Origin of the sequence: Burkholderia sp. BCC1993 (assembly GCF_905339865.1) — a bacterium.
In the GTDB taxonomy this organism is placed as follows: domain Bacteria; phylum Pseudomonadota; class Gammaproteobacteria; order Burkholderiales; family Burkholderiaceae; genus Burkholderia.
Window position 1 is genome coordinate 284958 of the sequence record NZ_CAJPGZ010000003.1, and the last position, 113063, is coordinate 398020.

At 67.8% G+C, this 113063-nt stretch carries 105 protein-coding genes and 2 pseudogenes (2 of these 107 cut by a window edge); 42 read left to right on the plus strand and 65 right to left on the minus strand.

Going from position 1 to position 113063, the window contains the following annotated elements:
* A protein-coding gene (locus U4Y91_RS06335) for a multidrug efflux RND transporter permease subunit (RefSeq protein WP_321804172.1) crosses the window boundary here: on the minus strand, window positions 1-1850 show its 5' portion. Its footprint begins 1324 nt before the window's first position; only the first 1850 of its 3174 coding nucleotides appear in the window; it begins with the start codon at window positions 1848-1850; the stop codon falls past the left edge of the window.
* Window positions 1851-1863: 13 nt separating this feature from the next.
* A complete protein-coding gene (locus U4Y91_RS06340) occupies window positions 1864-3090 on the minus strand; it encodes an efflux RND transporter periplasmic adaptor subunit (protein ID WP_321804174.1) in 1227 nt (408 codons plus the stop codon).
* A 79-nt stretch (window positions 3091-3169) separates the two neighbouring features.
* Between U4Y91_RS06340 and soxR the strand changes: the two genes are divergently transcribed.
* Complete coding sequence (gene soxR, locus U4Y91_RS06345; RefSeq protein ID WP_321804175.1) at window positions 3170-3646, plus strand: redox-sensitive transcriptional activator SoxR; 477 nt, start codon at window positions 3170-3172, stop codon at window positions 3644-3646.
* A 209-nt stretch (window positions 3647-3855) separates the two neighbouring features.
* Here soxR and U4Y91_RS06350 read toward each other — a convergent pair whose 3' ends face one another.
* Window positions 3856-4509, minus strand: a complete 654-nt coding sequence (locus U4Y91_RS06350) for a TetR/AcrR family transcriptional regulator (protein WP_321804177.1) — start codon at window positions 4507-4509, stop codon at window positions 3856-3858.
* A 147-nt stretch (window positions 4510-4656) separates the two neighbouring features.
* Between U4Y91_RS06350 and U4Y91_RS06355 the strand changes: the two genes are divergently transcribed.
* Window positions 4657-5949: an NAD(P)/FAD-dependent oxidoreductase gene (locus U4Y91_RS06355; RefSeq protein ID WP_321804178.1), complete on the plus strand. Its 1293-nt coding sequence runs from the start codon at window positions 4657-4659 to the stop codon at window positions 5947-5949.
* A 44-nt stretch (window positions 5950-5993) separates the two neighbouring features.
* Window positions 5994-6383 carry a DUF3331 domain-containing protein gene (locus U4Y91_RS06360; RefSeq protein WP_321804179.1) on the plus strand — a complete coding sequence of 130 codons (390 nt, stop codon included), beginning with the start codon at window positions 5994-5996 and terminating at the stop codon, window positions 6381-6383.
* On the opposite strand, the gene U4Y91_RS06365 is transcribed toward U4Y91_RS06360, so the two are convergent.
* Both U4Y91_RS06365 and ggt read right to left on the minus strand, forming a co-directional pair.
* Window positions 6380-7708, minus strand: coding sequence for a dicarboxylate/amino acid:cation symporter (locus U4Y91_RS06365; protein ID WP_321804180.1), 1329 nt, complete (start codon window positions 7706-7708; stop codon window positions 6380-6382). The genes U4Y91_RS06360 and U4Y91_RS06365 overlap by 4 nt on opposite strands.
* A gap of 246 nt (window positions 7709-7954) precedes the next feature.
* Entirely contained in the window at window positions 7955-9706 is a 1752-nt protein-coding gene (ggt, locus tag U4Y91_RS06370; protein WP_321804182.1) for a gamma-glutamyltransferase, read from the minus strand.
* A gap of 369 nt (window positions 9707-10075) precedes the next feature.
* Between ggt and U4Y91_RS06375 the strand changes: the two genes are divergently transcribed.
* Window positions 10076-10954 carry a MurR/RpiR family transcriptional regulator gene (locus tag U4Y91_RS06375; protein ID WP_321804183.1) on the plus strand — a complete coding sequence of 293 codons (879 nt, stop codon included), beginning with the start codon at window positions 10076-10078 and terminating at the stop codon, window positions 10952-10954.
* 27 nt (window positions 10955-10981) lie between these two features.
* Here U4Y91_RS06375 and U4Y91_RS06380 read toward each other — a convergent pair whose 3' ends face one another.
* Together U4Y91_RS06380 and U4Y91_RS06385 are read right to left on the minus strand one after the other, a co-directional pair.
* Entirely contained in the window at window positions 10982-12328 is a 1347-nt protein-coding gene (locus U4Y91_RS06380) for a nitrate/sulfonate/bicarbonate ABC transporter ATP-binding protein (RefSeq protein ID WP_321804184.1), read from the minus strand.
* Between the two features lie 11 nt (window positions 12329-12339).
* Window positions 12340-14094 carry an ABC transporter permease subunit gene (locus U4Y91_RS06385; protein ID WP_321804185.1) on the minus strand — a complete coding sequence of 585 codons (1755 nt, stop codon included), beginning with the start codon at window positions 14092-14094 and terminating at the stop codon, window positions 12340-12342.
* A gap of 363 nt (window positions 14095-14457) precedes the next feature.
* On the opposite strand from U4Y91_RS06385, the gene U4Y91_RS06390 reads away from it, so the two are divergent.
* From U4Y91_RS06390 to U4Y91_RS06400, 3 genes are all read left to right on the plus strand, one after another.
* Window positions 14458-15402: a metallophosphoesterase family protein gene (locus U4Y91_RS06390; protein ID WP_044846687.1), complete on the plus strand. Its 945-nt coding sequence runs from the start codon at window positions 14458-14460 to the stop codon at window positions 15400-15402.
* Window positions 15403-15449: 47 nt separating this feature from the next.
* Window positions 15450-15791, plus strand: coding sequence for a cupredoxin domain-containing protein (locus U4Y91_RS06395; RefSeq protein ID WP_321804186.1), 342 nt, complete (start codon window positions 15450-15452; stop codon window positions 15789-15791).
* Between the two features lie 118 nt (window positions 15792-15909).
* A complete protein-coding gene (locus U4Y91_RS06400) occupies window positions 15910-17049 on the plus strand; it encodes a patatin-like phospholipase family protein (RefSeq protein WP_321804187.1) in 1140 nt (379 codons plus the stop codon).
* A gap of 48 nt (window positions 17050-17097) precedes the next feature.
* Here the strand turns inward: U4Y91_RS06400 and U4Y91_RS06405 are convergent, their stop codons facing one another.
* Window positions 17098-17802, minus strand: a complete 705-nt coding sequence (locus U4Y91_RS06405) for an SDR family oxidoreductase (RefSeq protein WP_321804188.1) — start codon at window positions 17800-17802, stop codon at window positions 17098-17100.
* A 120-nt stretch (window positions 17803-17922) separates the two neighbouring features.
* On the opposite strand from U4Y91_RS06405, the gene gcvA reads away from it, so the two are divergent.
* The 3 genes from gcvA (at window position 17923) to U4Y91_RS06420 (ending at window position 20386) form a co-directional block, all read left to right on the plus strand.
* Window positions 17923-18822: a transcriptional regulator GcvA gene (gcvA, locus tag U4Y91_RS06410; protein WP_321804189.1), complete on the plus strand. Its 900-nt coding sequence runs from the start codon at window positions 17923-17925 to the stop codon at window positions 18820-18822.
* 122 nt (window positions 18823-18944) lie between these two features.
* Complete coding sequence (locus tag U4Y91_RS06415; protein WP_059449595.1) at window positions 18945-19253, plus strand: ArsR/SmtB family transcription factor; 309 nt, start codon at window positions 18945-18947, stop codon at window positions 19251-19253.
* A 71-nt stretch (window positions 19254-19324) separates the two neighbouring features.
* Window positions 19325-20386, plus strand: a complete 1062-nt coding sequence (locus U4Y91_RS06420; RefSeq protein ID WP_321804190.1) for an alkene reductase — start codon at window positions 19325-19327, stop codon at window positions 20384-20386.
* Window positions 20387-20401: 15 nt separating this feature from the next.
* On the opposite strand, the gene U4Y91_RS06425 is transcribed toward U4Y91_RS06420, so the two are convergent.
* Window positions 20402-20929: a GNAT family N-acetyltransferase gene (locus U4Y91_RS06425; protein ID WP_321804191.1), complete on the minus strand. Its 528-nt coding sequence runs from the start codon at window positions 20927-20929 to the stop codon at window positions 20402-20404.
* A gap of 83 nt (window positions 20930-21012) precedes the next feature.
* Here U4Y91_RS06425 and U4Y91_RS06430 point away from each other — a divergent pair, with 83 nt between their 5' ends.
* On the plus strand, window positions 21013-21624 hold the full coding sequence (locus tag U4Y91_RS06430) for a LysE family translocator (protein WP_044846680.1): 612 nt from the start codon (window positions 21013-21015) through the stop codon (window positions 21622-21624).
* Between the two features lie 71 nt (window positions 21625-21695).
* On the opposite strand, the gene U4Y91_RS06435 is transcribed toward U4Y91_RS06430, so the two are convergent.
* From U4Y91_RS06435 to U4Y91_RS06450, 4 genes are all read right to left on the minus strand, one after another.
* Window positions 21696-21890: a helix-turn-helix domain-containing protein gene (locus U4Y91_RS06435; RefSeq protein WP_415750447.1), complete on the minus strand. Its 195-nt coding sequence runs from the start codon at window positions 21888-21890 to the stop codon at window positions 21696-21698.
* A gap of 91 nt (window positions 21891-21981) precedes the next feature.
* On the minus strand, window positions 21982-22182 hold the full coding sequence (locus U4Y91_RS06440; protein WP_321804193.1) for a hypothetical protein: 201 nt from the start codon (window positions 22180-22182) through the stop codon (window positions 21982-21984).
* A complete protein-coding gene (locus tag U4Y91_RS06445) occupies window positions 22179-22637 on the minus strand; it encodes a hypothetical protein (protein ID WP_321804194.1) in 459 nt (152 codons plus the stop codon). The genes U4Y91_RS06440 and U4Y91_RS06445 overlap by 4 nt, the downstream gene beginning before the upstream one ends.
* Before the next feature lie 220 nt (window positions 22638-22857).
* Window positions 22858-23778: a phosphatidylinositol-specific phospholipase C gene (locus U4Y91_RS06450; RefSeq protein WP_321804196.1), complete on the minus strand. Its 921-nt coding sequence runs from the start codon at window positions 23776-23778 to the stop codon at window positions 22858-22860.
* Between the two features lie 6 nt (window positions 23779-23784).
* On the opposite strand from U4Y91_RS06450, the gene U4Y91_RS06455 reads away from it, so the two are divergent.
* Complete coding sequence (locus U4Y91_RS06455; RefSeq protein WP_321804198.1) at window positions 23785-24807, plus strand: LacI family DNA-binding transcriptional regulator; 1023 nt, start codon at window positions 23785-23787, stop codon at window positions 24805-24807.
* Window positions 24808-24816: 9 nt separating this feature from the next.
* Here U4Y91_RS06455 and U4Y91_RS06460 read toward each other — a convergent pair whose 3' ends face one another.
* The 15 genes from U4Y91_RS06460 to U4Y91_RS06535 form a co-directional block, all read right to left on the minus strand.
* A complete protein-coding gene (locus U4Y91_RS06460) occupies window positions 24817-25677 on the minus strand; it encodes a carbohydrate ABC transporter permease (RefSeq protein WP_321804200.1) in 861 nt (286 codons plus the stop codon).
* The gene (locus U4Y91_RS06465) at window positions 25674-26543 is read right to left on the minus strand and encodes a carbohydrate ABC transporter permease (protein ID WP_257769422.1); all 870 of its coding nucleotides are present in this window, start codon (window positions 26541-26543) and stop codon (window positions 25674-25676) included. Before U4Y91_RS06465 ends, U4Y91_RS06460 begins: the two co-directional genes overlap by 4 nt.
* A 34-nt stretch (window positions 26544-26577) precedes the next feature.
* Window positions 26578-27816, minus strand: coding sequence for an ABC transporter substrate-binding protein (locus tag U4Y91_RS06470; RefSeq protein WP_124489043.1), 1239 nt, complete (start codon window positions 27814-27816; stop codon window positions 26578-26580).
* Between the two features lie 193 nt (window positions 27817-28009).
* On the minus strand, window positions 28010-29218 hold the full coding sequence (locus tag U4Y91_RS06475; RefSeq protein ID WP_044846675.1) for a porin: 1209 nt from the start codon (window positions 29216-29218) through the stop codon (window positions 28010-28012).
* Window positions 29219-29394: 176 nt separating this feature from the next.
* Window positions 29395-30333 (minus strand): helix-turn-helix domain-containing protein, encoded by a 939-nt coding sequence (locus tag U4Y91_RS06480; protein WP_321804202.1) that lies wholly within the window; start codon window positions 30331-30333, stop codon window positions 29395-29397.
* Window positions 30334-30393: 60 nt separating this feature from the next.
* Window positions 30394-30984, minus strand: a complete 591-nt coding sequence (locus tag U4Y91_RS06485; RefSeq protein ID WP_321804204.1) for a DUF3156 family protein — start codon at window positions 30982-30984, stop codon at window positions 30394-30396.
* A complete protein-coding gene (locus U4Y91_RS06490; RefSeq protein ID WP_321804206.1) occupies window positions 30981-32483 on the minus strand; it encodes an APC family permease in 1503 nt (500 codons plus the stop codon). The genes U4Y91_RS06485 and U4Y91_RS06490 overlap by 4 nt, the downstream gene beginning before the upstream one ends.
* 252 nt (window positions 32484-32735) lie before the next feature.
* On the minus strand, window positions 32736-34076 hold the full coding sequence (locus U4Y91_RS06495; protein WP_321804207.1) for an aspartate aminotransferase family protein: 1341 nt from the start codon (window positions 34074-34076) through the stop codon (window positions 32736-32738).
* A gap of 106 nt (window positions 34077-34182) precedes the next feature.
* Window positions 34183-35685 carry an aldehyde dehydrogenase family protein gene (locus U4Y91_RS06500; protein WP_321804208.1) on the minus strand — a complete coding sequence of 501 codons (1503 nt, stop codon included), beginning with the start codon at window positions 35683-35685 and terminating at the stop codon, window positions 34183-34185.
* A gap of 144 nt (window positions 35686-35829) precedes the next feature.
* Window positions 35830-36561, minus strand: a complete 732-nt coding sequence (locus tag U4Y91_RS06505) for a helix-turn-helix transcriptional regulator (RefSeq protein ID WP_321804210.1) — start codon at window positions 36559-36561, stop codon at window positions 35830-35832.
* A 526-nt stretch (window positions 36562-37087) separates the two neighbouring features.
* Window positions 37088-37966 (minus strand): neutral zinc metallopeptidase, encoded by an 879-nt coding sequence (locus U4Y91_RS06510; RefSeq protein ID WP_321804212.1) that lies wholly within the window; start codon window positions 37964-37966, stop codon window positions 37088-37090.
* Window positions 37967-38343: 377 nt separating this feature from the next.
* Window positions 38344-40371, minus strand: coding sequence for a sigma-54-dependent Fis family transcriptional regulator (locus U4Y91_RS06520; protein WP_415750448.1), 2028 nt, complete (start codon window positions 40369-40371; stop codon window positions 38344-38346).
* Between the two features lie 349 nt (window positions 40372-40720).
* Window positions 40721-41227: an acetone carboxylase subunit gamma gene (locus U4Y91_RS06525; protein ID WP_034180969.1), complete on the minus strand. Its 507-nt coding sequence runs from the start codon at window positions 41225-41227 to the stop codon at window positions 40721-40723.
* 40 nt (window positions 41228-41267) lie between these two features.
* Entirely contained in the window at window positions 41268-43592 is a 2325-nt protein-coding gene (locus U4Y91_RS06530; RefSeq protein WP_321804214.1) for a hydantoinase B/oxoprolinase family protein, read from the minus strand.
* A gap of 11 nt (window positions 43593-43603) precedes the next feature.
* Entirely contained in the window at window positions 43604-45748 is a 2145-nt protein-coding gene (locus U4Y91_RS06535) for a hydantoinase/oxoprolinase family protein (RefSeq protein WP_321804216.1), read from the minus strand.
* A gap of 430 nt (window positions 45749-46178) precedes the next feature.
* Here U4Y91_RS06535 and U4Y91_RS06540 point away from each other — a divergent pair, with 430 nt between their 5' ends.
* The 5 genes from U4Y91_RS06540 to U4Y91_RS06560 all read left to right on the plus strand — a co-directional run bounded on the left by U4Y91_RS06540 (window position 46179) and on the right by U4Y91_RS06560 (window position 51202).
* On the plus strand, window positions 46179-46970 hold the full coding sequence (locus U4Y91_RS06540; protein ID WP_321804218.1) for an SDR family oxidoreductase: 792 nt from the start codon (window positions 46179-46181) through the stop codon (window positions 46968-46970).
* A 220-nt stretch (window positions 46971-47190) separates the two neighbouring features.
* Window positions 47191-48255 carry a LysR family transcriptional regulator gene (locus tag U4Y91_RS06545; RefSeq protein WP_321804219.1) on the plus strand — a complete coding sequence of 355 codons (1065 nt, stop codon included), beginning with the start codon at window positions 47191-47193 and terminating at the stop codon, window positions 48253-48255.
* Window positions 48256-48354: 99 nt separating this feature from the next.
* The gene (locus U4Y91_RS06550) at window positions 48355-49041 is read left to right on the plus strand and encodes a DUF4286 family protein (protein WP_321804221.1); all 687 of its coding nucleotides are present in this window, start codon (window positions 48355-48357) and stop codon (window positions 49039-49041) included.
* Between the two features lie 90 nt (window positions 49042-49131).
* Complete coding sequence (locus U4Y91_RS06555) at window positions 49132-50451, plus strand: MFS transporter (RefSeq protein WP_321804223.1); 1320 nt, start codon at window positions 49132-49134, stop codon at window positions 50449-50451.
* 49 nt (window positions 50452-50500) lie between these two features.
* Window positions 50501-51202 carry a DUF2848 domain-containing protein gene (locus U4Y91_RS06560; RefSeq protein ID WP_321804224.1) on the plus strand — a complete coding sequence of 234 codons (702 nt, stop codon included), beginning with the start codon at window positions 50501-50503 and terminating at the stop codon, window positions 51200-51202.
* A gap of 76 nt (window positions 51203-51278) precedes the next feature.
* Here U4Y91_RS06560 and U4Y91_RS06565 read toward each other — a convergent pair whose 3' ends face one another.
* Window positions 51279-52259 (minus strand): NAD-dependent epimerase/dehydratase family protein, encoded by a 981-nt coding sequence (locus U4Y91_RS06565; RefSeq protein WP_321804226.1) that lies wholly within the window; start codon window positions 52257-52259, stop codon window positions 51279-51281.
* A gap of 99 nt (window positions 52260-52358) precedes the next feature.
* Between U4Y91_RS06565 and U4Y91_RS06570 the strand changes: the two genes are divergently transcribed.
* Entirely contained in the window at window positions 52359-53258 is a 900-nt protein-coding gene (locus tag U4Y91_RS06570) for a LysR family transcriptional regulator (protein WP_321804227.1), read from the plus strand.
* Window positions 53259-53300: 42 nt separating this feature from the next.
* On the opposite strand, the gene U4Y91_RS06575 is transcribed toward U4Y91_RS06570, so the two are convergent.
* From U4Y91_RS06575 to U4Y91_RS06585, 3 genes are read right to left on the minus strand one after another with little or no spacing between them, the layout of a single operon-like run.
* Entirely contained in the window at window positions 53301-53621 is a 321-nt protein-coding gene (locus U4Y91_RS06575) for a hypothetical protein (RefSeq protein WP_321804229.1), read from the minus strand.
* Window positions 53622-53650: 29 nt separating this feature from the next.
* A complete protein-coding gene (locus tag U4Y91_RS06580) occupies window positions 53651-53917 on the minus strand; it encodes a hypothetical protein (RefSeq protein ID WP_321804232.1) in 267 nt (88 codons plus the stop codon).
* A 59-nt stretch (window positions 53918-53976) separates the two neighbouring features.
* Complete coding sequence (locus U4Y91_RS06585; protein WP_321804233.1) at window positions 53977-54849, minus strand: LysR family transcriptional regulator; 873 nt, start codon at window positions 54847-54849, stop codon at window positions 53977-53979.
* 159 nt (window positions 54850-55008) lie between these two features.
* Here U4Y91_RS06585 and U4Y91_RS06590 point away from each other — a divergent pair, with 159 nt between their 5' ends.
* The gene (locus U4Y91_RS06590) at window positions 55009-56469 is read left to right on the plus strand and encodes an MFS transporter (RefSeq protein WP_321804235.1); all 1461 of its coding nucleotides are present in this window, start codon (window positions 55009-55011) and stop codon (window positions 56467-56469) included.
* A 72-nt stretch (window positions 56470-56541) separates the two neighbouring features.
* Here the strand turns inward: U4Y91_RS06590 and U4Y91_RS06595 are convergent, their stop codons facing one another.
* Window positions 56542-56736, minus strand: coding sequence for an oxidoreductase-like domain-containing protein (locus U4Y91_RS06595; RefSeq protein ID WP_321804237.1), 195 nt, complete (start codon window positions 56734-56736; stop codon window positions 56542-56544).
* Between the two features lie 107 nt (window positions 56737-56843).
* On the opposite strand from U4Y91_RS06595, the pseudogene U4Y91_RS06600 reads away from it, so the two are divergent.
* Window positions 56844-56927 (plus strand): annotated as a pseudogene (locus U4Y91_RS06600) (RidA family protein); the annotation flags it as partial.
* An 88-nt stretch (window positions 56928-57015) separates the two neighbouring features.
* Here the strand turns inward: U4Y91_RS06600 and U4Y91_RS06605 are convergent.
* Window positions 57016-57729, minus strand: coding sequence for an SDR family NAD(P)-dependent oxidoreductase (locus U4Y91_RS06605; RefSeq protein WP_321804239.1), 714 nt, complete (start codon window positions 57727-57729; stop codon window positions 57016-57018).
* Window positions 57730-58291: 562 nt separating this feature from the next.
* Here U4Y91_RS06605 and U4Y91_RS06610 point away from each other — a divergent pair.
* Complete coding sequence (locus U4Y91_RS06610; RefSeq protein WP_321804241.1) at window positions 58292-58969, plus strand: dihydrodipicolinate reductase; 678 nt, start codon at window positions 58292-58294, stop codon at window positions 58967-58969.
* Window positions 58970-59051: 82 nt separating this feature from the next.
* On the opposite strand, the gene U4Y91_RS06615 is transcribed toward U4Y91_RS06610, so the two are convergent.
* Together U4Y91_RS06615 and U4Y91_RS06620 are read right to left on the minus strand one after the other, a co-directional pair.
* Window positions 59052-59861, minus strand: a complete 810-nt coding sequence (locus U4Y91_RS06615; RefSeq protein ID WP_321804243.1) for an SDR family oxidoreductase — start codon at window positions 59859-59861, stop codon at window positions 59052-59054.
* Window positions 59858-60691 (minus strand): MoaF C-terminal domain-containing protein, encoded by an 834-nt coding sequence (locus U4Y91_RS06620; protein WP_321804400.1) that lies wholly within the window; start codon window positions 60689-60691, stop codon window positions 59858-59860. Before U4Y91_RS06620 ends, U4Y91_RS06615 begins: the two co-directional genes overlap by 4 nt.
* Window positions 60692-60861: 170 nt before the next feature.
* On the opposite strand from U4Y91_RS06620, the gene U4Y91_RS06625 reads away from it, so the two are divergent.
* The 3 genes from U4Y91_RS06625 to U4Y91_RS06635 all read left to right on the plus strand — a co-directional run bounded on the left by U4Y91_RS06625 (window position 60862) and on the right by U4Y91_RS06635 (window position 63483).
* Complete coding sequence (locus U4Y91_RS06625; RefSeq protein WP_321804245.1) at window positions 60862-61656, plus strand: AraC family transcriptional regulator; 795 nt, start codon at window positions 60862-60864, stop codon at window positions 61654-61656.
* 193 nt (window positions 61657-61849) lie between these two features.
* Complete coding sequence (locus tag U4Y91_RS06630) at window positions 61850-62809, plus strand: DMT family transporter (protein ID WP_321804247.1); 960 nt, start codon at window positions 61850-61852, stop codon at window positions 62807-62809.
* 125 nt (window positions 62810-62934) lie between these two features.
* Window positions 62935-63483 carry a permease gene (locus U4Y91_RS06635; protein ID WP_321804249.1) on the plus strand — a complete coding sequence of 183 codons (549 nt, stop codon included), beginning with the start codon at window positions 62935-62937 and terminating at the stop codon, window positions 63481-63483.
* Window positions 63484-63573: 90 nt separating this feature from the next.
* Here the strand turns inward: U4Y91_RS06635 and U4Y91_RS06640 are convergent, their stop codons facing one another.
* On the minus strand, window positions 63574-63708 hold the full coding sequence (locus U4Y91_RS06640) for an entericidin A/B family lipoprotein (RefSeq protein ID WP_059449563.1): 135 nt from the start codon (window positions 63706-63708) through the stop codon (window positions 63574-63576).
* Between the two features lie 233 nt (window positions 63709-63941).
* Here U4Y91_RS06640 and U4Y91_RS06645 point away from each other — a divergent pair, with 233 nt between their 5' ends.
* A complete protein-coding gene (locus U4Y91_RS06645; protein ID WP_321804252.1) occupies window positions 63942-65237 on the plus strand; it encodes an aspartate carbamoyltransferase in 1296 nt (431 codons plus the stop codon).
* Window positions 65238-65375: 138 nt separating this feature from the next.
* On the opposite strand, the gene U4Y91_RS06650 is transcribed toward U4Y91_RS06645, so the two are convergent.
* Together U4Y91_RS06650 and U4Y91_RS06655 are read right to left on the minus strand one after the other, a co-directional pair.
* Window positions 65376-65795, minus strand: coding sequence for a type II toxin-antitoxin system VapC family toxin (locus U4Y91_RS06650; protein WP_321804254.1), 420 nt, complete (start codon window positions 65793-65795; stop codon window positions 65376-65378).
* Window positions 65792-66031 (minus strand): FitA-like ribbon-helix-helix domain-containing protein, encoded by a 240-nt coding sequence (locus tag U4Y91_RS06655; protein WP_257769310.1) that lies wholly within the window; start codon window positions 66029-66031, stop codon window positions 65792-65794. Before U4Y91_RS06655 ends, U4Y91_RS06650 begins: the two co-directional genes overlap by 4 nt.
* 339 nt (window positions 66032-66370) lie before the next feature.
* Between U4Y91_RS06655 and U4Y91_RS06660 the strand changes: the two genes are divergently transcribed.
* The 6 genes from U4Y91_RS06660 to U4Y91_RS06685 all read left to right on the plus strand — a co-directional run bounded on the left by U4Y91_RS06660 (window position 66371) and on the right by U4Y91_RS06685 (window position 71768).
* Complete coding sequence (locus tag U4Y91_RS06660) at window positions 66371-68614, plus strand: TonB-dependent siderophore receptor (protein WP_321804256.1); 2244 nt, start codon at window positions 66371-66373, stop codon at window positions 68612-68614.
* Window positions 68615-68617: 3 nt separating this feature from the next.
* Window positions 68618-69373 (plus strand): tetratricopeptide repeat protein, encoded by a 756-nt coding sequence (locus U4Y91_RS06665; RefSeq protein ID WP_321804258.1) that lies wholly within the window; start codon window positions 68618-68620, stop codon window positions 69371-69373.
* The gene (locus tag U4Y91_RS06670; RefSeq protein WP_321804260.1) at window positions 69370-70053 is read left to right on the plus strand and encodes a Fe2+-dependent dioxygenase; all 684 of its coding nucleotides are present in this window, start codon (window positions 69370-69372) and stop codon (window positions 70051-70053) included. Before U4Y91_RS06665 ends, U4Y91_RS06670 begins: the two co-directional genes overlap by 4 nt.
* A 130-nt stretch (window positions 70054-70183) precedes the next feature.
* On the plus strand, window positions 70184-70423 hold the full coding sequence (locus U4Y91_RS06675; protein ID WP_011659184.1) for a type II toxin-antitoxin system Phd/YefM family antitoxin: 240 nt from the start codon (window positions 70184-70186) through the stop codon (window positions 70421-70423).
* Window positions 70420-70815, plus strand: a complete 396-nt coding sequence (locus tag U4Y91_RS06680; RefSeq protein ID WP_044846647.1) for a type II toxin-antitoxin system VapC family toxin — start codon at window positions 70420-70422, stop codon at window positions 70813-70815. Before U4Y91_RS06675 ends, U4Y91_RS06680 begins: the two co-directional genes overlap by 4 nt.
* Window positions 70816-71183: 368 nt before the next feature.
* Window positions 71184-71768, plus strand: coding sequence for a nucleotidyltransferase family protein (locus U4Y91_RS06685; protein WP_321804262.1), 585 nt, complete (start codon window positions 71184-71186; stop codon window positions 71766-71768).
* Window positions 71769-72180: 412 nt separating this feature from the next.
* Here U4Y91_RS06685 and panE read toward each other — a convergent pair whose 3' ends face one another.
* The gene (gene panE, locus U4Y91_RS06690; protein ID WP_321804264.1) at window positions 72181-73119 is read right to left on the minus strand and encodes a 2-dehydropantoate 2-reductase; all 939 of its coding nucleotides are present in this window, start codon (window positions 73117-73119) and stop codon (window positions 72181-72183) included.
* A gap of 30 nt (window positions 73120-73149) precedes the next feature.
* Here panE and U4Y91_RS06695 point away from each other — a divergent pair, with 30 nt between their 5' ends.
* Together U4Y91_RS06695 and U4Y91_RS06700 are read left to right on the plus strand one after the other, a co-directional pair.
* A complete protein-coding gene (locus tag U4Y91_RS06695; RefSeq protein ID WP_321804266.1) occupies window positions 73150-73299 on the plus strand; it encodes a hypothetical protein in 150 nt (49 codons plus the stop codon).
* 144 nt (window positions 73300-73443) lie between these two features.
* Complete coding sequence (locus tag U4Y91_RS06700; RefSeq protein ID WP_321804267.1) at window positions 73444-74997, plus strand: methyl-accepting chemotaxis protein; 1554 nt, start codon at window positions 73444-73446, stop codon at window positions 74995-74997.
* 226 nt (window positions 74998-75223) lie between these two features.
* Here the strand turns inward: U4Y91_RS06700 and U4Y91_RS06705 are convergent, their stop codons facing one another.
* From U4Y91_RS06705 to U4Y91_RS06715, 3 genes are all read right to left on the minus strand, one after another.
* The gene (locus U4Y91_RS06705) at window positions 75224-76705 is read right to left on the minus strand and encodes a virulence factor (RefSeq protein WP_321804269.1); all 1482 of its coding nucleotides are present in this window, start codon (window positions 76703-76705) and stop codon (window positions 75224-75226) included.
* Entirely contained in the window at window positions 76702-79014 is a 2313-nt protein-coding gene (locus tag U4Y91_RS06710; protein ID WP_321804271.1) for a hypothetical protein, read from the minus strand. Before U4Y91_RS06710 ends, U4Y91_RS06705 begins: the two co-directional genes overlap by 4 nt.
* 340 nt (window positions 79015-79354) lie before the next feature.
* Complete coding sequence (locus tag U4Y91_RS06715) at window positions 79355-80074, minus strand: response regulator transcription factor (RefSeq protein WP_321804272.1); 720 nt, start codon at window positions 80072-80074, stop codon at window positions 79355-79357.
* A 376-nt stretch (window positions 80075-80450) separates the two neighbouring features.
* Here U4Y91_RS06715 and U4Y91_RS06720 point away from each other — a divergent pair, with 376 nt between their 5' ends.
* Window positions 80451-80942, plus strand: coding sequence for a hypothetical protein (locus tag U4Y91_RS06720; protein ID WP_321804274.1), 492 nt, complete (start codon window positions 80451-80453; stop codon window positions 80940-80942).
* 65 nt (window positions 80943-81007) lie between these two features.
* Here the strand turns inward: U4Y91_RS06720 and U4Y91_RS06725 are convergent, their stop codons facing one another.
* The 6 genes from U4Y91_RS06725 to U4Y91_RS06750 all read right to left on the minus strand — a co-directional run bounded on the left by U4Y91_RS06725 (window position 81008) and on the right by U4Y91_RS06750 (window position 86322).
* Window positions 81008-82429 (minus strand): sigma-54 dependent transcriptional regulator, encoded by a 1422-nt coding sequence (locus U4Y91_RS06725; protein WP_321804275.1) that lies wholly within the window; start codon window positions 82427-82429, stop codon window positions 81008-81010.
* Window positions 82430-82541: 112 nt separating this feature from the next.
* Window positions 82542-83126 carry a hypothetical protein gene (locus U4Y91_RS06730; protein ID WP_321804277.1) on the minus strand — a complete coding sequence of 195 codons (585 nt, stop codon included), beginning with the start codon at window positions 83124-83126 and terminating at the stop codon, window positions 82542-82544.
* Window positions 83127-83281: 155 nt separating this feature from the next.
* A complete protein-coding gene (locus tag U4Y91_RS06735) occupies window positions 83282-84907 on the minus strand; it encodes a chemotaxis protein CheA (RefSeq protein WP_321804279.1) in 1626 nt (541 codons plus the stop codon).
* Window positions 84908-84951: 44 nt separating this feature from the next.
* Window positions 84952-85224, minus strand: a complete 273-nt coding sequence (locus tag U4Y91_RS06740) for a hypothetical protein (protein ID WP_321804281.1) — start codon at window positions 85222-85224, stop codon at window positions 84952-84954.
* A gap of 72 nt (window positions 85225-85296) precedes the next feature.
* Window positions 85297-85887 carry a hypothetical protein gene (locus U4Y91_RS06745; protein WP_321804283.1) on the minus strand — a complete coding sequence of 197 codons (591 nt, stop codon included), beginning with the start codon at window positions 85885-85887 and terminating at the stop codon, window positions 85297-85299.
* Between the two features lie 111 nt (window positions 85888-85998).
* Window positions 85999-86322 carry a hypothetical protein gene (locus U4Y91_RS06750; protein WP_321804285.1) on the minus strand — a complete coding sequence of 108 codons (324 nt, stop codon included), beginning with the start codon at window positions 86320-86322 and terminating at the stop codon, window positions 85999-86001.
* Window positions 86323-87096: 774 nt separating this feature from the next.
* Here U4Y91_RS06750 and U4Y91_RS06755 point away from each other — a divergent pair.
* Window positions 87097-87456 (plus strand): hypothetical protein, encoded by a 360-nt coding sequence (locus tag U4Y91_RS06755; RefSeq protein ID WP_321804287.1) that lies wholly within the window; start codon window positions 87097-87099, stop codon window positions 87454-87456.
* A gap of 776 nt (window positions 87457-88232) precedes the next feature.
* Here the strand turns inward: U4Y91_RS06755 and U4Y91_RS06760 are convergent.
* Window positions 88233-89159, minus strand: a complete 927-nt coding sequence (locus tag U4Y91_RS06760) for an AraC family transcriptional regulator (RefSeq protein WP_321804289.1) — start codon at window positions 89157-89159, stop codon at window positions 88233-88235.
* Window positions 89160-89339: 180 nt separating this feature from the next.
* Between U4Y91_RS06760 and U4Y91_RS06765 the strand changes: the two genes are divergently transcribed.
* The 6 genes from U4Y91_RS06765 (at window position 89340) to U4Y91_RS06790 (ending at window position 95904) form a co-directional block, all read left to right on the plus strand.
* Complete coding sequence (locus U4Y91_RS06765) at window positions 89340-89801, plus strand: (2Fe-2S)-binding protein (RefSeq protein WP_044846636.1); 462 nt, start codon at window positions 89340-89342, stop codon at window positions 89799-89801.
* A gap of 2 nt (window positions 89802-89803) precedes the next feature.
* A complete protein-coding gene (locus U4Y91_RS06770; protein WP_321804291.1) occupies window positions 89804-92014 on the plus strand; it encodes a xanthine dehydrogenase family protein molybdopterin-binding subunit in 2211 nt (736 codons plus the stop codon).
* A gap of 463 nt (window positions 92015-92477) precedes the next feature.
* Window positions 92478-92876 carry a winged helix-turn-helix domain-containing protein gene (locus tag U4Y91_RS06775; RefSeq protein WP_321804293.1) on the plus strand — a complete coding sequence of 133 codons (399 nt, stop codon included), beginning with the start codon at window positions 92478-92480 and terminating at the stop codon, window positions 92874-92876.
* A gap of 362 nt (window positions 92877-93238) precedes the next feature.
* Window positions 93239-94411, plus strand: a complete 1173-nt coding sequence (sctQ, locus tag U4Y91_RS06780; protein WP_321804295.1) for a type III secretion system cytoplasmic ring protein SctQ — start codon at window positions 93239-93241, stop codon at window positions 94409-94411.
* A gap of 3 nt (window positions 94412-94414) precedes the next feature.
* Entirely contained in the window at window positions 94415-95089 is a 675-nt protein-coding gene (gene sctR / locus U4Y91_RS06785; protein ID WP_321804297.1) for a type III secretion system export apparatus subunit SctR, read from the plus strand.
* Window positions 95086-95904 (plus strand): lytic transglycosylase domain-containing protein, encoded by an 819-nt coding sequence (locus U4Y91_RS06790; RefSeq protein ID WP_321804299.1) that lies wholly within the window; start codon window positions 95086-95088, stop codon window positions 95902-95904. The genes sctR and U4Y91_RS06790 overlap by 4 nt, the downstream gene beginning before the upstream one ends.
* A 179-nt stretch (window positions 95905-96083) precedes the next feature.
* Here the strand turns inward: U4Y91_RS06790 and asnB are convergent, their stop codons facing one another.
* The 15 genes and pseudogenes from asnB to U4Y91_RS06865 form a co-directional block, all read right to left on the minus strand.
* Entirely contained in the window at window positions 96084-98051 is a 1968-nt protein-coding gene (gene asnB, locus U4Y91_RS06795) for an asparagine synthase (glutamine-hydrolyzing) (protein ID WP_321804301.1), read from the minus strand.
* Between the two features lie 255 nt (window positions 98052-98306).
* Window positions 98307-99338, minus strand: a complete 1032-nt coding sequence (locus U4Y91_RS06800) for an EscU/YscU/HrcU family type III secretion system export apparatus switch protein (protein WP_321804303.1) — start codon at window positions 99336-99338, stop codon at window positions 98307-98309.
* A 25-nt stretch (window positions 99339-99363) separates the two neighbouring features.
* The gene (gene sctT, locus U4Y91_RS06805; RefSeq protein ID WP_321804305.1) at window positions 99364-100173 is read right to left on the minus strand and encodes a type III secretion system export apparatus subunit SctT; all 810 of its coding nucleotides are present in this window, start codon (window positions 100171-100173) and stop codon (window positions 99364-99366) included.
* A gap of 191 nt (window positions 100174-100364) precedes the next feature.
* Window positions 100365-101024, minus strand: a pseudogene (locus tag U4Y91_RS06810) (hypothetical protein); the annotation flags it as partial.
* The gene (gene sctN / locus U4Y91_RS06815; protein WP_124893035.1) at window positions 101017-102402 is read right to left on the minus strand and encodes a type III secretion system ATPase SctN; all 1386 of its coding nucleotides are present in this window, start codon (window positions 102400-102402) and stop codon (window positions 101017-101019) included. The gene sctN and the pseudogene U4Y91_RS06810, both read right to left, overlap by 8 nt.
* On the minus strand, window positions 102399-103028 hold the full coding sequence (gene sctL, locus U4Y91_RS06820; protein ID WP_321804307.1) for a type III secretion system stator protein SctL: 630 nt from the start codon (window positions 103026-103028) through the stop codon (window positions 102399-102401). Before sctL ends, sctN begins: the two co-directional genes overlap by 4 nt.
* The gene (locus U4Y91_RS06825) at window positions 103010-103756 is read right to left on the minus strand and encodes a SctK family type III secretion system sorting platform protein (RefSeq protein ID WP_321804309.1); all 747 of its coding nucleotides are present in this window, start codon (window positions 103754-103756) and stop codon (window positions 103010-103012) included. Before U4Y91_RS06825 ends, sctL begins: the two co-directional genes overlap by 19 nt.
* Window positions 103753-104640: a type III secretion system inner membrane ring lipoprotein SctJ gene (sctJ, locus tag U4Y91_RS06830; protein ID WP_044847610.1), complete on the minus strand. Its 888-nt coding sequence runs from the start codon at window positions 104638-104640 to the stop codon at window positions 103753-103755. The genes U4Y91_RS06825 and sctJ overlap by 4 nt, the downstream gene beginning before the upstream one ends.
* A gap of 53 nt (window positions 104641-104693) precedes the next feature.
* The gene (locus U4Y91_RS06835) at window positions 104694-105182 is read right to left on the minus strand and encodes a hypothetical protein (protein ID WP_321804402.1); all 489 of its coding nucleotides are present in this window, start codon (window positions 105180-105182) and stop codon (window positions 104694-104696) included.
* A 124-nt stretch (window positions 105183-105306) separates the two neighbouring features.
* The gene (locus U4Y91_RS06840; RefSeq protein WP_044847609.1) at window positions 105307-105516 is read right to left on the minus strand and encodes a hypothetical protein; all 210 of its coding nucleotides are present in this window, start codon (window positions 105514-105516) and stop codon (window positions 105307-105309) included.
* Window positions 105517-105667: 151 nt separating this feature from the next.
* The gene (gene sctD, locus U4Y91_RS06845) at window positions 105668-107035 is read right to left on the minus strand and encodes a type III secretion system inner membrane ring subunit SctD (protein WP_321804311.1); all 1368 of its coding nucleotides are present in this window, start codon (window positions 107033-107035) and stop codon (window positions 105668-105670) included.
* Window positions 107016-109058 (minus strand): type III secretion system outer membrane ring subunit SctC, encoded by a 2043-nt coding sequence (sctC, locus tag U4Y91_RS06850; RefSeq protein ID WP_321804313.1) that lies wholly within the window; start codon window positions 109056-109058, stop codon window positions 107016-107018. Before sctC ends, sctD begins: the two co-directional genes overlap by 20 nt.
* A complete protein-coding gene (sctS, locus tag U4Y91_RS06855; RefSeq protein WP_124485367.1) occupies window positions 109058-109336 on the minus strand; it encodes a type III secretion system export apparatus subunit SctS in 279 nt (92 codons plus the stop codon). The genes sctC and sctS overlap by 1 nt, the downstream gene beginning before the upstream one ends.
* Window positions 109333-111546, minus strand: a complete 2214-nt coding sequence (gene sctV, locus U4Y91_RS06860) for a type III secretion system export apparatus subunit SctV (protein WP_321804316.1) — start codon at window positions 111544-111546, stop codon at window positions 109333-109335. The genes sctS and sctV overlap by 4 nt, the downstream gene beginning before the upstream one ends.
* Window positions 111547-111784: 238 nt before the next feature.
* The gene (locus tag U4Y91_RS06865; protein ID WP_321804318.1) at window positions 111785-112618 is read right to left on the minus strand and encodes a helix-turn-helix transcriptional regulator; all 834 of its coding nucleotides are present in this window, start codon (window positions 112616-112618) and stop codon (window positions 111785-111787) included.
* 280 nt (window positions 112619-112898) lie between these two features.
* Here U4Y91_RS06865 and U4Y91_RS06870 point away from each other — a divergent pair, with 280 nt between their 5' ends.
* On the plus strand, window positions 112899-113063 hold the start of the coding sequence (locus U4Y91_RS06870; RefSeq protein WP_321804320.1) for a helix-turn-helix transcriptional regulator. Its footprint extends 741 nt past the window's final position; 165 of the gene's 906 nt are visible here — the first part of the coding sequence; its start codon is at window positions 112899-112901; its stop codon lies beyond the right edge, outside the window.

Consider the following 113063-nt stretch of genomic DNA (forward strand, 5'->3'; position numbering starts at 1 on the left):
GCCGGCACCATCTCGACGCCGTCGGTGCCGAGCGCGATCTTCGTCATCTGCTCGGTGATCGCGCTGGTGCGGGCGAGCGACGCGCCCTCCGGCAGCTTCGCGCCGGCGAACAGGTACAGCTTGTCCTGCACGGGGATGAAGCCGCCCGGCACCGCGTTGAACAGCAGCGCGGTCGCGGCGAGCAAGGCCGCATAGACCGCGAACACCGCGCCGCGCCGCTTCAGCGTGCGCGCGACCACGCCGTGATAGCGATCGGAGCTGCGCTCGAAGAAGCGGTTGAACGGATGGAACAGCCAGCCGAATGCGCGGTCGAGCACGCGCGTCAACGCATCCTTCGGCGCGCCGTGCGGACGCAGCAGTTTCGCGGCGAGCGCGGGCGACAGCGTCAGCGAGTTGACCGCGGAGATCACCGTCGAGATCGCGATCGTCACCGCGAACTGCCTGTAGAACTGGCCCGTCACGCCCGACATGAACGCCATCGGCACGAACACCGCGCACAGCACGAGCGCGATCGCGACGATCGGCCCCGACACCTCGCGCATCGCCTGGTGCGCGGCGTCGCGCGGGCTCAAACCCTGTGCGATGTTGCGCTCGACGTTCTCGACCACCACGATCGCATCGTCGACGACGATCCCGATCGCGAGCACGAGCCCGAACAGCGTCAGCGTGTTGATCGAATAGCCGAGCAGGTAGAGCCACGCGAACGTGCCGACCACCGACACGGGCACCGCGACGAGCGGAATGATCGACGCGCGCCAGGTCTGCAGGAACAGGATCACGACGAGCACGACCAGCACGACGGCCTCGACCAGCGTGTGCTGCACCGCGCGGATCGATTCGCGCACGAACACGGTCGGGTCCCACACCGGACGATAGGCGACGCCCGGCGGGAAACGTTTCGACAGTTCGTCGAGCTTCGCATACACGGCCTTCGCGACGTCGAGCGCATTCGCGCCTGGCGACAGGAAAATGCCGACCACAGCCGAATGCTTGTCGTTGAAGTACGAGCGCAGCGTATAGTCGCCCGCGCCGAGCTCGATGCGCGCGACGTCGGACAGCTTCACGACCTGGCCGTCGTCGCCGTTGCGCAGCACGATGTCGCCGAATTCCTGCACGGTGCGCAGCCGGCCGCGCACGTTGATCGACACGAGGAAGTCGTTCTTCTTGGGTGTCGGCTCCGCGCCGAGCTGGCCGGCCGACACCTGCACGTTCTGCTCGCGCACCGCGGCGATCACGTCGCTCGCGGTCAGCCCGCGCGACGCCAGCCGGTTCGGGTCGAGCCAGAGCCGCATCGCGTAGTCGCCGGAGCCGTACACGCCGACGTCGCCGATGCCGGTCAGGCGCGACAGCTCGTCCTTCACGTGCAGCGTCAGGTAGTTGCGCAGGTACAGCGAATCGCGGCTGTTGTCCGGCGAATAGAGGCTCACGTACATCAGCGGCGTCGGCGACTGCTTCTGCGTGGTCACGCCGTACTGGCGCACCTCGTCGGGCAGGCGCGACAGCGCCTGGCTCACGCGGTTCTGCACGCGCACGGCGGCCGTATCGGGGTCGACGCCCTGCAGGAACGTGACGACGACCTGCAGGCTGCCGTCCGAACCGGCGACCGACTTCATGTACATGATGCCTTCGACGCCGTTGATCGCCTCTTCCAGCGGTTCGGCGACCGATTCGGCGATTTCCTTCGGGTTCGCGCCCGGGTACGTCGCGCGCACGACGACGCTCGGCGGCACGACTTCCGGATATTCGCCGGCCGGCAGCATCGGGATCGAGATCAGGCCGATCGCGAAGATGACGATCGACAGCACGACCGCGAAGATCGGCCGGTCGATGAAGAAGCGGGAGAAATCCATTGTGGGCCTCCCGTTACCGTGCGGCCGGCGCGCCGGCGTCGGCCACGGCTACCGCCGCGGCCTGCGTGCCGCTGCCCGGGCCGGTGGCGGTGTCCGCATCCGCGCGTGCAGGCAGCACCTTCGGCTTCACCTGCGCACCCGGATAGTAGATCCGCTGCACGCCGTCGACGACCACGCGATCGCCTGGCTCCAGCCCCTTCTCGACGATCCGCTCGCCGTCCAGCGCACGGCCGATCGTGACGTCGCGACGCAGCGCCTTGTCGCCGGCGCCGATCACGTACACGTACTTGCGGTCCTGGTCGGTGAGCACCGCCTTGTCGTCGACGAGCAGCGCATCCTGGTCGCGACCGCTGACGAGCTGGACGCGCGCATAGAGGCCGGGCGTGAACGTGTGGTCCGCATTCGGCAGCCGCACGCGCGCACGGATCGTACCGGTTTGCGGATCGAGCCGGTTGTCGAGGAAATCGACGGTGCCCGCGTGCGGGAAACCCGTCTCGTTCGCGAGACCCACGCGCACCGGATCGGCGCCGATCGCGCGATGCTTCGGGTCGGCACGCCGCGCGTTGTAGCGCAGGTAGCTCTGCTCGTCGCAGTCGAAATACACGTAGACGGGGTCTTGCGACACGACGGTCGTGAGCAGCGTGTCGTCGGCGCGCGCGAGGTTGCCGGCGGTCGCGATCGCGCGGCCGACACGTCCCGCGATCGGCGCACGCACCTCGGTGAAACCGAGATTGAGCTTCGCGTCGGCGACGGCCGCGTCGGCCGCCTGCAGGTCGGCGCGCGCCTGCTCGGCGGTCGCGCGCGCGTTGTCGAGTTCCTCCTGGGAAGTTGCATGCGCATCGATCAGTGTCCGCACGCGCTTGAGCTGCACATCGGCGAGGCTTGCGGCCGCCCGCGCCCGCTGCTGCTGCGCGTTCGCGCGGTCGAGCGCGATCCGGTACGGGCGCGGATCGATCTCGAACAGCACCGCGCCCCGTGCGACGAGGTCGCCCTCCTTGTACGCGATGCGCTGCAGATAGCCGCTCACGCGCGGCCGCAGCTCGACCGCGTCGACTGCTTCGACGCGTCCGTTGAATTCGTCCGCGAGGCGGATCGTGCGCGGCGCGACGGTCGTCACGCCGACTTCTGGAAGCGGATGGGCCGACGTTTCGCCTTTGCCGTCGTGACAGCCCGACAACGCCAGCAGCAGTGCGCAGGCCGCGCTCAAAGGCGACGTCCTGCGTAGGGATAAGGAGAGCATGATGCCTCGCGACGGGTTAAACTGCCGCGTAGCATAAAAGTTGAAGTTAACTTCAAGTCAAGCTTTCCCGGAGGGCGTCATGGGTATCGACGAAATCCCGCAATGGCCGCTGATGTCGATCCGCGAAGTGGCCGCGCGCAGCGGCGTGCCGGCATCGACGCTGCGTTTCTACGAGACGCGCGGGCTCATCAAGTCGCACCGCAACGGCTCGAGCCATCGCCACTATTCGCGCACGGTGCTGCGGCTGATCGCGTTCATCGTGTTCGCGCAGAAGATCGGCTATTCGCTCGACGAGATCGCCGAACAGCTCGTGAGCCTGCCGGAAGAAACCGCGCCGACCAACAAGGACTGGCAGCGGCTGTCGCGCGGCTGGAAACAGCGCGTCGCGAACCGGATCGAGGAACTGCAGCGGCTCTACATCAATCTCGACGAATGCATCGGTTGCGGCTGCCTGTCGCTGAAGCGCTGCAAGCTGACCAATCCCGAGGACCGCGCGGGCCGCAACGGGCCGGGCGCACGGCGCTGGCTCGGTGATACGCCGCCCGATCTCGACTGACGCATGCGCGGCGGCCGGCGCGATGCACGATGCCGCGCCGGCTTCCCGCGTCACCCGACCCGCCCGCCCCGCCGTTCACCGCGATCGCCGTGCCCGTGAGGGCGCCAGTCTGCCCGAACGTTGACGGTTGGAAACAATGGCAGTCCGGGCACGACACCGCGCCGGGTCAATCACGCCAGCGCGCAGGCCGACTTCGCGCCGCGCGGCGCTCAGACGCTCAGGATGCCGAGCGCGACGTCGAGCACGGCCTGCCGGAACGCATCCTGCCGCGTGGGCAGCGACGTGAACTCCAGCATCATGTGGCTGTACGACACCGTCGTGCCGACCGCGCTCGCGATCATGAAGAACAGCACGTCCGGATCGACCGGGCGGATCTCGCCAGCCTCGACCGCGTCGGCCAGCAGCGGAAACATCGCGTCGTGATACGGACGCACGATCCGCTGCTGCAGGCAGTCGAGCCGCCCGCCCTCCTCGGTCGCCGCCGTCGAGAAGAACATGCCGATGTCCGGCTCCTCGAACTCGTGATCGACGCACAGCTCGATCGCGCGCCGCACGCGCTCGCGATGCGGCAATGACGACGTGCGCAGCGCGCGCAACGCGTCGAACAGCGGCTCGGCGAGGTCGACGATCTGCTCGACGACAGCCAGCCACAACGTCTCCTTCGTGCCGAAATGATGGGCGATCAGCGCCGCGTCGATGCCCAGCTCGCGCGCGACCTCGCGCACGCTCGTCGCGTCGTAGCCGCGCTTCGCGAACGTGCGGCGCGCGGCCCGCAATATCACGTCCGGTCCGACGGACGCCTCCGCCAGCGGCCGCCCGCGCGTACGCCGCTTCGACGGCGCGCGCTCAGTGACTTCAGCCACGTTTTCCTGCTCCTGTTGAATGAATCGAATGCCCGTGTTCGGGCCCCGGTTCGCGTCCGCGGAACCGGGTTGCCTGCCCGGCTCCGTTGACACGCGAAGCCGGGAAGCGCTAGGATCATACCTTATTCATCACGTGATGATTTATTCATGACAACCCCTACTCGCATCGTGATCGTCGGCGGCGGCATCGCCGGATTGCAGCTCGCAACCCGCCTCGGCGAACGTCTCGGCCGCACCGGGCGCGCCCAGGTCACCGTCGTCGACCGCAGCCCGACCCATGTCTGGAAGCCGATGCTGCACACGATCGCGGCCGGTACGCGCGACGTGCAGCAACAGCAGGTGATCTTTCTCGCCCATGCGCGCGATCACGGCTACACGTACCAGCCCGGCGAATTGAAGGGGCTCGATCGCGCGCGCCGCCGCGTGCAGCTCGGCGAGATTCGCTCGCAGGACGGCGAACGCGTGATCGACGCGCGCGAACTCGAATACGACGTGCTGATCCTCGCGCTCGGCAGCCAGGCCAACGATTTCGGCGTGCCGGGCGTGCGCGAGCACTGCTACTTCATCGACAGCCAGCAGCAGGCCGAAACCTTCAATGAAGCGCTGCGGATGCGCGTGTTCCGCAGCATCGCGCGCGACGAGCCGTTTCGCGTCGCGATCGTCGGCGCGGGCGCGACGGGCGTGGAACTGGCGGCGGAACTGAGCCGGCTGCTGGAAGTGGCGCAGGCGTATGGCGACGCGACGGTGCGCGAGCGGCTGCGGCTCACGCTGCTCGAGAGCGGCCCGCGCATCCTCGCCGCATTTCCGCCGCGGATTTCCGCGTCGGCGCAGCGGCGGCTCGAGCAGATCGGCTTTCACGTGCTGACGTCGACGCGCGTGACGGCAGCCGATGCGAACGGTTTCCACTACGGCGACGGTTCGTTTGCCGAAGCGGATCTGATGGTGTGGGCGGCGGGTGTGAAGGCGCCCGATTTCATGCAGGCGCTGGGCGGGCTCGACACGAACCGCGCGAACCAGATCCTGGTCGGGCCCACGCTGCAGGCCACGGCCGACGAGCACGTGTTCGCGATCGGCGATTGCGCGAGCCTGCAGCCCGACGGCCACGAACGGCCGCTGCCGCCCACCGCGCAGGTGGCGACCCAGCAGGCCGAGCATCTCGCGAAGCACCTGCCCGCATGGCTCGACGGCAAGCCGCTGCCGCCGTTCGCGTTCCACGATTTCGGCGCGCTCGTGTCGATCAGCGACTACGACGCGTTCGGCACGCTCGGCCAATTCGGGTTCTTCCGCGGCGGTTTCATCCAGGGGCGTTTCGCGCAATTCAGCCACCTGATGCTGTACCGGCGCCACCAGCAGGCGCTGCACGGATTCTCCAAGGCGACGCTGCTGTGGCTCGCCGAACGGATCAACGGCTGCGTGCAGCCGCGCATCCGCCTGTCGTGACGCCGCGGTTCGCGGCGTCGCCCAACGTTTCGAGGAAAGCAAAGATGAGCAACAGTGCAGTTGCCTGGCTCAGGACCGTCGCCGCGATCGGCAGCTTCGACATGCCGTCCGTTTCATGGGCCGGCCCGCGACGGCGCAGCATCACGCGCGATCGCCTGCCGTCGTGGGATCCGACGAGCCAGCCGACGATCAGCGTGCTCGAGCGGCCCACGGCCGACACCGTGATGATTTCGTGGTGCGACGCGTGCACCGGCCACTACGGCTACCAGAAGTGGCGGCTGTTCACGACGCGCAAGCGCGGCGTCTGCGCGCTGTCGGGGCGGCCGATCGCGCCCGGCGACAGCGTCTACGCGCCGCAACTGCTCGGCTCGGCGCCGGGCAACGCCGCCGCGATGGTGCTGGCGGCGTGCATCGACGAGGCGTGTGCCGCTTAAACGGACGTCGCCTGACCGGCACCATAGGCCGGATCACGGTTCTGCCGTTCCAGTTCCGCGTCGAGATGCGCGGCATGCGCTTGCGCTTCGGACTCCGACATCAGCTCGCCCTCCCACTTCGCGACCACCGCGCTGGCGATCGAATTGCCGACCGCATTGGTGGCCGAGCGCCCCATGTCGAGGAACGTGTCGACACCGAGAATCAGCAGCAGCCCCGCTTCCGGGATGTCGAACTGGTGCAGCGTGGCGGCGATCACGACGAGCGATGCGCGCGGCACGCCGGCCATCCCCTTCGACGTCAGCATCAGGACCAGCAGCATCGTGATCTGCGTGCCGAGCGACAGGTGAATGTTGTACGCCTGCGCGATGAACAGCGACGCGAACGTGCAGTACATCATCGAGCCGTCGAGGTTGAACGAATAGCCCATCGGCATCACGAAGCTCGAGATCTTGCGCTTCACGCCGAAGCGGTCGAGCGCGTCGAGGATCTTCGGATACGCGGCTTCGGAGCTGGCCGTCGCGAACGACAGCATGAACGCTTCCTTGATCAGCACCAGCAGCTTGAATACGCGACGGCCGAGGAACAGCAGGCCGGCGATCACGAGCGTGCTCCACAGAAGGAACAGGCTCACGTAGAAGTCGCCCATGAACACCGCGAACTTCAACAACACCGACAGCCCGTTGACCGCGACGGTCGCGGCCATCGCCGCCAGCACCGCGAGCGGCGCGAGCTTCATCACGTAGCCGGTGATCTTCAGCATCACGTGCGCCAGCTGGTCGATCGCGGCGACGAGGATCTTGCCGCGCTCGCCGAGTGCCGACAGCGCGACGCCGAAGAACATCGAGAACACGACAATCTGCAGGATCTCGTTGTTCGCCATCGCCTCGGCGATCGACTTCGGCACCATGTGGCTGACGAAATCCTTCAGCGTGAACTTGGAGGTCGCGAGATGCGCGGATGCGCCGATATCCGGCAGCGGCAGGCCGAGGTTCTCGCCCGGGCGCAGCAGGTTCGCCATCAGCAGCCCGAGCAGCAGCGAGATCAGCGACGCGGTGACGAACCAGCCGAACGCCTTCACGAACACGCGTCCCACCGACGATGCATCGCCCATGTGCGCGATGCCGACGACGAGCGTCGAGAACACCAGCGGGCCGATCACCATCTTGATCAGGCGCAGGAACACGTCGGACACGAGGGAGATGTAGCCGGCGATCTCGGTCGCCGACTGCTTGTCCGGAAACTGCGTATAGATCAGGTAGCCGATGAAGATGCCGGCCGCCATCGCGAGCAGGATCCAGACTGCCGCAGACATTCGTTTGTTCATAACGGAACTCGACGCACGGAGCAGGAATGAAGGAAAAAAATGCGCGCATCAGTGCCGTGCCACGGCGCGCATTGCGGGGCGGTCGGGCCCGGTATTCCGGGCACCCGCCACGCTCGATACTGCGGACGTCCGCGAACGGACGCGCTGTCGCTGCCCCGGCGCTTGCGCGATGGCGAACGCCGGGGCAACCGTTCAGCCTGGTGCAATCAGATCAAATCAAATCAAATCAGCTCAGGTCAGGTCAGGTCAGTAGCCGATCGCCGAACCGGCCGGGCGGCGCGGATCGTTGACGCCGTAGATGTAGCCGACGCGCACGTTGCCCGACACCGACGAATCGTTGCCGGAACTCTGATGGCTCACCGCCTCGGTGCCGGGCAGGCCGACCATGATCAGCTCGGCGGCGCCCCACGGCGTCTGCTCGACCATCTTGTAGCCCATGTTGCGCAGGATCGCGAGCGTGTCGGGCGACAAGCCGCGGGTCTCGTAATAGACCTGGTCCGGCAGCCATTGATGATGGACACGCGGCGCACCGACCGCATCCTGCGGCGTCATCCCGTAGTCGATCACGTTCAGCACGGTCTGCAGCGTGATCGTGATGATGCGCGAGCCGCCCGGCGAGCCGACCACCATGAACACCTTGCCGTCCTTCTTCACGATCGTCGGCGCCATCGACGACAGCGGACGCTTGCCCGGTGCGATCGAGTTGCGCGTGCCCTGCACGAGGCCGAACAGGTTCTGCGCGCCGACCTTGACCGTGAAGTCGTCCATCTCGTCGTTCAGGAAGAAGCCCGTGCCCGGCGCGATCACCACGGCACCGAAGCGGCCGTTGACGGTGTACGTGGTCGACACCGCGTTGCCGTCGCGGTCGATGATCGAGTAGTGGGTCGTCTCCGGCTTCTCGTGCACGCCGACACCCGGCTGCACGTCGATCGATGCCGTCGCCATGTCGCCGCTGATCTGCTTGCGGATCTCGGCCGCATACTGCTTGCTCGTCAGCTTCGCGACCGGATTGTCGATGAAGTTCGGGTCGCCCAGCAGCGTGTTGCGATCCTCGTACGCGTGGCGCATCGCCTCGGTCATGTAGTGGACCACCGACGCCGACTGGTAGCCGAACTTGCGCAGGTCATACCCTTCGAGCACATTCAGCGTCTCGCACATCGTCACGCCGCCCGAACTCGGCGGCGGCGCCGACACGAATTCGTAGCCGCGATACGTGCAGGTCAGCGGCGCCATGTCCTGCGCACGATACGACGCGAAATCGGCCGCCGTGATCACCCCGCCGCCGCGCTTCGCCGCAGCTTCGACGATCTTCGGAATCTCGCCGTGATAGAACGCGTCGGGGCCCTGCTCCGCGATGCGCTCGAGCGTGCGTGCCAGGTCTTTCTGCACCAGGCGGTCGCCCGGCTGCAGCGGCGTGCCATCCGGGCGCAGGAAGATGCGCGCGGCTTCCGGGTCCTTCCTGAAGCGCTCGATCGTCGTGTCGAGGATGTCCGTATCGCCGCGCGTCAGCACGAAGCCGTCGCGCGCGAGCCGGATCGCCGGCTCCATCACCTGCCTGCGCGTCAGCTTGCCGTACTTGCGCTGCGCGAGGTCGAGACCCGCGACCGTGCCCGGCACGCCGACCGCGCGATAGCCGTACAGGCTGTCGTCCGGAATCACGTTGCCGTTCGCATCGAGATACATGTTCGCCGACGCCGCGGCCGGCGCGGTCTCGCGGAAGTTGATGAAGCGGTCGCGGCCGTCGGCCAGGTGCAGGGTCATGAAGCCGCCGCCGCCGATGTTGCCGCAGCACGGATTGGTCACCGCTTGCGCGTAGCCGACCGCCGCGGCGGCGTCCACCGCGTTGCCGCCTTCCTTGAGGATGTCGACGCCGATCTGCGACGCGAAGTGCTGCGACGACACGACCATGCCGTTCTTCGCTTCCACCGCGGGTTCCGAAGCGGCGAGCGCGCCTGCGCTGATGGCCGACAACAGGGTGAGTACGACGAGCCGCCTCATGACGGAATCCTCCAGACGAATGACCGGGCCATGCCGGGATGCGCAACCGACTCGGAAGGCCGGACGACGCTGCTGATCCGGCATGTAATAAACCATACATTCCGGCGAGGCCGCGATCATAGCATCGGCATTTTCATGTCAAAACCTAGGGTAATCACTGAATTCTCGATGAATGAATGGAAAGGTTCCGATCGATAATGTTTAATACATTACATAATCGGCCGATTGACGCCCCGAATGATGCGCCCCTCTAATCTGTGGCTTCACACGGTCCGCGGCGCGGCGATCGGCTAACATGCAACGGCCTCGCCGGCAGACGCATGTCTGCCGTTTGTCATTCATTCAGATACGAGCAAGCCGGAGTGCCCGATGGGGACAAGCATCAGGGCGTTGCTGCTATCCCAGATGGATAGCTTCACGCCGTCGGAACAGAAGGTCGCGCACGCGCTGCTGGATCGCTATCCGAGCCTCGGGCTCGGGCCGATCGCGAGTTTCGCGAAGCAAGCCGAAGTCAGCGACCCGACCGTGTTCCGCTTCGTCGTGCGGATCGGCTTTCCGAACTACTCGTCGTTCCAGCAGGCGCTGCACGACGAGATCGATACCGCGATGAATTCGCCGCTCGCGCGGATGGATGCGTTCCACTCGGAATCGGGGATGCGCGACAGCCATGCGGCGATCTTCCAGCGGCTCTCGCAATCGCTTGCCACCACGATCGAGGGACTCGACGCGGCGGCGTTCGACGAAGCGGTGACGCTGCTGGCCGATCCGGAAATCCGCGTGTTCTGCGGCGGCGGGCGTTATACCGCGCCGCTCGCGTCGCTGTTTTCGTTCACGCTCGCGTATGCGCGCCCGCATGTGCAGTACGTCGAGCCGAACCTGAATCTCGCGTCGGTGTCGCTGAGCGACATGGGGCCCGGCGACGTGCTGGTCATTTTCGATTTTCGCCGCTATCAAAAAGACAGCATCCGGTTCGCGCAGGCCGCGCACCAGCTCGGCGTGCGCGTGCTGCTGATCACCGACGAATGGCGCTCGCCGATCAGCGCGTTCGCCGTGATCGTGCTGCGGATCCAGGGGCGCCCGTTCGCGATGCTGCAGACCAACGTGCCGGCGCTGGCGCTCGCCGAAGCGCTGGTGATCGGTGTGACGAACCGGCTTCCTGAGCTCGCGCGGCAGCGGATGGAGAAGATCGAGCAGCTCAGTACGGGCGGCAGCGAGCAGGATGCGAACCAGCGGGATTTGCCCGAATGACGGTCGCGCGTCATTCGGGCGCGGGCGTCAGCTCTCGACGTCCTCGAGACTGAACACTTCCGTCTTGTCGTTGTACGAAAAGACTTCGCCGTAACGCCCCCAGTCGATCACGGCGTCGAGCGTTTCCTCCGCCGCCTCGTCCGACAGGAAATCCTCCAGCTCCTGCTCGAAACGCACGCGCGGCGCACGATGCCCCGGGCGTTCGTTCAGCACCTTCCGGATCCGCGCGGCGAGCGGCACGTGCTTCAGCAGGTGATCCGCGAACATCAGCTTGCGTTCCTGCGTGCCGAATTCCGCGAACACGCGCGCGGGCGGCGTCAGGAACACGTCGCCTTCGCGCACGTCGGCGAAACCGAGGTACTGCAGCACTTCGGCGATCGGAAACAGTTCGTCCACTTCCAGATGCAGCGTGCGCGCGATTTCCGGCATGTCCGCGCGGCCGTGATACGGCGCCATCGCGAGCGTCTCGATCAGGCCGGCCATCAGGTTGGTCGACACGCGCGGCATCCAGCTGCCGAGCTCGAGCCCCTTCTTCGTCGCCTCGCCGGTCTGGCGCGCGGTCATCTTCGCGTAGATGTCGTCGACCAGCTTGCGGAAATCCGGATCCAGCCGGTTGCGCGGGTGCTTGAACGGCACCTTGATCTCGGCGATCACGCGGCCCGGGTTCGACGACAGCACGAGAATCCGGTCGCACATGAACACCGCTTCCTCGATGTTGTGCGTGACGATCAGCACCGACTTGATCGGCATGCGGCCTTGCGTCCACAGGTCGAGCAGGTCGGTACGCAGCGTTTCGGCGGTCAGCACGTCGAGTGCCGAGAACGGCTCGTCCATCAGCAGGATCGTCGGGTCGACCACGAGCGCGCGCGCGAAGCCCACGCGCTGGCGCATGCCGCCCGACAGCTCGCGCGGATACGCGTTCTCGAAGCCGTCGAGACCGATCAGGTCGATCGCGGCGAGCGCGCGTTCGCGCCGCTCGCGTGCGCCGACGCCGAGCGCCTCCAGCCCGGCTTCCACGTTCTGCAGCACGGTCAGCCACGGGAACAGCGCGAAGGTCTGGAACACCATCGCGACGCCTTCGGCCGGGCCGCGCAGCGGCTTGCCGAGATAGGTCACGTCACCGCCGGTCGGCTCGATCAGCCCGGCGATGATCCGCAGCAGCGTGGACTTGCCCGAGCCCGAACGGCCGAGCAGCCCGACGATCTCGCCTTCGCGCAGCGACAGGTTCGCGTCGTCGAGCACGAGCAACTCGCCCTGCGTCTTGTTGAAGCCGCGATTCACGTGCTCGACGCGCAGGATTTCCTCGCCGAGGCGCGGCGGCTGAAGCGGCTGGGACGTCTGGACGGGGGCGTTGATTACGGTCTGGTTTTGCATCGCGCTTACTCTCAATCGAGACGGAGCCGGGATTCCGCATAGGCGTACATCGGACGCCACAGCAGACGGTTGAACAGGGTGACGAACAGGGACATCACGGCGATGCCCAGGATGATCTTCGGAAAATCGCCGGCGGCGGTCATCTGTGCGATGTACGAGCCGAGGCCATGCGCGACGACCTTGGTGTCGCCCCACTGCACGAACTCCGACACGATGCTCGCGTTCCACGCGCCGCCCGATGCGGTGATCGCACCGGTCACGTAGTAAGGGAAGATGCCGGGCAGCATCGCCTGCCGCCACCACTGCCAGCCGCGAATGCGGAAGTTCTTCGTCGCTTCCTTGTAGTCGTTCGGATAGGACATCGCGCCGGCGATCACGTTGAACAGGATGTACCACTGCGTGCCGAGCACGATCAGCGGCGACAGCCAGATGTCCGCGTTCAGATGGAAGTGGACGATCACGATCACGAACACCGGGAACAGCAGGTTCGCCGGGAACGCGGCGAGGAACTGCGCAAGCGGCTGGATCTTCTCGGCCAGCTTCGGGCGCAGCCCGATCAGCACGCCGAGCGGCACCCAGACCACCGACGCGATCGCGATCAGCACCAGCACGCGCAGCAACGTGATCAGCCCGAGCACCAGCACATGGCCGACCTCGCCCATCGTCACGCCGGTCGCGACGAAGCTGACGACGCGCCACCCGACGTACACGGTCAGCAGGATCACGAACGCGCCCCACACGATGTCGCCGACGCGCGACGAACCGCGCGCCGACGTGCCGCGCGAGCGCTTGCCCGTGAGCGCCGGCACGCGCAACGGAATCCGCGCGGCCTGCGACAGCAGCCAGCCGGCCGGCACGAGTAACTGATGGATCAGGTGCGTGCGTCGCATCATGTCGAGCAGCCAGGATTGCGGCGCATCGCCCGACGCGGTGTTCTCCATCCGGAACTTGTCGGCCCACGCGACGAGCGGGCGGAACAGGAACTGGTCGTACGCGAGGATCACGACCGACATCGCGACGATCACCCAGCCCACCGCGCCGAGGTTCTTGTCGGCGATCGCCTGCGCGAGATACGCGCCGATGCCCGGCAGCGTGATCGTCTGGTTGCCGACGGTGATCGCTTCCGATGCGACGACGAAGAACCAGCCGCCCGACATCGACATCATCATGTTCCAGATCAGCCCCGGCATCGAGAACGGCACCTCGAGCTTCCAGAAGCGCTGCCACGGCGTCAGGTGGAAGCCGCGCGACACTTCGCTCAGGTCGCGCGGCACCGTGCGCAGCGACTGGTAGAAGCTGAACGTCATGTTCCACGCCTGGCTCGTGAAGATCGCGAAGATCGCCGCGAGCTCGGCGCCGAGCACGCGGCCCGGGAACAGTGCGAGGAAGAACGTGACCGTAAACGAGATATAGCCGAGCACCGGCACCGACTGCAGGATGTCGAGGATCGGGATCAGCACCATGCCGGCGCGACGGCTTTTCGCGGCGAGCGTTCCGTAGACGAGCGTAAACACCAGCGACGCGACCATCGCGGCGAGCATCCGCAGCGTGGTGCGCAACGCGTATTCGGGCAGGTTCGACGGATCGAGCGAGATCTTCTGCGTCTGCAGCACGGCGATCGGCGCCATCGTCTGATGAAAGCCGACGATCGCCATCGCGAGTATGCCGATGATCAGCGGAAACGCGACCGCATCCCAGCGGTTGGGGAGCACGCGCCACGCGGACGCGTTGGCGGTGCGATTCGGATCGAAGAAACTGATATCCATCGGTAGCGTCTTGGTCGAATTGAAAATCGATGGGATCGGCCGCGTGACGCGCGGCCGGATGCGCCTTCAGCCGGCGCGGCTCAGAACAGCTTGTGGAGCGTTGCCGCGAGATTCGGCATGAGGGGCTCCGGAGAAGTGATTCGGTGTCGCAGGCTATCGAGTGCACATGACGCAAACGTGACGTGTCACTTACAGGACATTGACAGGTCATCCGTCGGTGGTCCGTCATTGCGCCGCAAGCCGCGAGCAACCTCGTCACGCGCGGGAATAAATCCGCCGCCGCCGCGGTATGGCATACGAAGGCGCCGGCTTATTCCAGGACGATCCGGCCGTCCGGTTCCGTCACACGAATGCGAGGCTCACATGTCTTCATCGAATCCCACCCGCCCGTCGCGCCGCAAAGCCCTGCAATGCATGGCGTTCGGCGGCCTCGGCACGCTGTTTACGCTATCGGGCGGCATTCTGACGCCGTTCGATCTCGCGCTCGCGCAAAGCGGCGCCGCACTCCCCGCGGACAAGGGCCGGCCGCTGTTCGTGCAGATCAGCGACACGCACATCGGCTTCAACAAGGACGCGAATCCCGACGTCGCGGCCACGCTGCGGCAGACCATCGAGCTCGTCAACGCGATGCCTGCCACGCCCGCGCTCGCGATCCATACCGGCGACATCACGCACCTGTCCAAGGCAGCGGAGTTCGACCAAGCGTCGCAACTGCTGTCCGCGCTGCGCGTGCCGGAGCTGCATACGGTGCCCGGCGAACACGACGTGACCGACGGCTCGGGCGCCGAATATTTCAGTCGCTTCGGCAAGGCGTCGGACAACCGCGGCTACTACAGCTTCGATCACGCGGGCGTGCACTTCGTCGCGCTCGTCAACGTGATGCACTTCAAGCCGAACGGGCTCGGCAGCTTCGGCGACGAGCAGCTCGCGTGGCTCGCGCAGGATCTGAAGGGGCAATCGTCGAGCACGCCGATCGTCGTGTTCTCGCACATGCCGATGTGGACCATCTACGAGCCGTGGGGCTGGGGCACCGGCGACGCACCGCAGACGATGGCGCTGCTGCGCCGCTTCGGCTCGGTCACCGTGCTGAACGGGCACATTCACCAGATCGTGTCGAAGGTCGAAGGCAACGTGACGTTCCACACCGCGCGCTCCACCGCGTTTCCGCAGCCGACCGCCGGCAACGGCCCCGGCCCGGTGCCGCTCACCGTGCCGCGCGACCGGCTGCCCGCGATGCTCGGCGTGACGACCGTCGACTTCGCCGGCCATCCCGTGGCGGCGTCGCTGCGCGACACGACGCTGGCCTGATCCCTCGCCTGATCCCCCGCCCGATTCCGCTACGCAAGGAGACCGACATGACCTTCCTCAAGCCCTCGACGCTGCTGGCGGCGCTGACCCTGTGCGCGGCCGCCGCCGGCGCGCCGCTCGCCGCATTCGCGCAACCCCCGGCCGGCCCGCTCGTGACGATCCACAACTTCATGTTTTCGCCGATGTCGACCACGATCAAGGCCGGCACGACGGTCACGTGGAAGAACCTCGACGCGGAACCGCATACCGTCGTCAACGACGCGGGCATCTTCCATTCGAATGCGCTCGACCAGGACGAGACCTACTCGTTCCGCTTCGACAAGCCGGGGGTCTACAAGGTGTTCTGCGGGATTCATCCGTACATGAAGGAGACCATCACCGTGGAATGACGCGCCGCGCCGCACCATGCGCGCGAAGGTCCGGCACCGCGGAGCGACGCCCGCCGATCGCCTACACTGGTTCCAACCGGCCGGCCCCCGCCGGCCGTCACCGACCACGAGGCAAGCGATGACGGCAAGTCAACCCGCACACCCGAAGCTACCCGGACAGGTCGTGCTCGTGCTCCAGGGCGGCGGCGCACTGGGCGCATACCAGCTCGGCGTATTCGAGGCGATGGACGCGGCGGGCATCCAGCCCGACTGGGTCATCGGCACGTCGATCGGCGCGATCAACGCGGCGCTGATCGCCGGCAACGCGCCCGCGAACCGCGCGCAGCGAATGGCCGAATTCTGGCGCCACGTCACCGAACGGCCCGCCGTGACCGTGCCGGGCTTCCCGACGACCTGGGACAAGATCGGCTCGGAACTCGCGGTGATCGGCGCGGGCCTCACGGGATTCTTCCGGCCGAATCCCGCCGCGTGGCTCGGGCCGCTCGCGCGGGTCGGCGTCGAGCACGCGTCGTATTACGTGGTCGAGCCGCTGCGCGACACGCTCGCGTCGCTGATCGACCTCGACCTGCTGAATGCGTGCCGGCCGCGACTGACCGTCGGCGCGGTCAACGCGTGCACCGGCACGATGCGCTATTTCGATTCGCGCGACCGGCCGCTCGACATCGACCACGTGATGGGCTCGGGCGCGCTGCCGCCCGCGTTCCCGGCCGTGCGGATCGACGGCGCGCCCTACTGGGACGGCGGCATCTATTCGAATACGCCGGTCGAGGTCGTGCTCGACGATGCGCCGCGCCGCAGCTCGATCATCTTCTCGGTGCAGATGTGGAATCCGGTCGGGCCCGAGCCGCAAAGCATCTGGCAGGTGTCGGAGCGGCAGAAGGACATCCAGTACGCGAGCCGCACGGACGGCAACATCGCGCGGCAGCAGCAGATTCACCGGCTGCGCCACGTGATCAAGGAACTGGTGATGCGGCTGCCGGAAGCGGAGCGTACGTCGGCCGACGTGCAGGCGCTCGCCGCGTGGGGCTGCCAGACGACGATGCACGTGATCAAGCTCGCGGCGCCGCGGCTCGACGGCGACGATCAGTGGAAGGACATCGATTTCACGCCGGACGGCATCGCGGCGCGCCGGCAGGCCGGGTTCGACGCGACGATGCAGGCGATCGCCGCGCGGCCGTGGGATCAGCCGATGGCCCCGACGGAAGGGCTCAGCGTCTGGAGCCCGGAAGAGAACCGGATCGGTGAACGGCACAACTGAGGCGGCCGGCGCAACGTCCGCGCGCGCACCACCCTGCCCGGCACCGGCTCACAGTGCGCGCACGATGCCGCCGTCGACGCGAATGTTCTGCCCGGTGATGTAGCCGGCGCCTTCCGACAGCAGGAACGTCACGGTCTGCGCGATCTCCTGTGTCTTGCCGAAACGGCCGACCGGAATGCGGGCCACGATCTCGGGCGTCTCCGGCCAACTGTCGATGAAGCCGGGCAGCACCGAATTGATGCGGATGTTGTCCTTCGCGTACCGATCGGCGTACAGGCGCGTGAAGGCACTGAGCGCCGCGCGCAGCGCGGACGACACCGGCATCGCCTGCTCGGGCGCGTCGGCCGCGAAGCTCGAAATGTTGACCACCGCGCCGCCGCCCTGCTTCAGGAAGACCGGTGTCACGCGCCGCAGCACGCGCGCGACGTTGAGCACGATCAGGTCAAGCCCTTCGTGCCATTTGTCGTCGTCGATCGAGAGCAGGTCGCCCTTCGGCGGATGCCCGGTATTGTTGACGACCGCATCGATACGGCCGTACTTCGCGAGCGTCTCGTTCACGAAGCGCGCGATGTCGGCGTCTTCGATGACCGACCCCGCCACGCCGAACCCGCCGAGTTCCTTCGCCAGTTCGACCGCGCTGCCGGACGGCGACATCAGCGCGACGCGATAACCGTTGCTCGCGAGATCCCGCGCGATCGCGGCGCCCATGCCCTTGCCCGCCGCCGTCACCAAAGCCACTTTCTCTACAGTCATGCTGTTCTCCTGAATGGGTCGGCGCAGCGCCGCGATCATCGTCTATGGCAGCACTGTAGGACTCTATAATCGGCTTGTCGAACCATGATTTCTCCACCCACCCTGTAGAATTTCTACTGCATGAAGGCGCTATTGCGTACCCGCCGGTTCCCGCCGCTCAATGCGCTTCGCGCGTTCGAGGCCGCCGCGCGACACCTCAATTTCCGGCTGGCCGCCGACGAACTCGGCGTGACCCAGGGCGCGGTGGCGCAACAGGTCAGGCATCTGGAGGACGTCGTGGAGGTTCAGCTGTTCCGGCGGCTGCCCAGGGGGCTGGCGCTGACGCGCGAAGGGCTCGAGTATTTTTCGTCGGTCCAGCGCGCGCTGCAGATCATCTCCGACGCCACGGACGCGCTCGGTCAGCGCCCGACGGTTCTGGCGGTCAGCACGACGCCGTCGTTCGCGTCGAAGTGGCTGATTCCGCGCCTGTCGGACTTCGGCCGGCTGCATCCCGACATCGAGGTGCGCGTGATCGCCGACGAAAGGCTTGCGTCGTTCCGGGCCGACGGCGTCGACATCGCGATTCGACTGAGCAAGCCGCCGTTCCCGGCCGGCCTGGTCGCCGAGTTGCTGTTTCCGCTCGATATCTTTGCCGTCGCCAGCCCGAAACTGCTCGACAGCGACTCGCCGATCCGGACGCCCGCGGACCTCGCAAAGCACGCGCTGTTGCACGACGCGCACGATCTGTGGCCCGAGTTCATCGACAAGCTCGGCGGCAAAGGCCGGGCCGATCCGACCAAAGGGCCGCGGTTCAGCCAGTCGCTGCTCGCGATCGACGCCGCGGTCGCCGGTCAGGGCATTGCGCTGACCAGCGAGCCGCTGGTCGAACGCGATATCGCGGAAGGCCGGCTGCGGCGCGTGTTCGATTTTTCGTTTCCGATGTCGCTCGGGTTTTACGTCGTCTTTCCGCAGGCCAATGCGCATTCGGAAGCGCTCGAGGCGATGCGGCGGTGGCTGTTCGCGCAGTACGGGAACGGGTGACGCGCTGAAGTCCGACAGATCAACAACCCCACTTCCATCAGTGCCTTCGCGCGTATCGTGATTTTCCGATATATGATTCGCCCATCGACGATACCCGTTTGCCCCGAACACCACGCCCTTCCATGCCGACCGAACTCGACATCGACGCGATCCTGAAAGCGCTCTCGAACCCCGTGCGCCGGGAAATCCTCGTCTGGCTGAAAACGCCGGGCGCGCATTTTCCGGAGCAGACGTTGCCGTACGACCACGGCGTCTGCGCCGGGCAGATCGACGCGCGCTGCGGGCTGTCGCAGTCGACCGTCTCCGCGCACCTCGCGACGCTGCAGCGCGCGGGGCTCGTGACGTCGACGCGGATCGGCCAGTGGGCGTTCTTCCGGCGCAACGAGGCCGTCATCGACGCATTTCTCGACGCCCTGCGCCGCGAACTCTGACCCAGGCCATGCGGGCCACCCGTTGCGCACGACGCGACGGCCATCCCGCCTTTCGTGAAGAGGTTATCTCCATGCCTACCCTGTTCGACCCCGTTACCCTCGGCGACCTGACCCTGCCGAACCGCGTCGTGATGGCGCCGCTCACCCGTGCCCGCGCCGGCAGCGCGCGCGTGCCCAACGACCTGATGGCCCGCTATTACGCCGAGCGCGCATCGGCCGGCCTGATCATCAGCGAAGCGACTTCGGTCACGCCGCAGGGTGTCGGCTATGCGGACACGCCGGGCATCTGGTCCGACGAGCAGGTGGAAGGCTGGACGCGCGTGACGCAGGCCGTGCACGCGGCGGGCGGCCGCATCGTGCTGCAGCTCTGGCACGTCGGCCGGATTTCCGATCCGGTGTTCCTGGACGGCGGCCTGCCGGTCGCGCCGAGCGCGATCGCCGCGGGCGGTCACGTGAGCCTCGTGCGGCCGCCGCGTCCGTACGTGACGCCGCGCGCGCTCGACATCGATGAAATTCCGGGTATCGTCGCCGCGTATCGCAAGGGCGCGGAAAACGCGAAGAAGGCGGGCTTCGACGGCGTCGAGATCCACGGCGCGAACGGCTACCTGCTCGACCAGTTCCTGCAGGACAGCACCAACCTGCGCACCGACGCGTACGGCGGCCCGATCGAGAACCGCGCGCGCCTGCTGCTCGAAGTGGTCGACGCGGCGATCGACGTGTGGGGCGCGGGCCGTGTCGGCGTGCACCTCGCACCGCGCGGCGACGCGCACACGATGGGCGATTCCGACCCGGCCGCGACCTTCGGCTACGTCGCACGCGAACTCGGCCGCCGCAAGATCGCGTTCATCTTCACGCGTGAATCGTATTCGGGCGACCAGCTGAGCCCGCGTCTGAAGGAGGCGTTCGGCGGCCCGCTGATCGCGAACGAGCAGTTCACGCTCGAATCGGCGCAGGACACGCTCGCGAGCGGCCACGCCGACGCGATCGCGTGGGGCAAGCTGTTCATCGCGAACCCGGACCTGCCGCGTCGACTCGAGCTCGGCGCACCGCTGAACAAGCCGGTGCCGGAGACGTTCTACGCCGACGGTGAAACGGGTTACACCGACTACCCGGCGCTCAGCGACGCGGCCTGACGGCCGGCGGCACGTTCATGCGCGCACGTCCGCGCGCATGAACACGCGCTGCGTCTCGTCGAGCCCGCGTGCGACGTGATGCGCGCGGATCGCATGCAGCGTGTCGTCGAGCGATGCGTCGTCGATGATGTGGAAGCCTAGTCGCGCGTAGTACGGCGCATTCCACGGCGCGTCGCGGAACGTCGACAGCACGACCTGTGCGATGTCGTCTTGTGCGGCGCGCGTCATGATCCGTTCGATCAGGCGCGCGCCGATCCGCTGCCCCGCATGCGACGGCGCGACGTCCAGCTCCTCCAGATAAAGCCGCTGCGCATCGAGCAGCCGGTAGAACGCGAAACCCACGCAGGCCCCCGCTTCGTCCGTCGCCACATACGCGCGACCGTCATCGATGCGTGCGAGCACGTCGGCCGCATCGGTCGGCTCGCCTTCGGCGATGTCGGGCATGCCGATGTCGCGAAAGCGCTGGGCGGCGGCCACTTCCACGGCGGCCATCGCGGCCGAGTCTTCCCGCGTGGCGGGGCGAATCCGGATCGATACTGTCATCACGACGAGGTAGGCAGGCGGGAACGGCCGTCACTATAATCGAAACTTCATACCTTTCGAACGCCTTGCCCACGAGGTTCGCCATGACGCTGTCCGCGCTCGCCGTGTTCGCCATCGCCCTGCTCGTCACCGCCGGCACGCCCGGCCCGAGCGTCGCCGCGCTCGTCGCGCGCGTGCTGACGAACGGCGTGCGAGACGTGCTGCCGTTCCTCGCCGCGATGTGGATCGGCGAGGCGCTGTGGCTCACGCTGGCGGTTGCCGGGCTGTCGGCGTTCGCGCGCACGTTCGAGACGGGCCTGCTCGTGCTGAAGCTGCTCGGCGTCGCGTACCTGCTCTTCCTCGCGTGGAAGATGTGGACCGCGCCGACCGACACGCAGGCCGGCGACCTGCCGCGCGGCCAGTCGCCGTGGCGCATGTTCGTCGCGGGCACACTGGTCACGCTTGGCAATCCGAAGATCATGCTGTTCTATCTCGCGCTGCTGCCGACGATCGTCGATCTGACGCATGTCGGTGTGCTCGCGTGGGCCGAACTCGTCGGCACGATGCTCGCGATCCTGATTCTCGCCGACTGCTTCTGGTCGCTGCTCGCGGTGCGTGCGCGGGCATTTCTGACGTCGGCACGCGCGAAGCGGGTCGCGAACCGCACGAGCGCGACCGCGATGGCGGGTGCGGCGGTGGCGATCGCGACGCGTTGAGACGGCATGGGGCGCGGCAGGCGTCGCCCTTTCGCAATTTCCGCACGCAATTCCTGCAAAAAAATGGCGCCTCATGGCGCCATTTCGATCGGGTTCGGCGAAACCAACGGGAAGTGCTCGGCCTCATAGCGCTCGATCAGGATCGCCATGATCTCCAACTCGTCGCCCTCCGGCGTGTCCGGCGCGGGGTCCAGATCGACAAGCGCAGACACTGCCTTCAGTGCGGCCTTGTAATCGGCCGCTGTTCGAATCGGGTGAATGTCCATTTCGTTACCCCATTACCCCGAGGATCTGAGGGATTGAATTGAGCATCGAACATTCTCGCGGTATCGTGCGACGCCTGCCATGCGCACATCGCTATTTGCGCGAACGTGAGTCATGACCCAAGTCACGCAAGCGCTTCTTCAATCGCCGATTGTCTGCGAGCAGCACAACCAGCGCGATGAGCGTCGCAACGGGGAAGAACCAATCCCCCGAGTAGTGCAGCAATGTCCAAGCGACGGCAGCAACCACGACTGCTGCTGCGATCAGACTGACCCTGTCCGAAAGCTTGCTCACGCGATCGCCCTCCCGATTGCTCGTGCACGAATGGCAAACGTCACACTACACGGCGTCGGACGGAACACCTCCGGATGCAGCGCGATCACACGATAGACGTCTTGCGGAATTGCAAGACCGCGACGGGCCGCCCAGCCGCGAATTCCATTGACCGCAGCCACGTCATGCCTGTCGCACACAAATGACGCATCCGCCGCTACGACCAGGCTGCCGATCACTGCGCCAACGTAAAAACTCGCACCCAGCGCAGACGCGGCTGCCAGCAATTCCAGCCCGGTCGTGGCGCCTATCAGATCGCCGACCGTCGCAGTCGAACCAAGCGTCCGGAGCGTGCCGAGAAGGGTCGCAAGCGTGCCGATTGCGGTCTGCTGTGCGGCAAACAGGCTTGTTGGCGCGGGCAAACCGAGAGCGTCCATGTTGTCCTTGAATGCCACGTAGAACGTCTTGCATTGCATCTTGCAGAATCCCCGTGAAGAAGTGGCGATTCTAGCGATGACGCCATGCGCAGACTGCCCCGTTAGAGACTTCCAATCCGTCCGCATCCCGCTCCAACTGCTCGATTCCCTCGACGCCACACGCTCCGTCGTTTGCATGCACGTCCGTCAGCGGCCAGGTGATTTGTCAAAGAGTGTGACAAACGCGCCTCGCGCGCTCAAAGTTCAATGCGAACCCGCACTAACAGCCCACCGACCTGCGCCTGCCACCCGCCCCAGGCACATCCTCATTACACTCAACCAACGCCCGCACCAGCGCCCAGTCATCGTCATCGCAGAAGTCGAGCAGCATCGCGCCGCACGGCCCGCGCGCTTCGCGCAACCGCGCCGCGAGCCGCGCCTGAATCCCGACCACCCTGCCGTCGCCGCGCGCGACCACCGACGGATTCGCGCCCATTCCCGTGCCGCTGCAGAAATTGATCGCCCAGCGCCCGCTCTCCGGCGACGGCATGCCGGTCAGCAGCGCATCGATCACACGCCACTTGTAGTGGATCGACCCGGCGACAGGCACACGGTATTCATCCTGGATCACGAACGCCGCATCCGGATGATCGACCGTAAACGTCGCATTGTCGGGCCACGCGGTCAGGTCGATGCCCAGCGGCCGGCTGCTGCGGAACCGCCGCAACAGCACCACCGCGCCGCGCACGTCGCCGAGCGCCGGCAGCGCGCCGCCCGTATGCCAGCGCAGCCGCGGATGCCGCGCGCAATGCGCATCGAACGTCGCGTCGAAGCCGCGCGTGCACGCATGCGCGGGCCATTCGTCCTTCACCGACATCACGATGCATTCGCGCGGATGCGCATCGAGAAAGCGCGTGCAGTCCGCGAGCACGTCGTCGAACGACAGGCCGAGCGCGATCCCGCCGTGGTGGATGTCGAACGTATCGCCCCGGTGCCGGCAGCGAATGTCGAGCAGCCGCACGCCGTGCACGAGTTGCGCATCGAGCGGCGCACGCTGCGTGCGCACGAGCGGATCGTCGACCGTATACGCACAGGTGTCATGGCTGCCCGGTAGGGTCAGCGTATGCAGCGGCCGCGCGTCGTCGAGCGCCGACATCCAGTCGGCCAGCGGCGTGGAGGCTTCGTGTCGCGAAGGAATCATGAATCGATGACTGACAAGGAAAGAAAGATGTGGGTAACCGCATCGGATGTCGCCGTGCGGGCCGGCGTGTCGCGCTCCGCGGTGTCGCGCGCGTTCTCGCCGACGGCGAGCATCGCGCCCGAGACGCGCGAACGCGTGATGGTGGCCGCGCGTGCGCTCGGCTACCAGGTCAACCTGATCGCGCGCGACATGATCACGCAGCGCAGCAGCATGATCGGCGTCGTGACGGCCGGGTTCGAGAATCCGTTCCGCGCGCGGCTGCTGTCGGACCTGATGGCCGCGCTCGGGCAGCGCGCGTTCACGCCGCTCGTGACCAATGCGGATGATCCGCATCAGGTCCGGCAATCGCTGGAGCGGCTGCTCAGCTACCGGATCGCGGGCCTGGTGATGACGTCCGCTTCGCCGCCGCTGTCGGTCGCACGACAGTATCTCGACCACCGGATTCCCGTCGTGATGATCAACCGCGAAGCAAACCTGCCGGGCGCGGACGTCGTCGTCAGCGACAACGCGGCCGGCGCCGCCCATGCCGCGCAGCGGCTCGTGCGGGCCGGCGCGCGCCGGCTCGCGTTCGTCGGGCCGCGCACCGCGAGCTACAGCGCACACGCGCGCGCGGACGCCTTCGAGCAGGCGCTGCAACGCGGCGACGCGTACGATGCGGCGCTCGTCCGCGTGATCGATACGCGCTCCGACACGCACGCGTGCGGCATCGATGCCGCGCGGCAATTGTTCGCCGCCGGCGAGCGCCCGGACGGTGTGTTCTGCTCGTCCGACCTGCTCGCGCTCGGCATGATCGACGCCGCGCGCGACGCATTCGGCTTGCGCGTGCCCGACGACCTGCGCGTGATCGGCTTCGACGACATCCCCGCCGCCGCATACGACGCCTATCGGCTCTCGACGCTGCGCCAGGACACGCAAGGCCTCGCGCACGCGGCCGTCGACCTGCTCGCCGACCGGATCCAGACCTTCGACGGCGCGTCGCGCATGCGCGTCGTGCCGGTTACGCACGTTGTGCGGCATAGCTGCGCGTAACGCGTCGCGTCACTTCAGCCCGCCGGCGAAGCCGCGCAGCAGGTAGCGCTGCACGTAGCCGGCTACCGCAAGGGTCGGCAGCGACGCCAGCAGCCCCGCGCTCATCAGGTCGCCCCAGTCGATGCCGTTCTCCGTCACGTAGCCGGCAATCGCGAGCGGCAGCGTGAAGCGGCTCGGCGTCGACACGAACAGCAGCGCGATCAGGAACTCGTTCCATGCGGCGATGAACACGAAGATCGCGGTCGCGATCAGCCCCGGCGCGCACAGCGGCAGCACGATCTGCACGAGCCGCCGCGCGAGCCCCGCGCCGTCGATGCATGCGGCCTCCTCGTATTCGACGGGCACGTCGCGCACGAACGCGAGCAGCATCCAGATCGCCATCGGCAGCGCGTAGATCTGGTAAGCAAGCATCAGCCCGAGCGTCGAATCGAGCAGATGCAACCGCTTCGCGAGCGCGAACAGCGGCACCGCGATCGTGATCGGCGGCATCAGCTTCAAGGCCAGCACGAGCATCAGGAACAGCACATCCAGCCGCGCCGGAAACCGCAGCCGCACGAGCGCGTATGCGGCCGGAAACGCGAGCGTCAGCGCGAGCAGCGTCGTGCCGAAGCCGACCAGCAGCGAATTGGCGAGCGGCGCGCCGATACCGTTCGACCACACCGACGCGAAATGCTCGAACGTCGGTGCAGCCGGCCAGATCCGCAGCGGATGGTCGAGGCGCTCGAGCGTCGGCATGAATGCCGCGCCGGCCATCCACAGACATGGCAGCAGCAACAGCGCGAGCGCGACGGTGCGCAGCGCCCACGGCACAGCGCGACCGAATACGGCCTCCGTTCGCGCATGCGCGAGGTACGCGGATCGCGCCGTCATGCGCGCCGCTTGCGAACCGTCTGCCATACGTACCCCGAAACGAGCAGTGCGGACGCCGCGAGCATCAGCACCGACGCGGCACTCGCCGGTCCGACGTTGAAGAAGCGGAAGCCCGTGTCGTAGATGTAGGTCGACAGCGTCTGCGTCGCGTTGCCGGGGCCGCCGCCCGTCAGCGCATAGACCTTGTCGAACAGCTTGAACGTGTCGATCGAGCGCAGCAGCAGCGCGAGGCCGATCTGCGGCGCCGCGAGCGGCAGCGTGATGTCGCGCAGGCACTGCCATTCGCTCGCGCCGTCGGTGCGCGCGGCTTCGTACAGTTCCTGCGGGATCGATTGCAGCCCGGCAAGCACGATCAGGAACGCCATCGGCGTCCACTGCCACACGTCGACGAGCGCGAGCGACCACAACGCAAGATGCGGATCGGACAGCCAGCGCACGCCTTCGACGCCGAACGCGGCGAGCAGCGCGTTCAGGAAGCCGTCGAAATTGAGCCAGTTGCGCCAGATCGCCGAACACACGAGCGTCGACAGCATCATCGGCAGGATCGCGAGCGGCAGCGCAATGCGCCGCCCCGGAAACGCGCGCACGAACAGCAGCGCGAGACCGAAGCCGAGCGCGACCTCGACGAGCGATGCCGCGATCGTGAAGCGCAGCGTGTTGCCGAAGCCGGCGGCGAACGCGTCGTCGCCGAGCACCGCGCGATAATTCGCGAGCCCGATGAACGCGCGCCGGCCGGCCGCATAGTCGACCTGGCAAAACGAGTCGATCAGCACCTGCGCGACCGGGTACAGCGCGAGCGCGGCCAGCACCAGCAGCGCGGGCCCGAGCAGCGCGACGAACGGCAGGCTGCGGCCGAGGGCTTTCATGCGCGGTTTCCGGACGATGCGTGGCGGCGTGCCGTCACTTGCCGGCCGCGGCCATCGCCTGCGCGATCTTCTGCTGCGCCTGGCGCAGCGCGGCGTCGGGGGCGGCCTGCCCGGTCAGCGCGAGCTGCAGCTGGTCGCCGAGAATGCTCTCGACCTGCTGCCAGTCCTTCACGCGCGGCCGCGCACGGCCGGCCTCGAGCGCCTTCAGTTGATCGGGGTACCAGCGATACTGGCGCACCAGCGCCGGATCGGCGAACACGCTGCGGCGCGTCGGCGGAATGCCGATCCCGGCGAGGCGCGTTTGCGTGTCGCGCGAGCTCAGGTAGGCGAGGAAATCCTGCGCGAGCTTCGCGTGCGGCGCATCCTTCGGAATGCCCATCTGCCAGATGCCGAGCATCGGTGCCGGGCCGGCCGTCTGCCCGGGCGGCGGCTGCAGCGCGATCTGCCCGACCACGCGCGACTGCTTCGGATCGTCGAGCGCCGGGATCCACGCCGGCCACACCTCGATCGACTGCGCAGCCGTGCCGCGCTGCAGTGCGTCGCGCACCTCGGCGGCGCCGTACACGTCGACGTCCTTCGGCGCGGCGGTCTTCAGCGCAAGGAAAGTCTTCAGCGCGGCCTGCGACTCGCGCGAATCGATCGTCACGTTGCCGGCACGGTCGAACACGTCGCCGCCGTAGGCCCACAGGATCGGCAGGAAGCCCGTCACGACCGGGTTGCCCTTGGTGCCGCGGAACACGACGCCCGACACGCTCTTGTCCGCGCCGCCGATGGTCTGCGCGATCTTCAGCACGTCGTCCCAGTTGCGCGGCGGCTGCAACTGATACTTCGCGAGCAGATCTTTCCGGTACGCGAACATCTCGACGTTGCCGACGATCGGCAGCGCGTACAGCGCGCCCGCCGCGTTGCGGCCGAGTGCGACCGCCGACGGCACGAGATCGGCGTCGGCGAGCGCGGCCGGCAGCGGCTTCAGCCAGCCGTTGCCGATGAATTCGGGCGCCCACGTATCGTCCATCATCACGAGGTCGTACGTGCCGGTGCCTTCGCGCATCGACAGCTTCAGCTTCTGGTACAGGTTCGCGTTCGGCAGCTTGAGCAACTCGATGTCGGTGCCCGGATGCAGCTTGGTGAAGCCGGCGACGGCGTCGGCCAGCCCCTTGCCGTAGATGTCGTCGCGGCCCGCGATGACGAGGTCCGCCGCGAAGGCGTGCGAGGCGGCAAGGGACAGCGCAACGGCGGCGGACAGCGCGCGCAGGCGGCTCAGCAGGGTCATGTGGTCTCTCTCGATCGGCGTGGTGGCGGGCCGCCGGGCGTTGCACACGTGTGCAACGCGGGCGACGCTTCGGGCGGCCTGAAGCGAACGCCATTGTTCACGTCGATCGTTAAGAATTTGTGGCACGCGGCGAAAGCGGCCGACGGTGCGGCCGCCCGCCCCGCCCGCCGCCCGTGCCACCGGGTGCGTACCGTCAGAAGTTCACGCGAATCCCGGCCATCACCGCGAGCTGCCGGCTCGAATTGCTGTTCGCGAGCACCGGAATCTGCGCGTAGTTCACCGCATTGCCGTTCGCGTCGGTGCCGAGCCCCGTGCCGCTCGCGATCTGGCCGATCGCGACCGCATACAGCGCGGTGCGCTTCGACAGGCTGTAGTTCGTGCCGACGTTGACCTGGTGAAAGCGCGTCGTGCCGCGGCCGTCCGTGTGCGCGGCGTTGAATATGTACGCGACGCCGCCCTGCAGCGCGGGCGTGAACATGTACGTGACGTTCAGCTCGCCGATGTCGAACGTGAAGGCCTGCGTGCGCGGCTGCGCGCCGGTCGAGAAATAGCGGCTGTCGCCGAGGCGCGTGTGCGTGTAGGTCAGCGCGACCGTCGCCGCGCCGAGCGTCACCGAGCCGCCCGCGCCGAACGCGCGCATCGAGCCGGCGTCCTGCAGCAGGCAGTACATCGCGCCCGGGTTGCTGCACGCGAAGTCGCCGATGTAGCCGCTCGCGCCGCCGAGCGCCGCGTCGAGCGGCTGGTGCAGGTCGAGATAGCCGACCGAGAACGCGACCGGCGCACGCGTGTAGGTCGCGGCGACCGCATAGCCGCGCTTCGCGGAAAAGTCGCCGGCCTGGCCGCCGAAGCTGAACGTGCCGCCAAACGTCAGGCCGTTGAAATCCGCGCTGGTGAACTTCACCGCGTTGTTGAAGTTGAACGCGGCGTTCAGGTTGTCGACGTCGCCGAGGTGCGAGCCGTACGGCGTCGCCCAGTTGTTGCTCGATACATAGGCGCCGAGCATGTCCGTGTACGAGTCGTATTGCCGGCCGAGGCCGAGCGTGCCAATCGCATCCTGGCGCAGCCCGACCCACGCCTGCCGGCTGAACGCGGTGCCGCCCTGCAGCGCCTGCCCGTTCGCGGACAGGAACTGCTGCTCGAGCGAAAACACCGCGTCGAGCCCGCCGCCGAGCGGCTCGGCACCCTGAAATCCGAAGCGGGACGGCACGAGGTTGCCGCCGCCCATCTGCCATGCATGGCCGCCGCCCGTGCTGCCGTCGGCGCGCGTGAACTGCTGGTTCGTCGAATAGATGATGCCGGTGTCCACGGTGCCGTACAGCGTCACGCTGCCGGAGGTCTGCGCGTGCGCGTGCATGCAACCCAGCGTGGCCGCGGCCGCGGCCAGTCTTCGTCCGATCTTCATGTCCCGTCCCTCTGTTGTCATCGATTCGCAGTGCAAACCGACGATGTTGTCGATATCGGTGACAGGACTCTATCCAGCGAAAATTCGGGACCCCTATCCCAAATCAGCAAATGGTGAAGCGAACGGAACGGGCGGCACGCGACGACGCCCGGCGGCACCGTCGCGGTGCGAAGACGTCATTCGGGGCGCAAGGTTTGCGACGGCAGCTCGCCGAACAGGTCGCGATACTCGCGCGCGAAATAGCCGAGATGCGTGAAGCCCCAGCTTGCTGCGGCCTCGCCGACGCCCAGCTGATGCGCGGACGTCGTGCGCAGCAGGCGCCGCACCGCGTTCAGCCGGATCGTGCGCAGATAGCCGACGGGCGTGACGTCGGCGACGCGCTGGAAGCTCGTCTGCAGCGTGCGGCGGCTGCAGCGCAGCGCGCGGCACAGTTCGAGCACGGTGACGGGTTCCTCGGGCCGGTCGCGCAGGTGTTTCTCGCAACGGCTGACGATATCGCTGTAGGTGGCGTGCGTGATGTCGCGGCGCTCGACGCCGATGCCCTGCTCGAGCGCATCGAGGAACATGCCGAGCATCGTGTCGCGGAACATCTTGCGGGTGGCCGCGTATTCGAGGCAGCCGGGGTTGCGCTGCGCGTCGTCGATCAGCGACGACAGCCGCGCGCCGAGCGCGACGCCTTGCGCTTCCGACAGCCGCGTGACGTGCCGCAGCTTGCGCGCGCCGGCCGCGCCGAATTCGGCCTCACAGAGCTCGTCGACCATGTCCGACGCCGCGCTGATCCCGACCAGTCCCATCCCTTCCGGCGTATGGAATTCGAAATCCTCGCCGGCGCGCAGCGCGAGCAGCGCATAGCCGTCGACCGGCTGGCTCTGGAACGTGCCGGCGAGCGGCACCGACAGCGGCACCGCGAGCGACGTGCGCCCGGCCGGTGCGAGGCCGGTTTGCGCGACACGCCGGTTGGTCGTCTCGCGGAAGAAATGGAAGTCGTCGTACAGCACCTGCGTGACGGTGCCCCTGAAGCGGCCCGGCGTCATCTGGCGGTAGACCTGATGCCAACCAGCGATCGCGAGCCCGTGGTCATGCACGTCTTCGTGTGAGCGTGACTGGAACAGCATCGGCATCTCCGGTAAAACCCTGATTCCACGCTGCGGCCGCACGGCGCGCAGCGCCACAGCTTACCCCCGCAAAATTCCGCGCAGTGCAGTTTCGAATGCAAGACAGGCCGCCGACAACGCGGCGGCCTGCTCGCCGGTCACGCGCACGTAGCGGCGAAACGACGGCATCCGGTTCACGACCTCGCTGCCGCCGAACGGCACGACGGCGAGCGTCCAGCGGCCGTCGCGCGCGGCGATCGTGCAGTCGGTCAGGTGCAGCGGGCGCAGCGCGTCGGCGACCGACGGCTGCGCGGCGAGTGCGGCCACCGTCCGCGCGAATCCGGGGTCGCTTCCCGGCTCGGGCGCGGCCACGATGCCGGTGCGCCGCAGCCAGCCGGTCTGCAGCACGCGTGCAAGGCCCTGCGCGGCCGGGCCGTCCGCGCTGATCGACACCTGCACGCTGACCGTATGCATCAGGAACTGGCGGTCGACGTGTTCTTCGATGCTCACGCGCACGCCGTTCGGCAGCCGGGCCAGGATTTCGGCAGCGCCGCCGTTCGCGTCGCGCACCGCACCGAGGTCGACGAGCACGCGTGCGGCGATCGCGCCGGGCCGGTGGCCGGGCGGCGGCGCGTCGGGCGCCGCGCGCCAGCGGGCGAGCACGGCCCTCACGATGCGACGTGCTCGTTGCGCAGCACTTCCTCGACCGGCACCGGCCTGAACGGATGCCGGCGCTGCACGACGAGCGTCCAGAACAGCGCGTACAGCGCGGTGAGCCCGAGCATCACGCCGAACGGCACGTAGATGTCGCGCGCGTTCATGCCGGGCGGCGTGATGTACCAGATCGCGAGCACGATGCCGACGCTCGACACGATCTGCGGCAGCGGAAACAGCGGCGAACGGTACGGGCGCGGCAGGTCCGGGCGGCGGATGCGCAGCATCACGACCGACGCGGTCACGAGCAGGTATGCGGTGCCCCATGCGCAGGTCGCGGCGAGCACGAGATGCAGGATGCTGTCGAGATTGCCGTTGATCAGCCACGCATGGAAGATCGGCACGACCGCCGCCGCGACGATGCCGACCACCGGCGTCTTGAAGCGCGGATGCAGATACGCGAAGCAGCGCGGCAGCGCGCCGTCGATCGCCATCCCGTACAGGATGCGCGGCAGCCCGGCCATCAGCGTGTTGATCGTCGCGGCGCCCGCGCACAGGAACGCGATGCCGAACCAGATGCGGCCGAAGGGCCCGAGCACCTGCAGCGCGAACGCGGGAATCGCGCCCGGCGTGTCGAGCAGGTGCGTGAGGCCGTCCGGGCTCACCGGCACGTTCGCGACCTGGCGGCGGATCGCCGCGCCGTACAGGAACATGCAGATCGCGACGCCGACGAGGCCGAGCGCCATCGCGCGCGGAATCGTGCGGCCCGGCGCCTTCATTTCCGGCGCGAGCGGCGTGACGAACTCGCAGCCGACGAACATGAACATCGCCATCCCGACCAGCGACAGCACGGCCGGCACCGACGTGCCGACTTCCGAGCCGCCGAACCAGCCGTCGAGATGCACGGCCGGCGCGGCCGCGAGGCCGAGGATGCCGAAGATCATCAGCGACAGCCACATGCCGGCCGTCAGCACGATCTCGAGCTTGCTGAACACCTTGATGCCGATGATGTTGGTGATCGCGAACGTGACCACGAGGCCGACGCCGACGAGCCACGAGCTGTTGTGCTTCTCGAACGCGGCGTTCAGCGATTCGAAGTTCACGAGCGCCATGATGCCGCTCAGGATCGTCTCCGCCGTGCCGGCGAACACGTGCACGAGGAAATACGCGGAAATCGTGCCGGTGATCGCCCAGAAGCGGCCGAGCCCGCACGACAGGTAATCGTAAACCGAGCCGGCCGTCGGCAGCATCGCGGCGGCTTCGGAGAACGTCGTCGCCTGCGCCTGCATCATCACGAACGCGATGATCATCGCGACCGCGAATGCCCAGCCGCCCATCCCGAAGCCCGAGGTCGCGGTGAGAATCACCGGGCTCGCCATGATGAGGCCGACGGCGCTCGCCAGCGCGGTCGGAAACCCGACCGCACCGGCCTTCAGCACCGTGCCGCCGCCCGCTTCAGCCGACGCACCGGCGGGCGTATCGCCCGTTGCGCCGGTCATTCCAGACCATCCCGACATCTTCGTCTCCTTCCCTTTTCGGGCCGGAACCGGCGCTGTGGCGCCCGCTCCGAGCCATGCTTCGCGGTCGGCCCAGGGCGGCGCCTAAGCGCCGGCACCCGGGCCCCTGTCGATCCAATCGTGATCCGATGTCGAAAAAATACGCAGGCAAAATAATCCGGTCATAGCGCAAATCGGCAAACCGGCGGTGGCGAGCGGGTTATCCCGCCCTCCACCGCCGGTTCGGCGTCACGCGCTCATGCCGTCACGGCCTCACGCGAACGGCACGGCCTCGAAACCGGCCGCGAGCGCGTCGACGATCCGGTCGAGCTGCTCGCGCTGGATCACGAGCGGCGGCGACAGGATGATCTTCGTGCCGACCGGCCGCACCAGCACGCCGTGCTCGCGCGCCACTTCCGCGACCGCGTTCGCATAGCCGGACAGCGGGTCGATCGGCTCGCGGGTCTGCTTGTTCGCGACGAGATCGAGCGCGAGCATCAGCCCCTTGCCGCGCACCTCGCCGACCGCCGCGAAGCGTTCCGGGAACGACTGCAGCGCTTCGAGCAGATACGCGCCCTGCTTCGCCGCGTTCGCCGGCAGGTCTTCCTTCACCACGATGTCGAGGCTCGCGATCGCGGCCGCGCAGGCGACCGGGTGCCCTGCGTACGTGTAGCCGTGCATGATCGCGCCGCCGAAGTCCGCATTCGCGGCGAACGCGTCCTCGATCCGCGCGTTTACGGCCGTCGCGCCGAGCGGCACGTAGCCGGACGAGATTCCCTTCGCGAGACACATGATGTCCGGGCGCACGCCCCAGCCGCGGCTGCCGAACAGGCTGCCGCTGCGGCCGAAGCCGGTCACGACTTCGTCGGCGATCAGCAGCACGCCGTAGCGGTCGCACACCTCGCGCACGAGCGGCCAGTAGTTGGCCGGCGGCACGATCACGCCGCCCGCGCCCTGGATCGGCTCGGCGATGAACGCGGCGACCGTGTCGGGGCTCTGGAACTGGATCTCGCGCTCCAGCATTTCCGCGCAGATCCGGCCGAGTTCCTCCGGATCCTGCGTGAACGGGTTGCGGTACAGCCACGGCGTCTCGACGTGAAAGCAGCCGGGCAGGTTCGGCTCGTAATTGCGGCGGAACACCGTGTTGCCGTTCACCGACGCGCCGCCGAAGTGCGTGCCGTGATAGCCCTGCTTCAGCGAGATGAACTTGGTGCGGTCGGCCTGGCCGCGCACCTTCCAGTACTGGCGCGCAATCTTCAGCGCGGTCTCGATCGAGTCCGAGCCGCCCGAGCTGTACAGCACGCGGCGCATCCCTTCCGGCTCCATCATGTCGATCAGCTTCTTCGACAGCTCCTCCGCGCGCGGATGCGAGATGCCGTCGAACAGCTGGAAGTATTCGAGTTCGTCGAGCTGACGCACGATCGCATCCTTCACTTCCTGGCGGTTGTGCCCGACGTTTACGTTCCACAGGCCCGCGACGCCGTCGACCAGCTGCTTGCCGGTTTCGTCGAACACGTAGCAGCCGTCGCCGCGCACGATGCGGATCGGCTTGCGCTGTTTCATTTCGTTCGGGTGCAGCATCGGGTGCCAGAACTTCGCTTCGTTGTAGCTCATTGCAATCTCCACTTTCGGATCGTTTGAACCTCGACCGTCCGGGGTCGAGGTGCGAGGTTTTCGGGGTGTTAGCGGGGTTCGTGGGGTTCGGAGCAGGCGCCGCGCGTCAGTGCGCGATGCAGACGGATTTGGTCTCGGTGAAGCCTTCGATCGCGTACTGGCCGAACTCGCGGCCGATGCCCGATTGCTTGTAGCCGCCGAACGGCATCGACGGGTCGAGCGGAATGTGACAGTTCACCCACACGGTGCCGGCCTCGATCTGCGGCACGAGGTTCATCACGCGCTTCAGGTCGTTGCTCCAGATGCTCGCGGCGAGGCCGTACGGCGACGCGTTCGCGAGACGCACCGCGTCGGCCGCATCGTCGAACGGCACGACGACGATCACCGGGCCGAACACTTCGTCGCGCACGATCGCGCTGTCCGGATGCGGATCGGCGATCACGGCCGGCTTCACGTAGTAGCCGGGCAGATCGTCGGCCGGCGCGCCGCCCGCGAGGAACGTGAGGCCCGCGCGGCGCGCGCCTTCGATGTGCTCGACGACCTTGTCGCGATGGTGCGCGGAAACGAGCGGGTTGATCTGCGCGGTGGTATCGAGGCCCGCGCCGAGCTTCATCGACTGCGCGACGCCCGCGAGGCCGTCCGCGAGCTGCGCGAATTTGCTGCGATGTACGTAAATGCGCGACGCGGCCGCGCACACCTGTCCCTGGTTGAAGAACGCGCCGGCGGCGACGCCGTCGAGCGCCTGCGCGACGTCGACGTCGTCGAGCATCACGATCGGGTTCTTGCCGCCGAGCTCGAGCGAGAAGCGCGTCATGTTCTGCACGGCCGCCGCGCCGACCAGCTTGCCGGTCGCGGTCGAACCCGTGAACGAGATCTTCGCGATCGACGGGTGGCTCGACAGCGCGGCGCCGCACGTGCGGCCGCCGGTGACGACGTTGAACACGCCAGGCGGCACGCCGGCGTCAAGGGCGAGTTCGGCCAGGCGCAGCGCGGTGAGCGGCGTTTCCGGCGACGGCTTCAGCACGATCGTGCAGCCGGCCGCGAGCGCCGGAATCAGCTTCCACACCGCGATCATCAGCGGGAAATTCCACGGCACGATCGCCGCGACCACGCCGACCGGCTCCTTGCGCGTATAGGCCGTATAGCGCGCGCCGGGCGGGAACGGGATCGACACGTCGAGCGTCTGGCCGGTGATCTTGGTCGCCCAGCCGGCCATGTAGCGTACGTATTCGACGCTCGCGCCGACCTCGATCGCGCGCGACACGTGGATCGACTTGCCCTGGTTCAGCGTTTCGAGCTGCGCGAGCGTTTCGGCGTCGGCCTCGATCAGGTCGGCGAGCTTCAGCAGGATGCGCTCGCGGTCCGCCGGGCGCAGCCCGCTCCACACGCGGGTGTCGAATGCCTGCTTCGCGCTCGCGACCGCGCGGTCGACGTCGTGCGCGTCGGCATCCGCGACCGTCGCGAGCCGCTCGCCCGTCGCCGGGTCGTACACGTCGAGCCGCGCGGGCGAGTGCGCGCGCTGCATGGCGCCGTCGATGAAAAGGCCGAAGTCGCGTGCGACGAAGGTGCGCACGGTGTCGCTGACCGCGACGAAGTTCGTGGTGCTCATGGGCGTCTCGATGATTGTCATGACTGGGCCGCGTGCGCTTCGGCATGCGGGTGTCGAATCACTGTATCGACGGGGGATCGCGCCCGGTGAGCGCAAATTGGCAAGCGCGTGCGGGACCGGAACGCGGGTGACCCGGGAATGTAGCTACAGGAACAACGCGCCGACCAGCTCGGTGCGGTTCGACACGCCGAGCTTCCGGTACATGCGCATCAGATGTGTCTTGATGGTCGGCTGGCCGAGCGCGAGATCGCGTGCGATTTCCTTGTTCGAGCGGCCGTCGCGTACGAGTCGGGCGATCTGCTCCTCGCGGTAGGTCAACCGCTCCTCGCAGCCGATCCGGTGAATCCCGCGCCGCGCGCGCAGCAGCGGGGCCAGCGCGGCTTCGGCGACCGGCTGAAGCCGTGCCAGCGCGTCGATCTCGCCCGGTGCGAACCGGCCCGCCGTGCGGTTGCCGTCCGCGTCGCCCGTCCCGAAGCGCAGCAGCGAAAACGCGCCGACCGTGCGGCCCGCGTCGTCGCGCAGCCAGATCTCGACGACGTCGGCCACATCGTGCCGCCGCAGGAAACGGGTCCAGTACGCGGACGCATCGCGTCTTTCGTCAGGCAATTGGGACGCGAGCGTCACGACCGCACGTTCGCCTGCCGCGCAGCGCGACGGATGCAGCGGATCGAGCATCCGGTAGCGCGCGATGTAGGTGCGATGCATCGCCTCCGGCATCCCGAACAGCTCGAAATCGGCCGGCTCGCCGCTCAGGTCGAGCCGGTAGAACACGGTCGCGGACGGGCTCGCAAACGCGTCGAACGCGTCCACGCACGCGCGCAGCGCGCGGTGCCAGTCGGCGGCTTCGTGGTCGGCGGAAGCGGATGAGGTCGGCATGATGGGAGCGGCCGGCGGCCGAACGCGTCGAAGGTCGGGCCAGCCTACCGGCGCCGAAATGGGCCGGTGAGCACAAATCGGCAATTCATCCGTGGGTGACGGATGACGGGGCTGCCGGCCATGTCGCGACAACGGAGTCTGCGTCGGGACGTCTTGCGCCGCGAGCCGTGCGGACGATGATGGCTGCCGAGGGTGGCGCGAGACATCGCACGCGCCGGCCGTGTCCCGACGACAGAATCCGCGTCGGGAAGGCATGCGCCGTGAGCCGTGCGGTCGAGAATGGACGTCGAGGGTGGCGCGAGACATCGCACGCGCCGGCCGTGTCTCGACGACAGAATCCGCGTCGGGAAGGCATGCACCGTGAGCCGTGCGATCGAAAATGGATGTCGAGGGCGGCACGGAACATCGCGCGCACCGATCGAGCATGATCGGAATGATCAGCGAAATGCGCGGAGCGGCCGCACGCGCGGCCGCGAAACGGCGGCGCGGCAGCGTGTGCGCCGCGCCCTGTCAGTCAGGGTCCGCGTCAGTGCGCGTTCGCGGCGAACGTGTCGCAGGCGCTTACTTCACCCGACTCCATCCCGCGCCGCAGCCAGTACACGCGCTGCTCGCTGGTGCCGTGCGTGAAGCTCTCCGGCACGACATAGCCCTGGCCTTGCTGCTGCAGCCGATCGTCGCCGATCGCAGCCGCCGCCTTCAGCCCCTGCTCGAAATCGCCGGGCTCCATCAGCCGCTGGTTCGCGCGCTGCGCGTTGTTCGCCCACACGCCGGCGAAGCAGTCGGCCTGCAGTTCCATCCGCACCGACAGCGCGTTCGAGCGCGCTTCGCTCGAACGGCGGCGCGCGGCATCGACCTTGTCGGAAATGCCGAGCAGGTTCTGCACGTGATGGCCGACTTCGTGCGCGATCACGTAGGCCTGCGCGAAATCGCCGCCCGCGCCGAACCGCTTGCGCAGTTCGTCGTAGAAACCGAGATCGATGTATACGTTGCGGTCGCCCGGACAATAGAACGGCCCCATCGCGGTCTGGCCGGTGCCGCACGCGGTCGGCGTCGAGTTCGTGAACATCACGAGCTTCGGCGACTGGTACTGCGCATGCAGCTGGGTGTTGAAGACGCCCGTCCACGTGCGCTCGATATTGCCGAGCACCTTGCGCGTGAATACCGCGCCGGGATCGTTCGCCGCCGCGCCCTGGTGCTGCGTGGGCGCGGGCTGCGCCTGCTGCTGCCGCCCCTGCAGCGCCGATGCGCCTTCGAGCACGACGCGCGGGTCGATCCCGAAGAAATACGATGCGGCCAGCGCGACCACGATCGTGCCGATGCCGATCGTCGCACGCCCGCCGCCGAACCCGCCGCCACCGCGTCGATCCTCGACGTTCACGCTTTCTCTTTCGTCGTCCAGCCTCATTGCCGGCCCCTCCCTGTTCCTGTCGATGGTCCGGCCGCGCGATGCGCAACCGGGCGATCAGCCGCCGCGCCTTGCGCCATCGGCAGACGCGATGCATCCGTATCGGGCGCGCACCCACGCCGATCTCGCCGCCTGCCACTCCGCTTGCACGACGGAATCGGCCGGCCGGCGCGCACCGCACCGGTGCACGGGCTCGCCCGCGCCATTTTGCCGGGCTTTCGCGACTTATCTCAAAAATACGGAGGATAGAGCGATTCGGCGCCGAACATCGTCAGCCTTTGCAAAATGGCCGCGATCTGCGTGCGGCCCGGGAGGACGAGATGACCAGCGGAAAAACCGGGCTTGCCCGCCTGCCGCCCGGCCAGGCCTGCCGCGACTTACTTCGCGTGACCTCGGCGAACGTCGCTCACTGCGTCGAGCAAGCGGTACTTGCGGATCTTTTCATAAAGCGTGCTCTTCGCGATGCCGAGCTGACTCGCCGCCTTCGTCAGATTGCCGGCATGACGCGCAAGCGCGCGGCGGATCGATTCCGCCTCGGCCATCTTCAACGAGTCGCCCGCATCCGGCGCGAGCGCGTCGACGGCCCGCGCGGCGCACGCATCGATCGGCGCCCCCGCGCCGATCTCGGCAGGCAGCTTGTCGGCCTTTATCACCGGGCTGTCCGACAGCAGCAGCGCCCCCTCGATCGCGTTCCGCAGTTCGCGCACATTGCCGGGCCACGGATAGCGCAACAGGCGCGCATACGCATCGTCGTCGAACGACCTCGGGGAGAGGCCATACGACTCGCACAGATGCCCGAGCCAATGCGCAATCAGCGCCGGCAGGTCCTCGCCGCGCTCGCGCAAGTTCGGAATCGACACGGTCGTGACCGCGATCCGGTAGTACAGATCCATCCGGAACCGGCCTTTCGCGACGGCGTCCTTCAGATCCCGGTGCGTCGCCGCGACCAGCCGGAAATTCACCCTGCGCGGCGTATTCTCGCCCAGGCGATAGATTTCGCTCTCCTCCAGCACGCGCAGCAGGTGCGGCTGGATGTCGAGCGGCATTTCCCCGATCTCGTCGAGAAACAGCGTGCCGCCATCGGCCGCTTCGATCTTGCCCGCCGCACCGGACTTGCGTGCGCCGGTAAATGCGCCTTCCGCATAGCCGAACAACTCGCTGGCCAGGAGGTCTCTCGACAACCCGCCGCAGTTGAGCGCAACGAACGGGCCGTCGGCGCGATCGCTCGCCTGGTGGATACCCTGCGCGAACAGCTCCTTGCCGACGCCGGTTTCGCCGAGCAGCAGCACCGGCACCCTGGACGGCGCGAGCTGGCGCGCACGATTCACGGCCGCCCGCAATGCGGCGCTGTCGCCGACGATGCGCTCGAACCCTCGCGGCTCGCCGCCGTGCCGTTCCCGTCCGCGCGCGATCGGGACGGCCCCGCGGGGATTCGTGATGCCCGGCGTCACGATCATGTAGCCGAGCACGTCCGCACCGTCACGCACGGTTTCGATGTGGCTGCGCGACAGCCATGCCGGCGCACTCGCCGACAGGCGGCCGTCGCCCGCGTAGTGCTCGAGTTCGGGCAGCGCGAACGCCGCGTCGCACCGGATATCGAATCCGAGCCGGCGCAACACCGGAACGACCTGCGCGTTGGCCTTGACGAGTCGGCCGCGTTCGTCGACGACGATCACCGCATCGGACGAAGACGCACCGAAGCGTGACGCGCAGCGGTCGAGCAGGCTCAGGCGGCGCGCCATGCCCTCCTTCGCGAGCCGGCTTTCGATGCGGCCCGCAAGCGATACCGCGAGCGCAAGGCTGTATGGGTTGTAGGTCTGCGCGAGCCCCGAAATGTCGATCACGCCCAATACGTGCCCGTCGCGCGGATCCTGGATGACGGTCGCCGAGCAGGTCCAGCGCTTGATGCCCGCGCAGAAGTGCTCCGCGCCATGGATCTGGACCGGCTGCCTGAGCGCGAGCGCGGTGCCGATCGCATTGGTGCCGCAATTCAGCTCGGTCCACTCGCAGCCCGGAATGAGGCCGACCTCGCGTGCAGGCTCGACGATCCGCATGTCGCCCTCCTGCTGGAGGATCATCCCGCTCGGATCGGCCAGCAGCATCACCGTGCCCGTCTGCGAAAGAAAATCCCGGGTGTGCTGCATCAGCGGCAGACTGGCATCGACGAGGCGACGGTTCGACGTGCGCCACTGCACGAGCCCGTCTTCATCGAGCGGCGGCGGCGCACGGTCGACGCCGGGATCGACGCGGCTGACGAGACAGCGCTGCCACGAGTCGTCGACCACGCCGCGTACGTCGGGCGAACGCCACTCGCTGCCGGTCACCAGATGCTCCCATGCGGCCATGATGCTCGCGTCATGGCGTGGACTGGGAAACCAGTCCATCGGCGTGCCTCTCTGTTGCATGTCTGTCTCCTGGCGGTTTCGTGACGGCACGAACCGCACGGCCGTCGCAGCGGCCATTTTGTCGACTTTGTGGGGGCGCCCGACCGCAGCCGGCGGCGAGCGTAGCGACTATCGTACTCCGTCCCGGCGCCTCGACATCCGTCCGGACACCAACCACTGCAAGCAATGCGCGCGCCAGCAAGCGGTCGCCCGCACGTCGTCGCGCGGCTCGGCACGCCGTCGAGAACCGGTGGCCGAAAAGAAACCGGCCGTTCGAAAATCGAACGGCCGGAAATCGAACGCTTCCCGCGAACGAAGCCGAAGCGAGGCCGGCGAACGCCGAGCCCCGCGGACAGCGTCAAATGTCAGATCATTGCACGCGCTCCGGAACCGGCAGCTTCACCCATTCCGCGTAGAACGCATCGATGTCGGGTTCGAAGTCGTGAATGACCGGGTACCACGGCGTAGGCGCCTCGACGTCGTGCATCGCGCCGCAGGTCGGGCAGTAGTATTCGCGATAGACCTGCCATTGCGTGTCGGGCGCCATCAAGCGTGGGTAGACCTCGTCCATCGCCTCTTCGGATTCGCGCACGAAGATGTTCGCGTGCAGTTTCCAGTTGTCGCGGTAATCGCAGAACACATGGCCGCAGTCGCATTGCGTGACCCAGTGCTTCGTCGCCCATTGCTGCACGATGTACAGGTGCGGGCCGAGCGGCAACACGATGCGGTCCTTCCAGCCGAGCTTCTGCTGCAGCGCATCGACATACATCCGGAAGCGCTCGCCGTCCTTCGGCATCGACAGCATGCGCAACGTGGTGTCCCAGTCGAGCTTGCCGTCGACCATGTTCCTGATCTGTTCCTTGGTGTAGGTAGACATCTCCAGTCCTCCATGTGGGTGATAGTGCGCAGGGTCCGGCTCATTCCTCGACCAGCACCACCGTGTTGACGTCGGGCATCTTCGACAGGTCCATGCGGAATTTCGAGCCGTAGGTCGGCACGTCGAGCTCGTCCTCGGTAAGCGTCCACGTGTCCGGCAACGCCCAGAACGCGCGGAACTGCTGCTCGAATTTCGTCGACAGGCCGAAGCTCGTCGCGAACATGTGCTGCACCTGCGTCGATGCATGCTTGAGCAGGATCCGCTCGCGCTCGCCCTTCATCCATTCGCGAGTCGGTTGCGAGCGCGCGAGACGCGCGTTGCGGATCTCGATGCGATGCAGCGCGGTCGCTTGCGGATCGACCGTCCAGATGCCGTTCGCATCCCGCGTCGCGACTGCCCCATAGACCTTCTGCGCGTATTCGGGCAGCAGCACCGCGTTGTTGAGATCGCGTTCGATCGCGTCGATCTCGCGGTCGAGCGGATCGCCGAAGCCGGGGCCGCCGCGCAGATAGTTCAGGTAGAGATCGTAGTTGCTGTAGCAGTCCTCCGTGGTCATGCATTGCTGGTCGCGCTTGACGACCGCGCCGGCGTTCAGGTGGTTTTCGTAATCCGGCAGGTCCGGATTCGTATCGCCGCCGAGCGGCAGGCTCTCGCCGAGCGCGATGCGCTCCTCGATGCCCGTGCGATGCGCTTCGAAGCGATAGCCGGTGGCGGGCGGATAGCCGCCCATCAGGCCCCAGTCGCTGTTCATGTAGCCGTTGCCCATGAAGAACATCGTCCAGTCCTGCGCCTTCCAGACCATGCGCAGCGTCTCGAATCCGCAACCGCCGCGGTACTTGCCGTAGCCGCCCGAATTCGACTTCACGTTGCGGCCGAGGTACAGCAGCGGCTCGGCCATCTCCCAGATCTCGATGTCGCCCATGTCGCCTTCGGGGTTCCAGATCGCGGCCGCGTGATTCAGACCGTCCTTGATCGCGCACGCGCCGGTGCCGCACGACGACGCCTCGAAGCTGTTCACCGCATGGATGTCGCCGTCCTGGTTGATCCCGCCGCCCTGCAGCCAGTTCGACGTGTTGGCGTTCCCCGCGTTGACCTCCTCGAGATAGCCGCGGCTGAAGTACGCCTGCGACAGGGCACGCCACATCGCGCTCCAGCCCGACACCAGGAAGTGCCACGCGTAAGCGTGTCCGGTGCGGCGGTCGTCCGGGTTCATCCACGCGCCCTTGGGCAGGTGGAATTCGGTGCCGAAATACGCGCCGTCGTTGATGCGCTGCGTCGGCACCAGCGTCTGCGTCATCATCACCCAGATGCCGCTCGTGAACGCGACCTGGTGCGCGTTGTACGAGTGCCAGCCCCAGCGGCTCGCGCCTTCGAAATCGAGACGCCACGAGCCGTCCTTGCGGATCTCCATCTCGACCGGCGAATGCATGATCGAGTCGAGCTTCGCAAACGCCGACGACGTCTGCACGTCCGGATGGTCGTACGGCACGTCGACGAACGCGACCTTGCGATACTTGCCCGGCAGCGTCATCGCCTTGAGGCGCGTCTGCAACCCGCGCCGTCCTTCCTCGATCACCTCGAAGCCGAATTTCTCGTAGGCGTCGAGGCCCTCCTCGTCGATCACTTCCTCGATCAGATCGCGAATCATGTGGCAGCCGGCGATACGCGTGCGCTCGTCGAGAATCCAGTACTTCGGCGTGCGAACCGAGCGCTGGCTCTCGTGCAGCCAGTCGCGCAGCGGCGTGTCGTTCACCCCCGTCTTACGGCACGTAATCATGTAGCCGTCGCCGAAACGCTGCACCTGGCCCGTCGACATCGAGCCCGGCGTCACCGCGCCGGTATCGATCACGTGCGTGACGCCGCCAACCCACCCGACCAGCTTGCCGTGCGCGAAAATCGGCACGATCGTTGCGATGTCGCACGGGTGGACGTTGCCGATCGAGCAGTCGTTGTTGGTGAACATGTCGCCGGGCTGAATGCCCGGATTGGCTTCCCAGTTGTTTTCGATCATGTACTTGATCGCCGCGCCCATCGTGCCGACGTGGATGATGATTCCGGTCGACGTGAGCACGCAGTCGCCCGCCGCGTTGTAGAGCGTGAAGCACAGCTCCCCTTCCTGCTCGACGATCGGGCTCGCGGCAATCTTCTTGGCCGTTTCGCGCGCATGCACGAGGCCGCCGCGCAGCTTCGAGAAGATCTTCTCGTAGCGGATCGGATCGCGCTCGCGCAGCTCGAGCCGTTCGAGCCCGTTGTAATGGCCGGTTTGCGCGGTGCGCTCGAGAATGCCGTCGCGAAACTGCTTGAGCGTCTGGCCGTTCTTCAGCAGATCGGCGAATCCGACTTCCTGGCTGGACATCATGTTCATCGCATGTCTCCTTACTTGACTTCGCTGAGATGGAAGAGGCGGTGCTTGTCGAGCGTGGTGGCGAAGCCCTTCGGGACGACGAACGTCGTCGCGTCGGATTCGATGATCGCGGGCCCCGCGATCTCGTTGCCCGGCTTGAGCGACTCCATTCGCCAGATCACCGCGTCATGCCACTGCTTGTGCCGATACAGACGCCGCGTGCCGATACGCGCGCCCGCCGGCGGCGTGGGGCCGGCAATGGCGTCTTCCGGCAATACCGGCTTCTGCGTGACGACCATGCCGCGCATGATCGCGCCCGTGACCGAGAAACCCAGCTCCGGCGAGCGCGCGGAGCTCGCGTACACGCGGCCGTAGGTGTCTTCGAAGGCCGTCACGATCTTGTCCCAGTCGTCCGCACCGGACGCGCCCGCGATCGGCGATTCGATTTCGAGGTCGTTGAGCTGGCCCATGTACTGCATCCGGAAGCCCGGCCGCAATATCACGTCCCGCTCGCCGAAACCGTTGATGCGAAACTCGTCGATCACCTTGGCGGTCAGTTCGGCCCAGGCCTTCTGGATCGTCTGCGCGGCCCGCGCCTTCTCGGCGTCGGACGCGAGCTGCGGCAGCGCGAGATCGACGCTCTTGTCGTAGCGATACTCGAAATCCGCGCACGCGCAGCCGAATGCCGAGAAGCCCGCCGCCCACGCCGGCACGACGACATCCTTGAAGCCGAGACCCTCGGTGTAGCCATAGGTATGAACCGGCCCCGCGCCGCCATACGAGAAGCACACGAATTCGGTCGGGTTGTACCCTTTCGCGCTGACGTTCGAGCGCAGGTATTCGCGCAGTTGCAGGTCGAGCAGCTCGATCACGCCGGCCGCCGCATCCTCCACGGAGAGTCCGAGCGGCTCGGCGATCTGCACGCGAATGTGCTCGCGGGCGCGATTCACGTCGAGCTTGATCTGGCCGCCGAGGAAGTTGTCCGGGTTCAGGTAGCCGAGCACGACGTGGCAATCGGACACGGACACCGTCGTCAGGCCGCTGTCGGGCCAGCACGTGCCGACGCGATAGCCGGCGCTGTCCGGCCCGAGCTTGATGGCCCCGCTGTACGGATCGAGCCGCACGAAGCTGCCGGCGCCCGCGCCGACCGAATCCATCGTGACGAGCGGCAGCGACAGCACCAGGCGCGCCATGTCCGGGTCGGACGCGATCGCGAATTTGCCCTTCGTGATGAGCGCCATGTCGAACGACGTGCCGCCGATGTCCGAGCAAGCGATGTTGTCGTAGCCGAGCGTCTCGCCGAGGAGCTTCGAGCCGATCACGCCGCCGATCGGCCCCGACACGATGGTGCGCGCCAGTTCCTTCGCTTTCCAGCTGATCGTGCCGCCGTGTGTCGCCATCACGCGCAGGTCGAATTTCGCGCCGTGCTTGCGGAAGCGGTCACTGACTTTCCTGAGCGTCTGCCGCGACGGCTCGGCCGCATACGCTTCGAGCACCGTCGTGTTCATCCGGTGGCTTTCCTTGCGCTGCGGGTAGTAGTCGACCGATGCGAACACCGGGAGATCGACGCCGCGCGCAGCCAGCTCGTCGCGCACGATGTCCCGCGCCTGGCGCTCGCTCGCGGCGTTCTTGTGCGACTGAAGAAAACAGATGACGATCGCTTTCGCACCGGCGGCGACGAGCTCCCGCGTAGCCTGCCGCACTTCGTTTTCCCGCAGCGGAATCACGATCTCGCCCTGGACGTCCGTACGCTCGGTGACGCCGCGCGTTCGCGACAACGGCACGAGCGGCTCGTCGTAGCGGTGCGTATTCAGGTGGATGCGCTCTTCGAGCGCGTACCCGAGGTAGCTCTGGATCGCCCGCCCCATCAGGTGCACGTGCTCGAAGCCCCTGTTGACGAGCAACCCGACGTCGAGCCCCTTGCGCTGCACGACGCGGTTGAGCATCGCAGTGCCGGAATACACGCAGGTGACCAGTTCCGGATAGACGTCGTCGACGTCGCGTTGCCAATGCGCGAGCGCGTCCTGCGACGAGTTGAAGATCGCGAGTGACTCATCCTCCGGATTGCTTTGCGCCTTGCCGACGACAAACCGTCCGTCCTCGCGCACGAAGAAGGTGTCGGTCATCGTGCCGCCCGCGTCGATGCCCAAGACCTGGACTTGCGAAAGTCCTTCCATGGTGATGTCTCCAATGATTGAAGTCGTGATGAGCCGCGCTCCGGTTCGAACGGGGTCATCGTTCGATCCCGGGCGTCGGCTCATCTGCAAGGAGGCAACAACCGTGCCATTCGGTGGGTCCGGCACGGTCGGCGCGCCCCGGTCAAGCCAGGCGGGGCGCCCATCGGATGAAGCGGGTTGCTTCGGGTAGGCGACTCACCTTGGACGTCCGGATTCCGGACTGGTCAGGCGTCCGAATATCAGTCGGCTCCCCCGGCGGGCGGGTGCACGCTCGCCCCGGATCCGGAACGGCGGCAACGCGGGCGCCTCGCCGTGCGGCGTTACGTCATCGCCGGCCGTCGCCCCTCATTCACGTTCATCCTTTCGGCTGATACCGGCGTTCATCCGTGCCGCCTAAAGTGACCGGAACACCCCCCTTCCGGAGAACGACATGACGCACCCGCAACCCCGTACGATCGCGATCACCGGCGCTGGCACCGGCATCGGCGCCGCGTGCGCGCGCCGCTTCGCCGCCCGCGGCGATCGCGTCGTGCTGATCGGGCGGCGTCGGGCACCGCTCGACGCACTCGCCGCCGAGACGGGCGGCCTCGCGCTCGCCGGCGACGCCGCGAGCACGGCCGACTGGGCCCGCTTCCTGCCGGAGATCGCCGGGCGGTTCGGCCCCGTCGATGCGCTCGTCGCGTGCGCGGGCGGCCACGGTCTCGGCCGCGCGGACGAAACCGACGACGCGCAATGGCGCGACGCGCTGCATGCGAACCTCGACACCGCGTTCGTCAGCGCACGCGCGTGCCTGCCCGACCTGATCGCGCAGCGCGGCAGCATCGTGCTGGTCGCGTCGATCGCCGCGCTCGCGGCCGGGCCCGGCGTATGCGGCTACACGGTCGGCAAGCATGCGCTGCTCGGGCTCGCGCGATCGCTTGCACGCGACTACGGGCCGCACGGTGTGCGCGCGAACGCGGTGTGTCCGGGCTGGGTCCGCACGCCGATGGCCGATGCGGAAATGGAACCGCTGATGTCCGCATACGGCGACACACTCGACGGCGCGTATGCACGCGTAAGCGCCGACGTGCCGCTGCGGCGCGCGGCCGACCCGGACGAGATCGCGACCGTGTGCGCATTCCTGGCATCGCCGGATGCGTCGTTCGTAACGGGCGCGACGCTCGTCGCCGACGGCGGCGCAACGGTCGTCGACGTGCCGACGCTCGTGTTCGACACGCTTTGATGCACGGGGATACCCGCCCGCACGCCGCATCTTCGCTGCACGGGGACGCATCGCCCGCGTGCGCATCGTGATGGCGGCCGCGCTCGCCCGCCGGTACGCGACCGCCCGTCCCCTCGCCCGGCGCACGCACCACGCCGCGCTCGTTTCCCGCCCCGGAAATCCGCTAACATCGACCGATCCCGCCGCCCCCGCGCGGCACTGCCTCACCGATCGGCATTCGATGAACATCCGGTTTCTAGAAACCTTCGTCTGGCTCGCGAAGCTGGAGAACTTCCGGCTCACGGCCGAAAAACTGCACACGACGCAGGCGGCCGTGTCGAGCCGCATCGCGTCGCTGGAAGAAGCGTTCGACGTGCGGCTGTTCGACCGCAACACGCGCTCGGCCACGCTCACGCCCGCGGGGCGGCGCATGCTCGCGTACGCGGAGCGGATCGTGCGGCTCGACAGCGAGATGCGGCGCGACATCGACGCGGCGAGCGACGCGGGGCTGATCCGGATCGGCGTGATCGAGTCGATCGTGCACAGCTGGTTTCCGGCACTGATGGCGCAATTGCGCGAGCGCTATCCGCGCCTCGACGTCGAGATCACGAGCGACACGACACTGCACCTGATCCGCCTGCTGAGCACCGACGGCGTCGACCTGATCCTGCAGACCGACCCGGTGCCGGGCCCCGACTTCACGAACCTGCCGCTGTGCGAATTCCCGGTGCGCTGGGCGGCGAGCCCGCGTCTCGGGCTCGGCGGCGAACGGCTCGACGTCGCGCGGCTCGCCGCGTACCCGATCATCAGCTTCTCGCGCCACTCGGGCCCCCACGCGACGATCGAGCGGCTGTTCGCGGCCGTCGAGCGGCCGGCCAGCATCAACTGCATCACGTCGGTCGCCGCGATGATCCGGCTCGTCGCCGACGGCTTCGGCGTGGCCGCGCTGCCGCCCGCGATCATCGGGCGCGAACTGCAGGAAGGCACGCTCGAACTGCTCGACGTCGAACCCGAATTCCCCGCGCTGCCGCTCGTCGCGTCGTATCGCACGCAGGGCCTGCCGGTCGCCGCGCGCATCGCGGAACTGGCGAGCGAGGTCGCGCGCGCGATGCCGGCGGCTTCCGGTAATGCGAAGCCCACCGCATCGGCAAAGGCCGAGGCCGAGACCGAGACCGAGACCGAAACCGACCTCGTCGACAAGTCCCCCGCCCGCCCGGCGAAAAAAAACCGATCCGCGTCGGCAAAACGCACGCCGCAATCCGCATCGCCCGCCACCCCGGCGAAACGCCGCCCGCGCCGCTCATAAGAAAACCTGTTCACCGCGAATTTGTTTTCTTGTTGGACGGGTGCGGCCCGTCTTCGGGACACTGCGGTTCCTGACACACCCCGTCACAAGGAACCCGCCATGTCCCGCCTTTCCCTTCCGCACGGCCAGCTCTGCGTCTGGACGGACATCGATCCCGCGCACGAAGCCGATTTCAACGCGTGGTACGACCGCGAGCACATGCAGGAGCGTGTCGCGATTCCCGGCTTCACGCATGCGCGGCGGTTTCGCGCGACCGACGGCGGCCCGCGCAAGTACCTCGCGCTGTACGTGACGGACACGCTCGACGTATTCCGCGGCGACGCATACCGGCGCGCGTTCACGCAGCAGACCGCGTGGTCGCTCGCGAACTTCGAGCGGATGACGGGCACGCAGCGGCGGGTCGGCGACCTGACGATCGAGGCCGGCGACGGCGAAGGCATGCATCTCGCGCTGTTCGTGCTGCCGCCGGAGCGCATCGACGTGCCGCACCTGCGCGAGCGCTTCGACGCGGCGCTGCACGAACCCGGCATCCACGCGGCCCGGCTGTTCCGCACCGCGCCGGACCTGTCCGCGCCGATCGGCGCCGACGCGGCCGCGCGTCCGGCCGCCGACGCGCTCGTGCTGATCGAGGGCAGCGATGCCGCGGCCACGCGCCGTGTCGCCGCCGCCATCGCCGGTCACGACGACGTGCGCACCTTCGACCTGCTGTGGCGCGCCGCCGCGCCGCTGCCGGCTGCCGGTCGCGACACCGAAGCCAAACCGGCCACCGCCGCGCTGCCGGCCTGAACGCCGACGCCACCACCGGCCGCGCCGTCCGTGATCCGCACGCGGCCGGCGCATCGGTCCCCGCGCGTCACCCCCGTCCTCCTTCACGACATGCCCGACACCATGAGCACTCTCGCCCAGCCCGCCGCCCACGCGCCCCGCCGCGTCCGCAACAGCCGACTCGCGACCGCGAGCATGATCGGCACGTCGCTCGAGTGGTACGACTTCACGATCTACAACACACTCGCCGCGCTCGTCTTCAACCACCTGTTCTTTCCGTCGGTCGATCCGCTGGCCGGCACGATCCTCGCGTTCTCGACCTATGCGGTCGGCTACGTGTCGCGTCCGCTCGGCGGCTTCGTGTTCGGTAACCTCGGCGACCGCATCGGCCGCCGCGCGGTGCTGATGCTCACGCTCGTGCTGATGGGTGTCACGACCGCGCTGATGGGCGCGCTGCCGACCTACGCGCAGGCCGGCATCCTGAGCCCGATCCTGCTCGTCGCGCTGCGCTTCGTGCAGGGTGTCGCGCTCGGCGGCGAATGGGCCGGCGCGGTGCTGCTGTCGGTCGAGCACGGCGACCAGAAACGGCGCGGACTGTCCGCGTCGTGGACGCAGATCGGCCCGTCGTTCGGCACGCTGCTCGGCACCGGCTGCATCGCGCTCGTGACGCTCTCCACCACGTCCGACACCTTCCTGTCGTGGGGCTGGCGCGTGCCGTTCGCGGCCAGCGCGCTGCTCGTCGTATTCGGTTTCTGGCTGCGGCGCGGCGTCGACGAAACGCCGCAGTTCGAGCAGCTCGCCGAATCGCACGCGACCGCCGACGTGCCTGTCGCCGAAGTGCTGAAGTGTCACTGGCGGCGCCTGCTGATCGCCGGCGGCTCGCGGATCGGCTCCGACGTGCTGTACGCGCTGATCGTCGTGTTCACGCTGACCTACGTGACGACCGTGCTGCACCTGTCGCGCCCGGTCGCGCTGACGGCCGTGATGATCGGCACGGCCTGCAACGCGCTCGCGGTGCCGTTCTTCGGCGCGCTGTCGGACCGCTTCGGACGCCGTCCGGTGTACCTCGCCGGCGCGATCGCCGGGATCGTGTGGGCGTTCGTGTTCTTCGCGATGCTCGATTCGGCGCGGCCGAGCGCGATCGTCGCGGCGGTTGCGATCGGCCTCGTGATCCATGCGGTGATGTACGGCCCGCAAGGCGCGTTCGTCACCGAACAGTTCCCGACCCGCGTGCGTTATGCGGGCTCGTCGCTGGCCTACACGCTCGCCGGCATCGCCGGCGGCGGCTTCGCACCACTCGTGATCGCCACGCTGTTCCGCCAGACGGGCACGACGACGGCCGTGTCGCTGTACGTCACCGCGGCGCTCGTCGTCACGTCGATCGCGCTGCTGGCCGCGCGCGAGACCGCGCACCGGCCGCTCGCGGATTGAACATCCCCGCCGGTCGTTTCACTCATTCGCACTTCGAACGGATACCCGCATGCAAGCCCTGTCGTTCAACGTGATGTCCCTGCAAGGCGCGCCCGCCCAGGTCGACGTCGAGATCGAACGTCTCGTGATCGCCGGCTGGGCCGGCCGCGATCCGGACGCGATCCGCGCACACATCGACGAACTCGCGGCGCTCGGCGTCGCGCCGCCGTCGGTCACGCCGTGTTTCTATCGCGTGTCGTCCGCGCTGCTCACGCAGGCGCCGTCGATCGGCGTGCTCGGCGCACGCTCGGGCGGCGAGATCGAGTGCGTGCTGATCGACAGCCCGGTCGGCACGCTGGTGACGGTCGGCTCCGATCATACGGATCGGGAAGTCGAGGCCTACGGCGTCGCGGTGTCGAAACAGGTGTGCGCGAAACCGCTCGGCCGCGAGGCGTGGCGTCATGCGGACATCGCCGATCATTGGGACGCGATCGAGATGCGTTCGTGGTGGATCAAACCCGGCGGCGGCCGCATCGCGTATCAGCACGGCGCGGTCAGCGGGCTGCTTGCGCCCGCCGCGCTGTGGCACCGCTTCGACGACCGGCGCACGATGCCCGCGCGCTGCGCGATGTTCGGCGGCACGGTCACCGTACACGGCGCGATCGCGGCGATGGGCGACGGTGACGCGTTCGAGATGGAGCTCCACGATCCGGTGCTCGGGCGCAGCCTGCGGCACCGGTACGAGGTCGAGGTATTGCCGGTTGTCGCGTAGAGGACGGTGGCGGGTGCGCAGGCAATAAGGGACATGACCCGCACGCGGGCACGTCACCCGCCTCCAGCGCTCGCCGTCATCGCAAGCAGCCCAGCCCGGCCAGCGTCGCCTCCACCGCCGTATCGAGCGGCGTCACCGGCTCGCGGCCCAGCACCGCCGTCACCCGCGCGTTGTCCATCCGGAGCGGCTCGCGCCACAGATAGCGCATCTCGAGCATCTCGCGCATCGTCGTGACGAACGGCGCCGCGACCCACACGAGCCACCACGGGAAACGCCGCACCGTCGGCCGCATCCCGTGCCGCTGCGCGACGCGGCGCACGGCCTGCGCCATCTGTGTGCCGTCCGCGTCCCAGTGACCGCCGAAGTGGAAGCGCGCGAACGGCGCCAGCGTGTCGCGCCGCTCGAGCAGCTCGACCATCGTGCGCGCGACGTCCGGCAGGTACGCCCATTGATGGCCGACGCCCGGCCGGCCCGGCACGCTGATGGCCGCGACGGGCCGCCCGGCCTTGACGAGCGCCTGCCCGAACCAGTTGTTGCCCGCGTGCGCGCCGAAGAAATCGCCGGCCCGCACGATGATCGTCCGGACGCCCTGCGCGGTCGCCGCCTGCAACCGCCGCTCCATCTCGACGCGGATCGCGCCCTTGCGCGTCTCCGGATGCTGCGGCGCCTCTTCGCGCAACACCGGAAACGCGTCGGGGCCATAGTTGTAGACCGTCCCCGGCAGCACGACGGTCGCCTGCGCCAGCGTCGCCGCCGCGATCGTGTTGTCGAGCATCGGCAGCACCTGCGTCGACCAGTTCCGGTAGCCGGGCGGATTCACCGCATGCACGATCACGCTGCAGCCGCGCGCCGCGCGAACCACCGCCTCGCGGTCGAGCGCGTTGCCGCGCAGCCATGCGATCCCGTCGCGCTCCACCGTCTCGGCGTCGAGCCCGCGCTTGAGCGCGCGCACCTGCCAGCCGGCATCGCGCAACTGACGCGCGACCTCGCCGCCGATACCTCCGCTCGCGCCGAGCACGAGTGCCTGTCGTTGCGTCCCGCCTGCGTTCGCCGTCATTGCCGTTCTCCGTGAATGAACCGTTGTCAGCACGCATTCTGGCGCGAGGCCGCCTAACAAGGAATTGCCGAACCCGATGCATCGGCTATACATTTATGTATGGCCATCGATCTGAACTGGGAACGCTACCGCACCTTCCTCGCCGTGCTGACGGAAGGCTCGCTGTCGGGCGCGGCGCGCGCGCTCGGCATCACGCAGCCGACGGCCGGCCGCCACGTCGCGGCGCTCGAAGCCGCGTTCGGCCAGACGCTGTTCACGCGCTCGCCGTCGGGGCTGCTGCCGACCGAGGCGGCCCTGGCGCTGCGCGGCCATGCCGAGGCGCTGCGCAGCGCGGCGGCCGCGTTCGAGCGCGCGGCCGCGAGCCACGGCGCGGGCGTGCGCGGCACCGTACGGATCTCGGCCAGCGACGTGATCGCGGTCGAGGTGCTGCCGCCGATGCTCGCGCAATTGCGGCGCGACCATCCGGGGCTCGTGATCGAACTGGTGCCGACCGACCGCATCCAGGACGTCCTGAATCGCGAGGCCGACATCGCGGTGCGGATGGCGCCGCCCGCGCAGGAGGCGCTCGTCGCGCGGCGCATCGGCGCGCTGGAAGTCGGGCTGTACGCGCGCGACGACTACCTGGCGCGCAACGGTACGCCGTCATCGACGGACGAACTCGCCCGTCACGCGCTGATCGGCTTCGATACGGTCACGCCGTTCATCCGCGCGGCGGGGCGCGGGATGCCGCTGTGGAATCGCGATGCGTTCGCGCTGCGCACCGACAGCAATCTCGCGCAGCTCGCGATGATTCGCGCGGGCTACGGGATCGGCTTCTGCCAGAACCGGCTCGCGCAGCGCGATGCGCGGCTCGTGCGCGTGCTGCCGGACGGACCCGCGACGAAACTGGAAACCTGGATGGTCATGCACGAGGATCTGCGGACGAGCCCGCGTTGCCGGGCCGTGTTCGATGCGCTGGCGAACGGGCTGCGTGCGTATGCGGAAGGGACGGCCGACTAGGCCGTTCTCGCCCGCCGCGCACGCGAATCGCCGCGGCGCGCGCTATTCGTGGATCTTGCCGGCGAACAGGATGTCGGCCACGCGCCGCCACGGGTTGTCGGGCAGGTCGTAGCAGCGCAGCCCCTCCTCGGACGCCTCGGCCCAGTCGACCATCGCCTCCAGGTACTCGCCGATCGAGCGGTTTTCCCAGCCGAGCGCGGCGGCCGCATACGGCGCCGGCGGCACGTCGGCCTCGAGCTGGCGCTCCTTGTGCCAGTCATGGCCGAGCACGCGCAGGAAACGGATCAGCGAGCGCTCGTCGATCACCCGCTCGAGCGCGTGCGCCAATCGCGCGGCCATCTCGCTTTTCAGTTCGTCGTTCATGCGTATCGCCCCCCCCTGCTACGCAACGTTCAGAACGCTTCCAACTCGCACCAGCCGGGATACGTTTCCTCGACGATGAAGAAATCGTCGAAGTAGACCAGCCCGAGCCGTTCGAGCGACCTCATGCACGCATCGGCAGCGTCGCCGCCGAAGAACGGGCCGAGCGACACCAGCCGGTCCGACGCGTCGAAACAGGCGGCGAAATTGAATTCGCGCATGAGCGCGGACAGGTCGAGGTCTTTCTCGACCAGCGCCGCGCGTCGAACGACGATCCCGAAATCTCTCGATATTTTCATCGGTACCGACTCCCGTCGAATACGTGCCGCTGCGCCGACGCGCATGCGTGCTTCACGCTTCACATCAGCAACTGCCGCGACAGCACCTCGCGCGCCTGCGTGACCGTCTCGCGCTCGCCCGGCATCGGCGGCGTCAGCGAGAACACCGCGTCGGGCAGTGCCGGCAGCCGGTATTTCGCGCCGAGCCGCACGAGGCCATCGCCGATCGCCGACGCGCACAGGCAGCCGACGCCGAGCCCCGCCGCCAGCATCGACTGCAGCCCCGCGACGCCCGACGCGCTGTGCACGAGCACGTACGGCGCGTGCTGCTCGTCGAGCGAGCGCACCGCGATCTGATGCATCATGCAGTCGTCCGGCAGCAGCACGAGCGGCAACGGCTCGGGCAACTGCTCGGCGAGCGCGGGCGACGTGACCCACGACAGCGGCTCGCGCCGCAGCACCCAGCGCGTATCGGCCGACGCGGGCCGGAACGGGCCGCTCGACAGGTTCATCACGACGCCGAGATCGATCTGCCCGCGCGCGTGGGCAGCTTCGATCTCCGCGCTCTTCATCGCGCTCACGTGCAGGCTCAGTTGCGGGTAGCACTCCCGCAACCGCGCGAGCAGGCCCGCGACTTCATGCGTCCGGTAGTAGTCGGTGATCGCGACGCGCAATTCGCCCTTGATCGCCTGTCCGCGCACTTCGTCGAACGCGGCCTCGTTCAGCGCGACGATGCGCCGCGCATGCTGCAGCAGGCGCGCGCCGGCCGGCGTCGGCTCGACGCCGCGCTTGCTGCGCACGAACAGCGGCACGCCGGCGCGCGACTCGAGCTTGCGCACCTGCTCGCTGACCGTCGACTGTGACAGATGCAGCAGCGGCGCGGCCGCCGTAAGGCTGCCCGCATCCGCCACCGCCGCGAACGTGCGTAACTGATCCAGGTCGAAACCGCGCATCGCCCTCTCCATCCATCGAATAACCCGATGGATGCTACCACCAATTCCCGCTTTTCCGATTGATCGGCGGTCCGCAGAATGTCGGTTCAACGGCCCGCCGAACCTGTTTCCACGGGATTCAGCATGCGTTGCGGCCGCCATTCTTCCGGATTTCCGTTCATGACCGACAACACCCTCGCCCCTTGCGCGCCGGCCGGCGCGGCTGCCGCGGCACCGCCACGCAGCCATCACGGCTGGGCGCTCGTGGTCCTGCTGGTCGGTGCCATTCTGCCGCCGCTCGACTACTTCATCGTGAATCTCGCGCTACCGGCCATCCGCGACGGCATCGGCGCGCGGCCGGCCGAGCTGCAGCTCGTCGTGTCGGCCTACGCGTGCGCGAACGCGGTCGTGCAGATCACCGGCGGGCGTCTCGGCGACCTGTACGGCCGCAAGCGAATGTTCATGATCGGGATGGCCGGGTTCGTCGTCGCGTCGGCGCTGTGCGGGCTCGCCGGCAGCGGCGCGGTGCTGGTCGGCGGCCGCGTGCTGCAGGGCCTGTTCGCCGCGATCCTCGCGCCGCAGGTGCTCGCGACGATCCGCAGCGTGTTCAGCCCGCAGGAGCAGGTGCGCGTGATGGGCTTCTACGGTTTCGTGTTCGGCCTCGCGGCCGTGATCGGCCAGCTCGGCGGCGGCGCGCTGATCGACCTGCATCCGTTCGGGCTCGGCTGGCGCGCGATCTTCCTGGTCAACGTGCCGATCGGCATCCTCGCGCTGCTCGGCAGCTGGCGCTTCATCCCGGAAAGCCGGCCGCCGCGCGGCCAGCGCATCGACGTACCCGGCACGGTGCTTCTGTCGCTGCTCCTGCTGATGCTCGTCTATCCGCTCACGCACGGACGCGAGGCGGGCTGGCCGCTGTGGATGATCGCGTGCGTCGTCGGTGCGCTGCCGATGCTCGGCGCGCTGCTGGCGGTCGAAGCGCGCCGGCTCGCCGGCGGCCGCGATCCACTGCTCGACGTGCGCCTGCTGCGCAATCCGGTCTTCGCGCTCGGGCTCACGCTCGCGTTCCTGTTCTACATGCTGAGCGCGTTCTTCCTGAGCTACGGCATCTATCTGCAGGGCTGCCTGAACTGGTCGCCGCTCGCGTCGGGGCTGGCGATCCTGCCGCTCGGCCTCGGCTTCCTTGCGAGCCCGCTGCTGATGCCGCGTCTCGTCGAGCGGTTCGGCGGCTATCGCGTGCTCACGCTCGGCTTCGCGATGCTCGCGGCCGGCGTCGCGACCGCCGCCGCGCTGGCCGGCGATCATGCGCCCGGCCCGGGCTTTTACGCGGGCATCGCGGCGATCGGCATCGGGCAAGGCCTCGTGCTGCCGTCGGTCGTGCGGATCGTGCTCGCGGAAGTCGACGCGGCGCGCGCCGGGGTCGCATCCGGCATGGTCACCGCGATGCTGCAGATCGGCGCGGCCGTCGGCGCCGCGACGCTGGGCGGGCTGTTCTTCGCGCGGCTCGGCGCGCAGCCGGGTGCGCTCGACTACGTGCAGGGGTTCAGGACGGCGATGTGGGCGCTGACGGCCGTGCTGCTGGCGTGCGTTGCGTTGTCGGCCGCATTGGGGCCGATGCATCGGCGGGGGCGGGCCATCGCGTGACGACGCCGGCCCGGGAAGCACTCGCCGGCAGCGAATCCGAGCATGCGCGACCGCTTGCCGGCGGCGGGCTCACTAATGATGCTTGAGTTGCGCGTGCCGTGCTTCCCATGCGGCCAGCTCGACGCGATAGCGCGCCAGCGCTTCGTCGTACAGGTCGAACACGCATGGCGAGCAGCCGCTGTTGCAGCAGTCTTCCAGTTCGGGTTGTTCGGGCGGGGTCGGACGCGGATCGTCGGCGAGCGTATCCGCGGAGGCAGGCTTGGTCACGGCTTCAGTCACATCGTATCGAACGCCCAGTATACGGTGATGGTCAGCGGCATGCAGGCACGCACCGGACGCAGCCGCGCATCCCCCCCACCGACAGGAGTCGCGCCATGGCCGAAGCAGTGAAGCCGCCGGAACGACGGGCGCCGTTCGGCGCCTTCTCGATGGCCGCGATCCAGGGCGACGGCCGGATCTGATCGAAATCGCGGCGATCGCGGAAATCTCGCGTGCGCGATTTCGCATGCCCTGACGTCGTACTCGAGTGCGATCACCCGCTCCCTGCTACGCCACGCGACCGCTCACCGGAATCGATGCGCCGGTGATCGCCTGCGCGTCGGCCGACAGCAGGAACCCGATCGTCGCCGCAAGCTGTTCGGGCCGGACCCAGCGCGTGAAATCCGCATCCGGCATGTCCGCACGGTTCGGCGGCGTGTCGATGATGCTCGGCAGCAGCGCGTTCACGGTCACGCCGCGATCGAGCAGTTCCGCCGCCAGCGCCTCGGTGAGCCGCGCGACGCCCGCCTTCGCGGCTGCATACGCACCCATCCCGGCGCCCGCCTTGAACGCCGCGCCCGCGCCGATGTTGACGATGCGGCCGGCCGGGCTCGTCACCAGATACGGCAGCGCGGCCTTCGACGCGTTCAATGCCGTCTTCACGTTCAGTTCGTACATGCGGTCCCACGTGGCCGCGTCGCCGTCGGCGATCGTCTGCCAGACGAACGCGCCCGCGATGTTCAGCAGCGCGTCGACCCGGCCAAATTCGCGATTCACCGCTTCAAGGGCGCGCGCAGCCGCCTGCGGATCGACGAGGTCGATGCCGCCGATGCGCAGCGCATCGGTCGGCACGCCGGGCAACGCCTGCGCGTCCGGCGCCGCGCCGCGGCCGATCAGCGCGACGCGCGCGCCGCGCTGGCCGAGCCAGGCGGCCGTGGCGACGCCGAGATGGCCGAATCCGCCGGTGATCGCGACTGCCTTGCCTTTCAGGTCGTGTTCCATCGATGTGCTCTCCTGGGTCGAGGGGGTTGGATGATACGTGGTTCGGGGCGATGCCGGCACCGACACGGACGCGCGTGGCCAGCGTTTCGACAGCGTAGCGCCGTTCACGCTCGCGCGCGCACGGCGATAAATGCGTTACCGCCAACGCAGCCGCGCGGTTGATTCGCAGCCGTGAAGGCGCGCACCGCGCATGACGGTGGACGGTGGACGGTGGACGGTGGACGGTGGACGGTGGACGGTGGACGGTGGACGGTGGACGGTGGACGGTGGGTGGCGGGTGGCGGGTGGCGGGTGGCGGGTGGCGGGTGGCGGACAGCGGGCAGCGGACGGTAGGCGGTAGGCGGTAGGCGGCGGACAGCGGGCGGTGGGCGGTGGGCGGTGGGCGGTGGGCGGCGGGCGGCGGGCGGCGGGCGGCGGACGGCGGACGGCGGACGGCGGACGGCGGACGGCCGGGCATAATGCGCGAACACGGTGCGCCGCACGGTGCCCCGTGATCGCGCCGGGTCCTTGAACGGCCCGCGTCGTTTCCGTAACGAAACCCGAACCTCAACCCGTCTACCCCATGCAAGTACTCGTCGTTGGCACCGGCAAGCTGGCAACCGAACTGCTCGGCTCGCACCGGCTCGACCCCGCAACCTGTCGCGTGATGGCCTGGTCGGACCCCGCACGCACCGAGACGCGTTCGATCGTCGTGCACGCCGGATCCGGCCGCGAGCTGCCTGCCGCGATCGAATTCTGCCGCGCAACGGGCTCGCCGCTCGTCGAGCTGTCCACCGGCTCCGAGCTCGAAACCGGATCGTACGACTTCCCCGTCGTGCTTTGTCCGAATACGAACATCCTGATGCTCAAGTTCATGAGCATGCTGGAAACCAGCGGCCATCTGTTTCGCGACTGCCGCATCAGCGTGACGGAGTCGCACCAGGCCGGCAAGACGTCCGTGCCGGGCACCGCGGTCGGCATCGCTCAGTCGCTCGGCGTTCCGGCGCAGGACATCCGCTCCGTGCGCGACCCCGACGAACAGCGCGACGCCCTGCAGATTCCCGACGATCAGCTCGGCCGTCATGCGTTCCACCGGATCCGCATCGAGGATGGCGCATGCAGCCTGCAGTTCGAATCGCGCGTTTACGGCGCGTCGCCTTACGCGGACGGCGTGTCGCGGATCGTAGAGACCGTCCGGCAGCACGAACTCGAACCTCGCCGATACTCGATCGTGGAGTTCATCCGCAACGGCTGGCTGTAGCCGCGACGGTGCGCGGATCGCGCCGACGACACCGCGGCCGGCACATTCGACGGCCGCGATCGCACGATCGCGCACGCGCCCCTTACCCGTCGCCCAGCACGGCCCCGCTCTCCGGCAGCGTCGCGCCGCCGTCGACGACGATCGTCTGCCCGGTGATGTACGCCGCATCGGCCGATGCGAGAAACAGCATCGCGTTCGCGATGTCCTCCGGCTCGCCCATCCGCGCGAGCGGAATGTCGCGCGCGATCTGCGCGGCGACCGACGCATCGCCGAGATTGCCGGCGGCCGGCGTGCGGATCATCCCCGGCTCGACGCCGTTGACCGTCACCTTGCGACGCGCGAGTTCGAGCGCCGCCGCGCGGATGAAGCCGTTCACGCCGGCCTTCGACGCCGCGTAGTGCGCGAGCCCCGGATAGACGACGCGCGGCCCGGTCACCGACGACGTGACGAGCAGCCGCCCCGCTCCCGCACGCTCGAATGCTGGCAGCGCGGCCTGCGCGAGCCAGAACAGCGCCGACAGGTTGACCGACAGCGTGCGCTCGAGCATCGGCTCGTCGATCTGCGCAAACGGGGTCAGCGGGAAGTACGCGGCGTTGTGAACGACGACGTCGAGCCGGCCGCCGTCGCGCTCGACCGCCGCGACGAGCGCGCCGAGTTCGTCGCGGCTCGCGGCGTCGACGCGATACGCGCGCGCGTCGCCGCCCGCACTGGCGAGCGCGTCCGCCTGCGCGGCAGCGGCATCGCCGTTGAGATCGGCGAGCGCGACGAACGCATCGGATTCCGCGAAACGACGCGCGATTGCCGCGCCGATCCCCTGCGCGGCGCCCGTGACCAGCACGACGCGTCCGCTGAAATCCGCACGCAGGCGGCCGCTGCCCGGCACGGCGCTCATCGCTGCGCCTCGCCGCCAAGCGGATGCACGGTTTCATTCAGCACCTGCGCATGCGCGCCGATCGGGAAATTCGACAACGTGCCGAAGTCGCCGCCCTGATAGCCGAAGATCTTGCCGTCCGTCTTGCGTTGCGCGAGGTCGATCAGCACGACGCCGAGCGTCGGCACCACCTTTTCGCGCCACACGAACAGATACAGTTCATCTGCAATCCTGAAGTAATGGCAGCGATCCACGTCCGCCAGCCCGCCTTCGACGCCCTGCAGGCACTGCCATGCATAGAAGTTCTCGTTCAGGTAGATGTGCTCGTAGCATTCGGTCGGGCTGTAGCGATACATCGTCCGCTTGCCGATCAGTTCGCGCGTCAGCCCGTGCAGCGGGCCCGGCTGAGCATGGCCGCCGAGCGTGCCGTGCCGGAATGCCGCGTCGACGCCCGTCAGCGGTAACCCGCGCGCGACGCGCGTGAACGCGTCGACATGCGTGTCGGCTTCGGTCGGCAGCGTGCCGATCACCGACGTCCACACGCCGCTGCCGACGTCGATCACGAGGCTGACCGACGTCGCGCGCGCCACCGGATCGATGTAGTCGACGAAGTACAGGTCGTCGCGCAGCCGCGTGACGCGGCACGGCGCACGGCCGCCCGTGTCGGTCGCCGTATCGCACCATTGCAGCGCACCCGCCTCGAACGTATAGACGCGCCATGCGCCCGTTGCGTCGCCGAGGGCCAGGGACCGCCCGACGAGCGCGTTCACGGGCGTGAGGATGTTCGCGTCCGGTGCAAAGCCATCCGCGAGCGCGCCAACCTGAATGAATACCGGATCCTGTCGTTCCACCTGCCGTCTCCCGCGCAGCTTCAGGCCCGGCGGGCCGTGTACGCTGCTCATGTGCACATGGTGCGGGCTGCGCGCGCCGCACGGTATCGGCCAAAAGGATGAAGGGCGCGCGGCGCCGGAACGCGCTACAGTGCACGTGATCCGCGCCGCTGCCGGCACGAGGAGCCCCCATGCACCGTGTCACCCATTACCGACGGACCGATGAAGGCATCGAGGCGATCAGCCTCGAGTCCGACCGCACGTTTCCGCGGCACGCGCACGACGAATTCGGGGTCGGCGTGATCGTCAGCGGCGCGCACCGGTCCTGGAGCGGCCGCGGGCAGGTCGACGCGCTGGCCGGCGACGCGATCATGGTCAATCCGGGCGAGATGCACGACGGCATGCCGATCGGGACGGGCACGGCCCGACGCTGGCGGATGCTGTACCTCGCGCCGGCGCTGGTCGCGGGCGTCGCGGCGGAAGAAGGCGTCAGCGGCGTCGAGCTTGCGCATCCGGCCGTGCGCGACGCGCGGCTCGCGGCCGCGTTCGGCCGGTTGCATGCTCGAATCGTCGCAGGAGATACCGTGCCGCTCGCCCGCGACGAGGCGCTCGTGACACTGGTCGCCGGGCTGCTTGCGCGGCATTCGAACCGGGCGCTGCCGGCCGCCGGCGTCGCGCCGGCGATCCGCGTGGCCCGCGAGCGGCTCGATGCGGCGCCCGCCGCACCCGTCTCGCTGGCCGAACTCGCCGGCCTGAGCGGCGTGAGCCGCTTCCAGCTGCTGCGCGGGTTCGCGCGCGAACTCGGCATCACGCCGCACGCGTATCTGGTGCAGTCGCGCACGCGGCTGGCGCGGGCACTGCTCGCGAGCGGCCGGCCGATCGCGGACGCCGCGGCCGAAGCCGGTTTTGCCGACCAGAGCCACCTGACGCGCGCGTTCGCACGCCAGTTCGGGATCACGCCGGGACGATTCACGCAGGCCGGCTGACGGACGTCGCGGTCCCGGCACGGCCGCCGCCGTGGCGCGACGTCGTCGATCGCCGCCGTTCAGCACCCACGATGGCGCTTGATGGCAGCGCCACCGGTCATCCGGAGACACCGCGCGCAATACCCTTCCGCTCGCCGGCGCCGCTGCAATTTCGTTCAAGACGCCCGCGCCGCCGCACGCGACCATGCGGCACATGAACACACGACTGATCGGCTATCTCTATCTCGCCGCCGCCATGGCGGGCGTCGGCAGCACCGTCATCGCGAGCCGCCTCGCGGCCGGCGGCCTGCCGCCGTTCGCCGCCACCGCGCTGCGCTTCCTGATCGCAACCCCGCTGCTGTTCGCGCTGATGCGGGCGCAGCGGATGCGATGGCCGCGGCTCTCCGCACGCGACGCCGTGCTGCTGGTCGTCCAGGCTGCGGCGGGCGGGGTCGGCTATACGGTGCTGCTGATCAGCGGCACGAAGCTGTCGTCGCCCGTCGATGCGGGCGTGATGCTCGGCACGCTGCCGGCGATGTCGACGCTGATCGCGGCGGTCGTGCTGCGCGAGCGGCAGACGCGGCGCGACTGGGGCGCGGCCGCGCTCGCCACCGGCGGCGTGCTGTTGGTCACGTTCGCGCCCGGCCAGGCCATGCCGTCGCTCCGGACGCTCGCCGGCGACGCGCTGGTGCTGGCGGCCGTCGCATGCGAGGCCGTGTTCATCCTGCTCAACCGGCGGCTGTCGGCGCCGTTGCCGCCGCTCACGCTGTCGACGGCGATGTCGGGCCTCGGCTTCGTGCTCGCACTGGTGCCGGCCGCGTTCGAATGGCACGCGCTGGCAACAAACTGGAACATCGGCGCGGTGTCGGCGATCGCGTACTACGCGCTGGTGCCGACCGTGCTCGGCTATCTATGCTGGTATGCGGGTTCGGCGCGCACGAGCGGCACCGAAGCCGCGCTGTTCACAGCGGTTGCGCCGGTCTCGGCCGTGCTGTTCGCGGTCGCGCTGTTCGGCGAGACTCTGGGCGGCACGCGACTCCTCGGCATCGCGCTCGTCGTCGCGGGAATGCTGGTGGGCGCGACGCGGCGGCGCGAACCGCCGGCACGCGCAACGGACGCACGGTCGAGGTCGCCAGCGCGGCCGGCGGCATCCACATCGACCGCTACCGATTGATCCGCGTGCGCGGCGACTGTAGGAATGTGTCCGCACGCGGCAAAATCGTTGCGCACCGTCGCACAAGATGCAATATTCGCGTGGCCGGGCCATTTGACAACCACCGAACAATAATTCGCATCACCATGAACAAAAAGGAAGCCAAAACAAGAATCGCGGCGCTGCTGTCCGCGGGTGCGAGGAAAGCCGACGTGCTGGCCGAGCTGGCCGGACAGGGCCTCAAGGATCGCGTGCTCGCGCGCCTGATCGCGTCGCGCCCCGACCCCGAGCTGTGCAGGAAAAACAAGGTGCATACGCGGGTCCTGATCGGGCTCGGCATCGCGCAGTTGGTGATCAGCCTCGCACTCGCCTATCTCATCCTGGTGGACACACTCAGCATCGGCGCCGCGGTGCTGTTCCTCGCCCTGACGGTGCCGCTGTCGCTGCTGTTCATCTGGGGCTTCGCGACCCATCGCGTCGGCGCATATCACGCGTTCATCTTTCTGTCGCTGCTGCAGGTACCGAAGACCATCGCCGATCTCGGCCGCGATCCGTCGGCCGCGCTGCCGACCCTCGGGGTGACCGTCATCCTGGTCGGCTACGTCTGGTTCATCCGCAACCGGCTGTTCCCCGACTTCGGCTGGTTCACGCCGCGCAAGGTCGAGGGCCGTTACGCGTTCGTGGAAACCGCCTGACACCGCACACCACGCACCATGAAAAAGGCGCCGGGCCGCCCCGCAATCGCGGGACGGCCCGGCGCCTTCTGCATTCCGGAACCCGGCAGCTTATTTGGCCTTCTCAGCCGTATCGCTGATTGCCTGGCCACCCTTCGAAATGTCCTGCCCCATGCCTGCAACGGTATTGCAACCGGCGAGCGCGGCGGTCACCACCAGCAGCACTGCAGCAATCGTACGCGTCATGCTCATTCTCCTTCGAGTCAACATGCCCGACCGGGCGAATCGTATGCGGCGTGGTGCCCTGCGGCGTGCAGGACACGGGGCCTGACCTGATTATACGGAGACGGCCGCCGTGCGCCAGTGCCGGCCGAGCCGGCGTCCCGCGCACGACACGGCTGGTCGCACAGATTTTCCTTGACTTCGTCGGCACGCGAACTAATATACGCACCGCGTATATTTTTCATCAGGTGCCGCCGATGACCGTTCCCCAGCAAGCCTTCCTGCGCGACGCGATGCGCCGCCTCAACATGACCCGCGAAGCGTTCGCGAACCGCATCGGCGTAAGCCGCCGCGCGCTGGACACGTGGCTGTTGCCCGACGACTCGCAGGAATCGCGCGGGATGCCCGAGATCGTCGAACGCTTCGTGTCGGAAATCGTCGAGCGCTCGGCGCCGGACGGCGGTGACTATACGCAAAGCGTAGACAAACAGGAGCTCACAAAGCAATTCCTGTTCGAAGGCAAGCCGCAGCTGATCTCGGTGGACCAGTTCTCGCGCGACTCGGTCGAGGCGCTGTTCCGCGTCGCCGACGTGATGCAGCCGATCGCGCGCCGCCACAAGATCTCGCGCGTGCTCGAGGGAGCGGTGCTCGGCAACCTGTTCTTCGAAGCCAGCACGCGCACGCGCGTGTCGTTCGGCGCGGCCTTCTGCCGGCTCGGCGGCTCGGTGTGCGACACGACCGGTTTCACGTTCTCGTCGATGGCCAAGGGCGAATCGATCTACGACACGAGCCGCGTGATGGCCGGCTACGTCGACGCACTCGTGATCCGCCACCCTGAGAAAGGCTCGGTTGCCGAATTCGCGCGCGCGACCAACCTGCCGGTGATCAACGGCGGCGACGGCCCGGGCGAGCACCCGAGCCAGGCACTCCTCGATCTCTATACGATCCAGCGCGAGTTCTCGCGGCTCGGCAAGATCGTCGACGGCGCGCATATCGCGCTCGTCGGCGACCTGAAATACGGCCGTACCGTGCATTCGCTCGTCAAGCTGCTCGCGCTGTACCGCGGGCTGAAGTTCACGCTCGTGTCGCCGCCGACGCTCGAAATGCCCGCGTACATCATCGACCAAATCGCGACGAACGGCCACGTGATCGAGCAGACGAACGACCTCGCGGCCGGGCTGCGCGGTGCGGACGTCGTCTATGCGACGCGGATCCAGAAGGAGCGCTTCACCGACGAGTCGTTCGAGGGCTATACGCCGGATTTCCAGATCAACCAGGCGCTCGTCGACTCCGTCTGCAAACCCGACACGCTGATCATGCACCCGCTGCCGCGCGACAGCCGGCCCGGCGCGAACGACCTGTCGGTCGACTTGAACCGCGATCCGCGACTCGCGATCTTCCGCCAGACCGACAACGGCATTCCGGTGCGGATGGCGATCTTCGCGGTGCTGCTCGGCGTCGAGAATCTCGTCCAGCATTCGATGCGCGATGCGACGTGGCGCCCGCCGGCGTACCTCGGGCCGGAGGATGCAGTGTTTCACGGAATCGATTGACCCGCATCCGGTGTCGCGCGGCCGGACTCGAGATTGCTGAAGATCGAGCGCCGCGCGCCAAAGCAACGCACGACGCGCCGCCTTGCACGGCGCGTTTTCATTTTCGGCGCGGGTGATGTCGAGGCGACCGGCCGGAAGTTACCGAACCCACGGATCGATCACGCGCAGGCCGGCTGCTTCGAACGGTGCGACGTCGCGCGTGGCCACGATCAACCCGTTGGCTGCGGCGGTTGCAGCGATGAAGCCATCGGCAGACGCCATCGTGTGCCCCATGGCGCACGCCTTCGCGCGAAGGCTCGCATATGCGTCACTGGCTGCATCGTCGAACGGCAGAATCCGCCCGCGAAACAACGGCACGACGCGTTGCTCGATGTTTTGGTGCAGCCAGTCTCGCCTGCGCCCCTCCGGCAACGCGGCCACGCCGAATCGCATCTCGGCCAGACTGATCGCGGCAAGAAACAGCGTCTCGACGTTTTGCGCATCGAGCCATTCGATCACGGCCGCACTCGGTTCGCGTCGCAGCGGCTCGGAAATGACGTTGGTATCGACCAGAATCATTCGAAGCTCATCGGATCGGTTGGCGATTGATCGCGCTGAACCTCGAAATCGATGCCGCCAGCCTCTCGCCCGATCTCCGCCAGCAGCGTTCCCAGCTTGGGCCGCCCGCCGGGCCGAACGGCCTGCTCGAGGATATCGCGCACCTCGGCCTCGGTACTGCGGCCATGTTGTGCAGCACGGATTCGAAGCGCGCGATGCACCTCGTCGGGCAGGTTTCTAACAGTGATCACGGGCATGATGCGCCTCACTACATTTGCTTTCAATGCAGTCATGTTATCACCTTGCTGTCACTTTGGACGAATGAAGACCCGACCACTGTAAGTCGCCCGCCTCGCCTTTCCCATTCGGCCATTCGGCCATTCGGCCATTCGGCCATCGCCGCGGCCCCGCACGCGCTCGGCAGCTCTCCGCCACATTCGTCAACATTCCCCTCACAAATGAGAACAAGAACGCTTCTCATTTAAAAAGAAATTACATAGAATGCCGCCTGAAAACAAATCGTAATAATTCCGGGCGGCATGCACATTTCCGTAGCGCGTCGTTCCCGGGGCCATACTGCGAGGTCGAAGCGCACCATGAAGTCCCGTCCTGACGAGCAGAAGCTCGGCAAATTCACCACCCTGTGCAGCGTGCTCGCCGCGAGCCCTGCGTTCGCCGACGGCACGCCGCCGCCCGCCCCGGTCAGCACCGAAGGCCATCTCGCGCCGATCGAGGTCCAGGGCAAGGCCGAGCACAGCTACAAGGCCGACTTTTCCGCATCCGCGAAATTCACCGCGCCGCTCGTCGACACGCCGAAGTCGGTGACCGTGATCCCGCAGGAACTGATCCAGAGCAGCGGCGCGGCGACGCTGACCGAAGCGCTGCGCACCGTGCCCGGCATCACGTTCGGCGCCGGCGAAGGCGGCAACCCGCTCGGCGACCGCCCGTTCATCCGCGGCTACGACACGCAGGGCAGCATGTTCGTCGACGGGATGCGCGACACGGGCGCGACCACGCGCGAGATCTTCAATACCGAGCGCGTCGAGATCACCAAGGGCTCCGACGGCGCGTACGGCGGCCGCGGCGGCGCAGGCGGCAGCATCAACCTGATCACGAAGGCGCCGCACCTCGGCACGACGGCCGCCGCGAGCGCGGGCCTCGGCACCGACCGCTATCGCCGCTTCACCGCCGACGGCAACTGGCAGTTCGCCGATCACGCCGCGTTCCGCCTGAACCTGATGAGCCACAACAACGACGTCGCCGGCCGCGACGCCGTCAACAACGAGCGCTGGGGCGTCGCGCCGTCGATCGCGTTCGGCCTCGGCACGCCGACGCGCGTGACCGCGAGCTACTACCATCTGTCGACCGACGACATGCCCGACGGCGGCATCCCGTACTTCTACACGACGTCGAACAAGCCCGCGAACGTCGACACGATCTATCCGGCGCCGGTCGATCGCCACAACTTCTACGGCCTGATCGACCGCGACTTCCGCAAGACCACCTCGGACATCAGCACGATCAAGATCGAGCACGACATCACGTCGAATCTGACGGTGCGCAACACCACGCGCTACACGGAATCGACGCAGGACTACATCTGGACGCAGCCCGACGACAGCCAGGGCAACGTGGTGAACGGCCGTGTCTGGCGCCGCAACAACAACCGCGACAGCTCGATCAACAGCCTCGCGAACCTGACCGAACTGTTCGGCGAATTCCGCACCGGCCCGTTCAAACACAGCTTCACGACCGGCATCGAACTGACGCGCGAATGGGGCAAGCGCGATTCGTACACGGTCGCGACCGACAAGGGCACCATCTGCCAGAAAGGCATCGGTGCGCCGTCCGGCTACAACTGCACGAGCCTGTGGTCGCCTAATCCGAACGATCCGTGGGCCGGCTCCGTCACGCGCAACAACGACTATGCGCATGCACGCACCACGACCAAGTCGATCTACGGCTTCGACACGATCGAGCTCACACCGCGCTGGCAGGTGAACGCCGGCCTGCGCGTCGACGATTACTCGACCCGCTTCACCGACACCAAGGCCAACGGCAGCAAGACCTACACGCGCGACGACACGCTCTTCAACTGGCAGGCCGGCCTCGTGTTCAAGCCCGCGCAGAACGGCAGCATCTACGCGTCGTATGCGACGTCGTCGACGCCGGCCGGCATGCTGCTCGGCGAAGGCAGCGAAACGCAGTCGCTCACGCCGGGCCGCGGCGGCGTCGGCCCGAACGCCGATCAGATGGCCCCCGAGAAGAACCGCAGCATCGAGCTCGGCACGAAGTGGAACGTGCTGAACGACAAGCTGTCGCTGACCGCCGCGCTGTTCCAGATCGACACGACGAATGCGCGCGTGACGCTGCCGAACAACCAGTACGCGATGGTCGGCAACAAGCGCGTGCAGGGTCTCGAACTCGGCGTCGCCGGGCAGATCACGAAGCAGTGGCAGGTGTTCGGCGGCTATACGTACATGAAGAGCGAGCTGCGCGACAACGGCAAGGATGCCGCGAACGACGGCAACCGCTTCCCCAACACGCCGAAGCACAGCCTGACGATGTGGTCGAACTACGACGTGACACCGAAATTCACCGTCGGCGGCGGCGCGTTCTACATGTCGGAAGTGTTCGGCGATCCCGCGAACCTGCGTGCAGTGCCGTCGTACTGGCGCTTCGACGCGATGGCGCAATACCGGATCAACAAGAAGCTCGACCTGCAGCTGAACGTGAACAACCTGTTCAATCGCACGTACTTCGATCAGGCGTATCCGGCGCACTACGCGTCGATCGCGCCGGGCCGCTCGGCGTTCGTCACGCTGAACGCGCGCTACTGATCGATGGAAACCGTCTCACTGAAGGCGCTCGCGTCGGTGTCGCCGCACGCGTTCGCCGACATCCTGGCCGGGCCGCCCGAGCGCGCCGCCGCGTGGGTCGCGGCGGCCGCCGATAACGGGATCGTCGATGCGCAGGCCGTCTACGGCCAGTACCTGCTCGACGGGCACGGTGTCGCGCGCGATCCGGCCGCCGCATGCGGCTGGTTCCGGCACGCGGCGCGGGCCGGTCACCCGATGGCGATGAACATGCTCGGCCGCTGCTACGAGTTCGGCTGGGGGACGGCGGCATGCGCGCCGGTGGCCGTGTACTGGTACCGGCTCGCCGCGCAGGCCGGGCTCGACTGGGGCATGTACAACTACGCGACGGCGCTCGCGCTCGGCAACGGCGTCGACGAGGATCGCGCCGCCGCGCTCGACTGGTTTCGCCGCGCGGCCGCGCTCGGCCATGCGAAATCGATCAACCTGATCGGCGGCTTCTACGAGGACGGCTGGGTCGTGACCGCCGATGCCGACGCCGCGTTCGACCACTATCGCCGCGCCGCCGAGGCCGGCGATTTTCGCGGCCAGTTCAACTATGCGCGGCTGCTCGCCGAGCGCGGGCGCGTCGACGAAGCCCGCGTCTGGCTCGCGCGCGTGCCGGCCGCCGCTACCCCCGCGTTCGTCGCGAAGATGCGCGCGTATCTCGCGTCGTCGCCGCTCGATGCGTTGCGCGCGGCCGCGATGCAGTTGCCGTCACACGGCATGGAATCCGAATCATGATGCTTCATATCCCCGGCGTGCTGACCAAGGCACAGGTCGCGCAATGCCGCGAGATGCTCGATGCCGCAGACTGGGTCGACGGCAACGCGACGTCCGGTGCGCAGTCGGCGCTCGCGAAACGCAACCGGCAGTTGCCGGAAGGTTCGCCGGTCGCGCGCGCGGCCGGCGATGCGATCCAGGATGCGCTGGCCCGGCATGCGCTGTTCTTTTCGGCGGCGCTGCCGCTGAAGGTGTTTCCGCCGCTGTTCAATCGCTATGAAGGCGGCGAGACGTTCGGCACGCATGTCGACAACGCGATCCGGCTGCTGCGCGGCACGGATTTCCGCGTGCGCAGCGATCTGTCGGCGACGTTGTTTCTCGAGGAACCGGACGCGTACGACGGCGGCGAGCTGTGCGTGGAAGATACGTACGGCGTGCATCGCGCGAAGCTGCCGGCCGGCGATCTCGTGCTGTATCCGGCGTCGAGCCTGCATCACGTCACGCCGGTCACGCGCGGGGAGCGCGTCGCGTCGTTCTTCTGGATCCAGAGCATGGTGCGCGACGACGGCGACCGCACGCTGCTGTTTCAGCTCGATACGCAGATTCAGGCGCTTTCCGCCGAAAATGGCGCGAAGGAGCCGATGGTCATTTCACTGACGGGGATTTATCACAACCTGTTGAGGAAGTGGGCGGATGCGTAGGGTGGCAACTCGCCCAGCACCGCCCTGCCGATCAGAACCGCCCCACTCGACCAGGAAGGCTGACTATGCTACTTGCACCACTTCATCTCGGCACCTAAAATGACCATCGTCAAATGACCATGCTCAAATCATGATGCCGCACGCTCCCGTATCGAAATCCGAATTCAAGGCTCGCGCACTCGAATACTTCCGGCTCGTCGAGGCGTCGGGCGAAAGCCTGATCGTCACCGACCACGGCAAGCCAACGCTCGAAATCCGGCCGTATCACGCACGCGAGGCTCAGCCGTTGGACATATTGCGCGGCTCGGTCATGCGCTACGACAATCCTCTCGATCCGATTGCGGAAGATGACTGGGAGGCGTCGCGGTGATCGTGCTGGATACGCATGCATTGGTGTGGTGGGTGGCGGGTGATCCGTCGCTCAGCAAGAAAGCGCGAAGCGCGATCGATCGCGCGCGCGGCGAGGGCGCACTCGCTGCGTCCGCGATCTCCGCATGGGAAATCGCGATGCTGGTGCGCAACGAGCGCCTCGCATTGACGATGGACGTCGATGCGTGGCTCGCGACGGTCGCGCAAATCGACGGCATGCGCTTCGTGCCGGTCGACGCCGACATCGCCGCGAGGTCCACCGCGCTGCCCGGCACTTTTCACAAGGATCCAGCCGACCGCATGATCGTCGCGACTGCGCGCCGGCTCGGTGCGCCGCTCGTTACCCGTGACGAAAAGATCCGTGCATACGCGCACGTCAAGACACTTTGGTGACCGTCATGGAGACGTCGGCCGAATCGCAACACCGACACATCCGCACTCCACCCGACAGACGATTCATCTGACGGAACGGATGACGGCGATCGCGCGAAGCCGTCCATGACCGATCGACGTTTTACCTCGCACCCGCTTCATGTATTACCCGTCGGAGTAGCGGCATTGGCCGTTCAGCGACCGCGATTGCACCATGATGTAACGAGAATCGCACTCCATAAACGGCCCTGTCGAGGAAACCATGCTCGACGAACGCGCCCGCTGACATTCTTTCCGACGACAACACCCCCGCGTCGGTAACATCCGCACTTGCCGATCCCCGCCCGCTCCCGCACAATCGGCCCACCTGCCTTCCCTTCCCCGCGCCGATGTCCTATGCGTCACTCACCACCGGCGTCCTGCTCGCCGGCGGTCTCGGTCAACGCTTCGACCCAAGCGGTCTGCACAGCAAGCTGCTCGCGCTGCTTCCAGACGGCACGCCGGTTGCGGTCGCCGCCGCCCGTCATCTGGCGGCGGCCACGGCCGAGGTGATCGCCGTCGTGCGTCCCGGCGCCGAAAAACTCGCGATTTTGCTGAACGACGCCGGCTGCCAGGTCGTCTATGCGCCCGACGCGATGCGCGGCATGGGCGCGAGCCTGGCAGCCGGTGTTCGCACCTCGCCGGACGCGCCCGGCTGGCTGGTCGCGCTCGGCGACATGCCGTGGATCGCGGCGTCCACCTACGAAGCGGTCACACGCGCCCTCGACGCCGACGACGCATCGATCGTCGCCCCCATGCACCGCGGCGTGCGCGGCCATCCGGTCGGCTTTGCCGCGCACCACTACGATGCGCTCGCCGCGCTGGACGGCGATACGGGCGCCCGCGCGCTGTTCGCCAGCGCGCCGGTGAACCTGCTCGAGGTCGACGATCCCGGCATCCTGCGCGACGTCGATACGCCCGCCGATCTGCGCTGACCTCGGCGCGCGCCGGGCGCACCACGCATCGTGGCTCTGTCTGCGCGCGATCCGGCGCGATACCTGCAGAGGCTCGCCTGTCGCCGGCAATCCGCGTGCCGCAGCGAGAATCCCCCGGCAAACACCCGCCCGATTGCCTATAACGGAGACGAGACGCGCCCGCCGCGCCACCGCCGTCACGCCTTGCGCGAGTTCCCCATGGACCACACGACCCCGATGCCCGAGCCCCCGGCCGACCCGAACCGCGATCCGGAAGACGATCCGTTGTCACCGCCGCCACCGGGGCATCCTCACGACAATCCGCAGCAACCCAACGGACCGCCGAGCAAGGATCCTGTCTAGGCGGCATCCGCCCGCGCCATCGGACCTGCTCCGGCGCTCGCCCTGACAATCGACACGGCCGCTGCCACGACTACGCCGCCGCGCCTTCGCGCGCCACGCGCACCTCGTACGTCTTGAGGTGGTTGTACGCGATCCGCAGCAGCGACAGCGCATCCGCCGCCTGCGGGTCGCGGCGCGCGAGCAGGTCGCCGATCACGTGATCGGCTTCGACCCGCGCGCGATTTTCGACGTCGCGCAGCATCGACGCGGTCAGCGGCGACGGCGTCAGCACCATCCGCTGCATCCGCTCGACCGCGGCGGGATCGGGCCGGTAACCGTTGTGCGCGGCGATCGCGCTGCATTCGTCGAGCATCGTCTCGAGCAGGCGGCGGCCGTCCGGCGCGGCCAGAATGTCGCCGATCGAACCGCGAAACAGCGACGTGCTCGCCGCGAGCGTCGCGAGGAACACCCACTTGTCCCACATCCGCGCGGCGATGTCGTCGCTGAGCGTCGCCTCGAAGCCCGCGCCGCCGAGCACGTCGGCCACCGCGCGCACGCGCGCCGATTCGCCGCCGGCGAGTTCGCCGAACGACAGCCCTGCCGTGTCGTTCAGGTGCACGACCCGCTGTTCGCGATCGAGCGTCGCCGCGATCACGCACAGGCCGCCGAGCACCTGCGCGGCACCGAACCGTTCGCGCAGCACGTCGAGATGGCGCATCCCGTTGAGCATCGGCAGGACCAGCGTCGACGGCCCGACGAATGGCGCGAACGATGCAATCGCATCGTCGAGGCTGTAGGCCTTGCAGCTCAGCAGCACCAGGTCGAACGGCCCGGCCGTGTCGCTCGCGCGCACCGTCTGCACGTTCGCGAGCGTCAGGTCGCCGCGCGGGCTGCGAATCAGGAGCCCGTCGCGCGCGAGCGCGGCCGCGCGGCCGTCGCGCACCAGGAACGTCACGTCGCGCCCCGCCGCCGCGAGCCGGCCGCCGAAGTATCCGCCGACCGCGCCGGCCCCCACCACCAGAATTCGCATCGTTGCCTCCTTTCAGGTTCGTTCGCCGCCGTGCTCCCGACCGTCGGGGCACGACGCGCCATCGCCATCGCCATCGCCATCGCCATCGCCATCGCCATCGCCATCGCCATCGCCATCGCCATCGCCATCGCCATCGCCATCGCCCGACAGTATAGCGACGCCGAATATGTATATGCATAGATGCCCGCACCGCGCTCGCCGGTATCGGGCCGCTGCCGTTTCTAAGGGATTTCCCGCCTATGGCAACGTTCGTTGCATGCCGTCAACGAGTTATCCCGTCACGCCGTTCCGGCGCGCCTGTTCGACCGACCGACCTCACTACCCATGCGCACCCTTTCCCTGAATCAGAAACTCGCCTCGATGATCGTCATTCTGTGGCTCGGCCTGCTCGTGATCGCCGGCATCGGCGCGTGGCAGACGCGCGCGTCGATGATCACGGACCGCCGCGATCAGCTTGCGTCGCTGGTCGCGCAGGCGACGAACGTCGCCGACCACTACTACAAGCTGTCGCAACAGAATGCATTGCCGGAGACGGACGCGAAGCAGAAGGCGCTCGAGGCGATCGCCGCGATGCGTTACGGCACCGACGGCTACATCTCGATCAACGATTCGAAGCCGGTGATCGTGATGCATCCGATCAAGACCGAGCTCAACGGCAAGGACGTATCGAATTTCGCGGACCCGAGCGGCAAACACCTGTTCGTCGAGATCGTGAAGGCCGGCAACATGGAAGGCGGCAAGGGTTTCGTCGAGTATCTGTGGCCGAAGCCGGGTGCCGACAAGCCGCAGGACAAGACCAGTGCGGTGCAGCGCTTCGCGCCGTGGGACTGGTATCTCGTGACGGGCATGTACATGGACGACGTGCGGTCGGCCGTGCTCGCGAGCGTCGGCCGCTGGCTCGCGATGACGGCCGTGCTCGGCGCGATCGCAACCGCCGTGATGGTGCTCGTGCTGAAAAGCGTGCGCGCGAACCTCGGCGGCGAACTCGAAGTGGCGCTCGACGCCGCGCAGCGCATCGCGCAGGGCGACCTGACCGCGCGCGTGAACGTCAAGCATGACGACCGCGGCAGCCTGCTGCATGCGCTGCACACGATGCAGAGCGGACTGATCGACATGGTGTCGCGCGTGCGGATGGGTACGGAGAACATCAACGTCGGCGCGAGCGAGATCGCGTCGGGCAACACCGATCTGTCGCAGCGCACCGAGGAACAGGCGGCCGCGCTCGTGCAGACCGCGTCGAGCATGGATCAGATGACCGCGAACGTGAAGCAGAACGCGGACAGCGCCGCGCAGGCCGCCACGCTCGCTGGCCAGGCCGCGCAGGTCGCGACGCGCGGCAGCGAGGTGGTCGACGATGTCGTGCGCACGATGAACGAGATCACCGACCGCTCGCACAAGATCGGCGACATCATCGGCGTGATCGACGGGATCGCGTTCCAGACCAACATCCTCGCGCTGAACGCGGCCGTCGAAGCGGCGCGCGCGGGCGAACAGGGCCGCGGCTTCGCGGTGGTCGCGGCCGAGGTGCGCTCGCTCGCGCAACGCTCGGCCACGGCCGCGAAGGAGATCAAGTCGCTGATCGAGTCATCGAACGAAACCGTCGAGCACGGCGCGACGCTCGTCACGCACGCAGGCGAGACGATGGCCGAGATCGTGCAGTCGGTGCGGCGCGTGAACGAGATCCTCGACGAGATCAGCCATGCATCGCGCGAGCAGAGCGCGGGGATCGAGCAGGTCAACCGTGCGGTGGGCGAGATGGATCAGGTCACGCAGCAGAACGCGGCACTCGTCGAGGAAGCCGCGGCGGCCGCGCATTCGCTGCGCGACCAGGCCGAAGCGCTGCGCGACGCCGTTACGCGGTTCGCGTTGCCGGCTTGACAGCCGGGGTCCTGCCCCGCCCTTCCGCGCGTGTCGCGCCGGAGGGGCGGGAGTGGCGTACCTCAACACGGCCAACCGCTGAATCCGTTTCCGTTCGGCGTCGCGGTTGGCGGCATCTCGAAGCCACAATCGTTGGAACTGTCGACCGGTCATGTGTCCGGTCGACCGCGTTCTGACACGTTCCGAATCCGCAAGCGAAGCAATCACGCCGCAGCGCTGGCTTACGTCACCACGAATAGCCCTGCATGCCGTAATCGGTGTCGTGTCGACGACCCCACCACGGCAGGTAAGCATTGTTGCCGCCGCGCGCGCGGAACCAGTCCTTGGTGGGATCGATCTGCGTGAGCTTCGACGGTGGTCTGACGACGACCGCGACAGGGTGCTCGGGTTCGGTCGTGCCGGCGACCAAGGCGTTGCCGCCGAAGTGGTTGATTCGGCCGATTGCGAGTGCGACGTCGGTCAATGCGCTGCCGGTTCCCATGTCGCCGAGGAGTGCGGCCGTGTTGAACGTCTGATTCGTGTGGTCGTATTCAGGGAGGGTTTCGGTCAAGGTCTGCGCGAGGGAGACAACGCGTGACGATGCTGCGTCGCTAGGTACACCTGCGTCGTGGACGATGTAACTCAGGTCGGTAACCGCAACACCGGCATTGCGTGCTGCTTCGCCGATCGTGGCTTTCCACGCCTGCACGGCACGTGTCGTGCCGACTTTCGGCGAAAAGTCGCGCGTGTCGCCAGTTGCGGCCTTGCCGATCCAGGCGAGCGGTTCGCGCTCGGTGTTGAAGTTCGGGCCGGCGAGGAACAGCACGACGAGGTTTTCGTTGATCTGCGCATCCGTGGGCGGGAAGTTCGGGGCGTCCCAGTTCATCGCCCATACGGTCTTGTCGGGGTTCGCCTGCAAGTAGTCCAGCGCGTTGTTCAGCGATGTGAAGCCGGCGTTTGCGCCGCCTTGAGTGATTTGCACATCGGGAGGCGTGTCGCGGCTCCAAAGCGTCTTGGGTGACGGTGGGCCAATTTCGAAGCATTCGACGAACTCATTGGTCAAGTACGTCTTCGCTTCGATCGGATCGAGCCTTGGAGGTAACGCGAACTCGATATGTGTTCCGGCAAGCTCGCGCCAATCTTTGGTGTTTTCGGACTTTACGGTGTAGAAATATTTCGCATTTGCAAAATAACGAGAGCGCGGCAACAAGAGAAATTTTCCGACGTACTTGTGATAAAAGCCCTTGAATGTTTCTTCGCCTTCGTTGCCGTAAACCAATGCTCCAATGGACCGAAGTGACGAAAATTTTTCGGGCTTCGTGCGCACCATGTCGTCATTCTTATTGGGCTTGGCAAGTCCTTGTGTCCACAGCAATTGCCACTCGGTCGGATAGTCCATGCGTTGCAGCGGGTTCAACCAGATTAAACCGACGACTTGCGCAACGAATGGCTTGGCCTGCTCCTCGGCTGCAGGTGCTGCCTTCACCGCAGACTCTTTGACAGAGGCGGCTTGTGCCGGACGCGCCATGGCCGTGGTGAAGAGAAACGCCACGAGCGCAGCCAGGCCGGGTACGAAAAAGAATCGCTTCATCCAATCTCCTATTTCCAAATGTGCCGGGTCGGGTTGTTCCACGTGTGCCATCGTCGTGGCGATGAGCACGATGGCAATCAGCCATACCGAAACAGCAATTGCGACACGTCGTTGCCATGTAGCAATCAGCGTCTTCATACGACACCCCCGACCTTGAGATAGAACTCACCTTCGCGTTCGTCGGCAATCGCCTCGGGGATCGCGCCCTCGCTGTCCTTGGCATGGGCCCATTCTTGTATCGACATTCGATCAAGCGTTCCGTACGCAAAGTAATTGGTGTACTTTTTGTTCCGGTTGGTGTCGGGAATGCCATCTCTCATCCGCCAATCTGCTTCAATACGCAGCGATTTGAGTTGCTTCTCGGTCAGGTAGCAGAGACCCACCGCAACGTCATACGCAAGCGCTTTTTCTGCATGCTCGGGGTTGGTCATCGTCGTTGAGTGATTCGTCGGGCTGTTGGTCGCACCGCGATCGAGCCAATCGACAATCTGTTTGTCGCGCCAATCCTTGTAGCCTTCGGGCATCGCGCTCTTGCCGTCCTCGCCGATCACGTGGCCGTCGCCGTCGAGCCATTCGGTGTTTAGCGTCCGACGCGCTTCCATTCGCATCAGCGCGCGGTCCTCGTAACGTTGTCCGGCTTCCGTTGCGGCCGTACCTCGGGCGACACTGTCCTGGTTCTTCGCCTCGTACTGGTCGTACGGATCATCAGCGCGCTTGTCTGCATCGGCCTTGTTCGCATCGCGCCACGCAGCCGGCGGATCGTTGCCTTCGTTGAAGTCGCTGATCGCGTCGCCGTCCTTGGTCTCGACTGACTTGCCGAATCGCAAGGCTTTCGGCGGGAATGGCTCGTCAAGCGCCGGGGCATCCGCAACTACCGTCCAGCCCTTCGGCGGATCGGCGTTCACACGGAGCATGTTCAATGCCGAACTGATGCCGGTTACGACGAACATGAGTGGCGCGGTCACGAGCGTTGCTGCCACGCCCAGAACCGACTCATTTCCTTTGATCGCGCCGACGAGATTGAATTTGGCCGGCGGCGACGGCGGATACCAGAACCCCGGCTTCGTTCCTTGTTTGCCATGCCGCCAATCGTCTTCCCAGTATCGGTACGGTTTCTTCACGCCGACCGGAAAACCGGAAGCAAAGACCCGTTGCGTCAGGATGACGGCCGCGCCGATATCGTCGAGTTCGTGCTTGCTGATGCCGCGCCAGCCGATCCCTTGCACCGTCACCGCAGAAATCACCTGATCGTGCGGACAGCAATATGCAGTGACGCGGCCATATGTCGATTCATTCAGCCCGTGCCTCGCGCGATCCTCTTGCGCCGCATAAGACCGGTTGCTCGTCGGCGAGACCCGCTCGTTTTCCATGTCCTCATCGATTTTGTCGGCGGGCAGTTCATGCTCTTTTCGAGCACCGATGATCGACAGGAATGTGCCGAATGTCTTCGTGCGCGCGGCGTAAGTCTGTCGTCCACGTTGGCCGCTGCCATCTTTCGTCGCACGTTGCGACCATGTATCCATGAATGTGTCGGATTTGTATGGGCCGTCGGCATTGGCGAGACTGTACGGCGCGTTCGCCAGCACGTAGGCGTCCGCCACGCAGTGGCCCGAGCGCCCCCACGGATCTTCGACATCGGGGAATGCGTCGCCGAAGAACGCGGCAGTGAGGCCGACGATATTTCCTTGGCTGTGGCATACGACGGTAATCGGGACATCGGCCTGCATGCTTCGGATCGACTCGATCAGCCTGGCCAAGCGCAACGCGGCGAGTACGCCATACGCTCGAGGCGGCGCGCGATACAGCGGCCGGTTGGTTGGATTGATGCCTTGCACAGTCATCCAGCCCATCGTTCGATCATCCAGACCGCCCTGCCAAAGATCGGGCAGGCTGGCACAGCCGTTCGTGAACGGCCCGCCGCCCCAATAATCTTTTTCGTTGAGAAAGATCTTGTCGCCGTACTCCTTCAATTCCGCGGCAGTCGCGCGATAGCCCCAGCGGAAATGGATGACGGGCGAGAACGACGGCTCGGGCTTGATGCAATTGTCTGCCAGCAAATCAGGGTTCAAGAACCCATCCGGCGTCACACTCTCCGTGTACTTCGCGGGCGTCAACTGTCCGGCGTCGATACCGTGATACATCATCTGATCGTCCAGGCGCCCGAGCCTGCGATTCAGGCCTTTGCACAGCCCGTCCTCCGACGCCTCGAACCATTCGCCTTCGGAATTCACCCCATGCACGAAGATCACGATACCGGGCAACGGCATCTGCTTGAGACAGATGAGCGGCGTGTTCTTCGCAAACATCGTCACGCCTTCGACGCGGCCGACGACGATCGGCGGCGGTTCGGGTCGCGGCGCCGGCCCGTCTCGGGCTACGGCTTCTGCGCCGCGCTCCCCCGTTCGAGCGGCCGCTACTGGCCGAGCATCGAGAAATGAATCACTCATCTGCATTCCTTCATATATCTTGACCATTCTTCTTGACGAACCGCGTCGCCAGTCTCCGAACCGGTCTGCGTCGGCCGCCGGTCGCTTTCATGTACGCGCAACCCCAGGCCGCACATAACGCCGGAACGATATCGGCGCGCTTCCTTTCGCTTCGCCCGATGATCGTGGGAGGCACGCAAGTCAGTGCCCCGTCAATTCCCTGCATCGGCCCTTCGCGGACATCAGCAGGACGAAGCGCTGACGCGCTGGCTAATCGCGCATATCACCTGTCCAATATCAAGGACAACCAAACGCTGGTTCCGGTCGACGCGGCCATAAGAAAGATTCCGGAATGTCACTGCTACCGAGATAGCGCTCGTGATTCCTGTTCTCGGCTCCCCGCCTGCTCCGCGCCGCCCAGGCAGCTCGCAACCTTGCCGCCGTCGAGCCCCAGCGCGGCCGCTCGCTGAACCAGCTCGATGTCGTTGCTCGCGCCGAGTTTCTTCATCGCGCTGATCTTCTGCGCGCTGACCGTTTGCTTGCCCTTGTTCAGCCGCTGCGCGATCGCCTTGATCGGCATGCCGGCCAGATAAAGGCGAATCACCTCGATCTCGCGCGTCGAAAGCTTCACCGGCGGCGCTTCGTGTCCGGCCAACGCATCGAGCGCGCGGCGCACAAGCGGCGACAGATAGTGACCGCCGCTATAGCTCGAGTGAATCGCGGTGACGATATGGCCCACCTCGTCGAACTTGCTCACGAGGCTCGCGCCGACTTGCGAGAGAATCGAGCGGAAGATCACCGGGTTCTCGTTCCCGACCAGCGCGACGATCCCGACGTTCGGACGCATGCGTCGCAGCCACTCGCACAGTGCGAAGCCGTTCATCTGCGCGTCGCCGCGGACCGAATAATCGACCAGCGCGATGTCGCAATCGAGCGTGTCGAGAGTCGCGATGAGTTCGCCCGGTGTCCGGCAGACACCGACGAGATCGATTGCGCACACGTCGCCGGCAATGTGCTCCATGCCGGCGAGCGTCAACGGCCAGTCGTATGCAAAGATGGTGCGAATATTGAATTTCCCCATGCGCGGTTCCAGAAGGTTCACCGGGCGCGCGGCGCGGAATGCGCGTACGACCGGCGTGGCGTTGAATTCACGAACGAGATATTTTTATCCCGATCGTTATTCTATGAGGCGACGCTTGGACGGGATATCGGACGGTGAATAGAGCGGCCTGCGGGGACGTAGTACAAGTTTGATTTTTGGTGCCAGCCCGACCGTTTGGCCGGTGTCGCCCTCGTCCGAACAGCCAACGTTACAGGTCGCACGGGCCGCACCGACGGCCCGCGGGGTAAAATTGCGGCCTTTGCATGCCATTCCGGGCGACCGGCCAGGGGCAGCGCGCCGTTGCCGGCCGCGCGCCCCGCCCGTTCGCCGGCGGCCCGTACTCCCCGCTTCCTCCATGACCGAATCCGACCTGCACTCCGACGACACCACCATCCACGAAGACGGCCTCTGGCGCGACAACGGCTGGACGGCCCGCATCATCAAGAACGAAGACGACGACGGCTGGGCCGTCGAGATGATCAAGGACGGCGAAGCCGAGCCCGCGCTCGTCGGCCCGTGGACCATGGGTCGCGACAAGAAGAACCCGAAGCCGATGGACGCGAACGCGTTCCGCACGCTGGTGAAGACCGCGACCGAGGTGCTGATGCGTCACGAGCAGCAGCGCCGCGCGATGCTGCACAAGGAAGTGACGGTGCAGGACGGCGACGGGCAGGATGTGTCGGTCACGCTCGACATCGTGCCGGACGAGTTCGAACCGTATGCGCAACTGAAGGCGTTCGACCCGTACGGCGAACTGCTGGCCGACGCGAAGGTGTCCGCCGGATTCAAGCTCAACAAGGCCAGCGCCGCACGCTGGGTCGAATCGGGCTTCGAACGGCCGGCCTGACGCCGCGAGCTGCGAGCCGTAGGCCGCGCGACGTCGGGCCGCGTGCCGCGCGGCCGCAACCAGCGTCAGCCGTGCAGGCCGAGCGCGGTCATCAGCCGGTACAGCGTCGCGCGCGAGATGCCGAGTTCCGCCGCGACGTCGGCATGCTGGTGCCGATGCCGCAACAGCGTTTCCTCGATCGTGCGCCGCTCGGCCTGCCGACGCGATTCCGCGAGCGTCGGCGGCCGATGCGACGTGTACTGGTTCAGTTCGAGATCGACGGCCGAGATCAGCGGGCCGTTCGTCATCACAACCGCGAAACGGATCCGGTTGATCAGTTCGCGCACGTTGCCGGGCCACGCATAGTTGTGGATCGCCTCGATCGCGCACGGCATGAAGCCGCGAATCCGGTGCGAACTGTCGCCGCGATAGCGCCGCAGCACATGATCGGCGAGCAGCATGATGTCGCGGCCGCGCGCGCGCAGCGGCGGCTCGTCGATGCGCAGCACGCACAGCCGGTAGTACAGGTCCGGGCGGAACCGCCCCGCCTGCATCGCGGACTCGAGATCGACGTGAGTCGCGGACACGATCCGCACGTCGACCGGAATCGACGCGCGCCCGCCGAGCCGCTCGATCTTGCCCTCCTGCAGGAACCGCAGCAGGCTCGCCTGGCTCTCGAACGGCATGTCGCCGATTTCGTCGAGAAACAGCGTGCCGCCGTGCGCGGCCTCGATGCGGCCGATATTGCGTTGATGCGCGCCGGTGAACGCGCCACGCTCATGACCGAACAGCTCGGCCTGCAGCAGCGTCGACGGAATCGCCGCGCAATTCACGGCGACGAACGGCGCGTCGGCGCGCGACGAATGCTGGTGGATCGCCGATGCGGTCAACTCCTTGCCGGTGCCGGATTCGCCGGCGATGAACACGGTGGCCTCGGTGTTCGCGACCTTGCGGATCGTCGCGAACAGGCGGCGCATCGCGGCGCACGCGCCGATCATCGCGCCGCCGGGCGGCGCGGCATCGACGGCCGGATCGCTTTCCGCCAGTTTCAGCATCCCGTATGCATGGCCGACGAGATAGCCGATCGTCGTGTAGGCCGTCGCATTGCGCACGTAGTCGAAGCAGCACTGGCGGATCAGGCGCGCGATGGTGGCATCGCGCAGCCGCTCGCCGTCGGCGAGCGCGACCCAGCCGATCCGCGGATCGCGCAGCAGCGCCTCGAACGACGCGACGTCGGGTGACATGAAGCCGTCAAAATCGACGATGCCCGCATGCAGGCGGTTCGCCTTCACGAGATTGAGTGCGTCCGCAACGGATTTTGCGCGCCACACATCCCAGCCGCGCGACGCGAGACAGTCGACGAGCCCCGCATCGGAATGCTGCGACAGATAGACGAGCGGGCGCGACAGCACGGTTTGGTGACGCCGGGCCGCGACGAACGGCGGCGCGTATGCGGCCCGTTCGTCCTCGTGCGGGCCTGACAGTCTGATCTGGCAGCAATGGTTCACGATGGCCTCGCCGCATAGGGTTGTCTGACGGAGCGGGCGGCGCGAAACGGTGCGCGGCGGGCCTCCCTGCCCGCACGCGGCGCTACCGGCATGTCCGCTCCGGAAAGTTTCGTCATCGGCAGAACACGACACGCTGCGTGTAGATCTGCGGTTCGACGACGGGCCGCGCGGCCTGGTTGAGTTCCTCGCGATACGTGCGGTAGGTCTTGCCGTTCACCGTCACTTGCGTCGCAGGCGCCGTCTCGATCGTGTTCAATCCTTTGCGCTGCCAGTCGCTGACCCGCGCCGATGCGGACAGGTTCGACTCGCCAGCGATCTTCTGCGTGATCGCGCTGCTGTCGCTCCACGGCTGTGTCTGCATGTCCTCCGCGTGTTGCATCGCGCCGATCGTCTTGCCGGTCGGGGTCGGCCCGTTCTGCGCGTCGAACGGCGCGCCGCGGCCGTACACCGGCGATTGCCAAGACGGGGCGTGTCCCTCCTCCGGCATCATGTAGACCATCTGCGGATCGCCGACCATCATCATCGGCACGCATGCCGTGTTGTCCGCGCGGCCGAGCGTCGTCAGCGCCTGCTGGACGCTCGCGGCGTTCGCGAGGGTCTGCTCGCTCAGGATGACAAAGACCGCAGGGTTCTGGAAAACGGACTGTGCGGCGGCTTGTGTGCCGACCAGCAGCAGCGCGACCCAAAAGATCCTCATGATTGAGGCCTCCTTGTACCCTCGTCAGGCAAAAAGAGGTGTTGACCTCGGGGAGGGACCAACACCCGTCCAACTTGCGCCGTGCGTCGCACGGCGGATCCCGGCGTTCCCGTGCGGGCCGGCTCGCCGGTCGCGCGGAAGCCTTGCCCGCGTGCTTACGACGATGTGCTCGTCGAGATGACGGTCGGAGCCGGCATCGCCGGCGCGGCTGGGGCGGCCTGCTGGTCGACCGCGGCCGGGGCCGAATCCGGCGCGGCCGGCATGTCGGCGGACGGTGCGGGCGCGGCAGCGGATTCGACCGCGCCCGTCGCCTTCGCGTCGGCGGCAGGCGTGTCGGCAGCAGCTGCCGTTGCGGCGCGCTGCTCGGCTTCCGGTGCGGGCGCTTCGGCTGCCGCCTGCGTTGCCGGCTCGGCAGCAGCCTTCGCATCGACCGCGGGCTCGGGCGCTACAGCGTCGGTCGGGGCCGGCGCGGCTTGCGCGGTGTCCGGCACCTTCGCGTCGGCGGCAGGCGCTGCCGGGGCTTGCGCTGCGGTGTCGGTTGCAACCGGTGCCGGTTCCGGTGCCTTGTCCGCAAACTCCTGAGCGGGTACCGGCACCTTATCGGCAACCACCGGCGCGGATTCCGGTGCCTTGTCGGCAACCGCCGGCGCGGGCTCCGGCGCCTTGTCCGCGAAGGCCCCCGCGGCAACGATGGCCGCACCCGGCACCGCACTCATCGCAGCCGGCCCACCGGCGGGCGCGGCACTCACCGCGGCCGGGGCTACTGCCGGCACCGCGCTCACCGCGGCCGGTGCAACGGCAGGCGCAGCACTCACCGCCGGTGCTGCCGCGGCAACCGGTGCGGTGACGACGGCAGGCACGACGGCAGCCGCTTGCGATGCCTTCACGGCGGCCGCCTGCGTCGCGGCAGGCACCGCGCTGACGGCCGGCACGGCGATCGACGGCGCGGGCACCGCCACCGGAATCGGCGCCGCCTGTACCGCGGTCGTCGCCACCGCGCGCGTCTGCACGGGCGCGGCGGCGTCGAGCGGCGGCAGGCCCATGCGGTTGCGCACGAGCGGATCGCGATACTTCACGTCGTCGGCGACGGTCGCTTCGGCGGACGGCGCCACATTCGAGCGCGCGAGCGGCGTGGTCGTGCCCGGGCACAGATGCCCGGTCGCTTCCACCGCGCGCCGGTTCGCATCGCTCTGGCAGAGCAGCGCGAGCGCGACGTCGGTCAGCCCCATCGCGCGGAATTCACGCGCGTCGAGACGACGCACGCACGCCTGGTCGACCAGGGTCGTGCCGCCCGTCGCGCCGAAGCCCGGGAACGACACGCCGACGCTCACCGAGCCCATGCAGGTATCGGACAGCGTGGTCGTGAGGCCGGGCGCCTGGATCGACGGGTTCGTCTTGATCGTCTGGGTACCCGAATAGTTGACGTTTTCCGACGCCTGGGTGTTGTAGGGGTTGGTGCCGGGCGAGCCGGCCGACTGGAGCGAGCTCACGCTCTGCGGCGTCACGTTCGAGCCTCCGCTCGTGCTGGATGGCATCGTAACGTTCACGTTCACGCTCGAATTGCCGCTGCCGCGCACGCCGCTCGTGCTGGCGCTGCTGGCGTTGCCGCCGCGCGAACTGGTGACGTTCGTGTTCATGCTCGAGCCGCCGCCCTGGCTGATCGCCGTCGACGACGTTGAGGATTGCGAACTTGAAGTCGAGTCGGCAGTCTGCGCCTGGGCACCGATCGCGGCCATCGCGAACATTGCGGCACATGCCACCCTGATCTTGTTGCTGTTCATTTCACTCTCCGGACGAGGTTTGACCTCCGACCCAGGCAACCGTACTAATTCCCCTGAATGCCTTCAGCTTTGCCCGCTTCCCCGAACTGCTTCCAGCCGCTACCCAGCTGGGACCACGAACCGCCCGACATTCCCGGCCATGCCTGGGAATCCGGCGCGCCGATGGCACTGCCCGACGAAAGCGTGTGTTGTTCTGACGGGTTGGTTGCAGGGTTTGACGTCTGCAAATTTGATTGCACGTCCTCGGCAGCACGGTCAGCGCCATATGCCGTCAGAGACGCGAGCATCAGAGCGGCGGCAATCAGGTTCTGCTTCATGCCAACTCCTTACGTGAACAACAGTGCGGAAAAGAGACCAGCGTCGCTGGGAAACTGGTCCCCCGCACCCGACTAGTTACTGCTCCCGGTCGCGCTCGAACTCCCCTGGCTTCCGCCCGATGCAGACGGCGAACCGGCCGGACCGGTACTCCACACGGTCGACGCGTTGTAGTGATTCGAACCCGCGATCGCGCCCGACCCGCCGCTGCCCGTCAACCCGGCAGCACCCGCGTTGGCGATACCCTGATCGTTCCCGCCGCTGGCCGTGTAGTGGTTCGCGCCGAGGACGATCGTGGCGGTCACCCCTCCCGACAACGCATTCGCGTTCTCGTTCGTGCTGCTGTTTCCACCGTACGAGCCTGCGGCACCGATACCGCCGCCTGCCGCGAACGCGCCCCCGTTCGAGCCCCAGCCGCTGGCCGTCGAAGTCGAGTTGTGGAAGGCCGATGCCGTGCCGGTGGAACCAGCGGGTGTCACGGTACTTCCTGCGCTTGCGCCCGCGACCGAATTCGAATTGCTCGTATAGCTGCCGGAGCCGACCAGCACCGAACCGGAAACACCCGCTGCAACGGATTGCGTCTGGTTGGTCGTGGACGGACCGGCGGCCAATACGGCCGACGAAAGGACGGTGAGCGCTGTCGCTAAAATGACGTTGGCTTTCATAGCAATCCCTTGCCGTGAGAAAGTTTGATGGCGAGGTCGCCGGGCTCGCCCTCGCGGAACGAAACCCGGCGTCCGTGCCACCAGCCAATGACGAACGTTGCGCGCCGCGGCTTAGTGGTGATACGTCCAGCCAATCGAGCCGGCATTCGCACCGCTGTTGCCGCCCGCTTGTGCGCCGCCGAAGCCGAAGCCGCCCACCGTCGACGTTTGGACGTGGCTCGTGTACGAGATCGAACCGCTGCTGCCGCCGCCAGCCATCGCACCGGCTGCGCCGAGTGCGGCACCCGAATCGGTCGCGGTGAAATGGCCGAATCCGGCGACCCCGGCCATCGTCGAGCCGCCGCTCGACGAATTGCTGGTCGATACCGTGCCGCTGCCGGCGAACGCTGCGCCCGAAACCGCCAGAACTGCGGCTGCAATCAGAAGCTTCTTCATGGTCGACTCCATAACGGCGTGGACGGAACAAGCGAGGAAAGCTGCACGCCTTCAACTTTCCTGCCTTGAGCAATCCCCATAAAATAAGGATCACTATCTAATAACAAGGAATCGATTCATCTCGAATCCGATGACCGCACAATTTTTCGGTCATCCGAATCATGGTTTCGTATTTTTTTAGTTTTCCGAAATTTTTATATTCGTTATCGATATGGGATATCGATCATTTATCAATCGGAAAACGAATCGACGCACGCACCCGGAAACAGGCATTCACCATTCGGGATCAGTTGTTTTCGAAATTTGCTTCCGCGGCATACCGACACATGGCATCCGCTTCAGCGATCGAAAATGCGTGAGTACAGTTATCTACCGTCAATGCAGTGCCATCGAAAACATGTGCGTTATCGTGGCGATAACGGGCCTGCATGACAGTCAGGCGGCATCGCTTCTCCCTGGGCTACCGATCAAAGATCTTCCGGGCAATCCGGCCGACGGGTATTCGAGCTAGTCCAGCCACCGCCGGGATCGGCCCGGCGCAACGGATACGGCTCGGCACGAGCGGAAACGAATCGGCGTCAAGCTGTCCGGCACGGACAGCCTGGCCCATCCGGACAAGCTGAATGAAGGGGAGCACTGCTGTCGGCCGGTTGTCATGCGAAACGACAGGCGGTCCAGCACGCGCAACGCGCGGATATCCGGAAACCGGCAACGAACCCGCGAAGCTGGCACTGCATCGCGAGTCCTGTTCCGAGCTGTCCGACTACCCCACGAGTGCGCAAGGAATGCGCGGATCAAGTTGTTGCTTCTGGTCTTCATCGCTATTTCCCCGACTGCTTATTGACGAACGGGCCGCCCCCCATCTTTGTTGCATCAGGTCGACCGCTCGCCGGTGCGTCCAATACCGCAAACGGCATGCCATGCGTGATTCCACCGATGGTTGCGCGTCGCGTATCGTTCGCGGCGCCCGCAATATCGCCGGGAATCGATTTTTTTGTTTCAGGAATGTATCGCGATAACCGTCGGCAGCACGCGCCGATCATTGAATCGCGCGAAGCGATGCCGGAAAAGGCGGACGAACGCGGCCCGCAGGGCCTCGCGCAAGGGGGTGTCGAACGGATGTTTCATAGTTGAGAACTGCACCGTCGCCTATTCCGGCCGATGGACACTTCGGCCCCGGCAAACCGCCTGCCGCAGCCCGTTCGGCAGCCTTCCCGTACGCTAAAAAATCGTGAATCGAAGCGCGCGACACCCGGTTCTGCGGGACCCGCGCGGCCGACATCGCTAGGGTTCCGGACGTGTGCACCCGCCGCCGCGAAACGCAATTGATTCATCCGTGAAAATACCGACGATATCGAGCGTCGGCCGGCAATGCGAACGCGCGGAAAAAACCAGTAAATACGACACAGGTCGACACGGCTTTCACGCCGCACATCGGAAAAAACGACGGCACGTGCGCCATGCGGCCTTGAACACACTTTATCGATTTTTACTGTTTTCCTTCAATTCGCCGACATCCAGTACCGGCAACCATCGTGCTCCAACGGCTGGATGACGACACGCGCTGCGCGCGAGAAACATTTTCGAATCGATACCGGCTGCGAATCTCATCGCCCGAAACATTGTCGCGAAACGCGCGATCCATGCAGAAAGTGCGGCTCGGCGCGACTTTTTTGCACATTTCGGCCCGTCGATTCGCATCCTGCCGGCATTTTCCGTATCGGTTCGCCCGTTCCCGGGATGCATGCGTGAAACAGAAGTTCGTGCGCGGCGCGGCGGCACGCTCCGCTGCCCCATTGCGCCTGCGTGCGGCGGCCATGGCACGCCGATTGCGTGCCATCCCGTTCCGGCGAGCCGCGCATCGCGCGACGAAGCCAGGCCCGATGCGGTCGACACGACCGGCACCGCCGTCAGGTGCCGAGCAATTCCTTCTTGCGCAGATGCACGACATCGCGCATCGGCGGCGCGCCGAACAGCCGGCTGTATTCGCGGCTGAACTGCGACGCGCTTTCATAGCCGACGGTCGCCGCCACCGACCCGACGTCGCCGCCCTGCCGCAACAGCAACCGCCGCGCCTCGTGCAGCCGCAGCTGCTTCTGGTACTGCAGCGGACTCAGAGTGGTCACGTGCTTGAAGTGATGGTGCAGCGACGACACGCTCATGTTGACCGCCTGTGCGAGCGTGTCGACGCGCATCGGCTCCGCGTAGTGATCGCGGATCCATTCGATCGCGCGTGCGATCCGGTGCGTCTGGCTGCTCGCGACGGCCATGTGCCGCAGCCGCGTGCCCTGGCCGCTCGTCATCAGCCGGTACAACAGTTCCTTTTCGATCAGCGGCGCGATCACCGGAATGTCGGCCGGCGTATCGAGCAGCCGCAACAGCCGCAGCGCGGCATCGAGCAGCGGCGGCGTCAGCTCGGCGAGCGCGATGCCCTCGCCTTCCGGGCCCGCATCGGGGTCGGGCAGCCGCATCTCGGCCGCGAGTTCGACGATGCGCTGCAGATCGAGCGTGAGCGACAGGCACAGGTAAGGCGCATCGGGCGACGCCTGCGTGACGCGCGAGAGAATCGGCAAGTCGATCGACGTAATCAGGCAATTGCGCGTGTCGTATTCGTAGGCCTGGCCGGCCACGATCACGCGCTTCGCGCCCTGCGCGGCGATCACGAGCGCGGCACGCGACACGCCGCAGCCGAGATCGACCGGACGCGCATGCCGATGCAGCATCAGCGCCGGCACGGCCGTCGAGTGGGAGCCGTCCGTCGGCGCGAAACGGTCGATCAGCGACGCCAGTTCGCGCCGCCCGGATTCGCGCGACGCCGCGATATCGGTCATGTCCATGACGGATTCCTCGCTTCAATTCCCTGAATCGCGGGAGCATAGCGAATCGCTCGCCGCCGCGCCGGGGATTTGCAGGATTGTTCAATAAATTTGCAGGATTGGGTAGACGTAAAAATCGGCCGTTCGCGCACACTGCCACCTGATCCGGCGCATGCCGGGTTTTCCCCACGGAGACAAAAAATGCCCACCACGTTTGTCCTGAACGGCAAGAGTGTCACGCTCGACGCCGATCCGTCGATGCCCGTCCTCTGGGCAATCCGCGAGCACGCGGGGCTGACCGGCACGAAGTTCGGCTGCGGCATGGCGCAGTGCGGCGCGTGCACCGTCCATCTCGAAGGCCAGGCCGTGCGCTCGTGCGTGCTGCCGCTCGCCGGCATCGCGGGCAAGCACATCACGACGATCGAAGGCCTTGAGAGCAAGCCCGCGCAGGCCGTGCAGGCCGCCTGGGTGAAGCTGCAGGTGCCGCAGTGCGGCTATTGCCAGTCCGGCCAGATCATGTCGGCAACCGCCTTGCTCGAACAGAACCCGAAGCCGACCGACGCGGACATCGACGCCGCGATGAACGGCAACATCTGCCGCTGTGCGACCTACGCCCGCATCCGGGCCGCGATCCACGACGCGGCCGCGACGCTGGGAGCCTGACCATGACGATCGAACTCGACAACGCCGGCTCGGTGCGACCGTCGCGCCGCACGTTCCTGAAGGCCGCGGGTGCCGCGGCCGCCGTCAGCCTGACGATCGGCTTCGAATGGGCCGGCCTCGGCCGCCGCGCGCTCGCCGCGACGGCGCCCGCCGCCGACTTCGCGCCGAACGCATTCCTGCGCATCACGCCCGACGGCGCGGTCACGGTCATCGCAAAACATGTCGAAATGGGCCAGGGTGCCTATACGGGCATCGCGACGATCGTCGCCGAGGAACTCGACGCGGACTGGTCGAGCGTGCGCGTCGAAAGCGCACCGGCCGATGCGAAGCGCTATGCGAACCTCGCGTTCGGCACGATGCAGGGCACGGGCGGCAGCTCGGCCATGGCGAACTCGTGGCAGCAATTGCGCGAAGCGGGCGGCAAGGCCCGCGCGATGCTCGTGTCGGCCGCGGCGGCGCGCTGGAAGGTGCCGGCCGGCGAACTGACCACCGCCAACGGCGTCGTCACGCATGCGAAAAGCGGCAAGACGGCCGCCTACGGCACGCTCGTCGCCGACGCGTCGAAACTGCCGGTGCCCGACAAGGTCACGCTGAAGCAGCCGGCCGACTTCAAGCTGATCGGCCATCGCATTCCGCGCGTCGACGGGTCGGCCAAGTCGAACGGCACCGCGCATTTCACGCTCGACACGACCCTCCCCGGCATGCGCGTCGCGCTGCTGCAGCGCCCGCCGCGCTTCGGCGCGACGGTCAAGTCGTTCGACGCGACGGCCGCGAAAGCCGTCCCGGGCGTGGTGTCGGTCGTGCAGGTGCCGGGCGGCGTCGCGGTCGTCGCGAACGGTTTCTGGGCCGCGAAGCAGGGCCGCGACGCGCTGAAGGTCGACTGGGACGAAACGCACGCCGAAAAGCGCGGCTCGGACGAGCTCATGCGCGAGTACCGGCAGCTCGCCGCGAAGCCCGGCGCGTCGGCCCGCAAGGACGGCGATGCCGACGCGGCGATCGCGGGTGCCGCGCGCAAGGTCAGCGCGACCTACGAATTTCCGTATCTCGCGCACGCGCCAATGGAGCCGCTCGACGCGGTCGTCAAGCTGACCGCGAACAGCTGCGAGATCTGGGCCGGCGACCAGTTCCAGACGGTCGACCAGGGCAACGCCGCCAGGGTCGCGGGCCTGAAGCCCGAGCAGGTGCAGATCCACACGCTGTACGCGGGCGGCAGCTTCGGCCGGCGCGCGAACGCGTGGTCGGACTACGTGGTCGAGGCCGTGTCGATCGCGAAGGCGCTCGGCGCGGACGGCAAGCCGGTCAAGCTGCAGTGGACGCGCGAGGACGACATCCAGGGCGGCTTCTATCGCCCGATGTACTTCCACAAGCTCGACGCGGGGCTGACCGCGGACGGCCGGCTGGTCGGCTGGCGCCACCGGATCGTCGGCCAGTCGATCCTCGCCGGCACGCCGTTCGAGGCGTTCATGGTCAAGAACGGAATCGACGCGACGTCGGTCGAGGGTGCGGCGAACCTGCCGTACGCGGTGCCGAACGTGTCGGTCGAACTGACCACCACCAAGGTGGGCCTGCCCGTGCTGTGGTGGCGCGTGGTTGGCAGCTCGCACACGGCCTACGCGGTCGAGGCATTCATCGACGAAGCCGCGCACGCGGCGGGCAAGGATCCGTACCTGTTCCGCCGCGACCTGCTCGCGAACGAGCCGCGGATGCGCGCGGTGCTGGAACTGGCCGCGCAGAAGGCCGGCTGGGATCCCGCGAAGCCGCTGCCGAAGGGCCGCGGGCGCGGGATCGCGGTGGCCGAGGCGTTCAAGAGCTACGTCGCGCAGGTCGCGGAAGTGTCGGTCGACGCCGACGGCAAGGTGAAGGTCGAGCGCGTGGTGTGCGCGGTCGACTGCGGGATCGCGATCAATCCCGACATCGTCGCCGCGCAGATGGAAGGCGGTATCGGCTTCGGGCTCGGCGCGGCGCTGCACAGCGCGATCACGCTGAAAGACGGCCATGTCGAGCAGCGCAACTTCGATGGCTATCACGTGCTGCGGATGGCGGAGATGCCGACGGTCGAGGTGCATATCGTGCCGTCGGCCGAGGCGCCGACCGGCGTGGGTGAGCCGGGTGTCGCGCCGGTCGGGCCGGCGGTCGCCAACGCGATCTTCGCGGCGACCGGCAAGCGGCATTACGTGCTGCCGTTCGATTCGGGCGATACCGCGAAGGCTTGACGGGCGAAACGGCGAGACGCCGGGCCGGCCGCGTAACGGGAACGTTGCGCGGCCGGTTTTTTATTGCCGAGCCGGCAGGGTCCAATGTAGGGTTCAAAGTCGGCAAAAATCTTCTGCAAACCGTTGATTCGCTTATAAAAACGACTAACCCGGGTAGGGTTCAATGTAGGGTTCGTCATCCGCCCGAAACCCCGTTCGGGCTGGGCGAACCGCGCGTTACGGACGTTACGCCGCCCGTAACGCCCGTAACGTTCCCGCCGGATGCTACGTAACAATCCTTCAATGTTGCTCCGACCCTTCCGGAGCGCGCCGCGCGTCCCGCGTTAAAAATTCTTTTAGATTCAAGGCTGGCGCGCCGCCCACCTCGCCCCGACCGACCGTGGATTCCTGACAGCCCGTCCCTGGCCCGGAAGTTGCGGTACATGACCCGCAAACACTCCTTTACGGACATGCGAGGGCCAACATGGATTGCAAATACCTGTACATCGACAACATAAAAATCAACTTCGTGCGCCGCACGATCGAAATCGACAACAAAGTCGTCGACGTCACGCCGCGTGAATTCGATGTCGTCGAATTCCTGCTCGACAACATGAACAAGATCGTGCCGCGGCAAGCGATCCAGGAAGCGGTCTGGGGCCGCGAACTCGGCGTGTCGTCGCGCACGCTCGACACCCATATCTCGCGCATCCGTTCGAAGCTGCAGCTCGATCACGACAAGAACCTGCGGATCATCCCGATCTATGCGGTCGGCTATCGGCTGGTGCTGTTCGGCGCGGCCATGACGCATGTCGAACGCCACGATGTGGCGCCGATCCTGCGCGCCGCACCGCTGCAGGCGCTGGCCGCCGACTACGCGTAACGCGTAGCGGCTCACCCGCGCGCCGCCGCTGTGCGGCGCGCCGGCAAGGCTCTCCCCCGACGCGCCGCGCGTCCGGCGTGCAGCGCCTCACGGCGCGGCATACCCGCCCCGCCGCGCCACGACCGCCGCCTCCGGGCGGCGGCTGCATTTGTGCGTGCGACGCGCCGCACGCCGCCACGCCGCCACGCAACAGGCTTCGTAGCTCGCCGCCACCCGCGCGGCCCCACGCTGCGCACGACTACGGATTCCGGCGCGGCACGCGGCCGGCTGCGTCCCTACAATCGACGCAGCAGCCGCGCGCCCCCTGCGCCGCCGGCCGCAACAACCCGTCGAACCAACGCCGAATCCGCCCTGATCCCGCCGTGCCTGCGCTGTCCCTGACGAATGCCGACGCCGGCGACGCCGCGAACCGGGCCCCGCCCGCTGCCGCCACCCCGGCCGCCGCCGCGCCCGCCATCCCGCCCCCGCCGGCCGCGGTCGCGCTCGACGCGTCGCCCTGGCTGCCGCGCCTGTCCGCCTCGGCCGCGCGCGGGCTGTCGCATGCGTACGGCGCGACGGCCGCGGTCCCGGTCACGCTCGGCGAACACGCGTACGAGGTGCGCTGGCGCGTCGATGCCGAACCGGCCGCCGACGCGCATGCCTACCGCTTCGTCATCGGCCCGGCCGCCGGCACGCTGTGGATCGATCCGGTCGCGGAAAGCGCATGGCTCGGCGACGCGGCCGACCCGGCCGTGCCGGCCGTGATCCGCGCGGCGCTGCTCGCCGACCTCGCCGCGCCGCTCTCGGCCGTGCTGCAGGCCGCGACGCGGCAGCGCGTGGAATTGCTGCCGCCGCCGGCGAGCGTGCCCGCGTGGCGCACCGCGCCGGCCGCGCTGCGCTTCGAGCTGCGTCGCGCCGACGGCGCCTGGCGCTGCCACGGCGCGCTGCTGTTCGATGCGCCGGACGCGCTCGCCGTGTTCTTCGCCGCGCCGGCGGCCGCGCGGCCCGACACCCGCGCCGCGTACGCGGGCCTGCCGGTGCCGCTGGTATTCGAAATCGGCCGGACCGAGCTGACGATGGCCGAGCTGGCCGACGTCGTCGGCGGCGACATCATCGCGATCGAGCGCTGGCGCGCGCACGAGCAGAACCTGCTGTGCGTCGCGCGGGTGCCGGCCGCGCCGGCGTGGGAGATCACCGGACGGCCGTCGGGCAACCGGCTGACCGTCGAACGAATCAGGGAGATGCCTTTGGAACCGACCCGCACCGACACCCCGCCCGCGAGCGCGCACGATGCGCCGCCCGACGATGCGCCGCGCTCGCTCGACGGCCTCGCGGTCGACCTGCGTTTCGAATTGCCGCCCACGTCGATCCCGCTCGGCGAACTCGGCGCACTGCAACCGGGCGCGGTGATCGAGCTGCAGCAAGGCATCAACCAGAGCGTGATCCATCTCGTCGCAAACGGGATGCTGATCGGCACCGGCCACCTGATCGCGGTCGGCCAGAAGCTCGGCGTGCGCGTCGTCACGCTGACGCAGCCCGCGCCGCGCGAGCGCTGAACGATGGGCAGCCTGCCGAATCCGGTCGCGCTGATCGCGGTGATCGCCGCGCTCGGCATTGCGCCGTTCGCCGCGCTGATGGTGACGAGCTATACGAAGCTCGTGGTCGTGCTCGGCCTGCTGCGCTCCGCGCTCGGGATTCAGCAGGTGCCGCCGAACCTCGTGCTGAACGGCATCGCGCTGATCCTGTCGCTGTTCATCATGGCGCCGGTCGGGATGTCGATCCGCGACGCGCTGCAGGCACGCCACTTCGACGCGTCGGGGCAGTTGTCGACCGCCGATATCGGCGCGCTCGCCGATGCCGCGCTGCCGCCGGTCAAGGATTTCCTGGTGTCGCACACGCGGCAGCGCGACCGCGAATTCTTCGTGCGCACGGCAACCTCGGTCTGGCCGAAGAACCGCGCGGACGGCATCAAGGACGACGACCTGCTCGTGCTGGTGCCGAGCTTCACGCTCGCCGAGCTGACCAAGGCGTTCCAGATCGGCTTCGTGATCTACATCGTGTTCATCGTCGTCGACCTGCTGGTCGCGAACATCCTGCTCGCGCTCGGGATGCAGATGATCTCGCCGACGACGATCTCGGTGCCGTTCAAGCTGCTGCTGTTCGTCGCGCTCGACGGCTGGTCGCTGCTCGTGCACGGGCTCGTGCTGTCGTACCGCGTGGCGGGGTCGGGATGAACGCGCGCGCCCCGCGCAGCGCCGTGGCGCGCCTGCGCGCAGTGATCGCGCCGGCCGTGCTGATCGCGCTGGCGTTGACGCTCGCCTGCACGGGCCTGCAGCCGCGCAGCGCGCACGCGGCCGGCAGCGCCGCCGGCTTCGCGCAGCTCGCGCGCGCGTGCGCGCCGAACGTCGATCCCGACACGCTCGCCGCGCTGGTACGCACCGAATCCGGTTTCAACCCGTATGCGATCGGCGTGGTCGGCGGCCACCTGACGCGCCAGCCCGCGTCGCTCGACGAAGCGCGCGCGACCACGAGCGAGCTGGCCGCGCGCGGCTTCAGCTACAGTGTCGGCCTCGCTCAGGTGAACGAACGAAACTTCGCGAAATACGGCCTCGACGACACGACGATGTTCGAACCGTGCCGCAACCTGCGGGCGGGCGGCGCGATCCTGACCGAATGCTTCGCGCGCTCGTCGAACACCGGCCGTCCCGCGCAGGCCGCGTTGCGCGCGGCGCTGTCGTGCTACTACAGCGGCAACTTCACGACCGGGTTCTCGAGCGGCTACGTGAGCCGCGTCGTCGCGAGCGCGCGGCGCAACGCGCGCGAAGGCGGCGTCGAGCCGATTCCGGTGGTGAGCGATACGCCGCCGCCCGCGCGACAACGGCGCATGGACGCGGCCGCGACCACGCCACCCGAACGCGCGCGCAGGCTCGCGTCGTCCGCGGCCTCCGCCGACGCACCGTCGTGCCATGCACGCCCGGTCGTGATGATGTGCCGCGGCTTGCCGGCAAGCCAGGCGAAGCGGCTGTGCGTGCGCTGTCTCGATCAGTGAGCGTCGACGCGACGCCGGCATGACGTGCATCGGATGACGCGGCGTGCCGCGTCGCCCCGCTTCATGCGGCGCGCTGTGCCTCCAGCCATGCCTGGAACATCCGAACCGCGCCGCGTCATCCCGCTTCATGCAGCGCGCCGTGCCTCCAACCGTGCGCGAAACCTCAGCACCGCCCCGCTTCACGCAGCGCGCTGCGCCTCCAGCCACGCCTGGAACATCAGCACCGTCCACAGCTGGTGCTGCCAGTTCATCCGGCCCGTCTGGTGCTGGCGCCACAGACGCTCGACCGCCGCCGCATCGAAGAAGCCCTCGTCACGCAGCCGCGACGGCTGCAGCAACGCGTCGGCCCAGTCGCGCAGCGCGCCGCGCAGCCAGTGATCGACGGGCGCGCAGAAGCCCTGCTTCGGCCGGTCGATCAGCGCCGACGGCACATACCGGTCCAGCAGCCGACGCAGCAGCGCCTTCGACTGCCCTTCCGGCAAACGCACCGACGCGGGCACGCGCCATGCGAATTCGACGACGTGATGATCGAGGAACGGCATGCGCGTCTCGAGGCTCACCGCCATCGCCGCGCGGTCGACCTTCGCGAGAATGTCGGTCGGCAGGTACGTGAGCGTGTCGATCGCCATCGCCTGCTCGGCGAAGCTCAGGTTCGCGGGCCACGCGGACACCGTATCGAGCGGGGTCGGCGGCTCCTGTCCGGCCAGCGCGAGGCGCTCCGGATGATGCACCGACGACATCAGCAGCCGGTACAGCGCGATGCGGCTCTCGGCCGTCATCACGTGGCCGAGCTTGTGCAGCCGGTCGCCGATGCGGGTCGCCGAGTCGCGCGCTTCCACGCCGCTCCATGCGCCCTGCGCGACCGCCGCGAGCTGGTCCGCATGATCGGGACGCAACGCATGCAGCGCGGCGGCGATCCGCGCGCGCACCGCCGCCGGCACGCGATGCAGCTTGCGCCACAGGCGCGGCGTCAGGAAGTAGCGCGTATAGCCGCCGAACAGCTCGTCGCCGCCGTCGCCGGACAGGCTCACCTTCACGTGCCGGCGCGTCAGCTCCGACACGAGGAAGGTCGGAATCTGCGACGCGTCGGAGAACGGCTCGTCATAGATCGTCGGCAGTTTCGGCACGACGCCGAGCGCATGGTCGGCCGTCACGTAGAGCTCGGTATGCCGCGTGCCGAGGTGACGCGCGACCGCCTTCGCATAGCCGGCCTCGTCGTAGCCGGCCTCGTGAAAGCCGATCGTGAACGTGTCGACCGGCTTCGCCGACTGCGCCTGCATCAGCGCGACGATCGCCGACGAATCGATGCCGCCCGACAGGAACGCGCCGAGCGGCACGTCGGCTTCCATCTGCCGCGCGACGGCCTGGCGCAGGATCGTGTCGAGCTGACCGACGGCCTCGTCGGCGCTGCCCTCGAACGGCTGCTCGCGGCCGGCTTCGATCACCTGCTCGAGCGTCCAGTACGCGCGCGGGCGCGGCGTGTCGCGCGCATGCTCGAACTGGATGAAGGTGCCCGGCGGCAGCTTGCTGATGCCGCGATAGATCGTATGCGGCGCGGGCACGCTCGACTGGCGCAGGTACAGGCACAGCGCGTCGCGATCGATCGTGCCGTCGAAGCCCGGGTAGCCGCGCAGCGCCTTCAGCTCCGACGCGAACACCAGTGCGTCGCCGATCCGGCCGTAGTAGAGCGGCTTCTCGCCGATCCGGTCGCGCGCGAGCGTCAGCACCCGCGACGCGCGATTCCACAGCGCGAACGCGAACATGCCGGTCGCGCGCCGCAGCGCCGCCTCGACGCCCCACGCGGCGATCGCCGCGATCAGCACCTCGCTGTCGGAGTGGCCGCGCCACGCCGGTGCGCGACCCGCGCGCCCGAGCTCCGCGCGCAACTCGCGATGGTTATAGATTTCGCCGTTGAAGACCATGACGTAGCGGCCGCACGCAGATGCCATCGGCTGCCGGCCGTAGACCGACAGATCGACGATCGCAAGCCGCCGGTGGCCGAGCGCGATACCGGCTTCCGGGTCAACCCAGAGGCCCTGCCCGTCGGGCCCGCGATGCGCGAGGCTCGCCGTCATTCGCGCGAGCGTGCCGCGCGCTGTCTCCTCATCGAAGGCGACGCTATTCAGAAAGCCGTCGATTCCGCACATTGATTTGTCTGCCCCTGTTGACCTGTTCCGTCAGCGGCGGCGCAACCTCGCAGCCCGCCGTCCGGCTGACGGTCGAGCCATATTACGAAGAAATAAATCAGCAATAATTCATGGGTGAATGTCGGATGAACCCGGAAAAAAACCGGCGTCAAGCACGGCGTGCGACCGGCCCGGCGAAGCGGAAACGGGTCCGCATCACGACGCATCGCTGAACCGCGCGCCTGCCGACGTTCCGGCCCCGACGGTTCGAGCCCGTCAGGCCGCGCCGGTCGCCCACTTCAGCAACTGCGCGACTTCGCGGAAATGCCGTTGCTGGATCGTGCCCTTTTCAGGCGTGCTCTCGTACAGCGCCTGTGCGAGGCCGGCGTTCGCGAGCGTCGGACGCAGCGCGTCGCGCGCGAGCCGTACGATCCGCTCGGCCGCCTCGCCCTCGCCGCGCGCGAGCACCCATGGCAGCGTGCCGACGCCGCCGTAATAAAGCGCGACCGCGACGCTCGACGAATAGACGACCACCGACGCGAAGCCGATCCGGTCGGGCAGCGACGAGAACTGCGCTTCGCGCGCGAGCTGCCGGCGCTTCGCCTCGATGTGCGGATCGCCTTCGTCTTCCTTGTGCTCGCGCCGCACTTCCTCGATCGACATCTTCATCTTCTGATTGAACTCGCGCCGCTGGTGCACGATGTCGATCAGCGCCATCACGATATAGATCAGCGCGGCCCAGCCGAACAGCAGCATCAGCAGCTTCACGATCAGCGCGAGAATCGACATCGGCCGCGTGAAGCCGGACTGCACCGCCGGGTCGAGCGACTCGACGATCAGCCAGCCGAGCGTCGCGACCAGCAGCACGGTCTTCAGCAGCATCTTCGCGAGGTTCACGAGGTTGCGCATCGACACCATGTTCTTCAGCCCCTCGGCGGGATTGAGCCGCGACAGCTGCGGCACGAGCCGGCTCCACGCCATCACGCCGCCCACCTGCACGAAGCCCGCGAGCAGGCCGGCCAGCAGCCCGGCCGCGACGATCTGCGCGGACAGCAGCGCCCAGTCGCGCGCGGCGCCGTCGATCAGCACCGCGAGCCGCGCGGACGGATCGGTGGCGCCTGCCGCATCGAACACGAGCCGGAACAGCGCCTGCAGCCGCGCGAACAGCGTGCCGAGCCCGACCGCGAGCGCGACGCACACGCCGACGAAGAATGCGGACGAGATCGTCTCCGCGCTCTTCGGCACGTCGCCTTTCTGCCTCGCCTCGCGCAGGCGCTTCGCGGTCGGCTGCTGGTTCTTTTCGGCCATCGTCGCTCCGGTTCCGGCGGAGCCGTCACGCGCCGCCGTGCGCGGCGAACAGCGCGCGCAGCAGCGCCATCAACCCACTGTCGGGGCTCAGCAGCGCGTGCAGCGACGCGTATACCACCGGCAGGAACAGCACCATCATCAACACCGCGAGCGCGCTCTTCAGCGGCTGCGCGAACACGAAGATGTTCAGCTGCGGCACCGCGCGCCCGACGAGGCCGATGCCGAGCTCGACCAGCACCAGCACGATGATCACCGGCGCGGCGAGCTTCACCATCCATTCGAAGATCGTGTCGGTCTGCCGCACGACGAAGGTCTGCAGCATCGACGAGAAATCGGGGCCGAGCGAGCCGATCGGCCACCACGCGTACGACTGCGCGAACAGCTGCACGAGCACCTGCAGCCCGCCCGCGGTGACGAACAGCGCGATCGCAATGAAATTCAGGAACCCTGACGTCGGGCCGCCCTCGTGCCCGCCCATCGGATCGAAGAACGCGGCGCTGCCGCTGCCGGTCTGGAAATCGATCAGGTAGCCGACGCCCTGGATCGCGAAAAGCACCGCGCTGAACGCGCCCGCGAGCAGCATGCCGATCACCGCCTCCTTCGCGACGAGCAGGCACCACATCAGGAACGGCAACGCGGCGACCTGCGCGGGGTCGATCACCGGCGCGACGAACGCGGCGATCACGACCGCGATGCCGTTGCGCACGAGGCCCGTGACGATCTGCTCGTTGAACACCGGCACGACGAACATGATCGGCAGCAGGCGCGGCATCACGTAGAGCAGCGGACGCAGCGTGCCGGCGATGTCGTTGAAGTTCGCGGCGTGGTCTAGCATCGGCGTTCCGCGGCGGCGGGCGGCACCGGATCGTCGACGTCGGCGGCCGGGACAGTTGCGCCGCCCGGGTCGGCGTTGCCGGCCGCTGCGGCCGTGTTTGCCGTGTTTGCCGTGTTTGCCGTGTTTGCCGTGTTTGCCGTGTTTGCCGTGTTTGCCGTGTTTGCCGTGTTTGCCGTGTTTGCCGTGTTTGCCGGGTTTGCCGGGTTTGCCGGGTTTGCCGGGTTTGCCGGGTTTGCCGGGTTTGCCGGGTTTGCCGGGTCCGTCGTGTCTGCCCCCGCCGGTCGCGACACCATTTCCGCATCGAACGCGTCAACCATGTCAGGCTGCCCCGCTGCATGCCCCTGCGCGTCGCCCGCCCACACGCCGGCCGTCGCGAAGCGCCGCACCGCATGCGCATCCGCGACTTCGTCGGCGTCGCGCTCGACCCGCGCGGCGCGCGCCTGCTGGGCCTTCTCGCCGGCCTTGTCGAGCTTGTCCTCGGCGGCCTTCGCCTTGCGCGCGGCGCGCTGCAGGTCGGCGAGCGTGGCCTCGTGATCGCGGTGCACGTGCGCGGCCTCGCTGACCGACGCGTGCGCGACACCGATATGGCGGTCGAACGTGCGCGTATCGGCCGCCGCGTTCTGCAACGCGCGCGCCTCGCGCACGTCGTCGGCGAGGCGCGTCTGGATCGCGGCCTTCGCCGCGACCTGCTGCGCAAGCTGCGCGTGCGCGGCGTCGAGCACGCGCCGGCTCTGCGCGGCGATGCCCTGCTGGCGCGCGGCCGCCACGCGCGCGATCTGGCTGCGCATCTCGCGCACGCGCTTCAGGCGTGCGAGCGTCGCGAGCACGAGACGGTCGTCGGCTTCAGACATGGTCGTTCGCGAGTTTCGTCAGCTTCGCGAGCAGCGCGTCGAAACGCACGTCCTCGTGCGACGCCTGCGCGCAGAACGCGCCGATCGCATCGCGCGCGCGCAGCGCGAGATCGCCGAGCCGGTCGCTGCCTTCGCGGTACTCGCCGATCTGCACGAGCAGCTCGATTTCCTGGTACTTCGCGATCAGCTCGCGCACGCGCGCGGCCGCTTGCTGATGCGCGCGGCTCGCGACGAGCGGCATCACGCGCGACAGGCTCGCGAGCACGTCGATCGCCGGATAGCGGTTCGCGAGCGCGATCTTGCGCGACAGCACGATGTGGCCGTCGAGGATCGAACGCACTTCCTCGGCGATCGGATCGGATTCCTCATCGCCTTCGACGAGCACCGTATACAACGCGGTGATCGAGCCGGTCGCGCCCTGCCCCGCGCGTTCGAGCAGGCGCGGCAGCACGGCGAACGTCGACGGCGGGAAGCTGCGCCGCGTCGGCGGCTCGCCGCTCGCGAGGCCGACCTCGCGCTGCGCGCGCGCGAAACGCGTCAGCGAATCGACCAGCAGCAGCACGCGCTTGCCCGCATCGCGGAAATGCTCGGCAATCGCGGTCGCGACCAGCGCGGATTTCACGCGCTCCATCGCGGGACGATCGGACGTCGACACGACGACGATCGAGCGCGCGCGCACCTCGGGCGACAGGCTGTGCTCGATGAACTCGCGCACTTCGCGGCCGCGTTCGCCGACCAGCGCGATCACGTTCACGTCGGCCTGCGCGCCGCGCGCGATCATCCCGAGCAGTGTGCTCTTGCCGACGCCGGACGGTGCGAAGATGCCGACGCGCTGGCCGATGCCGAGCGTCATCAGGCCGTCGATCACGCGCACGCCGGTCGGAAACGGCGTGTCGATCAGCTTGCGCGCGAGCGGGTTCGGCGGGTCCTGCTGCGTCGACACCCACGCGGCGCCCGTCACCGGCCCGCGATCGTCGAGCGGCCGGCCGAGCCCGTCGAGCACGCGGCCGAACAGCGCTTCGCCCACCGGAAACACGTGCTCGCGCCCGGACGGCACGACGCTCGTCTCCGGCGACAGCCCGGCCACGTCGCCGAGCGGCGTGAGCAGCGTGGTCTGCCGCGAGAAGCCGACCACTTCGGCGAGCAGCGTCGGCTGGTTCGGCGTGCGCAGCTCGCAGATCTCGCCGAGCCGCGCGCGGATGCCCGTCGCGTTGAGGATCTGCCCGACCGCGTGATTGACGCGGCCCTGCACCGACACCGGCGAGAAGAACGCGAGCCCCGCGTCGAGATCGCCGACCAGGCGGCCGCGATCGAACGGCGCGGCATCGTCGTCGCTCTCGCGGCCGTTCGGTTGCGGATCGTCGAGCGGCGCATTCATCGCGGCGAGCCCTTCAGCGCGTCGCGGCGGATCGCCTGGCGCAGCGCGTCGATCTGCAGGTCGAGGCTCGCGTCGATGCGCCCGGACGGTGTCTCGACCGTGCACGCGTGGCGCTCGAGCTGCGCATCCTCGACGATGCGGATCCGTTGCCGGTTCGACTGGCCGGCGAACGCGCGCTCGAGCGCGTCGCGCATCTCGTCCTCGCGGCCCGGCGCGACCCGCACGATCAGGAACGCCTCGTCGCGCACGAGCGGTGCGATCCGCGCGAGCGCGGCCTCGTACAGCGTCTGCGTGGCCATCTCGCCGACGATCGCGCGCACGGCCTTTACGACGATGTCGGCCATCGAATCCTTCATCGACTCCATCGTGCGCGCGGCGGCCAGCGCCTGCGTATAGGCCTGCGCCGCATGCTCGCGCTGCGCGCGGCGCATCCCTTCGTCGTAGCCGGCCGCCTGGCGCTTGTCGAATTCGCGCTGCGCATCGGCGACGATGCGCGCGGCCTCGTCGCGCGCGGTCGCGATCACCGCGGAGGCGTCGAGCAGCGCCGCGTATTCGCGCTCCTTGAGCACCTTGCGCTCCGACAGCAGCTGCAGGTTGTCGCTCGTGATCAGAAAAGCCAGTCCCATGACGCAAGCCTCTCGGGAATCAGAAACAGGAACAGCAATTCGCCGAACTGGTCGCGCTGCGCGCGGTTCAGCCAGTACGGCGCTTCGTCGTCGATCGCGCGGTTGAATTTCAGGCGCGCGCGCCGCGCGACCGCGTCGCCCGCCACGCCGATGAAATCCGCGAGCAACCGCCCGCCGCGCGCACGGATCACTTCCGGCAGCGCAGCGGGATCGGCGCGCCACGGTTCGAGCGTGTCCGCGAGCGCGCCGAATTCCGGCGCGCGCTCGAGCGCGAGCTCCAATGCATCGCCGCCGAGCTTCGCCGCGACTTCCGCACGAATACGGCGCACGGTCAGCGCGTCGCGCAGCCAGCCGCGATGCAGCAGCAGCCCCGCATACGACGCGAGCTGTTCGAGCGCCGCGCCGGGCAGCAGCGCAAGCCGCGCGCACGGATTCGCGAGGTCGAAGTCGTGATGTTCGGCCACGCCGTTCGCATCGAGCAGATGGCGCGCAAGCAGCTTGCGGCCGGCCGGGCCGAACGCGTCGGGCGAGCGGTAGCGCGCGGGCCACTCGGACGGCACGCGCGTCACGTGCAGATAGCGGTCGGGCCGCAGGTTGAATTCGCAGACGAGCGCATGAAACGCCGCGCGCCGCCCGGCGGGCGGCGGCGCGAGAGATTGCAGCCACGGCAGCGACACGGCGTCGGGCGCAACGCCCCGCGGCAGCGGCAGCACATGCGGCTCGTTCATGCGCCGTCGCGCGCGCCGTCCGGCGTGCGCAGGCTGCCGCCCGACTGCGCGGACGCGCCGCCTGCACCGTTCCCGCCGCGTGGTGCGCCACCGACCAGCCCGGCCAGCCGCGCGCCGAACATCCCGCGCCGCGCGGCCGACAGCGCGATCACCGCGCAGGTCAGCAGGATCAGCGCGAACACCAGCCAGCCGAGCGGCGAGCGCAGCCGCAGGATGTCCGATACCGCGCTGCCGATCCCGTCCACGCGCGCCGTGCGCGCGGCGGCCGGCTGCAGGAACAGCGACACGTTGTCGTACTGCAGCCCTTCGATGCTGTGCGCGACGAGATCCTTGACCATCGGCGCCATCGCGCGCAGGTCCACGCCGGGCCGGTAGCGGATGTACACGGCCGCCGACGACGGCTTGATCTTGTCCGCGAGCGGATCGTTCTCCGGAATCACGACCTGCACGCGCGCGACCACCACGCCCTCGATGTCCTGCAGCGTGCGCGACAGGTCCTGCGACACGCCGTACAGGTAGCGCACGCGCTCCTCGGCCGGCGTCGACACGAGCCCCTGCTTCTGGAACAGCTCGCCGAGGCTCGCGTAGCTCGGCTTCGGCAGCCCGTTCGCCTGCAGCACGGTGAGCGCCGACTGCATGTCGCCGTCCGCGACGCTCACCTGCCATGCGTTGCGATCCGACGTGTCGCGCGCGTCGTTGTCCTTCGCCGCGCTGATGCCCGCGTCGCCGAGCACGGCAACCATCTGGTTCGCATCGCGCTCCGACAGGCCGGAGTAAAGCTCCTTCTGGCAGCCCGCCAGCAGCGCGAGCAGCCCCGCGAGCAGCGCACGCGCCGCCCGGCTGCGCCACGCATGCAGGCGCGGCGTCGAATCGATCGTCGTCATCGTTTGTCCGCTTCAGGGCGCGCGGCCGGTTCAGGCGCACGCACCGGCTTTCGCTACTCCTGGGTCTTCAGCACCGTGTGCGTGAAGCCGTTCGCCGCCTGCGCGACCGACAGGCTCAACTGGTATTCCGAAATCGTGGTGGTCGCCGTCCACTGGAAATCCATCGCCTTCACCATCGTCATCAGCGGATCGCTGCGGTTGTCCGCCATCGACGTCAGCATCTCGGTGCGATGCTTGTCGATGTTCGCGTACCGCGTGTCGAGATCGTTGCCGTAGGTGCGCAACCGCTCGACTAGCGACGAATGGTTCGCCTGCGCGGGTGTCGCGGGCGCCATCTGCACGGCCGGCGCCGCATCGGCCGGCGCACGCGACATCGCGACGCCCGACGCCGACGGCGACGCCGCGGCCGGCGCCGCACCCGGCTGCATCAACGCATCGAACTGGCGCACTTGCGCCGGATCGGACGCCGTGCCCGCCTGCTGCACGGCCCCCGCGAGCGCGGCCGCGCCCGGTGGTGCCGCGCCTACGCCTGTTACCGACATGATCGTGTCCTCCTTGACCGGCAGCGCCGGGAACGAGCCGGCCGCCACGCGCATACGCCCCGCCGGGCGCCCGTCATGGGCGGCCCCGGCATCCGGCGTCGCGCGGCACGGCCGGCGACCGGCGTCATGCGCGGCCGGCGGAACTCAGGTGTTGCGCAACCTGGGCGTTCGCCGTCCCTTCCTGCGCGGTCACTGCGTTGCTGGTTTCGAACGTCGCGGTCGACTGCTGGACCTGGAAGTTGATCTTCGTCAGTTCGAGCTGCGTCTTGGTCAGGTCGTCCGCCTGCTGCTGGACCTGTTGCGTGTTGTTGGCACCAGTCGGGGGGGTACTCATGTTTCGCTCCTTTGCATGTACGTCATTGAACTGCTTCGCTGTTCCGGCGGCGGCCCCATGCCCCGCCGGCGACGTGACGCGCCGCATGTGCGCGGCGTGTCGCGTAATGCGCGCACCGCGCGACACGCGATGCGCAAGTCCTGTCGCGGCGCTAGTGCGCCGCCGCCTTCGATGCGCCGGCCGCGGCAACCGCTGGTACCGCCGGTACCGCCGCCGCATCCGGCAACAACGCCGGCCCCGGCACCGGCTGCGCGACGCCGGCCGCCGCGCCGCTCGCGAGCGGCGGCACGGGCGGCGCCGGCGCCCGCTCGGGCGCGCTCGCGGACGGGCCGCCGAGCGGCATCGTGATGCGCTGGCCATTGCGTTCGAACACCACTTCGTCGGGGCCGATCGACACCACGGTCGGCCCTTCCTTCAGCCGCGCGCCTTCGAAATAGCGGCTGCCGTCGGCGGTCTCGATGTAGCGCTGGTCGCCGTCGCCGGCGAACACCGTCGTGATCTCCGGAATCCCCGCGACGCCGCCGAGCGTCGTCGCGGTGCGCGGCGCGGCGGCATCGGCGTCGCGCACGTGGTCGACCACCTCGAGCGCCGGGCGCGCGTCCTTCATGTAGTTGCGGATACGCGGCTCGATCTGCGCGCGCTCGGCCGCCCCCGTCAATTCGATCCGGCCGCGGCCGAGATAGGTGACCGTCAGCGCCGTGTCGCTGAAATACGTCTGCGCGGTCGCGACGAGATCGCTGACCACGTAGAGGTTGCCGAGCGCCGCGTTGTCGACGCCCGCGACGATCTGCGCGACGCGTTCCCGCGCGGCCGGATCGCTCACGTAGCCCGACACGATCACGCCGTCGTCGCGCGGCGCGACGGCGAGCTCCGGATACGCATGCAGCTGCTGCTGCAGCCGGTGCGTGCGCGCGAGCACCGACTCGTGCTGCCACGGCAGGCGCCCCGACCACGCGACGAAGCCGTAACCGAGCGCGCCGAGCAGCACGCCGATCCACAGCGCGACGACCGCGATCACGAGCCGCCGGCTGCCGAGACGGCGCAGCCCGCCGGTGAGCCAGCCGAGCCACGCGGCCTCGCGCGCGGCGTCCGGCGCGTCGGCCTCGTCGGGCACCGCGACGCTCGCCTGCGCGTGACGCGCGATGCCGAGCTTGATCGAGCCGACCGTCACGACGTCCTGCGGCGTCATCGAGCGGCGGCCCGCACCGAGCGGAGCGTCGTTGAATAGCACCGGCGCGCCGCCGTCGCCGCCGTGGTTCTGCACCGTCACCGCGAGCGCGCCGACCTGCAGGCACACCTGTTTCGCGCCGATCTCGCGATCGGGCAGGATCACTTCGCAGTCGGCCGCGGTGCCGACCCAGTTCGCGCCGCGCGCGAGCGACATCGTGCGGCCGTACATCGGCCCGCTGAGGAAGCACAGGTTCCACGGCGACGCGAGCGCGGCCGACCCGGCCGCAGCGCCCGTCGCGCCGCCGGACAATGCGCCGTCGCCGTGCGGGTCAATGATGGTCGTCGACATGGGTGGACGCTCCTGCGGTCGTCGCCACCGGCTGCGCCGCCGAATCCTTCGGCGGCGGCGGCAACGCGGGCGGGCCGAACTTGGTGCCGGGCAGCGGCGCGGGCGTGAGCGGCACCGCGATGTCGTTGTCCGGCGGGCGATACATCGACGTGCCGTTCGAACCGGCCGGCCCGTCCGCGCCCGGGTTCACCGGCGCGCCGTCCGGCGCGTACATCGACGCGGTCGTCACCACGCGCGGCGTCAGCAGGTAGAACCGCTCCATGTGGTTGCCCGACTTGTCGGTGTACTTGAACAGGTTGCCGATCAGCGGGATGTCCGACAGCCACGGCACGCCGCTCTTGTTCAGCCGCACCTCGTCGTCGTTGAAACCCGCGATCAGGAGGCTCTTGCCTTCGTCGATCATCGTCTTGGTGACGATGTTGCGCTGCTGGATCACCGGCACGTTCGACACGGCCTGGCCCGGCACGATGTTCCCGTCCTGGATGTCGATCGACATCATCACGCTCTGCGGGTTGCCGGACACGGCGGCCGCGTTGCGGATCGCCTCGTCGACGATCATCGGCGTCACCTTGATGCTGGTGCCGGTCGTCACGCTGTAAAGCGACGAATCCTGGTAGCCCTGCACCTGCACGTAGAACTGCGTGAGGTTCTCGAGAATGGCCTCGGTGTTGTCGAGCGCGAGCACCTTCGGCTTCGAGCGCAGCTGCGCCTGCCCCTTCTGCGCGAGCGCGTTCACGCGCGTGAGCAGGTAGTTGCGCAGCGAGCCACCGATCGACGCGGTCAGCGCGATGCCGGTCGGCATGAAGGTGCCGGTCTGCCCGGTTTCCGACGCGCCGACGCCGAACGTCAGCGGCGGATTGCCGGCGCCGTTGTACTGCGTGTTGCCGTTCAGCGGGTTCTGGCCGTTGCCGATCTGCACGTCGCCGTGCGTCGTGTGCAGGCGCCAGTCGATCCCGAGACTGTCGAGCGAATCCTCGTTGATGTCGATGATCGTCACGTTGATCTCGACGATGCGCGGCCGCTCGTCGAGCTGGTTGATCAGCGACTGGTAGCGGTACATGTTCTCCGGCAGGTCGCGCACGATCACCGCGTTGATCGCCGGATCGGCGACGATCTGCGGCAGCGTGTCGCCACCGCCGCCGTTCGAGAACGGCGAGACGCCGCCGGCAGCGCTGTCGGCACCGCCATAGCCGCCCTGGCGCGGGCCGCCGGCAATGTCGGGGAAGTCGAGCCGCGGCACCGCGATCGTCAGCCCCGAGCCGAGCTTCACCTGACGCGCGGCCTGCCCGAGTGGCGTGCTCGACGGCAGCTCGCTGGTGCCGCCGCTCTTGCCGAACAGCCGGCGCAGGATCGTCGCGACGCCCGGCACCGTCACTTCCTTGCCCGAGCGGTTGATCGTGAAGTCGGACGCCCAGCCGTACCGGAGCCGGAACGCGCGGATGTCCGCATGCGCGCCGTTCGCCGACGGATCGCCGACCGAGCCGACCGCCTGCCGCACGAGTTCGACGTAGCGGCGTGGGCCGGCCACGTACACGCTGTTCGCGCGATCGTTGATCACGAGCGTGTAGCGCTTGTCGGGAATCTGCATCGCCTGCAGCGCGCGGCCGATCTCGCCGGCCGCGTTCGGCGGGATCGGGATCATCTGCGTCTGCGACTGGTCGGCCGGGTCGACGTACAGGAACGAGCCGTCGTAGTACCATGTGAGCCCGTAGGTCGAGCAGATCGTGTCGAGCGTCTGCTGCGGCGTGCCCGAGAAGCGGCCGCTGATCACGCCGTCGACCTTCGGATCGACCACGGCCGTCACGCCCTGCGACGATGCGAGCTCGCGAATGAAGTCGCCGATCTTCTTGCCGTTCGCGACGATCGTGAACGGCTTGTTGCGCCAGCGCAGGTCCGCCGCGCGCGCCGGCTGCGCGACCGTCATGCACAGCGACGCCGCGAGCAGCGCGGTCGCGCACATGGCGAGCGCGGCCCGTTGCAGGCGGCGCGGTTGAAACCGGATCGGGGCGACGCGTCGACGCATCAAAACACTCCTGTGGAAGAAACGAACATGCGTTCCAGCGCCTGCTGCGCGAAGCGCAGCACCTCGCTGCCGAGCCAGCCCGACAGCAGCACGAGCGCGACCATCACGGCGATCAGCCGCACCGCGATGCCGAGGTTGGCGTCCTGCACCTGCGTGACGGCCTGCAGGATCGCGACGACCAGGCCGGTGACGGTGGCGATCAGCACGATCGGCAGCGACAGCAGCAGCACCAGCATCAGCGCCTGCCGGGTCAGGTCGAGGATCGTCGAGCTCGTCATTGCACGACTCCCGGCGCACGCACGCCGGCGCCCGCGCCGAGCGTGCCGTCATCGGGCGGGTTCTTCACCCAGCCGACCGTATGCAGCTGCACGTCCTCCTCGACCTCCTGGTACGACAGCACCGCGAGTTCCGGCAGCACCGGCTGCAAAATCGTCTTCACGTAGCGGCGCGCGCCGAGCGCGACCATCACCGCGAGCCGCGCGGCGCCCGGCGGGTTGCCGTGGCCGCCTGCGCCTGCCGGCTGCGCCGCCGTCGCGGCCTGCACGATCGCGCGCACCTGTTCGCCGATGTCCTGCTTGATCGCGCTCGACAGCGCGAGGAAATTGCCCTGCTTCGTGCGCATCACCGCGCTCTCGATCCGCTCCTGCAGGTTCTGCTCGAACAGCACGACGCGCAGCTGCCGCGTCGCGCCCGCATGGCGATCGGTGATCATCCGGCGCAGGTCGACGCGCACCAGCTCGACCAGCGCGATCACGTCGTCCGGCTCGTTCGGCGCCCACGTGATCAGGCTTTCGAAAATCACGCGCAGGTTGCGGATCGGCACCTGTTCGGCCAGCAGCCGGCGCAGCACCTCGGTCACGCGCTGCAGCGGCACGAGCCGCGTCAGTTCGCCGACGAGTTCCGGATGCTCGCGGCGCACCAGGTGCACGAGCGCCTGCGTTTCCTGGATGCCGAGCAGCTCGTCCGCATGCTGGCGCACGATCTGCTCGACGTGCGCGGCGAGCGCGCCTTCGCTCGTCAGCCACTTGCCGTCCGGCGCCGCGCCGTCGGGCTTGATCCACAGCGCGGTCGCGAACGGGCCGAACGCCTCGGCCGGCTGGCGCTCCGCGCGCTCCGGCAGCGGCGCGACGCCGTCCCACAGCAGCCAGCCCGGCTTCAGCGCGCCATGCGCGGCGAGCACGTCCTGCAGATAGATCCGGTACGTGCCGGCCGCTGCCCCTTCGTCGTCGTTCAGCGTGATGCGCGGAAACACCGTGCCGATATCCGCGTCGACGCGCGCCTTCGCGCTCGACAGCGCGGACTGCAGCTGCGCGAGGTTCAGCGTCGTGCGCAGGTCGTCCGACAGCGACACCGCGATCAGCGACGTGACGCCTGCCGCATGCGACACCTTCGCGGGCTGGCCGTCGTCGGTCGCGCCGATGCGGCCCGCGATATGAATCAGGTTGAAGCTCGGCGCGGTCGTCTTGCGCTTGAGCTGCGTGAACGCGAACGCGCCGAGGCCGAACGCGATCAGCGCGAACGACCATTTCGGAAAACCGGGCACGACGAGGAAGCCGGCCAGCACCAGCGCCGCGATCAGCAGCGCGCGCGGATGCGCGCCGAGCTGCTCGCCCAATTGTTCGCCGAGCTGGCGCTGCCGCGTGTCGCGCGTCGCAACGCGCGTCGTCACGATGCCCGCCGCGATCGACACCAGCAGCGACGGGATCTGCGACGCCATCCCGTCGCCGACCGTCAGGATCGCGTAGCGCTGCAGCGCCTCGCCGATATCCATCCCGTGCATCAGCGTGCCGACCGCAATGCCCGCGACGATGTTGATGAACGCGATCACGAGGCCCGCGATCGCATCGCCCTTCACGAACTTCATCGCGCCGTCCATCGCGCCGTGCATCTGCGATTCCTGTTCGAGCTTCTCGCGGCGCTCGCGCGCTTCGTCGGCGCTGATGATGCCCGCGCGCAGGTCCGCGTCGATGCTCATCTGCTTGCCCGGCATCGCGTCGAGCGAGAAGCGCGCGCCGACTTCGGCGACCCGCTCCGAACCCTTCGCGATCACGATGAACTGCACGACGGCGATCACCAGGAACACCACGCCGCCCACCACGACGTTGTTGCCGACCACGAGCCGGCCGAACGCGTCGATCACGTGGCCCGCGTTCGCGTGCAGCAGGATCAGCTTGCACGACGCGATGTTCAGCGCGAGCCGGAACAGCGTGGTGAACAGCAGCAGCGCGGGAAACGACGAGAAGCTGACCGCCGACGGCACGTAGGTCGACACCGTCAGCAGCACGACGCTCGCGGCGAGGTTCAGCGAGATCATCCCGTCGAGCGCAGCTTGCGGCAGCGGCAGGATGAACAGCGCGACGACCGACACGATGAACGCGGCGAGAAACAGGTCGGCGCGCGGCGATGCCCCGAGACGTCGCCCGGACACGCTGCGGCCGGCGGAAAAGATCCGCTGCCAGTCGCGAGGGAGCGCCTTCGGTTCTGCCATCGTGCCGTCGTCCTGTCGTTGTCGCCGGCGGGCGCGGGCCGTCATGCCCCGCGTCGCGCGGACCGTTGAATGGGACGAGTGTAGCGACGCGGAACCGCGTAAAAAGGGATGCGCCTCGTAGCGTCGCGGCCGTTTTCCGGTGACGATCGGATCGGACTACGAAACCCGGCGGCGCCTGCGCGCGCGCATCGCCGGAACCGCTTCCATCGCGCGGCTGGCGCCGCGCGGGAAGACAGGGTCAGGACTCCAGACGGCGCGCGGCGAGATACGCGAGCTGCGCGCGGTTCTGCACGTTGAAGAGTTTTTCGAGCGAGCGGATATGGTGGCCGACCTTGTGCAGCGACGTGCGCAGCGCGCTCGCGATCTCCTGGTCGGACAGCCCGTGCACGAGCCGGTCGAGCACCTGCTGCTGCTCGTCGCCGAGCGCGAAGCCGCGCATGCGCGCGATGCGCGCCTCGAGAAACGGCAGCGCGACGCGATGCACGGCGAGGCTCACCGACAGCGCGCCGCCGATCACGCGATCGTCGATCCACTCGGTGCCGTGGGCTTCCGACGTCACGTTCACGGCAACGCGAAGGTCGAGCCGCGGCGCCGACAGGCTGAAGATCACGCCGCTGTTCATTGCGTGCGCGCGCAGATGGCCGGCCAGCGCGAGCACCTTGCGGTCGCCGCTGCCCTGCGCGGCCGACTCGATCTCGTCGAGCCGCCATGCGACCGGGAAGCCGCTGCTGCGCACCTGCGCGAAACGCGGGTCGCTCTCGTAGAGCATGCCCTCGATATACGGCTGCATGAAGGTCGCGGGCGCGAGGTCGCGCAGCAGATGCGCGCACAGGATGCGCCGTCCGATCATCTCGTAGGCGCCGTAGCCGAGCGTACTGAAACCGATTTGCCGCAATCGCGCATGGCATTGGGAGAAATCGACGGAAGCGAGGTCGGATTTACCGGACGCGATTTGAATGCCGGTAAAAACGTCGCGCTCGATTGCATGAATTTCTTTCGAATAAGCGGCAGCGGCCGCGATATCGGCTTGCGAGAACCACTCGACGCGTGGCGCGTCGTCAGCATATGTCATGAGGAGCCCACCCCTTCCCAATATGTGAACCTGCCCCGTCACGATTTGGTCTTTTCTTTATGATTTTCTGGTCGACTCTATACCGGTGCGAATATGAACCTTTCGCCCGAATTAGTATTACGGCATATTACGCGCATACCGGCATTTTTGTACAATGCCCCCGCGTTTCGTCTGGATGACGATCGGCGCATATCATAAAGATGCTCGATCGCATCGTCGCGGGCACCGTGCACGACACGGCTGCCGCTGCGCGATGCGCGTCGATTCCGAGGGATGGCTCATGTCCGATATTGCATTGCAAGAAGAAGCGGTCGCCCCAACCTTGTCCCGTCCGCCGCGGCGGACGGTCGCCTGTGCCGACGCGTCGAGAGAGCGCCCGGTGCAGGTCGTCTGGTGCGACGACGTCAAGCGCGACGACATCGCGCAACCGCACGCGCCGAAGCTC

What these genes read in the sequence shown, in the direction of transcription:
- U4Y91_RS06530 (WP_321804214.1), bottom strand. Translation starts at nt 43,592, where the DNA reads ATGAACATGATGTCCAGCCAGGAAGTCGGATTCGCCGATCTGCTGAAG.
- asnB (WP_321804301.1), bottom strand. Translation starts at nt 98,051, where the DNA reads ATGTGCGGAATCGACGGCTTTCTGAATAGCGTCGCCTTCGATGAGGAG.
- U4Y91_RS06835 (WP_321804402.1), bottom strand. Translation starts at nt 105,182, where the DNA reads ATGTCGGTAACAGGCGTAGGCGCGGCACCACCGGGCGCGGCCGCGCTC.
- sctJ (WP_044847610.1), bottom strand. Translation starts at nt 104,640, where the DNA reads ATGACGACGATCGATTCGACGCCGCGCCTGCATGCGTGGCGCAGCCGG.
- U4Y91_RS06400 (WP_321804187.1), top strand. Translation starts at nt 15,910, where the DNA reads ATGACGGCAAGTCAACCCGCACACCCGAAGCTACCCGGACAGGTCGTG.
- U4Y91_RS06590 (WP_321804235.1), top strand. Translation starts at nt 55,009, where the DNA reads ATGACCGACAACACCCTCGCCCCTTGCGCGCCGGCCGGCGCGGCTGCC.
- sctL (WP_321804307.1), bottom strand. Translation starts at nt 103,028, where the DNA reads ATGGGACTGGCTTTTCTGATCACGAGCGACAACCTGCAGCTGCTGTCG.
- U4Y91_RS06730 (WP_321804277.1), bottom strand. Translation starts at nt 83,126, where the DNA reads ATGAGGATCTTTTGGGTCGCGCTGCTGCTGGTCGGCACACAAGCCGCC.
- U4Y91_RS06430 (WP_044846680.1), top strand. Translation starts at nt 21,013, where the DNA reads ATGACGCTGTCCGCGCTCGCCGTGTTCGCCATCGCCCTGCTCGTCACC.
- U4Y91_RS06510 (WP_321804212.1), bottom strand. Translation starts at nt 37,966, where the DNA reads ATGAGGCTGGACGACGAAAGAGAAAGCGTGAACGTCGAGGATCGACGC.
- U4Y91_RS06405 (WP_321804188.1), bottom strand. Translation starts at nt 17,802, where the DNA reads ATGACTGTAGAGAAAGTGGCTTTGGTGACGGCGGCGGGCAAGGGCATG.
- U4Y91_RS06710 (WP_321804271.1), bottom strand. Translation starts at nt 79,014, where the DNA reads ATGAGTGATTCATTTCTCGATGCTCGGCCAGTAGCGGCCGCTCGAACG.
- U4Y91_RS06745 (WP_321804283.1), bottom strand. Translation starts at nt 85,887, where the DNA reads ATGAAAGCCAACGTCATTTTAGCGACAGCGCTCACCGTCCTTTCGTCG.
- U4Y91_RS06375 (WP_321804183.1), top strand. Translation starts at nt 10,076, where the DNA reads ATGGGGACAAGCATCAGGGCGTTGCTGCTATCCCAGATGGATAGCTTC.
- U4Y91_RS06455 (WP_321804198.1), top strand. Translation starts at nt 23,785, where the DNA reads ATGACTGACAAGGAAAGAAAGATGTGGGTAACCGCATCGGATGTCGCC.
- U4Y91_RS06645 (WP_321804252.1), top strand. Translation starts at nt 63,942, where the DNA reads ATGACCGTTCCCCAGCAAGCCTTCCTGCGCGACGCGATGCGCCGCCTC.
- U4Y91_RS06640 (WP_059449563.1), bottom strand. Translation starts at nt 63,708, where the DNA reads ATGACGCGTACGATTGCTGCAGTGCTGCTGGTGGTGACCGCCGCGCTC.
- U4Y91_RS06665 (WP_321804258.1), top strand. Translation starts at nt 68,618, where the DNA reads ATGGAAACCGTCTCACTGAAGGCGCTCGCGTCGGTGTCGCCGCACGCG.
- U4Y91_RS06555 (WP_321804223.1), top strand. Translation starts at nt 49,132, where the DNA reads ATGCCCGACACCATGAGCACTCTCGCCCAGCCCGCCGCCCACGCGCCC.
- U4Y91_RS06570 (WP_321804227.1), top strand. Translation starts at nt 52,359, where the DNA reads ATGGCCATCGATCTGAACTGGGAACGCTACCGCACCTTCCTCGCCGTG.
- U4Y91_RS06635 (WP_321804249.1), top strand. Translation starts at nt 62,935, where the DNA reads ATGAACAAAAAGGAAGCCAAAACAAGAATCGCGGCGCTGCTGTCCGCG.
- U4Y91_RS06770 (WP_321804291.1), top strand. Translation starts at nt 89,804, where the DNA reads ATGACGATCGAACTCGACAACGCCGGCTCGGTGCGACCGTCGCGCCGC.
- U4Y91_RS06800 (WP_321804303.1), bottom strand. Translation starts at nt 99,338, where the DNA reads ATGGCCGAAAAGAACCAGCAGCCGACCGCGAAGCGCCTGCGCGAGGCG.
- U4Y91_RS06720 (WP_321804274.1), top strand. Translation starts at nt 80,451, where the DNA reads ATGACCGAATCCGACCTGCACTCCGACGACACCACCATCCACGAAGAC.
- U4Y91_RS06450 (WP_321804196.1), bottom strand. Translation starts at nt 23,778, where the DNA reads ATGATTCCTTCGCGACACGAAGCCTCCACGCCGCTGGCCGACTGGATG.
- U4Y91_RS06610 (WP_321804241.1), top strand. Translation starts at nt 58,292, where the DNA reads ATGCAAGTACTCGTCGTTGGCACCGGCAAGCTGGCAACCGAACTGCTC.
- sctN (WP_124893035.1), bottom strand. Translation starts at nt 102,402, where the DNA reads ATGAATGCGCCGCTCGACGATCCGCAACCGAACGGCCGCGAGAGCGAC.
- U4Y91_RS06565 (WP_321804226.1), bottom strand. Translation starts at nt 52,259, where the DNA reads ATGACGGCGAACGCAGGCGGGACGCAACGACAGGCACTCGTGCTCGGC.
- U4Y91_RS06415 (WP_059449595.1), top strand. Translation starts at nt 18,945, where the DNA reads ATGCCGACCGAACTCGACATCGACGCGATCCTGAAAGCGCTCTCGAAC.
- sctV (WP_321804316.1), bottom strand. Translation starts at nt 111,546, where the DNA reads ATGGCAGAACCGAAGGCGCTCCCTCGCGACTGGCAGCGGATCTTTTCC.
- U4Y91_RS06650 (WP_321804254.1), bottom strand. Translation starts at nt 65,795, where the DNA reads ATGATTCTGGTCGATACCAACGTCATTTCCGAGCCGCTGCGACGCGAA.
- U4Y91_RS06355 (WP_321804178.1), top strand. Translation starts at nt 4,657, where the DNA reads ATGACAACCCCTACTCGCATCGTGATCGTCGGCGGCGGCATCGCCGGA.
- sctD (WP_321804311.1), bottom strand. Translation starts at nt 107,035, where the DNA reads ATGTCGACGACCATCATTGACCCGCACGGCGACGGCGCATTGTCCGGC.
- U4Y91_RS06365 (WP_321804180.1), bottom strand. Translation starts at nt 7,708, where the DNA reads ATGAACAAACGAATGTCTGCGGCAGTCTGGATCCTGCTCGCGATGGCG.
- U4Y91_RS06425 (WP_321804191.1), bottom strand. Translation starts at nt 20,929, where the DNA reads ATGACAGTATCGATCCGGATTCGCCCCGCCACGCGGGAAGACTCGGCC.
- sctR (WP_321804297.1), top strand. Translation starts at nt 94,415, where the DNA reads ATGGGCAGCCTGCCGAATCCGGTCGCGCTGATCGCGGTGATCGCCGCG.
- U4Y91_RS06465 (WP_257769422.1), bottom strand. Translation starts at nt 26,543, where the DNA reads ATGAAAGCCCTCGGCCGCAGCCTGCCGTTCGTCGCGCTGCTCGGGCCC.
- panE (WP_321804264.1), bottom strand. Translation starts at nt 73,119, where the DNA reads ATGCGAATTCTGGTGGTGGGGGCCGGCGCGGTCGGCGGATACTTCGGC.
- U4Y91_RS06545 (WP_321804219.1), top strand. Translation starts at nt 47,191, where the DNA reads ATGAACATCCGGTTTCTAGAAACCTTCGTCTGGCTCGCGAAGCTGGAG.
- U4Y91_RS06435 (WP_415750447.1), bottom strand. Translation starts at nt 21,890, where the DNA reads ATGGACATTCACCCGATTCGAACAGCGGCCGATTACAAGGCCGCACTG.
- U4Y91_RS06395 (WP_321804186.1), top strand. Translation starts at nt 15,450, where the DNA reads ATGACCTTCCTCAAGCCCTCGACGCTGCTGGCGGCGCTGACCCTGTGC.
- U4Y91_RS06865 (WP_321804318.1), bottom strand. Translation starts at nt 112,618, where the DNA reads ATGACATATGCTGACGACGCGCCACGCGTCGAGTGGTTCTCGCAAGCC.
- U4Y91_RS06445 (WP_321804194.1), bottom strand. Translation starts at nt 22,637, where the DNA reads ATGCAATGCAAGACGTTCTACGTGGCATTCAAGGACAACATGGACGCT.
- U4Y91_RS06575 (WP_321804229.1), bottom strand. Translation starts at nt 53,621, where the DNA reads ATGAACGACGAACTGAAAAGCGAGATGGCCGCGCGATTGGCGCACGCG.
- U4Y91_RS06670 (WP_321804260.1), top strand. Translation starts at nt 69,370, where the DNA reads ATGATGCTTCATATCCCCGGCGTGCTGACCAAGGCACAGGTCGCGCAA.
- U4Y91_RS06685 (WP_321804262.1), top strand. Translation starts at nt 71,184, where the DNA reads ATGTCCTATGCGTCACTCACCACCGGCGTCCTGCTCGCCGGCGGTCTC.
- sctC (WP_321804313.1), bottom strand. Translation starts at nt 109,058, where the DNA reads ATGCGTCGACGCGTCGCCCCGATCCGGTTTCAACCGCGCCGCCTGCAA.
- U4Y91_RS06505 (WP_321804210.1), bottom strand. Translation starts at nt 36,561, where the DNA reads ATGCCGACCTCATCCGCTTCCGCCGACCACGAAGCCGCCGACTGGCAC.
- U4Y91_RS06525 (WP_034180969.1), bottom strand. Translation starts at nt 41,227, where the DNA reads ATGTCTACCTACACCAAGGAACAGATCAGGAACATGGTCGACGGCAAG.
- sctS (WP_124485367.1), bottom strand. Translation starts at nt 109,336, where the DNA reads ATGACGAGCTCGACGATCCTCGACCTGACCCGGCAGGCGCTGATGCTG.
- U4Y91_RS06605 (WP_321804239.1), bottom strand. Translation starts at nt 57,729, where the DNA reads ATGGAACACGACCTGAAAGGCAAGGCAGTCGCGATCACCGGCGGATTC.
- U4Y91_RS06460 (WP_321804200.1), bottom strand. Translation starts at nt 25,677, where the DNA reads ATGACGGCGCGATCCGCGTACCTCGCGCATGCGCGAACGGAGGCCGTA.
- U4Y91_RS06655 (WP_257769310.1), bottom strand. Translation starts at nt 66,031, where the DNA reads ATGCCCGTGATCACTGTTAGAAACCTGCCCGACGAGGTGCATCGCGCG.
- U4Y91_RS06385 (WP_321804185.1), bottom strand. Translation starts at nt 14,094, where the DNA reads ATGGATATCAGTTTCTTCGATCCGAATCGCACCGCCAACGCGTCCGCG.
- U4Y91_RS06535 (WP_321804216.1), bottom strand. Translation starts at nt 45,748, where the DNA reads ATGGAAGGACTTTCGCAAGTCCAGGTCTTGGGCATCGACGCGGGCGGC.
- U4Y91_RS06750 (WP_321804285.1), bottom strand. Translation starts at nt 86,322, where the DNA reads ATGAAGAAGCTTCTGATTGCAGCCGCAGTTCTGGCGGTTTCGGGCGCA.
- U4Y91_RS06520 (WP_415750448.1), bottom strand. Translation starts at nt 40,371, where the DNA reads ATGCAACAGAGAGGCACGCCGATGGACTGGTTTCCCAGTCCACGCCAT.
- U4Y91_RS06475 (WP_044846675.1), bottom strand. Translation starts at nt 29,218, where the DNA reads ATGAAGATCGGACGAAGACTGGCCGCGGCCGCGGCCACGCTGGGTTGC.
- U4Y91_RS06705 (WP_321804269.1), bottom strand. Translation starts at nt 76,705, where the DNA reads ATGAAGACGCTGATTGCTACATGGCAACGACGTGTCGCAATTGCTGTT.
- U4Y91_RS06660 (WP_321804256.1), top strand. Translation starts at nt 66,371, where the DNA reads ATGAAGTCCCGTCCTGACGAGCAGAAGCTCGGCAAATTCACCACCCTG.
- sctT (WP_321804305.1), bottom strand. Translation starts at nt 100,173, where the DNA reads ATGCTAGACCACGCCGCGAACTTCAACGACATCGCCGGCACGCTGCGT.
- U4Y91_RS06790 (WP_321804299.1), top strand. Translation starts at nt 95,086, where the DNA reads ATGAACGCGCGCGCCCCGCGCAGCGCCGTGGCGCGCCTGCGCGCAGTG.
- gcvA (WP_321804189.1), top strand. Translation starts at nt 17,923, where the DNA reads ATGAAGGCGCTATTGCGTACCCGCCGGTTCCCGCCGCTCAATGCGCTT.
- ggt (WP_321804182.1), bottom strand. Translation starts at nt 9,706, where the DNA reads ATGAGGCGGCTCGTCGTACTCACCCTGTTGTCGGCCATCAGCGCAGGC.
- U4Y91_RS06390 (WP_044846687.1), top strand. Translation starts at nt 14,458, where the DNA reads ATGTCTTCATCGAATCCCACCCGCCCGTCGCGCCGCAAAGCCCTGCAA.
- U4Y91_RS06340 (WP_321804174.1), bottom strand. Translation starts at nt 3,090, where the DNA reads ATGCTCTCCTTATCCCTACGCAGGACGTCGCCTTTGAGCGCGGCCTGC.
- U4Y91_RS06540 (WP_321804218.1), top strand. Translation starts at nt 46,179, where the DNA reads ATGACGCACCCGCAACCCCGTACGATCGCGATCACCGGCGCTGGCACC.
- U4Y91_RS06580 (WP_321804232.1), bottom strand. Translation starts at nt 53,917, where the DNA reads ATGAAAATATCGAGAGATTTCGGGATCGTCGTTCGACGCGCGGCGCTG.
- U4Y91_RS06740 (WP_321804281.1), bottom strand. Translation starts at nt 85,224, where the DNA reads ATGAAGCAGAACCTGATTGCCGCCGCTCTGATGCTCGCGTCTCTGACG.
- U4Y91_RS06715 (WP_321804272.1), bottom strand. Translation starts at nt 80,074, where the DNA reads ATGGGGAAATTCAATATTCGCACCATCTTTGCATACGACTGGCCGTTG.
- U4Y91_RS06495 (WP_321804207.1), bottom strand. Translation starts at nt 34,076, where the DNA reads ATGAGCTACAACGAAGCGAAGTTCTGGCACCCGATGCTGCACCCGAAC.
- U4Y91_RS06760 (WP_321804289.1), bottom strand. Translation starts at nt 89,159, where the DNA reads ATGGACATGACCGATATCGCGGCGTCGCGCGAATCCGGGCGGCGCGAA.
- U4Y91_RS06360 (WP_321804179.1), top strand. Translation starts at nt 5,994, where the DNA reads ATGAGCAACAGTGCAGTTGCCTGGCTCAGGACCGTCGCCGCGATCGGC.
- soxR (WP_321804175.1), top strand. Translation starts at nt 3,170, where the DNA reads ATGGGTATCGACGAAATCCCGCAATGGCCGCTGATGTCGATCCGCGAA.
- U4Y91_RS06630 (WP_321804247.1), top strand. Translation starts at nt 61,850, where the DNA reads ATGAACACACGACTGATCGGCTATCTCTATCTCGCCGCCGCCATGGCG.
- U4Y91_RS06615 (WP_321804243.1), bottom strand. Translation starts at nt 59,861, where the DNA reads ATGAGCGCCGTGCCGGGCAGCGGCCGCCTGCGTGCGGATTTCAGCGGA.
- U4Y91_RS06550 (WP_321804221.1), top strand. Translation starts at nt 48,355, where the DNA reads ATGTCCCGCCTTTCCCTTCCGCACGGCCAGCTCTGCGTCTGGACGGAC.
- U4Y91_RS06500 (WP_321804208.1), bottom strand. Translation starts at nt 35,685, where the DNA reads ATGAGCACCACGAACTTCGTCGCGGTCAGCGACACCGTGCGCACCTTC.
- U4Y91_RS06700 (WP_321804267.1), top strand. Translation starts at nt 73,444, where the DNA reads ATGCGCACCCTTTCCCTGAATCAGAAACTCGCCTCGATGATCGTCATT.
- U4Y91_RS06490 (WP_321804206.1), bottom strand. Translation starts at nt 32,483, where the DNA reads ATGTCGGGATGGTCTGGAATGACCGGCGCAACGGGCGATACGCCCGCC.
- U4Y91_RS06825 (WP_321804309.1), bottom strand. Translation starts at nt 103,756, where the DNA reads ATGAACGAGCCGCATGTGCTGCCGCTGCCGCGGGGCGTTGCGCCCGAC.
- U4Y91_RS06775 (WP_321804293.1), top strand. Translation starts at nt 92,478, where the DNA reads ATGGATTGCAAATACCTGTACATCGACAACATAAAAATCAACTTCGTG.
- U4Y91_RS06420 (WP_321804190.1), top strand. Translation starts at nt 19,325, where the DNA reads ATGCCTACCCTGTTCGACCCCGTTACCCTCGGCGACCTGACCCTGCCG.
- U4Y91_RS06675 (WP_011659184.1), top strand. Translation starts at nt 70,184, where the DNA reads ATGATGCCGCACGCTCCCGTATCGAAATCCGAATTCAAGGCTCGCGCA.
- U4Y91_RS06470 (WP_124489043.1), bottom strand. Translation starts at nt 27,816, where the DNA reads ATGACCCTGCTGAGCCGCCTGCGCGCGCTGTCCGCCGCCGTTGCGCTG.
- U4Y91_RS06380 (WP_321804184.1), bottom strand. Translation starts at nt 12,328, where the DNA reads ATGCAAAACCAGACCGTAATCAACGCCCCCGTCCAGACGTCCCAGCCG.
- U4Y91_RS06735 (WP_321804279.1), bottom strand. Translation starts at nt 84,907, where the DNA reads ATGAACAGCAACAAGATCAGGGTGGCATGTGCCGCAATGTTCGCGATG.
- U4Y91_RS06585 (WP_321804233.1), bottom strand. Translation starts at nt 54,849, where the DNA reads ATGCGCGGTTTCGACCTGGATCAGTTACGCACGTTCGCGGCGGTGGCG.
- U4Y91_RS06560 (WP_321804224.1), top strand. Translation starts at nt 50,501, where the DNA reads ATGCAAGCCCTGTCGTTCAACGTGATGTCCCTGCAAGGCGCGCCCGCC.
- U4Y91_RS06765 (WP_044846636.1), top strand. Translation starts at nt 89,340, where the DNA reads ATGCCCACCACGTTTGTCCTGAACGGCAAGAGTGTCACGCTCGACGCC.
- U4Y91_RS06625 (WP_321804245.1), top strand. Translation starts at nt 60,862, where the DNA reads ATGCACCGTGTCACCCATTACCGACGGACCGATGAAGGCATCGAGGCG.
- U4Y91_RS06480 (WP_321804202.1), bottom strand. Translation starts at nt 30,333, where the DNA reads ATGCTGTTCCAGTCACGCTCACACGAAGACGTGCATGACCACGGGCTC.
- U4Y91_RS06840 (WP_044847609.1), bottom strand. Translation starts at nt 105,516, where the DNA reads ATGAGTACCCCCCCGACTGGTGCCAACAACACGCAACAGGTCCAGCAG.